108 protein-coding genes (2 of these 108 only partly in view) are annotated in these 115,343 nt (G+C 63.7%); 52 read left to right on the top strand and 56 right to left on the bottom strand.

Annotated elements, in window-relative coordinates; genetic code table 11:
• The 3 genes from kdpA to JST30_07015 form a co-directional block, all read right to left on the bottom strand.
• Nucleotides 1-769, bottom strand: partial view of a potassium-transporting ATPase subunit KdpA gene (gene kdpA / locus JST30_07025; protein ID MBS1714075.1) — the beginning only. The gene continues 1,019 nt to the left of window position 1, outside the view; only the first 769 of its 1,788 coding nucleotides appear in the window; the start codon lies at nt 767-769; its stop codon lies beyond the left edge, outside the window.
• Nucleotide 770: 1 nt separating this feature from the next.
• Nucleotides 771-857, bottom strand: a complete 87-nt coding sequence (kdpF, locus tag JST30_07020; protein ID MBS1714074.1) for a K(+)-transporting ATPase subunit F — start codon at nt 855-857, stop codon at nt 771-773.
• Between the two features lie 109 nt (nt 858-966).
• Complete coding sequence (locus JST30_07015; GenBank protein MBS1714073.1) at nt 967-1,728, bottom strand: transporter; 762 nt, start codon at nt 1,726-1,728, stop codon at nt 967-969.
• Nucleotides 1,729-1,888: 160 nt separating this feature from the next.
• On the opposite strand from JST30_07015, the gene JST30_07010 reads away from it, so the two are divergent.
• Entirely contained in the window at nt 1,889-2,218 is a 330-nt protein-coding gene (locus JST30_07010) for a cyclic-di-AMP receptor (protein MBS1714072.1), read from the top strand.
• The gene (locus tag JST30_07005; GenBank protein MBS1714071.1) at nt 2,205-3,074 is read left to right on the top strand and encodes a hypothetical protein; all 870 of its coding nucleotides are present in this window, start codon (nt 2,205-2,207) and stop codon (nt 3,072-3,074) included. Before JST30_07010 ends, JST30_07005 begins: the two co-directional genes overlap by 14 nt.
• Before the next feature lie 12 nt (nt 3,075-3,086).
• Here the strand turns inward: JST30_07005 and JST30_07000 are convergent, their stop codons facing one another.
• Both JST30_07000 and JST30_06995 read right to left on the bottom strand, forming a co-directional pair.
• Nucleotides 3,087-5,009 (bottom strand): hypothetical protein, encoded by a 1,923-nt coding sequence (locus JST30_07000; GenBank protein MBS1714070.1) that lies wholly within the window; start codon nt 5,007-5,009, stop codon nt 3,087-3,089.
• A gap of 87 nt (nt 5,010-5,096) precedes the next feature.
• On the bottom strand, nt 5,097-5,744 hold the full coding sequence (locus tag JST30_06995; GenBank protein MBS1714069.1) for a redoxin domain-containing protein: 648 nt from the start codon (nt 5,742-5,744) through the stop codon (nt 5,097-5,099).
• A gap of 79 nt (nt 5,745-5,823) precedes the next feature.
• On the opposite strand from JST30_06995, the gene uvrC reads away from it, so the two are divergent.
• Both uvrC and JST30_06985 read left to right on the top strand, forming a co-directional pair.
• On the top strand, nt 5,824-7,815 hold the full coding sequence (uvrC, locus tag JST30_06990) for an excinuclease ABC subunit UvrC (protein MBS1714068.1): 1,992 nt from the start codon (nt 5,824-5,826) through the stop codon (nt 7,813-7,815).
• A gap of 64 nt (nt 7,816-7,879) precedes the next feature.
• Nucleotides 7,880-9,124 (top strand): hypothetical protein, encoded by a 1,245-nt coding sequence (locus JST30_06985; GenBank protein ID MBS1714067.1) that lies wholly within the window; start codon nt 7,880-7,882, stop codon nt 9,122-9,124.
• Between the two features lie 33 nt (nt 9,125-9,157).
• Here the strand turns inward: JST30_06985 and JST30_06980 are convergent, their stop codons facing one another.
• A complete protein-coding gene (locus tag JST30_06980; GenBank protein MBS1714066.1) occupies nt 9,158-9,883 on the bottom strand; it encodes a HAMP domain-containing histidine kinase in 726 nt (241 codons plus the stop codon).
• A gap of 149 nt (nt 9,884-10,032) precedes the next feature.
• On the opposite strand from JST30_06980, the gene JST30_06975 reads away from it, so the two are divergent.
• Nucleotides 10,033-10,449, top strand: coding sequence for a helix-turn-helix transcriptional regulator (locus JST30_06975; protein ID MBS1714065.1), 417 nt, complete (start codon nt 10,033-10,035; stop codon nt 10,447-10,449).
• Nucleotides 10,450-10,499: 50 nt separating this feature from the next.
• Here JST30_06975 and JST30_06970 read toward each other — a convergent pair whose 3' ends face one another.
• Nucleotides 10,500-11,057, bottom strand: coding sequence for a redoxin domain-containing protein (locus JST30_06970; protein ID MBS1714064.1), 558 nt, complete (start codon nt 11,055-11,057; stop codon nt 10,500-10,502).
• Nucleotides 11,058-11,115: 58 nt separating this feature from the next.
• Here JST30_06970 and JST30_06965 point away from each other — a divergent pair, with 58 nt between their 5' ends.
• On the top strand, nt 11,116-12,429 hold the full coding sequence (locus tag JST30_06965; protein ID MBS1714063.1) for a hypothetical protein: 1,314 nt from the start codon (nt 11,116-11,118) through the stop codon (nt 12,427-12,429).
• Here JST30_06965 and JST30_06960 read toward each other — a convergent pair.
• From JST30_06960 to JST30_06925, 8 genes are all read right to left on the bottom strand, one after another.
• A complete protein-coding gene (locus tag JST30_06960; protein MBS1714062.1) occupies nt 12,314-13,564 on the bottom strand; it encodes an imidazolonepropionase in 1,251 nt (416 codons plus the stop codon). The genes JST30_06965 and JST30_06960 overlap by 116 nt on opposite strands.
• Before the next feature lie 263 nt (nt 13,565-13,827).
• Nucleotides 13,828-14,193, bottom strand: a complete 366-nt coding sequence (acpS, locus tag JST30_06955; protein MBS1714061.1) for a holo-ACP synthase — start codon at nt 14,191-14,193, stop codon at nt 13,828-13,830.
• Entirely contained in the window at nt 14,190-16,223 is a 2,034-nt protein-coding gene (locus JST30_06950; protein MBS1714060.1) for a 4Fe-4S dicluster domain-containing protein, read from the bottom strand. The genes acpS and JST30_06950 overlap by 4 nt, the downstream gene beginning before the upstream one ends.
• 55 nt (nt 16,224-16,278) lie before the next feature.
• Complete coding sequence (locus JST30_06945; protein MBS1714059.1) at nt 16,279-16,989, bottom strand: hypothetical protein; 711 nt, start codon at nt 16,987-16,989, stop codon at nt 16,279-16,281.
• A gap of 61 nt (nt 16,990-17,050) precedes the next feature.
• Entirely contained in the window at nt 17,051-17,521 is a 471-nt protein-coding gene (locus tag JST30_06940; protein ID MBS1714058.1) for a hypothetical protein, read from the bottom strand.
• A 23-nt stretch (nt 17,522-17,544) separates the two neighbouring features.
• A complete protein-coding gene (locus JST30_06935; GenBank protein MBS1714057.1) occupies nt 17,545-18,246 on the bottom strand; it encodes a 7-carboxy-7-deazaguanine synthase QueE in 702 nt (233 codons plus the stop codon).
• Between the two features lie 2 nt (nt 18,247-18,248).
• Complete coding sequence (queC, locus tag JST30_06930; protein ID MBS1714056.1) at nt 18,249-18,938, bottom strand: 7-cyano-7-deazaguanine synthase QueC; 690 nt, start codon at nt 18,936-18,938, stop codon at nt 18,249-18,251.
• A 64-nt stretch (nt 18,939-19,002) separates the two neighbouring features.
• A complete protein-coding gene (locus JST30_06925; protein MBS1714055.1) occupies nt 19,003-20,652 on the bottom strand; it encodes a ribonuclease J in 1,650 nt (549 codons plus the stop codon).
• Between JST30_06925 and JST30_06920 the strand changes: the two genes are divergently transcribed.
• Both JST30_06920 and ychF read left to right on the top strand, forming a co-directional pair.
• Nucleotides 20,639-20,869 (top strand): hypothetical protein, encoded by a 231-nt coding sequence (locus JST30_06920; protein ID MBS1714054.1) that lies wholly within the window; start codon nt 20,639-20,641, stop codon nt 20,867-20,869. The genes JST30_06925 and JST30_06920 overlap by 14 nt on opposite strands.
• Nucleotides 20,866-21,915 carry a redox-regulated ATPase YchF gene (ychF, locus tag JST30_06915; GenBank protein MBS1714053.1) on the top strand — a complete coding sequence of 350 codons (1,050 nt, stop codon included), beginning with the start codon at nt 20,866-20,868 and terminating at the stop codon, nt 21,913-21,915. The genes JST30_06920 and ychF overlap by 4 nt, the downstream gene beginning before the upstream one ends.
• A gap of 3 nt (nt 21,916-21,918) precedes the next feature.
• Here ychF and JST30_06910 read toward each other — a convergent pair whose 3' ends face one another.
• A complete protein-coding gene (locus JST30_06910; GenBank protein MBS1714052.1) occupies nt 21,919-22,476 on the bottom strand; it encodes a GNAT family N-acetyltransferase in 558 nt (185 codons plus the stop codon).
• A gap of 175 nt (nt 22,477-22,651) precedes the next feature.
• On the opposite strand from JST30_06910, the gene JST30_06905 reads away from it, so the two are divergent.
• The gene (locus tag JST30_06905) at nt 22,652-23,188 is read left to right on the top strand and encodes a transposase (GenBank protein MBS1714051.1); all 537 of its coding nucleotides are present in this window, start codon (nt 22,652-22,654) and stop codon (nt 23,186-23,188) included.
• Between the two features lies 1 nt (nt 23,189).
• Here JST30_06905 and JST30_06900 read toward each other — a convergent pair whose 3' ends face one another.
• From JST30_06900 to JST30_06860, 9 genes are all read right to left on the bottom strand, one after another.
• Nucleotides 23,190-24,332 carry a heavy metal-binding domain-containing protein gene (locus JST30_06900; protein MBS1714050.1) on the bottom strand — a complete coding sequence of 381 codons (1,143 nt, stop codon included), beginning with the start codon at nt 24,330-24,332 and terminating at the stop codon, nt 23,190-23,192.
• 427 nt (nt 24,333-24,759) lie between these two features.
• A complete protein-coding gene (locus tag JST30_06895) occupies nt 24,760-26,079 on the bottom strand; it encodes a hypothetical protein (GenBank protein MBS1714049.1) in 1,320 nt (439 codons plus the stop codon).
• A complete protein-coding gene (locus JST30_06890; GenBank protein MBS1714048.1) occupies nt 26,079-27,317 on the bottom strand; it encodes a hypothetical protein in 1,239 nt (412 codons plus the stop codon). Before JST30_06890 ends, JST30_06895 begins: the two co-directional genes overlap by 1 nt.
• Before the next feature lie 213 nt (nt 27,318-27,530).
• Nucleotides 27,531-27,989: a GAF domain-containing protein gene (locus JST30_06885; GenBank protein MBS1714047.1), complete on the bottom strand. Its 459-nt coding sequence runs from the start codon at nt 27,987-27,989 to the stop codon at nt 27,531-27,533.
• Nucleotides 27,976-28,887, bottom strand: a complete 912-nt coding sequence (locus JST30_06880; protein MBS1714046.1) for a hypothetical protein — start codon at nt 28,885-28,887, stop codon at nt 27,976-27,978. The genes JST30_06885 and JST30_06880 overlap by 14 nt, the downstream gene beginning before the upstream one ends.
• 3 nt (nt 28,888-28,890) lie before the next feature.
• Complete coding sequence (locus tag JST30_06875) at nt 28,891-30,075, bottom strand: HTTM domain-containing protein (GenBank protein ID MBS1714045.1); 1,185 nt, start codon at nt 30,073-30,075, stop codon at nt 28,891-28,893.
• The gene (locus JST30_06870; GenBank protein MBS1714044.1) at nt 30,072-30,722 is read right to left on the bottom strand and encodes a hypothetical protein; all 651 of its coding nucleotides are present in this window, start codon (nt 30,720-30,722) and stop codon (nt 30,072-30,074) included. Before JST30_06870 ends, JST30_06875 begins: the two co-directional genes overlap by 4 nt.
• Nucleotides 30,723-30,781: 59 nt before the next feature.
• Nucleotides 30,782-32,203 (bottom strand): ATP-dependent protease ATPase subunit HslU, encoded by a 1,422-nt coding sequence (hslU, locus tag JST30_06865; protein ID MBS1714043.1) that lies wholly within the window; start codon nt 32,201-32,203, stop codon nt 30,782-30,784.
• 8 nt (nt 32,204-32,211) lie between these two features.
• Nucleotides 32,212-33,222 (bottom strand): iron ABC transporter permease, encoded by a 1,011-nt coding sequence (locus JST30_06860; protein MBS1714042.1) that lies wholly within the window; start codon nt 33,220-33,222, stop codon nt 32,212-32,214.
• A 65-nt stretch (nt 33,223-33,287) separates the two neighbouring features.
• On the opposite strand from JST30_06860, the gene JST30_06855 reads away from it, so the two are divergent.
• The 3 genes from JST30_06855 to JST30_06845 all read left to right on the top strand — a co-directional run bounded on the left by JST30_06855 (nt 33,288) and on the right by JST30_06845 (nt 36,046).
• Nucleotides 33,288-34,472: a pyridoxal phosphate-dependent aminotransferase gene (locus JST30_06855; GenBank protein ID MBS1714041.1), complete on the top strand. Its 1,185-nt coding sequence runs from the start codon at nt 33,288-33,290 to the stop codon at nt 34,470-34,472.
• Nucleotides 34,469-35,179, top strand: a complete 711-nt coding sequence (gene rnc / locus JST30_06850) for a ribonuclease III (GenBank protein ID MBS1714040.1) — start codon at nt 34,469-34,471, stop codon at nt 35,177-35,179. The genes JST30_06855 and rnc overlap by 4 nt, the downstream gene beginning before the upstream one ends.
• Before the next feature lie 144 nt (nt 35,180-35,323).
• Complete coding sequence (locus tag JST30_06845; GenBank protein MBS1714039.1) at nt 35,324-36,046, top strand: PEP-CTERM sorting domain-containing protein; 723 nt, start codon at nt 35,324-35,326, stop codon at nt 36,044-36,046.
• Nucleotides 36,047-36,104: 58 nt separating this feature from the next.
• On the opposite strand, the gene JST30_06840 is transcribed toward JST30_06845, so the two are convergent.
• Nucleotides 36,105-37,217 carry an aminopeptidase P family protein gene (locus tag JST30_06840; GenBank protein ID MBS1714038.1) on the bottom strand — a complete coding sequence of 371 codons (1,113 nt, stop codon included), beginning with the start codon at nt 37,215-37,217 and terminating at the stop codon, nt 36,105-36,107.
• Between the two features lie 57 nt (nt 37,218-37,274).
• Here JST30_06840 and JST30_06835 point away from each other — a divergent pair, with 57 nt between their 5' ends.
• Nucleotides 37,275-40,592, top strand: a complete 3,318-nt coding sequence (locus JST30_06835) for a zinc-dependent metalloprotease (GenBank protein MBS1714037.1) — start codon at nt 37,275-37,277, stop codon at nt 40,590-40,592.
• Here the strand turns inward: JST30_06835 and JST30_06830 are convergent.
• Entirely contained in the window at nt 40,501-41,265 is a 765-nt protein-coding gene (locus JST30_06830; GenBank protein ID MBS1714036.1) for a prepilin-type N-terminal cleavage/methylation domain-containing protein, read from the bottom strand. The genes JST30_06835 and JST30_06830 overlap by 92 nt on opposite strands.
• Nucleotides 41,266-41,420: 155 nt before the next feature.
• Between JST30_06830 and JST30_06825 the strand changes: the two genes are divergently transcribed.
• On the top strand, nt 41,421-43,352 hold the full coding sequence (locus JST30_06825; GenBank protein MBS1714035.1) for a methyl-accepting chemotaxis protein: 1,932 nt from the start codon (nt 41,421-41,423) through the stop codon (nt 43,350-43,352).
• An 18-nt stretch (nt 43,353-43,370) separates the two neighbouring features.
• On the opposite strand, the gene ftsZ is transcribed toward JST30_06825, so the two are convergent.
• Together ftsZ and purE are read right to left on the bottom strand one after the other, a co-directional pair.
• Nucleotides 43,371-44,498: a cell division protein FtsZ gene (gene ftsZ, locus JST30_06820; GenBank protein MBS1714034.1), complete on the bottom strand. Its 1,128-nt coding sequence runs from the start codon at nt 44,496-44,498 to the stop codon at nt 43,371-43,373.
• Between the two features lie 96 nt (nt 44,499-44,594).
• The gene (purE, locus tag JST30_06815; protein ID MBS1714033.1) at nt 44,595-45,089 is read right to left on the bottom strand and encodes a 5-(carboxyamino)imidazole ribonucleotide mutase; all 495 of its coding nucleotides are present in this window, start codon (nt 45,087-45,089) and stop codon (nt 44,595-44,597) included.
• Nucleotides 45,090-45,151: 62 nt separating this feature from the next.
• Here purE and JST30_06810 point away from each other — a divergent pair, with 62 nt between their 5' ends.
• The 4 genes from JST30_06810 (at nt 45,152) to JST30_06795 (ending at nt 49,479) form a co-directional block, all read left to right on the top strand.
• Nucleotides 45,152-46,015 carry a bifunctional 5,10-methylenetetrahydrofolate dehydrogenase/5,10-methenyltetrahydrofolate cyclohydrolase gene (locus JST30_06810; GenBank protein MBS1714032.1) on the top strand — a complete coding sequence of 288 codons (864 nt, stop codon included), beginning with the start codon at nt 45,152-45,154 and terminating at the stop codon, nt 46,013-46,015.
• Nucleotides 46,016-46,068: 53 nt separating this feature from the next.
• The gene (locus JST30_06805; protein MBS1714031.1) at nt 46,069-47,634 is read left to right on the top strand and encodes a menaquinone biosynthesis decarboxylase; all 1,566 of its coding nucleotides are present in this window, start codon (nt 46,069-46,071) and stop codon (nt 47,632-47,634) included.
• 47 nt (nt 47,635-47,681) lie between these two features.
• Nucleotides 47,682-48,770, top strand: a complete 1,089-nt coding sequence (locus tag JST30_06800) for a glycosyltransferase family 2 protein (GenBank protein MBS1714030.1) — start codon at nt 47,682-47,684, stop codon at nt 48,768-48,770.
• A gap of 76 nt (nt 48,771-48,846) precedes the next feature.
• Nucleotides 48,847-49,479, top strand: a complete 633-nt coding sequence (locus JST30_06795) for a hypothetical protein (GenBank protein ID MBS1714029.1) — start codon at nt 48,847-48,849, stop codon at nt 49,477-49,479.
• Here JST30_06795 and JST30_06790 read toward each other — a convergent pair.
• Both JST30_06790 and JST30_06785 read right to left on the bottom strand, forming a co-directional pair.
• Nucleotides 49,476-50,375, bottom strand: a complete 900-nt coding sequence (locus JST30_06790) for a DUF2330 domain-containing protein (GenBank protein ID MBS1714028.1) — start codon at nt 50,373-50,375, stop codon at nt 49,476-49,478. The genes JST30_06795 and JST30_06790 overlap by 4 nt on opposite strands.
• A gap of 52 nt (nt 50,376-50,427) precedes the next feature.
• A complete protein-coding gene (locus tag JST30_06785) occupies nt 50,428-51,600 on the bottom strand; it encodes an RtcB family protein (GenBank protein MBS1714027.1) in 1,173 nt (390 codons plus the stop codon).
• Between the two features lie 146 nt (nt 51,601-51,746).
• On the opposite strand from JST30_06785, the gene JST30_06780 reads away from it, so the two are divergent.
• On the top strand, nt 51,747-54,950 hold the full coding sequence (locus JST30_06780) for a family 78 glycoside hydrolase catalytic domain (GenBank protein MBS1714026.1): 3,204 nt from the start codon (nt 51,747-51,749) through the stop codon (nt 54,948-54,950).
• Between the two features lie 59 nt (nt 54,951-55,009).
• Nucleotides 55,010-57,886, top strand: coding sequence for a DUF2339 domain-containing protein (locus JST30_06775; GenBank protein ID MBS1714025.1), 2,877 nt, complete (start codon nt 55,010-55,012; stop codon nt 57,884-57,886).
• Between the two features lie 286 nt (nt 57,887-58,172).
• Here JST30_06775 and JST30_06770 read toward each other — a convergent pair whose 3' ends face one another.
• Entirely contained in the window at nt 58,173-58,739 is a 567-nt protein-coding gene (locus JST30_06770) for an RNA polymerase sigma factor (GenBank protein MBS1714024.1), read from the bottom strand.
• A 263-nt stretch (nt 58,740-59,002) separates the two neighbouring features.
• Between JST30_06770 and JST30_06765 the strand changes: the two genes are divergently transcribed.
• Nucleotides 59,003-59,239 carry a zf-HC2 domain-containing protein gene (locus JST30_06765; GenBank protein ID MBS1714023.1) on the top strand — a complete coding sequence of 79 codons (237 nt, stop codon included), beginning with the start codon at nt 59,003-59,005 and terminating at the stop codon, nt 59,237-59,239.
• 3 nt (nt 59,240-59,242) lie between these two features.
• On the opposite strand, the gene JST30_06760 is transcribed toward JST30_06765, so the two are convergent.
• Entirely contained in the window at nt 59,243-61,597 is a 2,355-nt protein-coding gene (locus JST30_06760; GenBank protein MBS1714022.1) for a prolyl oligopeptidase family serine peptidase, read from the bottom strand.
• Between the two features lie 47 nt (nt 61,598-61,644).
• On the opposite strand from JST30_06760, the gene JST30_06755 reads away from it, so the two are divergent.
• A complete protein-coding gene (locus tag JST30_06755; protein MBS1714021.1) occupies nt 61,645-62,748 on the top strand; it encodes a hypothetical protein in 1,104 nt (367 codons plus the stop codon).
• On the opposite strand, the gene JST30_06750 is transcribed toward JST30_06755, so the two are convergent.
• The 7 genes from JST30_06750 to JST30_06720 form a co-directional block, all read right to left on the bottom strand.
• Nucleotides 62,749-63,120: a hypothetical protein gene (locus JST30_06750; GenBank protein ID MBS1714020.1), complete on the bottom strand. Its 372-nt coding sequence runs from the start codon at nt 63,118-63,120 to the stop codon at nt 62,749-62,751.
• Between the two features lie 118 nt (nt 63,121-63,238).
• Nucleotides 63,239-63,658, bottom strand: a complete 420-nt coding sequence (locus JST30_06745) for a winged helix-turn-helix transcriptional regulator (GenBank protein ID MBS1714019.1) — start codon at nt 63,656-63,658, stop codon at nt 63,239-63,241.
• 28 nt (nt 63,659-63,686) lie between these two features.
• Nucleotides 63,687-63,911 (bottom strand): hypothetical protein, encoded by a 225-nt coding sequence (locus tag JST30_06740; GenBank protein ID MBS1714018.1) that lies wholly within the window; start codon nt 63,909-63,911, stop codon nt 63,687-63,689.
• A gap of 2 nt (nt 63,912-63,913) precedes the next feature.
• Nucleotides 63,914-64,099, bottom strand: a complete 186-nt coding sequence (locus JST30_06735; protein MBS1714017.1) for a hypothetical protein — start codon at nt 64,097-64,099, stop codon at nt 63,914-63,916.
• 103 nt (nt 64,100-64,202) lie between these two features.
• Complete coding sequence (locus JST30_06730) at nt 64,203-64,676, bottom strand: cyclic nucleotide-binding domain-containing protein (protein ID MBS1714016.1); 474 nt, start codon at nt 64,674-64,676, stop codon at nt 64,203-64,205.
• Nucleotides 64,677-64,714: 38 nt separating this feature from the next.
• Nucleotides 64,715-67,051, bottom strand: coding sequence for a S9 family peptidase (locus JST30_06725; protein MBS1714015.1), 2,337 nt, complete (start codon nt 67,049-67,051; stop codon nt 64,715-64,717).
• 20 nt (nt 67,052-67,071) lie between these two features.
• Nucleotides 67,072-67,635, bottom strand: a complete 564-nt coding sequence (locus JST30_06720) for a hypothetical protein (protein ID MBS1714014.1) — start codon at nt 67,633-67,635, stop codon at nt 67,072-67,074.
• Between the two features lie 144 nt (nt 67,636-67,779).
• Here JST30_06720 and add point away from each other — a divergent pair, with 144 nt between their 5' ends.
• The 11 genes from add (at nt 67,780) to JST30_06665 (ending at nt 80,915) form a co-directional block, all read left to right on the top strand.
• Nucleotides 67,780-68,805: an adenosine deaminase gene (add, locus tag JST30_06715; protein ID MBS1714013.1), complete on the top strand. Its 1,026-nt coding sequence runs from the start codon at nt 67,780-67,782 to the stop codon at nt 68,803-68,805.
• Nucleotides 68,806-68,847: 42 nt separating this feature from the next.
• Nucleotides 68,848-69,468 (top strand): histidine phosphatase family protein, encoded by a 621-nt coding sequence (locus tag JST30_06710; protein ID MBS1714012.1) that lies wholly within the window; start codon nt 68,848-68,850, stop codon nt 69,466-69,468.
• Entirely contained in the window at nt 69,455-70,975 is a 1,521-nt protein-coding gene (gene lnt, locus JST30_06705; protein ID MBS1714011.1) for an apolipoprotein N-acyltransferase, read from the top strand. The genes JST30_06710 and lnt overlap by 14 nt, the downstream gene beginning before the upstream one ends.
• Before the next feature lie 49 nt (nt 70,976-71,024).
• A complete protein-coding gene (locus JST30_06700; protein MBS1714010.1) occupies nt 71,025-72,146 on the top strand; it encodes a DegT/DnrJ/EryC1/StrS family aminotransferase in 1,122 nt (373 codons plus the stop codon).
• Nucleotides 72,147-72,182: 36 nt separating this feature from the next.
• A complete protein-coding gene (locus JST30_06695; protein ID MBS1714009.1) occupies nt 72,183-74,447 on the top strand; it encodes a hypothetical protein in 2,265 nt (754 codons plus the stop codon).
• A 24-nt stretch (nt 74,448-74,471) separates the two neighbouring features.
• Nucleotides 74,472-74,768: an ATP-dependent Clp protease adaptor ClpS gene (locus JST30_06690; GenBank protein ID MBS1714008.1), complete on the top strand. Its 297-nt coding sequence runs from the start codon at nt 74,472-74,474 to the stop codon at nt 74,766-74,768.
• Nucleotides 74,761-75,081: an ATP-dependent Clp protease adaptor ClpS gene (locus tag JST30_06685; GenBank protein ID MBS1714007.1), complete on the top strand. Its 321-nt coding sequence runs from the start codon at nt 74,761-74,763 to the stop codon at nt 75,079-75,081. Before JST30_06690 ends, JST30_06685 begins: the two co-directional genes overlap by 8 nt.
• 51 nt (nt 75,082-75,132) lie before the next feature.
• A complete protein-coding gene (gene nhaA / locus JST30_06680) occupies nt 75,133-76,464 on the top strand; it encodes a Na+/H+ antiporter NhaA (GenBank protein ID MBS1714006.1) in 1,332 nt (443 codons plus the stop codon).
• Between the two features lie 7 nt (nt 76,465-76,471).
• On the top strand, nt 76,472-78,136 hold the full coding sequence (gene murJ, locus JST30_06675) for a murein biosynthesis integral membrane protein MurJ (GenBank protein ID MBS1714005.1): 1,665 nt from the start codon (nt 76,472-76,474) through the stop codon (nt 78,134-78,136).
• 33 nt (nt 78,137-78,169) lie between these two features.
• Nucleotides 78,170-79,348 carry an acetyl-CoA C-acetyltransferase gene (locus tag JST30_06670; GenBank protein MBS1714004.1) on the top strand — a complete coding sequence of 393 codons (1,179 nt, stop codon included), beginning with the start codon at nt 78,170-78,172 and terminating at the stop codon, nt 79,346-79,348.
• Nucleotides 79,349-79,463: 115 nt separating this feature from the next.
• Nucleotides 79,464-80,915, top strand: a complete 1,452-nt coding sequence (locus tag JST30_06665) for a glycogen synthase (protein ID MBS1714003.1) — start codon at nt 79,464-79,466, stop codon at nt 80,913-80,915.
• Here the strand turns inward: JST30_06665 and JST30_06660 are convergent.
• Nucleotides 80,905-81,276, bottom strand: coding sequence for a DUF393 domain-containing protein (locus JST30_06660; protein MBS1714002.1), 372 nt, complete (start codon nt 81,274-81,276; stop codon nt 80,905-80,907). The genes JST30_06665 and JST30_06660 overlap by 11 nt on opposite strands.
• Before the next feature lie 95 nt (nt 81,277-81,371).
• Between JST30_06660 and JST30_06655 the strand changes: the two genes are divergently transcribed.
• The 4 genes from JST30_06655 to JST30_06640 are packed head-to-tail and all read left to right on the top strand — an operon-like array spanning nt 81,372 to nt 84,890.
• The gene (locus tag JST30_06655) at nt 81,372-81,830 is read left to right on the top strand and encodes an OsmC family protein (protein MBS1714001.1); all 459 of its coding nucleotides are present in this window, start codon (nt 81,372-81,374) and stop codon (nt 81,828-81,830) included.
• Between the two features lie 2 nt (nt 81,831-81,832).
• Nucleotides 81,833-82,627: a triose-phosphate isomerase gene (locus tag JST30_06650; GenBank protein MBS1714000.1), complete on the top strand. Its 795-nt coding sequence runs from the start codon at nt 81,833-81,835 to the stop codon at nt 82,625-82,627.
• A complete protein-coding gene (locus JST30_06645; protein MBS1713999.1) occupies nt 82,624-83,172 on the top strand; it encodes an acyl-CoA thioesterase in 549 nt (182 codons plus the stop codon). Before JST30_06650 ends, JST30_06645 begins: the two co-directional genes overlap by 4 nt.
• A 35-nt stretch (nt 83,173-83,207) precedes the next feature.
• Nucleotides 83,208-84,890, top strand: coding sequence for a diguanylate cyclase (locus JST30_06640; protein ID MBS1713998.1), 1,683 nt, complete (start codon nt 83,208-83,210; stop codon nt 84,888-84,890).
• Nucleotides 84,891-84,896: 6 nt separating this feature from the next.
• Here JST30_06640 and JST30_06635 read toward each other — a convergent pair whose 3' ends face one another.
• The 9 genes from JST30_06635 to JST30_06595 form a co-directional block, all read right to left on the bottom strand.
• Entirely contained in the window at nt 84,897-85,808 is a 912-nt protein-coding gene (locus JST30_06635) for a hypothetical protein (GenBank protein ID MBS1713997.1), read from the bottom strand.
• Between the two features lie 51 nt (nt 85,809-85,859).
• On the bottom strand, nt 85,860-86,732 hold the full coding sequence (gene atpG, locus JST30_06630) for an ATP synthase F1 subunit gamma (GenBank protein ID MBS1713996.1): 873 nt from the start codon (nt 86,730-86,732) through the stop codon (nt 85,860-85,862).
• A gap of 44 nt (nt 86,733-86,776) precedes the next feature.
• Nucleotides 86,777-88,306, bottom strand: coding sequence for a F0F1 ATP synthase subunit alpha (locus tag JST30_06625; GenBank protein MBS1713995.1), 1,530 nt, complete (start codon nt 88,304-88,306; stop codon nt 86,777-86,779).
• A 16-nt stretch (nt 88,307-88,322) separates the two neighbouring features.
• Complete coding sequence (gene atpH, locus JST30_06620) at nt 88,323-88,877, bottom strand: ATP synthase F1 subunit delta (GenBank protein MBS1713994.1); 555 nt, start codon at nt 88,875-88,877, stop codon at nt 88,323-88,325.
• Nucleotides 88,878-88,880: 3 nt separating this feature from the next.
• Nucleotides 88,881-89,504: a F0F1 ATP synthase subunit B gene (atpF, locus tag JST30_06615; protein ID MBS1713993.1), complete on the bottom strand. Its 624-nt coding sequence runs from the start codon at nt 89,502-89,504 to the stop codon at nt 88,881-88,883.
• 78 nt (nt 89,505-89,582) lie between these two features.
• Nucleotides 89,583-89,801, bottom strand: a complete 219-nt coding sequence (gene atpE / locus JST30_06610; GenBank protein MBS1713992.1) for an ATP synthase F0 subunit C — start codon at nt 89,799-89,801, stop codon at nt 89,583-89,585.
• 42 nt (nt 89,802-89,843) lie between these two features.
• Nucleotides 89,844-90,623 (bottom strand): F0F1 ATP synthase subunit A, encoded by a 780-nt coding sequence (gene atpB / locus JST30_06605; GenBank protein ID MBS1713991.1) that lies wholly within the window; start codon nt 90,621-90,623, stop codon nt 89,844-89,846.
• A gap of 18 nt (nt 90,624-90,641) precedes the next feature.
• Nucleotides 90,642-91,007, bottom strand: a complete 366-nt coding sequence (locus JST30_06600; GenBank protein ID MBS1713990.1) for a hypothetical protein — start codon at nt 91,005-91,007, stop codon at nt 90,642-90,644.
• On the bottom strand, nt 91,004-91,423 hold the full coding sequence (locus tag JST30_06595) for an AtpZ/AtpI family protein (GenBank protein MBS1713989.1): 420 nt from the start codon (nt 91,421-91,423) through the stop codon (nt 91,004-91,006). Before JST30_06595 ends, JST30_06600 begins: the two co-directional genes overlap by 4 nt.
• A 70-nt stretch (nt 91,424-91,493) precedes the next feature.
• On the opposite strand from JST30_06595, the gene recG reads away from it, so the two are divergent.
• Entirely contained in the window at nt 91,494-93,632 is a 2,139-nt protein-coding gene (recG, locus tag JST30_06590) for an ATP-dependent DNA helicase RecG (GenBank protein MBS1713988.1), read from the top strand.
• 4 nt (nt 93,633-93,636) lie between these two features.
• On the top strand, nt 93,637-94,062 hold the full coding sequence (locus tag JST30_06585; protein ID MBS1713987.1) for a hypothetical protein: 426 nt from the start codon (nt 93,637-93,639) through the stop codon (nt 94,060-94,062).
• Between the two features lies 1 nt (nt 94,063).
• On the opposite strand, the gene topA is transcribed toward JST30_06585, so the two are convergent.
• Nucleotides 94,064-96,673, bottom strand: a complete 2,610-nt coding sequence (gene topA / locus JST30_06580) for a type I DNA topoisomerase (GenBank protein ID MBS1713986.1) — start codon at nt 96,671-96,673, stop codon at nt 94,064-94,066.
• Nucleotides 96,674-96,840: 167 nt separating this feature from the next.
• Between topA and JST30_06575 the strand changes: the two genes are divergently transcribed.
• From JST30_06575 to raiA, 4 genes are read left to right on the top strand one after another with little or no spacing between them, the layout of a single operon-like run.
• Nucleotides 96,841-98,190 carry a transglutaminase domain-containing protein gene (locus tag JST30_06575; GenBank protein ID MBS1713985.1) on the top strand — a complete coding sequence of 450 codons (1,350 nt, stop codon included), beginning with the start codon at nt 96,841-96,843 and terminating at the stop codon, nt 98,188-98,190.
• 29 nt (nt 98,191-98,219) lie between these two features.
• The gene (locus tag JST30_06570) at nt 98,220-99,668 is read left to right on the top strand and encodes a TRAM domain-containing protein (protein ID MBS1713984.1); all 1,449 of its coding nucleotides are present in this window, start codon (nt 98,220-98,222) and stop codon (nt 99,666-99,668) included.
• A complete protein-coding gene (gene ispD, locus JST30_06565) occupies nt 99,665-100,792 on the top strand; it encodes a 2-C-methyl-D-erythritol 4-phosphate cytidylyltransferase (GenBank protein ID MBS1713983.1) in 1,128 nt (375 codons plus the stop codon). The genes JST30_06570 and ispD overlap by 4 nt, the downstream gene beginning before the upstream one ends.
• An 8-nt stretch (nt 100,793-100,800) precedes the next feature.
• Nucleotides 100,801-101,340 (top strand): ribosome-associated translation inhibitor RaiA, encoded by a 540-nt coding sequence (gene raiA / locus JST30_06560; GenBank protein ID MBS1713982.1) that lies wholly within the window; start codon nt 100,801-100,803, stop codon nt 101,338-101,340.
• Nucleotides 101,341-101,622: 282 nt separating this feature from the next.
• On the opposite strand, the gene JST30_06555 is transcribed toward raiA, so the two are convergent.
• Nucleotides 101,623-102,318: a ComF family protein gene (locus JST30_06555; protein MBS1713981.1), complete on the bottom strand. Its 696-nt coding sequence runs from the start codon at nt 102,316-102,318 to the stop codon at nt 101,623-101,625.
• Nucleotides 102,319-102,366: 48 nt separating this feature from the next.
• On the opposite strand from JST30_06555, the gene JST30_06550 reads away from it, so the two are divergent.
• From JST30_06550 to queG, 4 genes are all read left to right on the top strand, one after another.
• On the top strand, nt 102,367-103,200 hold the full coding sequence (locus tag JST30_06550; protein ID MBS1713980.1) for a hypothetical protein: 834 nt from the start codon (nt 102,367-102,369) through the stop codon (nt 103,198-103,200).
• Nucleotides 103,201-103,399: 199 nt separating this feature from the next.
• On the top strand, nt 103,400-104,053 hold the full coding sequence (locus JST30_06545; protein MBS1713979.1) for a G5 domain-containing protein: 654 nt from the start codon (nt 103,400-103,402) through the stop codon (nt 104,051-104,053).
• The gene (gene rsmA / locus JST30_06540) at nt 103,960-104,829 is read left to right on the top strand and encodes a ribosomal RNA small subunit methyltransferase A (protein ID MBS1713978.1); all 870 of its coding nucleotides are present in this window, start codon (nt 103,960-103,962) and stop codon (nt 104,827-104,829) included. Before JST30_06545 ends, rsmA begins: the two co-directional genes overlap by 94 nt.
• On the top strand, nt 104,808-105,827 hold the full coding sequence (gene queG / locus JST30_06535) for a tRNA epoxyqueuosine(34) reductase QueG (protein MBS1713977.1): 1,020 nt from the start codon (nt 104,808-104,810) through the stop codon (nt 105,825-105,827). Before rsmA ends, queG begins: the two co-directional genes overlap by 22 nt.
• Here the strand turns inward: queG and JST30_06530 are convergent.
• Nucleotides 105,717-106,724, bottom strand: a complete 1,008-nt coding sequence (locus JST30_06530) for a hypothetical protein (GenBank protein ID MBS1713976.1) — start codon at nt 106,722-106,724, stop codon at nt 105,717-105,719. The two genes, queG and JST30_06530, sit on opposite strands and share 111 nt — an antisense overlap.
• 99 nt (nt 106,725-106,823) lie before the next feature.
• On the opposite strand from JST30_06530, the gene JST30_06525 reads away from it, so the two are divergent.
• From JST30_06525 to JST30_06510, 4 genes are read left to right on the top strand one after another with little or no spacing between them, the layout of a single operon-like run.
• Nucleotides 106,824-107,111 carry a DUF1844 domain-containing protein gene (locus JST30_06525; GenBank protein ID MBS1713975.1) on the top strand — a complete coding sequence of 96 codons (288 nt, stop codon included), beginning with the start codon at nt 106,824-106,826 and terminating at the stop codon, nt 107,109-107,111.
• Nucleotides 107,108-107,452 (top strand): hypothetical protein, encoded by a 345-nt coding sequence (locus JST30_06520; protein MBS1713974.1) that lies wholly within the window; start codon nt 107,108-107,110, stop codon nt 107,450-107,452. Before JST30_06525 ends, JST30_06520 begins: the two co-directional genes overlap by 4 nt.
• The gene (locus JST30_06515) at nt 107,449-108,399 is read left to right on the top strand and encodes a hypothetical protein (protein MBS1713973.1); all 951 of its coding nucleotides are present in this window, start codon (nt 107,449-107,451) and stop codon (nt 108,397-108,399) included. The genes JST30_06520 and JST30_06515 overlap by 4 nt, the downstream gene beginning before the upstream one ends.
• A gap of 16 nt (nt 108,400-108,415) precedes the next feature.
• Entirely contained in the window at nt 108,416-110,257 is a 1,842-nt protein-coding gene (locus tag JST30_06510; GenBank protein MBS1713972.1) for a glycoside hydrolase family 127 protein, read from the top strand.
• 51 nt (nt 110,258-110,308) lie between these two features.
• Here the strand turns inward: JST30_06510 and JST30_06505 are convergent, their stop codons facing one another.
• From JST30_06505 to JST30_06495, 3 genes are all read right to left on the bottom strand, one after another.
• Nucleotides 110,309-112,045 (bottom strand): S8 family serine peptidase, encoded by a 1,737-nt coding sequence (locus JST30_06505; protein MBS1713971.1) that lies wholly within the window; start codon nt 112,043-112,045, stop codon nt 110,309-110,311.
• A 174-nt stretch (nt 112,046-112,219) separates the two neighbouring features.
• The gene (locus JST30_06500) at nt 112,220-113,953 is read right to left on the bottom strand and encodes a S8 family serine peptidase (GenBank protein ID MBS1713970.1); all 1,734 of its coding nucleotides are present in this window, start codon (nt 113,951-113,953) and stop codon (nt 112,220-112,222) included.
• Between the two features lie 186 nt (nt 113,954-114,139).
• A complete protein-coding gene (locus tag JST30_06495) occupies nt 114,140-115,003 on the bottom strand; it encodes a sugar phosphate isomerase/epimerase (protein MBS1713969.1) in 864 nt (287 codons plus the stop codon).
• 63 nt (nt 115,004-115,066) lie between these two features.
• On the opposite strand from JST30_06495, the gene JST30_06490 reads away from it, so the two are divergent.
• Nucleotides 115,067-115,343, top strand: partial view of an ATP-dependent zinc protease gene (locus JST30_06490; GenBank protein ID MBS1713968.1) — the 5' portion only. 146 nt of this gene lie beyond the right edge of the window; only the first 277 of its 423 coding nucleotides appear in the window; the start codon lies at nt 115,067-115,069; its stop codon lies beyond the right edge, outside the window.

Genomic DNA, 115,343 nt, shown 5'->3' with positions numbered 1-115,343 from the left:
TGAACGCGGTCGGGTTTTCGAACGGGTGCGAAGAGTTCGCGTTAAAGAACCCGCCCCCGTTCGTCCCGAGCTGCTTGATGACCTCTTGCGAGGCCACCGGCCCCATAGCGATCGTCTGCTTCGCGCCCTCTAAGGTCGTCACTTCGGTGTACGGCAGGAAGTTCTGCGGAACGCCCTGCGAGACGAAGACGAGAGCACCGATCAGCGAGATCGGCAGGAGCACGTAGACCGTGCACCTTACGCAGTCCACCCAAAAATTGCCGATACCCGACGCGCTCTTACGCGCGAAGCCGCGCACCAAGGCGACCGCGATCGCGATCCCGACCGCCGCCGACGCCCAGTTGTGCATCGCGAGCGCCACCATGTTCGACAGGTAGCTCAGCGTCACTTCCGGCGAATACGCCTGCCAGTTCGTGTTCGAGGTGAACGAGACCGCCGTGTTGAACGCGAGGTGCTCCGGCATCTGCTTCGCACCGAAGTGCTGCGGGTTCAACGGCAGAACGCCCTGAAGGCGCAAGAGAGCATAGGTCGCCACGAGCGAAACGAGGCTGAAGGCCAGCATCGACAAGGCGTACTTCCACCAGGGCTGGTCGTCGTCCTCTCGGACCCCGAGTAGCTTCAGGACCCCGCGCTCGAACCAACCGAGGACGGGTGATAGGAACGTCCGTTCACCGTTGAAGACTTTGGTCAAGAACAAGCCCATCGGCTTGGCCACCGCCAAGATCAGCAGGAAGTACAGCGCGATCTGGAGGAACCCGTTCATCGTCATCTCAGAACTTCTCCGGTTTGATCAGGGCGTAGAACAAGTAGGCCAAGAGCCCGAGCGAAACGAGAGAGATCCAAACGTATTCACTCATCGCCGTTCTCCGGCTGCAGTTTTCTAAGCCAAAGCGTGGCGCCGGCGGCCAAGGCGAAGAAGCCCACCGCGACCATGAGATAGAAGAGGTCTTGCATTGTCAAGCTCCGTTAGAATCGGAAACCGATCCCCGCACCGACGAACCAACCGTCGCGCTTCTGGTCGAAACCCGATCCGACCCGAAAGTCGACCTGGGTCGCCTTGTCGAGCAGGTAGACGACGCCGAAATCGGCATACGTCGCGTCGGCCCCCCCGTTCGAGACAGGCGTCAGGTGATAGATCTCGGCGAACGCGCCCGTCTTGGCGTTGACCGTCCTGGACCAATAGCCGCCGAACGCCCACTGGTCGAAGTCGCTCGGGTCGGAACCCAGCCTCGACCAGACCACGTTCCAGCCGAACCCGTCGTCCGCATCGGCTTGGTAGTAGCCGGCGAACTTTAAGGTGGGCTGGTGGGCGTCGGTCCGGAAGTCGCGGTCACCCATGGGGAGCGACGTCTGGGCGATGACGGCCAAATCCGGCGTCTTGCCCGTGACTCCTGTCTGGAAGCGGTACTTCACGCCGACCACGGGATCGAGCCATCCCGAGCCGCCGCCTCCGGCGACGTTCGCGCGTCCATAGCTCAAGTTGCTCAGTCGCAGTTCGACCCTTTCGTGCAACGGATAGCGAAGAAGGAACTCGCCGAAGGTCTTGAACTCGGACTTGTCCACCTTGGTGAAGGTGAATCCGGACTCGATCTGCCACCGACCCATCGGAACGATCCCGGTGCCGTCGGAAAAGCTCGGCCGGTCCGTACTGATCGGATAGCCGTCTTGAGCATGGGCGCCCGCGACCGCGAGCCCTGCCGCGATAACGAACGATAGGCGTTCTTTCACGCCTCAAGTTTTGCGGTACGGGAATGTCAAGCCCGCATCAGCATTTCGTCGTACGCCTCAGGATTTGCTCAAGATTCCTCACTCTGGAGCCCGCGCCGGCGACGCCCCGCCGACGCCCGCTCGTTCGACGCAAAGGGTGTCGGACCATAATAGAAGGAACATGAAGCTCGTGGTGTGCGTCGTCCACAACCGGGATCGCAACCGCCTCGGCGATGCGCTCGTCAAGGAGGGCTTCAAGTTCACGGTCATCGGTTCGACGGGCGGCTTCCTGCGCGAAGGCAACTCGACCCTTCTCATCGGTGTCGAGGACGACCTTGTCGATCCCCTCATGGTCCTCGTCCAAGCCAACTGTTGCGCCAGGGAACAGGTCGTGAACGTCGCTCCGCTCGAAGCCGCTCCAGGCGGACCGTTCCTCGGCAGTCCCGTGAAGGTTCCGGTTGGCGGGGCGGTCGCGTTCGTCTTGGAGGTCGACCGCTTTGTCCGGTATTGACCTGGACCGCTACTCTGGATCCCACGCCGTCCTCTTCTACGGCTCCGAAGGGTCCGGACCGGAGGACGCCGCCGTAGGCCTCGCCCAGAAATGGCTTTGTCCCCAAGGCGGGTGCGGCGAGTGCGCCGTTTGCAGGGCGTTCGAGACCCGACGGTGCGTCGACTTCATGCACGTGGCCCCTTGGGGCCCGTCGTCGTTGATCAAGGTCGGTGCCGTCCACCCTCCCGCCCGTAACAAGCGTGATGAGGACGCACCGGATCCGACGATCTTGGAATTCCTACGCATGCGCCCGTTGATGGCCCGCAGCAAAGTGGTCTGGATCGAGAGGGCCGACCGCATGAACGCCGATGCTGCGAACGCCCTTCTCAAGACCCTCGAAGAGCCTCCGGACTACGCCAGGCTCGTCTTGACGACCGCCGAGTTCGGCAGGTTGCTCCCGACGATCCGGTCGAGGTGCCTGAACGTGGCGATGACGAGCCAGCCGCCTTCTGACGACCCGATGCTCCGCGCCTTCGGCCCGACTCCGGGGCTGCTCGCCAGGGTCGAATCGCATCGTGAGCTCTATGAGAAGCTATGGTCGCTCCTCGAGTCGTCCCTCGACGCACCGTTCGGGGCTGCGATCGCCCTCTCCGAAAGGTGTCGAGGCATCGGAGAGTCCCTTGCCTCGGCGCAAAAGTCGAACGCGCGCGTTGCGAACACCGAAGTGACGCGTTGCGTCGCCGCATGGCTCCTTCACCGACGACCGGACGATCCAGAGCGGGCCCAAGCCGCGGTCGAAGCCCATCGGTTGATCGTCGGCAACGCCAACCCGGGACTCGTTTTCGACCGACTGTGGACGGCTGTCCTTCGGCCCTAAGACGCCTTCTTGTCACTTCTTAAGCCGGTCGATGTGACTCTGGATTTCGGCGACGACCGTGGCCGGCAACTTCTTCCAGAGTACGGGACGGGCTCCCGCGTCCGCCTTGCGGATTCGAACGGCGACAAAGGGGTATTCCCGCCCTTGAGCCTTTAAGACGATCGAAACCGTCTCCGTCTTCGCCGTCGAATATCGGTTCGAGATCGGCTTTGACCCCGGTTGGGAGGTCCTACCGGACTGCTCCAGCGCGATCTCTACCGTCCGCGTTTCACGGACGCACATCCACTCTCCCGCGATCTTAGACCACGTGAGAAGCGTCGGACGGTCGTCTCTCGTAAGGTAGAGGGCCGCGTCCCCGAACCCGTCCGAAAAGGCGTCCGTCGGCTCGAAGGCTCCGCCGTTCCTCGTGGGCACGCGCAATTCGGACGTGAAGCTACCGAAGACCCGCCACGCCTGTTCCGACGTCCTCGGGTCGGTCAACCGCCCTTCATGACCGCGGTCTGCCGACAGCATCCCGATCAACGACATCTCTTGCCAATCGGAGTACAGATGGAGCGCGTTGGAGTACGGGTCGACGGCCTTCATCAACCCATCGATGTACAGCGCACGGCCGAACGGCCCCACATCGGGGTGCTTCGCTGCAAAGTCATAAATGGGCGCGACGTCGAGGGATCCCCCGGCGAAAACCTTACGTGACAGGCTGTAAGCGTCGTGTCGAGGTACGCGTGCCTTCCGCTCCGAAGTCGGGTCGCTGGGCCGGAAAGTCGTCCACGTCCCGTCCGACGACACGACGAAGACGAAGGAGTCGGCGCTCCGAGTGAAGTCGAAGGAGAGGGGAAACCCCTGTCGGGCCGTTTCGAGAGTGGACGTCCGCATCGAATCCGGAACGACGGCGACCAGGTTCAGCTTCTGCCTCTCGGCGACCGAAATCATGGCCCTGGACACGATGCGGTCGAAGAGGTCGGTGCCGTCGGGCAACTTGAGGACGCCCTCGACACCCACAGCGTCGACGCCTTTGGACTGCACCGCCCGTAACTCAGAGATCTTGGCTTTGTCGTCGCCCGAAAGCCCAATCCTGAGTGCCGTCGCACCGTTTCGAACCGCGGCGATGGAGCCGAACGCTTGTGTGACGACGCTGCGCGAAGTCGGTTGGTAAAGACCAGAGGGCATCTTCCACCGCACGGAAACAAGGCTGGATCCGATCGGCCCCTGCCGCAGGAACTCCAAGACGGGCACGGATCCGGACAGGGCCGTCTTCAAGACGTCCGCTTGGAGTTCGGGGCGGCATCCGGCTTGTTCCCAGACAGTCACTTCCTCTCGAAACGCGGTCAGCGCGGGCTCGACGTCCCTTTCAAAACCGTGCTGCCGTGCCGTTGGGCTCGCAGCAAAGACCGAGCGGCCTTCGTCGGTCGAGGCGGCCAATTCTGCCGGAGCGACCGAGAGGATGAGCCGCATGGCCAACCGCTGCCTCGGCGAATTGTCCATGAGCGAACCGGTCGGACTGACCGATTCGGCAATCCCCTTGCCCGGTCTCCATGCGGCGGCGGCCCGGTCCCGTTCTTCAAGGAGTTTCATGACCGACTCCTTCGTGTAGGGCATCGCTAGTGCCGCACGGACTTTGTCTTGATAATCCTGTGCTTCGGCGGTCCGACGGGCCAAGCACACTGCCTCGGAAGGTCGAAGGACTTCTCCGTCCCCGCCCACCGTCCACTCGGCGTCGAGCGCCGTCGCCAGTCGGCTCTTGACCTGCACCACGGACGCGCCCTTCAACCGCAGCACGAGGGGCTCCCAGGCGAGTTCCGGACTCACGGTCAGGTTCTGTCCGGAGGCCGTCGCCAACCGCCGGACGACGTCCCTAGCAGGCCCCCATGTCTTGACGTCGACGAGCGGCCCGGACGTCCGGAACAGCAACAAAGCGGTACACGCGGCGACCATGGTCACTGTCTACGACGAACCGCGCCTCAGGAAGAGTTCGGATCCGCCAACTTCGTGTGCGCCGACCGGCGCACGGCGTCAGAAACTTCAACCAAAGCGTTCGCGCTCGGGGGCGCGCGAAAAGTCGAGGTCTTTACCCTTGCCACCTGTCGAAACGGAGGCCAACGTCTTCCCGATTTCCGTAAAACTCTTCTTCGAGAATCCTTTGTAGTGTTTGGTCAATTTTCCGCCGACGACGATCTTGACTTCGTTCGACGCTTCGACGCCGTAGGCACCGATGATCTTCTTGTCAGGATCGAGCAGGAACGTGAACCTGGGTTTGTGCTCGCTGCTCCATTTTGCGAACGCTTCTGCGTCGTCATCGATGACCCCCACGTATTGTACGGCCTTATCGCCTTGGAACGCTTCCGCGATCGCGTTGAAGAACGGGAAGGACGTCGGTACGGCTCCGCACCCGTCTTTGATGAAGACAAGGACGAGCGGCTTCGTCGCGTCGAAAGAGGCCAGGGTATAGGTCTTGCCGTCGCTTCCACCGGCAGAGAAATCGGCGGCGGCCTTGTCCGAGGGTTTCCCGGCCGAGTCCTGCCAACCCGATGCGGTTTTCAGGCCGTTCAGGCCTTGGTCACCGGCTGAGACCGTCGCCTCAGGCACATCCCGGCACGCGGTCACCGCGACCGAGACCGCCAGAAGAAGGCCGCTCCGCGCGGCCGGTCCGAAACGCCATTGTCGGTTCATGTCCATAAGGATACATGACGATCGTGCGGACAGTTCCGCCCACCGCCCGACAGGCGTCTAGGTATCTTCTGGAGACCGCATGCGCAGGCGCGCCTTTCCGGACCACGTCGTCGAAAAGCTCAAGACCCTCCCAAAGAGGCCCGGGTGCTACATTTATCGCGACAAAGACGCGGACGTGCTTTACGTCGGCAAAGCGATCGACCTGCGGAACCGGGTGCGGTCGTACTTCCAACCCAGCACCAAACACAGCGGAAAGAACGAACGGCTGGTCTCCAAGATCTGCGACCTCGAGTGGATCGTCGTCGACAGCGAACTCGAAGCGCTCGTCCTCGAGTGCAACCTGATCAAGGAACACCGCCCGCCGTACAACGTCGTGATGCGGGACGACAAGAGCTACCCGTACATCGTCGTCACGAAGGAACCGTTCCCGAGGGTGCTCTTCACCCGCAACCCCCGCCGGGGACAAGGCAAAACCTACGGGCCTTACACTTCGGCGTACGCCGTCCGCGACACGCTCGCCCTGCTCCACAAGGTCTTCCCCTTGATCCCTTGCGGCAAGAGCTGGAGCGGCCAACCGGAACAGAAGCCGTGCCTCTACCACCATATCGGACAGTGCATGGCCCCGTGTGCGGGGCTGTCCGTCCCGGCCGAGTATGCGAAAGTCGTCGACCAGGTCAGGCGGTTCCTCGAAGGTAAGGAGACGAAACTCCTGGACGACCTCCGCAAGCAAATGCAGCAGGCGGCCGAGGAGACGGAGTTCGAACGGGCGGCATCGTTGCGCGACCGGATCCATGCGATCGAAGGCGTGCTCGAAAAGCAGAAGGTCTTGAGCGAGGAGGTGACGGACAAGGACGTCATCGCGGTCGTCAAGGACGAGCGCGGAGCGGCGATCCAGATGATGTACATCCGTGGCGGGCGCCTGATCGGCCAACGCCACTTCGTCCTCGACGGTTCGAAAGAAGCGTCGCCCAGCGAAGCCGTACAAGAGTTCGTCAAGCAGTACTACACGGACGTCCCCGAGGTGCCCCGGGAGGTGCTGCTTCCTGTCGAGATCTTAGAGCGGCAGATCGTGGAACGGTGGTTGCGGCAACGACGCGGCTCGGCGGTCTCGGTCGACGTGCCTCAAGGCGGCGAGGGCCTGCGGCTCGTCGACCTCGCCGCCCAGAACGCCGAGATGGCCCTCAAAACGATGTCGTTGGAGCTCGAACAAAAGGAAGCCTACGCGCAGAACGCTATGGAAGAGCTCGCCGAAGCGCTCCAACTGCCGACACCGCCCGCAAGGATCGAGTGCTACGACATCTCGAACGTCCAAGGGACGGCGCCGGTCGGATCGATGGTCGTCTGCGAGAACGCGGAGCCGTCCAAAGGCGAGTACAGACGCTTTAAGGTCAAGTGGCACCCGGAATCGCCGGACGACTTCGCCATGATGAACGAAGTGCTGACACGGCGCCTTCGCGCCTACCTGGACGGCGATCCGAAGTTCGCCAAACTGCCGGACCTCATCGTCATCGACGGCGGAAAAGGTCAACTCGGGGCAGCCCTGAAGGCGCGCGACACGCTCGGCATGACCGTTCCGATGGTCGGACTCGCCAAAAAGCACGAAGTGATCTACGTCCAGAACGGACATGCCGGAGGGATCGGCTCCATTCCCTCCCTGCCCTCAGAGGCGACGGCGGCCGACGCGAGACCGGACACGCTGGACGAGACGCCGCAGCATGAAGACCCGCCAGGGCTCCTTCCGCCGGAGGTCGCCCTCAGAGGTCAAAAATCCGACCGCTTCCGCGAAGTCGTCCTTCCCCTGAACTCGCCCGGACTGACCATGCTCCGCCGCTTACGGGACGAAGCCCACCGCTTCGCCGTCACCTACCATCGCAAGGTCCGGGACAAACGCACACACGGGAGCGTCCTCGACGAAGTCCCCGGTATCGGGCCGAAACGGCGACGGTTGCTCCTCCGCACGTTCGGATCGATCGAAGCCATCCGCCGGGCCACGCTCGAGGAGATCGCGGCCGTCCCGACCTTGACGCTCCGTCAAGCGGAGACCGTGAAAGAGTTCCTTCGGCGCGACTGAAGCCTTCGAAACGCCCTGTCGAACGTTAGGCGCCCGTCCCGAAATCCAACGATAGAATGGGGACATGAGAAAACGCTCATGGCTCTTCTTGTCCCTGACGGTGCTCTTGTCGGCAGGCGCCGCCCTCGCCCAGGACGGGGGCGTCCGGTCGGTCGTGGGCAACGTCTTCCTCCAAGACGCCACGCCCGGCGACGCCCAGATCGGCCATGCGAACATCAAAGGCACGTTCCGGGCCGGACAAGTGTTCGTCCAACAAGCGTCGAACGCCACGATCCCCGTCGTCGGGAACAACACCTCCGTCGGCGCGGGCGGAGCCATCGGAGGCTCGTTCAGCGCCGGCCAACAGTCCAGCATCGCCCTACGGGGCACCGCCACGGCGACCACCGGGTTCACATACGGAGTCATCGGTGATTCTCGTTCTGCGACTGGGATCGGCGTCCTCGGTTCGTGCGCGAGCGGGATCGGTGTCGAAGGCACGAGTTCGAGCGGTATCGGCGTCTATGGCGAAGTCAATACAGGAGGCGGCGCCGGGGTCCATGCCCGTCGGCTCGGTTCTGGCGGCCCGGCCCTGATCGCCGAGAACACGACCGGCGGAGAGGCCGCATGGATGTTCGGCAACCTCGTGATGAAGAACGGGAAGAACCTCGTCGGGACGACGTCCCAGGGTTTCACCGTGTGGAAGACGTCGAGCGACGCGACGTCCGGCGACATCCGGGTCCAAGGTGCGGGCGCTCCGGGCAACTTCGCCTCGATCGCGGCCGGCGTCAACAACATCTTCATGACCCTGGAACGCAACAGCTTTATCCGCGTCCAGGGACGGATCGGAACCGACAATGTCGGGCGGTTCCAAGCCGACGTCAAAAACTTCGTCCAAGCCGATCCCGACGATCCCGAGCGCGACATCGTCTACGCCTGCGTCGAAGGGCCAGAGGCCGCTGCCTACGTCCGTGGCACCGGGCGGCTCGTCGACGGTGCCGCCGTCGTGGCGCTTCCGCGCCACTTCCAGAACGTCACCGTGGCAGAGGGCCTCACCGTCCAAGTGACGCCCCTCAGTCCCGACTCGGAGGGACTGGCCGTGACCGCGAAGTCGAACACCGGTTTCTCGGTACGAGAACTCCGTCGCGGGCGCGGTTCGTACGCTTTCGACTGGGAAGTCAAGGCCGTCCGGCGAGGGTTCACCGACTACAAGGTCTACCGGGCGTGGGACGACAACCTCCTGCCGAACTCGGACCGGAGCGCGGCCATGGCGGGCAGGTTGAAACAGGCCCGACAGGTCTACGACATCAAGTATCCGGAACCAAGGCCCTGAACGGACGTCGACGGGCCGTTCCCGTTCGGCCCCTTACACGTCGCGATACGGCGTCGCGAGCCTGATCCGGACGACGAATTCGGTCCCCGATCCTGGCCCGTCGCTGTCCGCCTGAACCGTTCCTCCGTCGACTTCGATGAATTTTTTCGTCACCGCCAATCCGAGCCCGAAACCGTCCGGAGTCGCTTCCCTGGCTTCGTCCGAACGGTAGAACAGCTCGAAGACGTGCGGCAGGGCTTCGCGCCGGATCCCGGCACCGTCGTCGCAGACGCGGACCGTCAGCCACGGCGGCTCGACGCTCGCCGTCATTCGGATCTGCGTGCCTTCGTCGCTGTATTTCGACGCGTTCGCCAAAATGTTCGTCAGCGCTTGGACCAAGCGGTCCTCCAACGCTGAGAGCCGGATCCGCTCGGTCGGCAACTCCCAGACCAGGTCCTGGCGTTTCGCGTCCACGATGGGCCGTACCCGGGACAATACTGACAACCAGACGTCGGACAAGACCGTTTCGTGCGGGTCGATCGTGCCTCGCAGACCGATAAAGTCGCCCAGTCCGGCGACAAGTCGGTCGATCTGGGTCACCTGTCCCTGAACCGCCGACAGTGCCGCCTGTTGCGTTTCCGACAGGTTGGCCCCGCCGATCAACGGAGCCGCCTGGGACATCACGTGCAGCGGTGACCTGATTTCGTGGACGATGTAGGCGGCGACGGCAAGAAAGTCCTCTTCGCGAGCGGCGCCTGAACGCGGAACCTCGGTCTTCATACCGTTAGGAAACACCATAACGGCCCTCCGGACAAGCCGCCATTGCTGTGAGCCTGGACCTGACGACGCCGAACGACCGCCACGGTTCGTCGCACTCCTATGTTTGGCCTTATCCTAATGGCCACAAAAATGTGGTCATAATGTCGATCGTGCCAGGGTTGTCCTCTAGAGAACGCGAACTGCTCGGACACGCTTCGGAAGGGCTCACCGACGAAGCGATCGCCGCGAAACTCGAGATCTCGGTCGCGACCGTACGGGGCTATTGGCTACGGATCAAGGCGAAACTCGGCGGAAACGGCCGTGCGCAGCTGGTCGGCCAATGGGTCCAGCTCAATTCCGACGCAACTGACGTCCAAACTGCGCTCGATAACGAACAAGCGAAGGCCTTGCGGCAGACCGATTTCGAAGAAGCGCTCGCCCAAGAGCGGAAAGAGACCGACGAGGTCTACGGGCACCTCGACGTCGGGCAGAAGGCGGAAATCGCAAAGATCCGTGAGCGGACGGACGCCGCCATCGTTTTCGACCGGGAAGAGTCGAAGTCCGACGGTCCAGAAGAAGTCGTCTGACTTTTCGGCCCTCGTTGCGGCCGTTCGACTGACCCGGCCCGACCGCTCCTTCAGTCGCCGTCTGGAATGCCGCAGCCGATCGCGTTCGTGAACGGTTTGCTGACGGTCTTACCCGCGAGGACTTCTTCGATCGCGACCCGCAGGTCTTGCCTCACGTCGCCTTCGCGCAGGCGGCCGTGTTCGATGTACAGGTCGTTGATACGGCCCCGGTACTGGAGCTTGCCGTCCGGAGTGACCACCGCGACCTCGGGCGTGACGGTCATCCCCAACTGCTTGACGAGCGCGTGTTTTCCGTCCAAGACGGCGGCGCTCGGCATCTTGAACTCCACCCCGTGCTTCCGGATGTCGTCCGTGCTCACCGAGTCGTCGACATAGACCCGGACGAACGTGACGCTTTTCTCGTGGAAGTCTTTGTAAAGGCGCTGCATCTCCGGCGCGTACCTGTTGCTGATCGGACAATCGACGGCCACGAACAGGAGGACGGTCGCTTTCGCGTCCTTGGCAGGCAAGGACACGGACTTGCCTTCGATGTCGGCCAGATCCTGCTTGGCAAGACGGGGAGGGGCGTCCTGTCCCAAAATGGCGGCAAGGGCGATCAGCGCGGTCATGGGTCTTGATTCTGACGCCTCGCGGCGGTCAGGAGTTGCGGTACCTTAGGACGAGCCCTTGAAACCTGTCCTCTTTGCCGTAGCCGCCACGGCCATGACCCTAGGGTCGTTCCAGTCCGCTCCGACCGGGTCGAACGCCGTCACGTTCACAAGCACGATCAAGCCCATGATCGACGAAAAGTGCCTGTCGTGCCATGTCAAGGGAGGATCGGCGCCGTTCCCCCTCCAAACGTACGCCCAGGTCAAAAAGCGCGCCGACCTCTGCAACAGGATGATGCTCACGCGTTCGATGCCGCCCTGTGGGGCCTTCTCGGACGCGGGCGAGTTCTGCCTCGGGGGCGGCCCCCTGACCGACGACGAGGCCGTCCTGCTCCAAAAATGGATCCAAGCGGGCGCGCCAGAGGGCGAGGCGTCTCAGCCCAAAGCGGCTCCGGAACCTGGTTCCTGGGCGCTCGGTAAGCCCGACGCGGTGGTGAAGCCGGTCTCGCCGGGCGAACTTCCCGAAGAGGGCCGGCCGTATTGGAAGGCCTTCGTCGTGCCCCTCGGGCCGCACGCGGGCAAACGGCTGCGGGCCTTCGACGTCAAAGTCGCCCAACCGGAAGCCGTCCGTGGCGTGACCATCGCCGTCGCCCGCGACTGGCTCCTCAAAGCTCCGAAAGGAGCGGCGGGCTATACGACCGGCGGCAGCCTTGACGTCGACGCGAAGAAATATGTCGGGACTTGGGCTTCCGGATACCCGGGCTGGGTGCTCCCCAAGGGCGTGTCGATGACCTTGGACGGCACCGCGTTGGTCGTCCAATGCATGACGATCCCGCGCGGCCGCATCGAAAGCGCCGACTTCGAGATCGCCCTGTACTTTTCCCGCTCCACTGACGACAAAGAGCCCGAGTGGTTCACGATCTCCGACGAGGATTTCGAGATCCCCGCGCCCGGGAACCTCGTCCTGAACCCGATCGGAAAGTTGCCGCGGGACACGCGCCTGCTCGCGGTCATCCCGGAAGCCCGGTTCTACTGCACCTCGATCCGCCTATGGTCGAAGGAAAGGCTCCTGTTCGCGACCCGACGGTGGGAGCCGTATTGGCCCGGCGTCTACCGCTACAACGACCCCGTCGCCTTTCCCGAAGGTGCAGAACTGAAAGCAGAGTTCAACTACGACAACGACATCCACATGGGTCGCAACGAAGGCCGCAGGCCTCAGACCATCGGCCCCGGGTATCGCGAGCGCGACGAACTTTGCCGTTTACACCTGCTCTATGTCAGGGACAAGCCAGGTCAGGGGACCGCCGCTGCCCCGAAGTCCAAAGGGCACAGGGGCGGGGGCCGTCCATCCAGTAAGCCACCTCCCGCCAGTCCCTCAAACGCCAAAGGCTGAGATCGGCGCGCTGACCTGGGACGAGCCGTCCCCTGTCGGTCAAGCCCAGACTGGCGGCCGCGTTGACCGTCACGGCCGTCAACGCTTCGGCAGGCGTCATTTTCATGAGGCGGCACGCCAGAGACATAACGAGCGGGATGCTGAGCGTAGGCGAGGAACCCGGGTTGAAGTCGGTCGCGAGCACGACGGGAAGTCCCGCCCCGATCATCCCACGGGCGTCCGGATAACGGACCAATCCCAGACCGAGGACGCTCGCCGGCAAGAGGACCGGAAACGTCCCCGACCCGGCCAGGGCCTTGAATCCCTCGGGGCCCGTCTGCTCCAAGTGGTCGGCTGTGACCGCACCTGACTCGGCCGCAAGCCGGGCGCCCCCTCCGTCGGTCAACTGGTCCACGTGCAACCGGACGCCGAGACCGAGTTCACGGCATTTCGCCGCAAGCAGCCGCGCGTCGTCGTGGGTGAAGTAACCGTCCTCGATGAACGCGTCCGCATAACGTGCGAGGCCCTCGGTCGCCACCGAGGGGAGGACGTCCTCGATCATGTGCCGGACGTAGGCGTCATGGTCGGCTTCCGCGTTCGGAGGCGTCGCGTGCAAGCCCAAAAAGGTCGGGACGAGCGTCATCCCTTTATGGCCGTCGGCGTCGCGGACGACGCGCAGGATCTTCCTTTCCGCCTCGTCCGTTAAGCCGTAGCCCGACTTGGCCTCGAGCGTCGTCGTCCCGAGCGAAAGCGCCTCGTCGAGCCGTCTGGCCGTGAGTTTGGCGAGGTCGCTTTCCGTCGCGGCCCAGGTGGCGCGGACCGTGTTGCGGATGCCTCCGCCGCCGGCTGCGATCTCTTGGTAGCTCTTGCCCTGCGTCCGCATCTCGAACTCGGGCGCGCGCTGTCCGGCAAAGACGATGTGCGTGTGGGCGTCGACGAAGCCGGGCAAGACCACGCCGCGCTCGGCGTCGACCGTCTCGTCGGCCATATGTCCCTCGACTTCCGACGTTGGACCGACATGGGCGACCGTCCCGCCGTCGATCACGATCCCAGCCCCTTCGACGACTTCGATCCTGCCCATTTCTGAGCCACGTCTCGGCCCTTCCGGACCTGCCATCGTCACGAGTTGGCCGATGTTCAGGATCTTCGTCCGCACGGACGACTTTTACCCCTCCCGACGACGGTGGCATCGCCGCGTACGACGGAGAGGGCGGAGTCACCAAGACGCTGTGGACGGAACGGCACGGCGACCTGACAGCACGCATCTCCCCTCACCTCACCGTCACCTCGCCGACACCTCCCCGTCACCCCGGGGTGAGGGTGGCGTGGGGGCGGACCCAGTCTGGTGCGGGGTTGCGGGCTTGGTAGGGCGGCGTTCGAACGCGGTCGGGCCCGGGGGCCCTGGACCCGTGGCCGGGGTCAAAGTCCGATGGGACCGGAAACGTCGGTGCCTTCGATCACTGCGACCGCGACCGCATGGCCCTTTTCGTGCGAGATGCTGACGGTCAACTTGACGGGGCGTCCGCTTTTGTGCGTCCCGGTCAACACGCGCGCTTCCGGTGAGCCGTCCGGAGACGTCAAGACCTCCACGTCGTGCCAGGTCAAAGGACGGCCCCACGCCTTCGCGACGGCTTCCTTGGCCGCCCATCGTCCGGCCACGTATGCGACCGTGAGGGGCCGCAGCCGTTCGCCCTCGGTCAGCACGCGGGAGACGAACGAACGCCGTTGCATGGCCTTTGCGATGCGAGAGGTCTCGACGATGTCCACGCCGAGCCCGACGATCAACGGTTCGCCTCGTGGAGCTTTTCCGCCAAGTCGACAAGGCGGATGTTCTCGTCGATGCCCTTCAAACCGGCGTCGAGCATGATCCTGCAGAACGGACAGGCCACCGCGATCTCCTCCGCTCCCGTGTCCAAGAGCTGCCGGATCCTACGGTCGCTAGGGCGGCGGCCCGGCTCTTCGTCGAACCACATGCGCCCTCCGCCTGCGCCACAGCACAGGGTCTTGCGGCCGTGTTGCACGGGTTCGGCCAAGACGCTCGACGCCTGCACCTCTTCCGTTGCCGCCCGCATCAGTTCGGACTGGGCCGAATCGAGGGACGTGTCCTCTCCGACGAGCGACCGTGGGGCGTCACTGACGTTGTTGACCCGGGCGAGATAGCACGGATCGTGGTACGCGAGCTTTCCGGGTTCGGGCGAGGCCGGCCGGAGCACCCCGCGCTGGACCTGCTCCTGCAGGAATTCGGTGTGGTGTTGGACCTCAAGCTCGGCGCCGAACTGACGGTACTCGTTCTTAAGGGTGTTGAAGCAGTGAGGGCACGGAGTGACGACCTTCTTGACGCCGTACTTGCGGAACGTCGCGATGTTCCCTTCGGCGAGGGCTTGGAACGTGAACTCGTCTCCGACCCGACGGGCCGCGTCTCCCGTGCAGGTCTCCTCTGAGCCAAGACAGGCGAAACGGACGCCGGCCTTCTTCATAAGATCGGCGACGGCCTTCGTGGTCTTGACCGCGCCAGGGTCGGTCGCACCGGCACAGCCCACCCAGAACAGAACGTCGAAACCGTCACCGTCGCGGGCGAGCGGGACGTCGAGCCCCTTCATCCAGTCTTCACGGACGTCCGGCGCCGCGCCCCAAGCGTGGCCCGTCGACCCGACTTGGCGCAACATCGTCGCACCTGTACCGGAGAGCTTGCCTTCGGCGACCAGATACCGGCGGGCGTCGACGATCAGGTCGACGTGACGGATGGCGACAGGGCAGGCCTCGACGCACGCGTTGCAGGTCGTGCAGTCCCAAAGGGCCTCTTCGGTCGCCGCGTCGGAGACGACCGCACCTGTCCGAAGGGCCCCTGCGATGTCGGCGACGACCTTCTTGGGATTGAGCGGCTTGCCGACGTTGTGGGCCGGACAGACTTCAGTACACCGCCCGCACGACATACAGGCGTCGAGCGACAGCAAGTGCCATCGGCTGTACTCCGTCGCATGGGAGACACCGATCTTGCCGGTCTCTTCGACCTCTTTCATCGAGACCGGAACGAGCTCGCCCATGGGTCGGTCCGGCGCCCCCGAGAGACTGAGCGTCGCCGTCACGATGTGTTTGATCCGCATCTGTGGGAGGAAGGCGAAGAACGCCCACACCCACGCGAAATGGAACCACCACACCCCGACGTACGCCGCGTCAGGCAGCGACGGTGCGAGCTTGGAGAGGGCGAACCCGACGGGAGAGCACCAGTCCCAGTCCTGCGGATGGTTGGAGATACGGGCCGCTTCGAGCAGATATCCCGTCACGCCCAACATCAGGAGGACCGTCAGGGCCCAATAGTCTTTGGCTTCGGTCGTCAGCGGGACGGCGCCCTCAGGATCGGCCGACTTCTGTTTCCGGTCTTCGCGGACCCGTCGGACGAGGGCCCACACGAGCCCCGCCACGAAGAACAGGCCAAGGACGTCGAACACGGTCTCGTAGACCATGTAATAGCCGCCTTTGTGAAAGTTCGGGATCCCGATCAATGGGCCGTACGTCGCGACCGCGAGCAGGGTCGTCGCGAGGAACAGGGCGACGAACCCGTAGAAGATCATGAGGTGCATCGGGGCGCCTGTCCGAGGGCGCGATCCTTTGACCCGGTGCTGGCCGAGCACGTTGTCGAAGAACTGTCTGAAAACGTCCGGCTGCCAGGTCAGGGGTTTGCCCTTCATCCAAAGCCTGGCGGGCCCAAGGAACTGCCAGAACATGACGGCCAGGCTCGCGGCGGTCAGAAGGTAGAAGGCGGTCCGGAATCCCGGCGCCTCCATGTGCAGGAACTCGGTGCGGGTCGGCTCCACGTCGAAACCCGATTCTTACTGAAAGGGCCGACGAATTGCCAGGGCAGGTCCGGGCTCAAGCCAGCCGCAGGCCGCGGGGCGAGTCGACGAACGACCGGGCGGCGTCCCGGACGGTGGCGACCTTGGCCAGATCGGCGTTGTCGGACAACCACGTGCACAACTCGCGGTGGGCTTTGCCGTCTACGCTACGGTCGCCCGATCCGACGCCGTCAAAAGCCAGGATCGTCCAACACCGCGAACGGACTCCGGCGCGGACGATCTCCACGATGTCGCGCCCCTGTAGGTCTTGCATGTGCACGCATTTGAGATACGCGAGTTCGGGGTCGTCCATGGCGTTCAAGCCTGGAACGCCCGAGCGGCACACCACGTGATGGCCCGCGACGGCCGAGCGGACGTCGCCGATCGCGTCGGAGTGGCCCGTCGCCCATGGGAACGCGATCGAGAACGATTGCTGAAGGGGCAAGACTTCGCGGATGAGCGCGTCCGTTTCCGTGATGTCGTCGGTCAACATGTCGACCGTCCAAGCACCGAGCAACCCGGCCTCGGACACCGACGCCGAGAGGCACCCGTTACCGACTTCGTGCCCTGACCTGCAGGCGTCCCGCCATGTCGGCAGACCGTCCAACAAGGGGACAGGGTCGGCATAGAACGTCGCCTTGATCCCGTACCGTTCCAAGTCGGCCAAGGCCGTTTCGGAATGGCAAAGTTGGGTGCCGTCGTAAGTCAGGCTGACGATCGGCATCGTGGACTTGTCGGCCACCGTCATTCTTGAGTATTGATACGACACAAACGGCCGAACAGCGTCAAAAACGGTCAGGACGTCCCGCTCAATCCCTCTTGAACTGCAACGGAAGGCTGTTCCCGTCCTTCTGGGAAAGCTTCAGCGTCTGGTCGCCGTCGGTGATCTCGAGCCGGGTGTCCTGGTCGAACAACGGGGAATCGGCGGCCTTGGTCTCGCCCCGGGTCTTTCCCAGCACCTTCTCGATCTTCAAGACCAACGTGTCCCCATCGATCGCCCAAGTACCGTCCTTCGTCAGGCCCCTCCAGCTCGAGGAGAAGGACCCGTCCGCCTGCAGTTCGATCCTATAGCCGCCCAATTGTTCGGCGAGGAAGTTGCTCTCGGTACCGGTCCGCGCCTTGTCCTCGGACTCCGGGGCTTTGCCCGACCAAGAGCCCGCCAACTTCTCGGCCCGGCTCGCCGGTTTCGACGGGACGGCGGCGCCGCCCTTCGACGACGGGGGAGTGCAGGCTGCGGCCCCGAACAGAGCGACGACGGCGAGGAGGGAAGTCCGGGACATCGGTCTGCCTGTATACACCATCCTCACGTCCCCCGCCGGTTCCCGAACATTCCGATGTGGAGCCGCGGCGACAGTCGCCAGCCCCGCTCGACCAGCACAGGAGCCAAGAGCGCTTCCCTCCGGCTCAGGGTCGTAGGGTCCGTGCCTTCGGCCATGAGGAGCGTCCGATCGGCCGGGACGGGAGGGAGGCGGTCGAGGATCGCGTCGATCTCGTCGAGGTCGCCCCACCCGCTGTCCGGGTCGACGACGAATTTGAGTTGGACGTCGTAACGGCGGATCAGATCGGCCAACGGATCCAGATCGGCCCGCACCGTCTCGTGGCGTCCGCGTTCCGGCCCGTCCGGCGCAGAGTTCGACAGCTTCGGACTGATCGACATCAGGTCACAGGCGACCTCACGGAACACGGTCCCGGCGGTCTCGACCGTAACGGTGCGGCCCTCGGCCTTAAGAGCGGCGGCCAGCGGTACGATGGCGTCGAACAGCATCGGCTCGCCCCCTGTCAAGACGATGTGACGGACACCCGAGGACAGCGCCTCCCGTGCGACGTCGTCGACGTCGCGGACGTCGCCCTCTGGGCGCCAACTCGCATAGGGCGTGTCGCACCAGGAACAGCGAAGGTTGCAGCCGCTGACCCTCACGAACGTGCTCGGCACACCGGACCAGATCCCCTCTCCTTGGATGCTCGTGAACGTTTCCGCGATCCTGAGCCGTTGACCTGCCTTTATGCTCACGGCGCGCCCGCTCCGAGATGGACGAGCGCGGGATCCTGCAGACCCAGCGCTCCGAAGGCCCGGCCCCTGATGAGACACGAGTCGCAGTGCCCGCAAGCACGCCCAAGGGCGTCGGGGTCGTAGCACGAGTGGGTCAGCGCATAGTCCACTCCGAGCCGCAACCCTACCTGGACGATTTCTGGCTTCTTGAGGTCGACAAGGGGCGCATGGACTTGAAGGCGGCGGCCTTCGACACCCGCTTTCGTCGCGACCTGGGCCAAGGACTGGAACGCTTCGATGAACTCGGGACGGCAGTCGGGATATCCGCTGTAATCGACGGCGTTGACGCCGATGAAGACGTCGCAAGAGCCCGTGACCTCGGCATAGGCTAGGGCTAACGACAACATCACCGTGTTCCTGGCGGGAACGTACGTCACCGGTACGGAACTCGAATCCTCTTGGTCTTTCGGGACCTCGATGTCATCGGTCAACGCCGAGCCGCCGAATTCGCGGAGATCGACCTTGACGAATTTGTGAGCGGCCGCACCGAGCGCGCTCGCGACCCGTTTCGCGGCTTCGACCTCGACTTCGTGCCGTTGGCCGTAGAGGACGGTCAGGCAGTGGCACGTGAACCCCTGGTCCATGGCGATGGCCAGGGTCGTGGCGGAATCCAGGCCTCCGCTCAGGAGGACGACGGCATCGGGCATCCGCGGAACATGGTAGCCCCGGTCCAAGCGACGCGTCGGCAAGGCCGGGACCAACCGGCCCCGGTCAATCCAGTTCCACGACCGCCGCGACGACGACCGGTCGCTGTTGGCACCTTCGGTTGATCGTCCGTCGGACGGTCTCCAAGATCGTAGCCCGGACTTTGTCGACGTCCCGAATCTCGTTCGGGACGAGCTTGGCCATCGCCGTGCAGACTTCGTCCAAGGCGTCTTCGACCACGTCGACCGGGCCGGAGAAGCCTCGGATCTGTGCTTCAGGACGTCCGACGAGACCACCCTCTTCCGTATCGAGCCCGACGCTGACCACGACGACGCCGTCATGGCCGAGCGACGCCCGTTGGCCCAGGACTTCGTCGGTGACGGGGACGTTGCCGTGTTGGTCGATGAGGACTTCGCCGTGGGCCACGGTGCCGTCGAACCCGGCCTTGTCGTCATCGATCACGAGTACGTCCCCGTTGGACATTTCGAAGATCCGGTGCGACGGCCAACCCATCGCTTCGGCAAGGTTCTTGAAAATGTGCTGGTGGCGCGGCTCGCCGTGGACAGGAGCGATGTAGAACGGGCGGACGAGGTTGACCATCATCTTGATCTCCTCCTGGTACGCGTGGCCGCTCACGTGGATCGGGCTGTCGCTGTCCGTGACGACGTTCGCCCCCATCTTGAAGAGGCGGTTCACCGTCCGCCAGATCGCGCCTTCGTTTCCAGGGATCGGTCGAGCGGAGTACACGATCGTGTCGCCCTCCACGACCCTCGCCCGCGAATACTCGTTCCGGGACATTTGGGAGAGTGCGGCCATGGGCTCGCCCTGGCTTCCCGTCGTCAGGACGAGCAACTCGTGCGACGCGTGCTTCCCGATCTCGTCGAGCTTGACGTAGACGCCCTCCGGCATCCGCAAGTACTGGAGGCGCCGGGCGATGTCGATGGTCTGTTCCATGCGCCGCCCCGTGACGGCGACTTTCCGACCGGTCTCCACGGCGACGTCGATGGCTTGTTGCATCCGGTGGATGTTGCTCGCGAACATCGTGACGAAGACACGGCCGGGGGCGTTCTGGACGACCTTGCGCAGGCCCTCGGTGACCCTGGACTCGCTCGGGCCCCAACCCGGACGGTCGATGTTGGTCGAATCGCTCAACAGGAGCACGACGCCCTCTTGACCGAGTTCTGTCAGTCGGGAGATGTTCGAGAGCTTGCCGTCGACTGGAGTGAAATCGAACTTGAAGTCGGCCGTGAAGAGCACGATGCCGTGGACGGTGTGGACGGCGAGGGCGCACGTTTCCGGGATCGAGTGCGTGACGCGGACGAACTCGACGCTCAGGTCTCCGACCGTCACCGTGTCGCCCGGCTGGACGGTCTCGATGCCGACGTCCTTCAAGTGCGTCCGTTCTTCGAGCTTGCTCCTGACGAGGGCGGAGGTAAAGGGCGTCGCGTACACGGGGCACGAAACCTGGGGCAAGAGGAACGAGAGGGCTCCGACGTGGTCTTCGTGGGCGTGGGTCAGGAAGATGCCACGGAGCCTGTCCTTGTTCTCGATCAGGTACGTGAAATCGGGGACGACGATGTCGACCCCGTAGTGCTCCTCGTGAGGAAAGGCGAGTCCGACGTCGATGACGATCAGGTCGTCGCCTTGTTCGACGACGGTGCAGTTCTTTCCGATCTCACCGCACCCGCCGAGGGGGACGATCTTGACGCAAGGCATTGCGGGCGAGAGTACCGCCCCGAAAGAGGCGGGGGACCAAATGCGGCCCGAAGTCCGCTCGGTCGGGCCCGACGGTATCCTCTTCGGCGTGAAGCCCCGTCCGTTCCCGTGGCTGCCCCTGGCCTTGCTGGTCGCGAGCCTGCTCGCGTTCTGGGTGCTGCCGAACGCCTGGAAAGACAAGCCCGTCCAGGTCGAATTCGAGAGGGCCTCGAAGTGAAGGCGGGCATCATCGGCTTCCCGCAGTCCGGCAAGTCCACGCTCTACCGGGCCGCCGCCCAGGGGCACGCCAAGGGCACGGTGACGGCAGTCCCTGTGCCGGACGTCCGGTTCGACGCCATCGTCGCCCAGGTCAAGCCGAAAAAGGTCACGCCGGCGACGGTCGTGTTCGACGACGACCTCGAGTCCATCCAGCCGAGCGGCAAAATGTTCGGCCAACGGTTCCTGGACCAAGCCCGCCAATGCGACCTTCTCCTCCATGTCGTCCGGGCGTTCGATTCCCCTGTCTCCCCCTATCACGACACCGTGAACCCCGTCCGTGACTTCGAAGCCGTCGAAGTCGAAATGGTCTTGACCGATCTGGGGATCGTCGAAAACCGCCTGGAGCGGCTCCAGAAATCGATGACCGTCAAGAACCCGGGCTCCCCGGACTATCTCGAGAAGGCCCTGTTCACCAAGATTCACGGGCCCCTGCAGGACGGCACGCCGATCCGCGCCATGGAACTCGACGACGAGGAGCAGAAGATCGTCCGGAACTATCAGTTCCTCAGCGGCAAGCAGTGCGTGGTCGCTTTCAACGTCGGGGAGGATGCTTCGGGTGTGGACGCTTTGGCTTCCAAGATCGCCGAACTGGCCAAAGGCGGGACACAGGCGTTCACGGTCTGCGCGACGGTCGAAGAAGAGATCGCCCAGCTCGAGCCCGCCGACCAGCCGGAGTTCCTTGCGTCTATGGGGTTGACCGAACCCGCCGCGAACCGGATGATCCGGGCGATCTACGACGCGTTGGGTCTCGTCACGTTCTTTACAGCGGGCGAAAACGAGACTCGCGCTTGGCCGCTACGCCGGGGTTCGAGTGCGCTGAAGGCCGCTGCCACGATCCACAACGACATCGCCAAGGGCTTCATCCGCGCGGAAGTCGTCTCCTATGCGGACTATGCCGACTGCGGGTCGCTCGACGCGGCGTACAAGGCCAATAAGATGAAGCTGGAGGGTAAAGACCACGTCATCGAGGACGGCGACCTCTTGCACATCCGCAACAAGAGCTGAACGTCAGCCTTGGCCGGACGTCGCGGCTTCCCAAGTCGGACGGTCGAGGCAGACGACGATCTCGTCGCGATAGGCTCCGCGCTTCCAGTACTTCTGGGGCATCCGGCCGCACTCCCGGTATCCGTTCTTCTCGCTCATTCGTCGGGAGGCGTCGTTGCCGTCGAGGTAGCCGCTGAAGAGTGTCCGGAGCCCGAGGACGTCGAAGCAGTACCGGGCGCGTACGGCGGCGGCGTCCGTGCCGTAACCTTTTCCCCATTCCCCGACCTCGCCGATCAGGCTGCCCGTCGTGCAGGTACCGTGACGGAAGGAGATCTGGTGGACGCCCGAAGTCCCGATGTGCCTGCCGTCCGACGTTTCGATCGCGAAGACGACGTCCGTCTCCGAGGGCCGGCTCCGCGCTTCGAACCAGTCCTTTTCGGCGAGTCTCGTCAGGGGAAAGTCGCCGACCAGGAGCCACTCCGTCACGCGCGGGTCGTTGATCCAACGCACGACGTTCTCGAAGTGCCTCTCGATGTCGAGGGGGACGAGCCGGACGAGACGGCCTTGCCAGCCAATGGCCATAGAGGATTATGGCCGAGCCGGCGTGGGACGACGGTCCGGCCTTAACCTGAGCCCAACGGGAGGGTGCGACACTGGGCCAGACCGACTGGCCCTTTGAACGATTTCATGCGAATTCACGACACAGACTTCCCGATCATGAGAACTTTTTGCGTGTAAGGTGCCTCACAACCCGCACATGAACGTCTTCTTGAAGCACGAGCCCGTGAAGCGTTTGCCCCAAGAAGGTGCTTGTCTTGTCACGGTCGCCGTACGGGACAAGCAGCCTCTGTTCCAGGGCCCAGAGCGGCTCGCGATCCTCCAAGACAGCCTGGCCGCAGCCTCCGACGAGACGGGTTGGAACCTGCAGGCATGGGCTCTTTTCGCGAACCACGTTCACTTCATCGTTACGGCGCGAGAGCATGTCGGCCGAGAACCAGACGACGTCGAATCGGCCTTTCAGGCGACGTCGACAGAGGTTTTGAACCGGCACGACGGTGCCAGGGGGCGTTCCGTCTGGTTCCGGTGCTGGCGGACACGACTGACGTTCGAGTCTTCGTACCTCGCCCGCGTGTCTTACGTGCACAACAATCCCGTGCGCCACGGGCTCGTCGAACGAGCCCGTGACTATCCGTGGTGTTCGGCCGCTTGGTTCGAAGACAACGCCCCCGCCCTGTTCGTCCGGAAAGTCATGAACCTCCGGACCGACCGCGTCCATGTCGTCGACGACTTCTGACCTATCGTGCCCCGGACGGTTCGTTGAGGTTCCGTCCGATCGACTTTTCGGCGAGGTTGTAGAAGGTGTCTTTGTCGCGCATGACGGCTTGCGGCGGCAGGTGCTCGCTCAGCGTCTTGGCGGCGGGCATCCTCTTGACGGCCGTGCCGATGGCCATGAACTCGATCATCCCGCCGCCCAGTTCGTACACGTACGTCTTGATGCCCACGACGTCGTCGGCTCCGCACGCGGTCGCGTCCCGCATGATGTGTTGAAGCGCGTTTTCACGAGCGTCGTAGATGAGCTTCGTGAGCTCTTCGATTTCGCCCCGGCCGAGACTCTTGAACGCAGCCGTGATACCGCCGACGAGGCCGAGTGAGTACACCGAAACCCCGAGGACGAGCTGCATCGGCATCCAGCCGATGTGCATCATGTTCCACATCTCCTCGTTCGTAAGGTCGCTCGTGATCGGGTTCTGGTCGTATTCCGGCGGAAGGCCGTCGTGACGGCTCGCGGTGCCGATCATGATCATCTCCTGCATTCCGCCGAAAGGAAAGATGGACGTATTGATCCCGACGACGGCGTTGGCACCGACCTGCTTCGCTTCGTCCATGATCCGCGTCAGGGCCAAGTGACGAGTGACGTTGAAGATCTCCGAGTACTCCTTCACTTCGCCGCGGCCAAGGCTCCGCAAGGCTCCGCCGATCCCGCCGCCGACTCCGATCGAGTAAGCGACGTTGCCGAACACGAAATGAACGGGCTTAAAACCGCAGTCGAGTTGACAGTACAGCTCTTGGCCGTCGGCGCACGACGTGAACTCGAGGTGCGTCGCCTCGAAGCCGTCCCGATGGACGGCCGAGCCGATCGAAAGGAACTCGATGTTCCCGCTGTGCATGACGAGTTCGCTCGACACGCCTGTGATCCCGACCGCGCCGCGTAGGTCGCTCCATGCCGTCATCCGGTCTAAGGCGGCCTTGCGACCGTCATGGATCAAATGGGTGATCTGTTCGACCTCTCCCCCCGCCAAGGTCTTGAGTCCAGCTCCGATTCCGCCGATCACACCCAGGCTGTAAACGCTGTTCCCGATGACGAGCTCTCCCGGGGACATCCCCTTCTTGTGGAGGCAGTACATTTCGTTTCCGGAGAGTCCCGTCATGACAGGCATGGCCGGATTCTACACGGGGCTCCGACGGCCTGGGCCGTCGCAATGTGGGGGCTGACACATAAAAAGCGCCGCGTCAGACGGAGAGGACAGATCCGACGCAGCGACTGTTATTCGTTGCAGCTTCCTTCGAGCTTTGGGTCGCCGGTCGCGACTTGCTTCCGAAGGTTCGCCTGTCCCTATCATTGGTTCCCTTTCAGGAATCTAGAGGTCTGGCGGGCCGCTCGTCCCATCGGGCCGTACCTTGGAGAAAAAAAGAGGCCGAATCGTCCTTTCGTCTGATCCGGCGCGTCTCGCTTTAACTCTTTCGTTCTTCGCCTGGTCCGTCGAGATCGCTGCGGCCTTTCATTGGCCGGTCGTCTCGCTGATGAGGATCTGTTTATTCGAACACGCTGATCCGCCCGACCGTTCCCTGGGCTGGGACCACGCCCTAAGGCAGGCCGCCTGAGAGTTCGATGGCGAGCCGGGCCGTCTGCTCGAAGCAGTCCGTCGGGCCGCATGCGGCGTCGATTTCCTCGAAGGCTTCGAGTTGAAGACTTCGAGCCGTCCCGTCGACGGACAAGGCCGACACGTGCGAAAGGACGGCACCGACCGTGGCGTCGTGCTGGATCAGTTCGGGGACCACGGCGCGGTCCAAAACGATGTTGGGGAGGCCGATGAAGCCGAATTTCGGTTTCCGGATCCTGGCCTCGATCTCGATCAACTTCGAGACCCGGTAGACGATGACCATCGGGCATCGGCACAGCGCCGCTTCAAGAGTGGCCGTACCGCTACAGACGACCGCCGCCCGGCTCGCCTTCAATGCGGCCCTCCCGTCCTTCACGAATTCTGCAGGAGGGCCTTCCAAGCCCTTCCAGCGCCGCTCGACGTCTTCTGTCCTCAGATTCGGCGCGACGCCGATACGGAGAGGCCCCTCGACCTGTTTCGCGACGGCCGCCATCAAGGGAAGGTTGTGCTTGATCTCATGGTTCCGGCTGCCAGGTAACAGCGTCAGTCCCGACCGCTCCTCGACGTCCGGAACGCTGGCGACCATCGCCTTGAGCGGGTGGCCGTAGAACCGCGCGTCTGCGCCCATGCCTCTCAAGATGTCCGCGCTCCAGGGGAAGGGCGTCACGATCGCGTCGGTCACGGAAGGTAAGTCTGCACCCTGCTTGTCCCGACGCCAACTGCCCGGTGGAACGAAGTACAGCACTTTCCAACCGGCGGCTTTCGCCCGACGGGCGAGCTTGATGTTGACGTAACCGAAATCGATCGGCACGAACAGCCCTGGATCGTGCCGTGTCAACCTCCTCTTGGCCTCGTCATACCCCCAAAGCACCTTGGGCACGACCTTGAGAGATTCGGTGATGCCGACCGCGCCCCACTGCGAACTGTCTTCGACGATCGCCGCTCCCGCTTCCCGAAGCCGGCGTCCACCGATCGCGAACACGGTTTCGGAAAGGAGCCGATGACGGTCGATGAGTCCCGATCCGATGTCGGCTGTGACCTCGGCCTCGAGGTCTGCAAGGCTAAGGCTTCCGGAACCGACCCGAGAGAGGAACCCAACGGCAGGGTCGTTCGAATAAAGGCCGGAAATCCATTCGGCGGCCGACTTGACGTCACCGTCCTTCTCGGACAGACCCGTCGCATACCCGACCAGCCCGTGCGCAAGGGCCCTGTCGCTGAAGGCCCCGAGCTCCGTCATGGCCAGGACGATCGCCGCCCCGTAGGCGTCGCCGCTCGCCTCCCCGGCCGAGAAGAAAACGCGCATCAGCCCCGGCCGCTAGGGTGGGAACGGACCTCGATCTTCGGTCTCGTCTTCACCTTTCCTGGCTTCTTCACGGCAGGCTTCGCCGACGGCTGTTTCGTCGGCGGTTTCTTCGTTGAGCTTTTGGCAGCCGGCTTCGTGACGCCGGCCTTGGGGGTCGGAGGTTTCGGTGCGCCCGCCCGGACGGTAGCCGACGCCGGCCCTGACTTGGAAGGCGCTCCGGCGTTCGGAGCGACCGCCGGCTCGGTCGTGCCGTTCCATTCGGTCAGTTTCCGGAAGCTGCCGTCGAGCAGTTCGGCATGGGTCGGCTTGGACGCTGGCGACCAGACCAAGAGCCCGTTCGCGGTCTGCTGTTGGTCGCTGTCTTTCGGCATGCTCCGCACGGCGCCAGAAACCATGTTCACCATCGACAGGCCCGTTCCCGACTCGAACACGGCGTAAGCCGGTTCGAGGATGTTCTTCATCTTTCCCCGGAACTCGGACACCGTGTGCAAGACCGGATTGTCCGTGTCGAAGAAGCTGACGACGTTGGTGCCGTAGGGCGTCGAGGTCAACGCCCAGGCCGTTCGGACGTCCGGCAAGAACCGGGCTTTCGAAACCGCGCCTCCCAGCTTGTCGTCGTGAAGGGCGCCGTCCTTGGACAAGCGGCTCAGGACGAGTCCGTCGCTACCGTTACCGACGATCAGGAAGTGTCCTTCCTTCGAGACCAGGACGTCGTCGACCGGACCCTGTCCGAACGAAAGGCACGAGAACTTGCCGACCAATCGCGCCTCCGGGGCGGGCTTCGACAAGTCCATGACCATCAGGGCCTCGAACCAAGGCTTCTTCTGGACGTCGTCCCATCGGAGCAACAGGTACAGGTCGGTCCCCACCAACTCCCATCCGGAAAGGGCGCTCACTTCGAGTCGACGTTTGCCTTCCGCGACCAGCCGCATCAGTTCGGCGTTGGACTCCTTCGTCGCGACTTTTCCGCTCGTAGGGACGGCCTTGAGACGGGACGTCACCGCCTTCTTCTGCGTCACCGTCAATCCCTTGGAATCGAACGTCACGGTCTTGCCCGAGACCGTCGTCCGGAACCGGCCTAACTTCCGGTCCACGGGACCGGACCCTTCCGCTGGCCTTTGGATCGCGACGATTTCGCTTCCCAGCGCTCCCGATACGAGAAAAGCGCCGTCTTGAAACGTGACCTTGGCCGGGGACGACTGTACGGAGACGGTAGCGGCAAGGAATACTGGGATCATCTGTCTACAAGGACGAGTATGGACTGCCAAGATTGTCCGCGATACGACCACGGGTCGGAGTCCTGCCGGGACCGCAAGCTGAACCCTCGACGGTGGGACCAGGCCGTCGACGTCGCGAACGTGTACGGCCTCAGAGCGATCTGCACCTTCAACGACCACCGGGAAAAACTCCTTGCCTCCCGTGCGACCGATTTGCGTCAGGACCCGACTCCGTCACCAGCGGTCGGCGAGCAGCGCGGCCAGGTCCCGTAAGAACGCTTCGTCCTGGGGCCCGAAGCGGGCCTTCTGATGACTGTCGACGTCGATCTGGCCGAGGACTTCGGGGCCTTTGCGGATCAGGACGACGATCTCCGAACGGGTGGAGACCGAACAGGACAAATAGTTGTCCAAGGCGGAGACATCGTCGACGACCTGGTCTTTCCCCGTCGCCACGGCCGTCCCGCACACCCCTCGGCCGACAGGGATACGGACGTGGTCGGTCGGCGCGCCCACATAGGCGTCGAGCACGAGCTCGCCGGGTCCATGGTCCGAAGGTTCTAACAAGTAGATCCCGGACCAGTCGTAGCCGTCGAGCCGGTCCAGTTCCCGCATCGCCCTTTCGCGCAACGCGAAACCGGCGTCGGAAGTGCTCGCGAGTCGCTCTAAGATGTCTGTGAATTCAGTCCGTGACATGGTCCGATCTCCACTTGTCCAGGGCCGCACCCAGCCCGCCTGTCCGCACCGGGATCAGTTCGAGGCAAGGGACTCCGTCCCATTGTCCCCGGTCGAGCCCGCCTACCGCGACCTGAAGTCCTTCTTCCGAATCGATCAACCGGTCGCCCGGATCCAAGGACTTCCCTTCCATGACCGTCGAAGCGAGCGACGTCAAGAACAACGCCGCCGTCCCGACGCTCGCATCGGACAATCCGGTGATTTCGATCTCGGGCCTCGAGAATTTTAGAAGGCCTTGAGTGTAGACGGAGGTGCCCGCGTCCTTTCGGCGGGAGCCGATGGACACATGGTCCGTGACGTGGAACGGTCGGTCCGGTCCGGTCGCGGTCGGAAACGTCGCAGGATCGAGGTACCGGTGGGCGAGCGGATCGGCGACGACGCCCTGCGTCAACAGTGCGGCACGCGCCGCGACCTGAAGGAAAAAGTCGAGGGCCGGATAGGTGCGCGGGTCATAGGATTCGACCGTCACTTGGAGCAGGGACCAAGTGGCGCGGATCTTTGCGGCGGTCTCCTCCGCGATTCCCAGCCGAGAGGCGTTTTCGGCGACAGCTTCCGGATCGAAGCCGGCTTCCTCTTTCGACACGACGCGCAGTTTCAAGACCGTCTTCTGGTCGATCGTCGACAAGGCATAGACGCCGCGCTCCAAAGGAGACGACAAATCGTCTTTTGTCGCCCCCTCGCGAAGGGGCACCCCCAGGCCGCGGACCGCTCCGTCTTGCCCGTCTTTGTGGACGATGCGGTCGAGCGGTGGAAGGACGGCAGTGGCCGCCAGGACCGAAAGATAGGTGTCCCGGCTGATCTCAAGGACGGGCGCTTGAGGCCGGCGTCCGGGAAAAATGTCCTTCAGGCGGTACCGCACGCCCTAGGATTGTACGTGAGGCGCTTCTGTTTTCGCGGCCTTCGTCAGGCTTCCGTCCATCAGCCGCTTCCAGGCTTGGGGCACAAGGGCGAGCGGCCAGGCTGCTGGAGCGGTCTTGAGGACCGAGGAATAAGGGTCGCGTTCGTGTCCGCCCGGGCCGACCGCCTTCCACCCGGTCGAGTCGCCGGGCTCGAAGTCGACGAGACCGAACGCGTCCATGGACACAAGGGCCTGACCCTTTGCGGGGTCGAGAGACGTGCCTTGGGGCGTCAGGACTTTCACCCGCAAGCGCCGCAGGTTTTGGCCCAGCCGCTTGGCCCAAACCGTGACTTCGTCTCCGTAGTAGAACGAGAGGTACGTGCTGGTCATGACGAACGCGAACAGGGGGATGTTGAAGCGGTATTCGATTCCGGCGTGGAGGATCAGGCCCCCGATCAGAACGTACTTCCTCAACGGCTTGCTGTAAGCGAGGAACGCGATGCCGAGCTCGATGACGAGCGTGACGTAGGTCGTGACCGCGACCATCGGCTGATGGTCGAAGAAGGCAGGGACCGGAAAGCGCTCGAACTCGCGCAATTGAGGCACGAACCACGTCGCCGTCCCGTCGCGCCAGTGCGATCCTGTCCACTTGTGCCAGACGGTCGTGAAGTACACGATGGTCACTTGGTACTGCCACAACCTCTGCGGCCAGATCGAGACGAGGGGAGGCACGAGCGGGGCTTTGCCCTTCCAAAGGGCGGTCAGGCGGTCGAGCGAGCACGCCGCTCCGCTCGGCGCGATCATGACGAAGAAGCACATTTGGCGAAGGAGGGTGTCCCCGCTGTTCAGGATGTCCGGGCAGCGGTGGTGGAACGTCACCGTGAGGACGAACAAGAGGATGCTTGACACTCGCGTCCACAGACCGAGCATCGTCGTGAAGGCCGAAACGCAAAGCACGACGTACAGGGCGAGGGTGACCCGGGCGTCGGTCACGTTCCACAGGAGGTTCAGATTGACGTCGCCGCCCGCCCACTTTTGCGCCTGCCAGACCGGATAGTAACCCTTCTCGGTGTACCAGTCCGTGAACTGCCCGGCTTGGAACAGGAAGTTCAACAAGGCTAGGAACCCGGTGATCATCCGAAGGACGCCCATCGTCACGGGCGACGTTTGACCGAACAGCGAGTTATCGAACGACTTCAGCCACTTCATCTCCCGGCGTCCTTCCTGAGCTTGTCCTGGTCGACCAGGTATCGGAACAGGACGAACTCGCTCTCCTTCTCCGGCACGCCTTTCTCCATGGACTCCAAGGTCCGCCAGTGACGTCTCAACTGGACTTCGACGGGCGGGTCGTTCGGGTCGTCGTAACTGAGCAACGCGACGCGCTGGGCGAACGCAGGTCGCTTCCACGAATCTTTCGCATCGGTATTGACCCTCTCCAGATACTTTCTATACCGCTCCTTGAAATACTTCTCGTAGATCGGCATCGTGTAGATGCGCGGATACTTGAAGACCTCGACCCTGCCGCTCTCGTAGGTGACGATCGCGTCCCACCAGAGGTCGGTGTCGCTCGGGTTCGGTGCGAACATGTCCCAGTACTGCCAAAGACCGCTGACGAACATGTAACCGTACATGGGGGCGTGGCGGGCGTGCAACTGGGCGTTCGCCAGGAGCGCGTAGTCGACCGGGTACTTCCAGACGTTTTCGGTCGTCGCCGGCAGGATCCCGTTCGCGACCGCGTTCGGCGGGTTCGGCAACGACCAACTCAACATCGCGAACATGTGCCAGAACACGAACAGCTTGATCAGGACGTTGACGCCCTTCTTGGGCTTGGGGCTGACAGCCGCGCCGTCATCCATATGTCCGTAGTATGCCTAGTCGAAAGGGCTGGAAAAACCCTGGCCGGGCCATTGAAAGATCAAAGAATCCTGCGGTTTCGGTCCGGGTCGTCGACAAGGCCGGACAGCCGGATCTGGACCATCATACGGTCGACGACGACCTTCCGCGGCGAACCGTCCGGAGCTGCGAACATCTCGTCCTCGAGAAGTTTCTCCAACATGGTGTGCAACCGTCTGGCCCCGATGTTCTCGGTCTTCTCGTTGACGGCTGCGGCCATAAGCGCCAACTCGTCCAAGGCGTCGTCCGTGAACTCGAGTTCGACGCCTTCGGTCTGAAGCAACAGCCGGTATTGCTTCGTCAAGGCGTTCTTCGGCTCCTTGAGGATGCGGCGGAAGTCGTCCTGGGTCAACGCTTCCAGTTCGACCCGGATCGGAAGGCGGCCCTGGAGTTCTGGGATCAGGTCGCTCGGTTTGCTGACATGGAACGCGCCTGCACAGATGAAGAGGACGTGGTCCGTCCGGACGGGCCCGAACTTGGACTGAACGGTGCATCCTTCGATCACGGGCAACAGGTCGCGCTGGACGCCTTCCCGGCTCACTTCCGGACCAGATCCGCCCCCTTTCATCGCGACCTTGTCGATCTCGTCGACGAACACGATCCCGGTCTGTTCGGTGCGGTAGACCGCCTCTCGGTTGACCGCGACCGTGTCCGTCTGCCGTTTGGCTTCGACCTCGACCAGGATCTCTTTGGCCTCCGCGACGGTGACCTTGCGCGTGAACCTTCGCGTGCCCCCTCCCATCGGTAGGCCCTCGAGCCCCATTTCTTCCATGCCTTGCGGCGTGAAGACCTGCAGGAAGTTGTTCTGCGGCTCCTCGACTTCGACCTCGACGGTCCTTCGGTCGTAGACCCCCTGCCGGACTTCGTCCGCGAGCTTGGCCCGGCGTTCGTCCCGCTCGGCTTCCCGCTGTTCGGCCCGGGCCCGCAACTCTTCAGAGTCGTGTTCTCCGTCGTCCTCGACCGCATGGCCGAAGAACGGGAGCGGCGACCAAGAGAGGTTCGCATCGTCCGGATGGTCCTGTTCGTCGAGCAAACGGACGATTTCGTCTACGGCAGCCTCTTGCGCCGCGGGTCGGATCGCGGCAAGGTGCTCGGCTTCGACGAGGCGGACCGCGTTCCCGACCAGTTCGCGGATCATGCTGTCGACGTCACGTCCGACATAGCCGACCTCAGTGAACTTCGTCGCTTCGACCTTGACGAACGGAGCCCTCGCCAGTTGGGCAAGGCGTCGGGCGATCTCGGTCTTCCCCACGCCCGTCGGCCCGATCATGAGGATGTTCTTAGGGACGATGTCGTCCCGTTCTTCGGGCGAGACCCGTTGGCGCCGCTGACGGTTCCGGAGTGCGACCGCGACGGCCCGTTTGGCGGCGTCCTGCCCCACGATGTACCTGTCCAGTTCGGCGACGATCTGTCGCGGCGTCAGGTCTTCGATGGGCAAGGACATGGACGGGATTATGATGGGAGCGCTGTCCGACCCTTAGACCGCAACAGCCAGAGAAGGACGGGAGCGCCCAGGACGGCCGTAACGGCGCCGAGCGGCAGTTCGTAACCCGGCTTGAGCCGTTGGGCCAAGAGATCGGCGCACAACAACAGGGAACAACCGATGGCCGCTGAGACGGGCATGACGACCCTGACGTCGTTGCCGACCATCCTTCGGGCGATATGGGGCGCGACGAGGCCCACGAACCCCACCATCCCGACCGTCCCGACCACGACCCCCGTCGCGACGGCACCGACGACGAGAGCCGTGAGCTTCAAGCGCTGGGTCTGCACCCCTTGAGTCCCGGCGACGAACTCGTCGACCGCCATCGCGTTCAAGGCCCTTGACGTCCGGTACAAAAGAAGGAACCCGACGACCGCCACGGCCGCAAGCACCAGAGCCCGGTCCCAGAACATCGGAGTCGTGCTCCCGAGGAGCCACCACAAGACCTTGCCAGAGTCTTGTCCGGCCAACACGAGGTTCAGGGTCGTCCAACCGGACAGCAGTGAACCCGCCACGACCCCGCCGATCAGCAGGGTCTGGACGTCGAGCGAGCGCCGGCCCTTCGAGATCGCCAGGACGAACCCCAGGCTGAGGACGGCACCGAGGGCCGAGAACCCGACCCGGCCCAGCCCCGAGTCAAGGGCGACGAGGACGGCGGTCGTCCCACCGACGGCGGCGCCGCTCGCCACCCCGATGACGTACGGCTCGGAGAGGGGGTTGCGGAACAGCGCTTGGAACACTGTCCCGACGTAAGCGAGCAGGGTTCCCGCACCGACACAATAGAGGGCGCGCGGCATCCGGATCTGCCACACGATCGTCTCGAGCCCGGCGTCGCGGCCCGAGCCGGCATGGAACAACGTGCGGAGGAGGTCGCCGAAGGGGACCGGGACCGATCCCACGGCCAGATAGAGGCACCACGCGGCGAGAGCGACGGCGCACCATCCCGCCAGGGCCCTCCAGGGAAAGCGAGCCTCCGCCACAGGACCATTATGGCCGGCGGCTTTCGGGAACGGCCGTACCGGACAGGTATCCTAGCGGGCCTGTGATGAGCCTTCCGTTCGCGGCCCGAGCATCGGTCCTCAGGCCGTCGCCGACCTTGGCGATCGCCTCGAAGGCCAGGCAACTCCAGGCCGAAGGGAAGGACGTGGTCTCGTTCGGCGCAGGTGAGCCTGACGTCGACAGTCCCTCGGCTGTCGTCGAGGCGGCCGTTCAGGCCCTCCGAGGAGGCAAGACCCGGTACACGGCGACCTCAGGCGTCCCCGAACTTAAGGATGCGATCGTCGCCAAACTCTCCCGGGACAACGGGATTTCGGCGGCTGCAGCCCAGATCGTCGTGTCCTGCGGCGCTAAGCAGAGCCTGTTCAACGCGTTCCAGGTCTTGGTCGACCCGGGCGACGAGGTCGTCGTCTTCGCTCCGTACTGGATGACGTACTTGGACCAGATCGCTCTGGCCGGTGGCAGGGCCGTCATCGTCGAGACGTCACAGGAGGCGGGCTTCGTCCCGACCGAGGACGCGGTGGCAGCGGCCCTTACTCCGAAGACGAAGGCGATCGTCGTCAACTCGCCCTGCAATCCGAGCGGAGCCGTCTTCCCCCCTGCCATCATCGAGTTCCTGGCCAGGACGGCCGTCGACAGAGGTCTCTGGCTGATCAGTGACGAGATCTATGAGCGGCTCGTCTATGGGGCCAGGCCCCTCAGCCCGGCCTCTCTCGGCCCCGACGTCTTCGACCGGACGGTGACCGTGAACGGTTGCAGCAAGACCTACGCGATGACCGGTTGGCGGATCGGCTATGCGTGCGCGCCGGCCCCGGTCGCCGCCGTCATGACGTGTCTTCAGGACCAGACGACCAGCAATCCCACGAGCTTCGCACAGTACGGCGCCGTCGCCGCCTTGAACCTTCCGCCCGACGAGATCGAAGCCATGCGGCGAGAGTTCGAATCCCGAAGGGACCTGATCGTACGGTCGTTGCGCGACATCCCCGGTGTGAGGATCGATCCTCCCGAGGGGGCATTTTATGTCTTGCCCGACTTTTCTGTCTTTCTGGGCGGCGAAGTCCGCGACGATACGGAACTGGCCTCGCTCTTGCTGGACAGGGCGTCGGTGGCCACGGTTCCGGGTTCGGTCTTCGGTCGGCCCGGCTGTCTGCGCCTGTCTTACGCGTGCTCCGAGCGGGAGATCGTCGAGGGGACGCGCCGGATCAAGGACGCCTTATCGAGAGTTTCGACATGATCCCGCCTGCCATTCCGCTGAAGAGCGAAGCCCTTTTCCGGCTCGCCATGCGGCACCGGAGCGCCGCGGCCGACTCGGTCCGGGACAGTTACGAGAGGATCGAGTTCTTCGGCGACGCCGTGCTCGGCCTGATCGTCGCCCAGTACCTGTACGAGCACCATCCCGACTGGGATCAGGGGATGATGAGTAAGGCGCGGTCGAGCGTCGTCCAGGAAGGCCCCTTGGCCGAGACCGCGCTCCGGCTCGGTCTGGACCGGACGCTCGAGCTCAGCCCCGGCGAAGAGTCGACCGGCGGACGCTCCCGCCCCTCGGTCTTGTGCGACATCTTCGAAGGGGTCGTCGGAGCGGTGTTCATCGAATCGGGACTCGAGAAAGCGAGGTGGTTCGTCCTCGAGCAGCTCCACCCCTACCTCATGCAGGTCAGCGCCGGCGACGTCAGTCCGAACGACCATAAGTCGAGGCTTCAAGAGGTGGCACAGTCGCTATGGCGGAAAACTCCGCTGTACAAGGTCGCCCGGGAGTCGGGCCTCTCCCACGATCGGAGGTTCACGGTCCAGGTGCTCTTCGACAACGAGGTCATGGGCGAAGGATCGGGCCGCTCCAAGAAAGAGGCCGAACAATCGGCAGCGCGCGACGCCCTCGAGGTCATCGACAGGGCCCAGCGTGCCAGGTTGACGGCGCACGCCCAGTCCCGGGAAGAGTCCTGAATTCAACCCGTATTGTCCGGGGTTTTTGAACCAGAGGCAACATTGGCACGGGGTTGGCTGTCATAAGATAGAGAGGTTTTTGCTCCTCGGGTGCGGCCTTCGGACGCTCCAAGGGAGATTAAGAGAGGTAAGATGATGTCGGTTTTGAGACGATTCGCGTCAGTTCTCGCGTTCGTGGCGGTGGCCAGCTTGGCCCTTGCTCGGACCGATCAGAACAGCTTCCTCAATCGGCCTGCCAATACGTTGCCTGAACTGCTGTCGCAGGTCAAGAACGATCCGCAGGTCTCTTCACGCTTTATGCGGCACTTCGGAATGTCGAAGGACGAGATCCTTCAGATGTTCTCGAAGCTGAAGCTCGGCCGAATCCCGGCCGACGGCGTCTATCTCGTCTACAACGTCCCGAACTGGGAAGAAGTCCGGGCGCGAGCCCTCATGTTCCGGAAGGGCACGCTGGTCTGGCAGGACGAGCAGGGCAACCCTGTCCTCAAGACCAAGTGCGCCAACCCGATGGTCCGGGGCACGGACATCGGCGTCGCTTCGGCCGTCGTGGGCGTCGATGCCGACCCCCGATTGGAGGTCCGCGACCTCGTCGCTGTCAAGCAGCCCGAAACGGCGTTCATCGAAACGCCTCCGGGGATGCTCGAACCGATGCCGACGGAAGTCAACGCCCTTGAGGTCATGCCCGTCCCGCCGACGGTGCCGACCGTGGGCCGCGTCCCGGCCCCTCCGCTCATCCTTCCCGTCATGGCCGGTTTGCTCTTGGGCCTGAACAAGGGAGACTCTCCGCCTGTCCCGGAACCGAGTTCGATGATCGTCCTCGGAGGCGCCGCGGCCGCGTTCATCGCCAAGAAGCGCAAAAAGAAGTAATCCGGATTCGACCTCTCGCGGTTCTCGGCGCGGCTCAAAGAGCCGCGCCGGACCTTTTTCAGGAGACCGGGACGACGGTGATGTCGGCGGTCGGCTCAGCGTTCATGCTCTCATGCCCGTCGTCTGTTACGGCCACGATGTTCTCGATCCGCACTCCGAAGCGTCCCGGTAGATAGATCCCCGGTTCGATACTGAAAACGTTACCGACTTCGAGCGCGTGGCTGTTCCCTTTGCAGATGTAAGGCTCTTCGTGGACCCGCATCCCAAGGCCGTGGCCCGTCCTGTGGACGAAGAACTCGCCGTACCCTGCATCGTCGATGACACGTCGCGCGGCCCGGTCCACGTCTTCGGCCGCGACGCCTGGCCGGATAGCCTCCCTGGCCGCCATATGGGCGTCGTACACGATGCGGTAGACCTGGCTTTGCTCCGCGGTCGGCCGCCCGACCACGACGGTCCGCGTGATGTCGCTCAGGTAGCCCTCGTACTGGCACCCGTAGTCGAGGACGACGACATCGCCTTCGGCGACCGCCGTCTGGCCCGTGTGGTGGTGCGGCTCCGCGCCATGGGCTCCCGTGGCGACGATCGCGAAGACAGGGACGCCTCCCCGTCGCGACATCTCCGCACCTAGCAATTCGTTGACGGCCCATTCCGTCGTTCCTGGCTTGACCTTGGACAGAACGTCGGCAAGCGAAGAATCGGCGATGTCGCCTGCCTTCTTCAGCTTGGCGATCTCACCCGGGTCCTTGATCCTTGTCAGCTCTCCAAGGAGCCCGTGTCCGGCCGTGAACGTCGCTTGGGGCAACGCGGATTGGAGGGCGAGGAGCAGGGACGACCGCATTTCGTCGTCGACCGAGAACGCGCCGTCGGCGCATCCCCACTCGTCGAGCAGTCCTTTAACGAGTCCGATAGGGTCCTCGCCGTCGGACCAGACTCGGACGTCCTGCAACCCGCTCCGTTCGGCTTGGTTCCGGGTCAAGGCGGGCGCGATCAGACAGTTCTTCCCGTCCGCACCGACGACCAGGGTCAAGAGACGCTCCCCTCCCTCTTCTTGAAAGCCGGCGAGGTAGTTCATGGTCACTCCGCTCGTGCAGAAGTAGGCGGAGCGGCCGTGGCGGGTCAACGCCGATGCCAAGGCACCCATTCTCGTGTCTCGGGCCGCACTGGTGGACATTCCTTGAGTATAGGCACGACGGAGCGCCGTGACGCGCCTCATAATGGGTCACTCGCCATGTCCCGATCTGCGATCACCCTGTTGTTCCTGGTTGCAAGCCTCCCTGCCGTCGCCCAGGCTCAAGACAAGACCCTGCTCACGGTCAAGGGAAAGGAGGGCTCCTTCGGCCGCTACAAGTCCGAAACGACCGTCACTTTCGACGCCGGTGGCAAGAAGTTGACGATCGTCGCCAAAGACGTGACGAAAGTGACGGTCACGAAGGTCGAGAGCAACGGCAACGTCACCTTCGAACACAAGGAAGAGTCCAGCGAAACGACGATCGACGGGGAGAAACTGCCTTCGGACGGGAAGTCCTCCACGACCGTCACCGTGCTGAGGCCGGACGGGACGCTCGTTTCGATGAAGACGGACGGAGACGAACCGGACGATGACCATCTGGACGTCAGGCTCGGCGTCGCCCACAACCCCGTCTTTTCGCCGAAGCCCGTCGGGGTCGGGGAAAAGTGGAAGACGTCGTACAAGGCGGACGGAACACTGGGGACCAAAGCGGCCGAGGCCGAGTTCGAGTATCTGGCCAACGAAGACGCGGGGGGCGTCAAGTGCGCCAAGATCCGCATGGCCTACAAAGAAACGGGTTCGGGCACGTTGATCTCGAACAAGGCGACGCTCTGGGTCGAGCTCGCCAGCGGCGACGTCGTCAAAGAGGAGAGCGACTACGACGGCATCCCGCTGCCGGGTCCGACGGGGCCGACCAACGCCCATGCCGTTTCGACGTCCCAGCGGACCGCCGGCGGCCCCCTCCCGGGAACCGGGCCGGCCGCTTCGGCCGCGCCGGAGCCGAAGGACATCGACGAGGTCACGAAGGGCTGTGAAAAGCTACCCGGCGCCTTCACCCTTTATCGGAAAAGGGAAAGCGGGCGGCAAACGATCTATCTAGAGATCCGTCAAGACCAGATCGGCAAGTTGACGATGCTACAGGCCACCGCGTCTTCGGGCAACGGCCGCCAATTGGTCACGGGTTCGCCCATCGGCGACCTGGTCTTCCAGTTCGAAGAACTCCAGCCGGACAAACTCACGATGGTCGTGCCGAACTTGGCTTACCGGGCCGACGCCGGAACGCCGGAGGCTCGGGCCGTCGAAAGGAGCTTTGCCCGCTCGTTCTTAGAGCAGTACACCGTCGAAGCCCGGTCCAAGTCCCGCGCCAGCCTCTTGATCGACGTCAGCGACCTCTTCCGTGGGGACATCGCCCGTTTGTCGGCGGTCTTCCAAGGCGGGGGCAACCCGATGTTCGGAGGGACTCCCGGCTACAGCATGGACCGCGAAAAGACGTACGTGGCCTCGCTGAAGGCGTTCCCGAAAAACGTCGTGGCCGAAACGGTCTACAACTTCGTCGGTGGCGGGCCGCCGTCGATCGAGCAGATGCTCGGCGGCGGGGGCGGTGACCCGAGAAGCCAGGTCGTCCGCGTCGTATACAACGTCTTCCCGCTCGAAACGACGCCGGGGTACGTGCCTCGGCTCTACGATTCGAGGATCGGCTTCTTCACGGTCTGGTACCAAGATTTCAGCCGGATGACGCAACTCGACCAGCAAGTCCAGTACATCAACCGCTGGCGCGTCCGTAAGTCCGATCCTCAGGCGGCGTCCAGTCCCGCCGCCGACCCGATCGTTTTCTGGATGGACAACGCCGTTCCAGACGAGTACAGGGAGAGCCTGACGAACGGCATCCTCGTGTGGAACAAAGCGTTCGAAAAGCTCGGGATCACAGGCGCGGTTCAGGTCAAGCAGATGCCGGCCGACGTCGATTGGGACCCCTCCGACATGCGCTACAACACGATCCGATGGGTGGCGTCGGAATCGGACGCGTACGCCGTCTCCCAGTTCCGGGTCGACCCGGTCACGGGCGAAATCATCAACGGCAACATCCTGGTCGACGCGAACCTTGTCCGGGCATTGACCGGTGAGCGCAACGCGGTCGTGGCGCCGGCGGGCACGATGCGACCGACGGACTGCCGTTACGTCCAAGACGGGATGAAGCAAGCCCGACTGGGTTTGATCGCTGCGAGCGCGCTCTCCAGCTTGGACCACCGCATCGACGCGCCGACCTACGTGAAGCAGTTCCTGCACAACGTCATCACGCACGAGTTCGGTCATATGCTGGGACTCCGGCACAACTTTGCGGCCAGTTGCGAACTTTCGGCCGTCCAACTCGGGGACGCCGCGATCGTCCAGGACGCCCAACCCGCGGCGTCCGTCATGGACTACGTCCCCTTCAACATCGAGGCGATCGGCAAGGACGGTATCGACTACTACGGCCAAGGCATCGGTAAGTACGACGTGTGGGCGGTCGAATACGGCTACCGCGACTTCGGGGCCACTTCGCCGACCGGTGAGAAGACCAAACTCCAGGAGATCGCGGCCCGGTGCAACGAACCTGGTCTGGCCTTTCAGACCGACGAAGCCGCAGACGGGTTCGACCCGTACGTGACCCGGTTCGACATGAGCTCCGAGCCGCAGAAGTACTGGACGCGGGTCTGGGACGTCTCGAAGACCCTTATGGGCACCCTGGGCGACCGTAGGCCTTCCAGAGGCGAAAGCTACTACGGTTTCACTCGCGAGTTCTCGCTTTTGATGAGCCTTCAAGGTTCCGCCGCCCTGCAACTGACGCGCTTTGTCGGAGGCCTGCGAAGGAACGCCAACCTCAAGGGAGACACGGGTGAAAGACCTCCGCTCGAACCCCTGTCGAAGGCCGTTCAAGAGTCGGCCTTGAACAAAGTCTGCGAGCTTGCCCTCTCCCCGTCCGCGTTCCAGGTCCCGAAGTCGTACTTGCTGCGACTGACGGACGACCCCAACGCGAACCTGGCGGAGACTTACCTAGGCGGCGTGAGCTCGTTCCCTGCGTTCGACATGATCAGTGGCCTTCAAGCTGCGGTCCTCGACCAGCTGATGGATCCGGACAGGATGGCGCGCGTCGTGAACAACGAGTTCAAGGCTGAGCGCCGCTCGGCCGCCTTGTCGCTCGCGTCCGTGTTCGACAAAGTCCAGTCGGTCGTCTGGACGGAACTCGGCACCGGGGCCGAGGTCACTCCACTGCGCCGTCAATTGCAGCGGAGGCACGTCGAGAACCTCGCCCGCCTTGCGGTCCGTTCCGGATCGGGCGTTCCCGCCGACGCCAAAATGTGGGCCTGGGATGGTCTCCGCGACCTTGCGGCCCGACTCGAGAAAGCACTTGCGACAGAGACCGACCGTACAGAACGCGTCCACTACGCGGACTGCTTGGCGAGGGTCAAGAGAGCGATGCAGGCTCAAGAGACGGTCGGTGGCGCCTCGGCCCGTCCGAGCCTGTCCGATCTGCTCGGCGGAGGCGACGGCTCTTAGGGATCGAGTCGCGCATCCCGTTGGAACCGGGCGTGAAGGTCGAGGAACAGCCTGTTCCTGCCGCCGAAGTGGGGACTTTTCCCCTTGAGGGCTTCAGGGACCGACCCGATGGTCTTTGGAAAGTAGACGTCGACCGCGAGTTCGACGTCGGCCACGCCCTGCGGATCACCCGCTTGCGGGTTCCCTGACGCTTCAGGTCGTTGACCGCCTGATCTTCAGACTTGCCCCAGAAATTGTCGAGGGGTACAGGGTCGTCTGTCCGGTCGAACCGCCAGAGCCATAGGTTCGCCCCGTCCTGTTCGACTTGGACCACGTTCCGGAACGTCTGGGCCGATGCGGGGCACGACCAGACTTGACCGCTCTTGACGTAAGGTTCCAGCACGACTTTGGCCCATCCTGCCCGAGGGTCGCTCGGGGGCCAACTCGTCCATGGTCGGTATCCCCCGGGAAGCGAGGACTTGAGATCCCTCCTGTCCGGCAGAACGCCGTCCGAGTCCCCGAGATAGAGCGCGAAAGCCGATCCGACTTGCTTCGTCTGCTGAAGGCACGTCGAGGAGAGGGCCGCCGACTTCGCACGGGCAAAGACGGGGAAAAGGATTGCCGCCAACACCGCGACGACCGCCATGACGACGAGCACCTCGATCAAGGTGAAGCCATGGCCGCGACGTTCCATTCTTCGCTATCGTACGCCAATTTGGAACCTATGCTTCGGGGCAGAAAGCAAGAATGCCCCGATCGGATCCGAAAGGATCGGCAAGGAATCATGAAGGACAAGTCGTGGTGAGCCGACAATGAAGGGAGGGCCTTTGGGGAAGGGCCGGGTCCGATATGGGGAAACTATCGATCGTCCAACGCCTGTGGGCGACGACCGCGCTGGTCGCCGCGTCTTTGATGGCCGTGTTCTTCGTGGGCTATTCGGGCTCGCTTCAAGTCGAGGCCGCCGACGCCAAAGCGCTAGAGATCGCCAAAGCCCGTAACAGTCAAATGCGGGCGGATATGATGCACGACGGACTTCGGGCCGTCGTCCTGAGATCGTTTTTCGACTCGAACCACGGCGGACGCCAAAAGGACGAAGTCAAAGCCGAAGTCAAGGAATTCAGCGACACGTTCATGTCGAGCCTGGACGAAATCGACACGTCCCATGTCCCGCAGAACGTCAAAAAGCTCGTCGCCGACGTCCGGCCAGACCTCGAATCCTACAGCCGGGCGGCGGTCGATACCGTGGCGATGTCGTACCGTGACTTGAGGACGGCGGAAGCCTCCTATCCCGAGTTTCAAGCCGCCTTCGAAAAGCTCGAAAGCAGCATGGGATCGTTGAACGACGAGATCGAAGTCCAGGTTCAAGCCACGGCCAAGCAAGCCGAACACCTCCAGAAGTCGGTCCATACCGTCCAAATCTGGACCGGGATCGTCGCGATCGCGGTCTGTGCTTTCATCCTCTTCCGGATCAGCCGTTCGGTCAAGTCGGGACTGGCCCTGTTGACCGAACGGCTGGAGACGATCGCCGACCGATGTCTCGCAAGCCTGTCCGGCACGATCTTGGCGATGCAGCAGGGCGATATGACGCGCCGTTGTTCGTCCGATACGCAGCCGATCTCCTATCGGTCAGAAGACGAGATCGGTCGGGCGATCCGCACCTTCAACAAGATGCTCGACTCGACCCACGGGACGATGGACGCCTTGAACAGGTCTCTCGACGGTCTCGAACAGACCATCACCGAGGTCCGGCGGAGCGCGACCGGCGTCGCCGGATCCGCTGACAGCGTCAATCGGTCGTCCACCGGTGCCGTCGAGTCGGCACGATCGATCGCCGAAGCCACGTCCCAGGTCGACGACGCAGGCCATCAGTCCTCTCAGACCGCCCAGATGATGGCGACGAACAGCGAGCGGCTCGCCGTCTCGGCGAACCAAGCGTCCCACGCCATGGAAGAGCTTCAATCCGCACTCGACGGTTTGATCGAAGGTGGACACGCCCAGAACGACGCCAACGTCCGGGCGAGGTCCGTGGTCGCGGTCGGGAGCGAGGCGATCGGGACGACGATCGCAAGCATGGTGAAGATCGAGTCGCAAGTCCAATCGTCGTCTCTGGCCGTCCACGACCTAGGGGCTAAACAGGCGAGGATCGGCGCGATCGTTCAGACGATCGACGGGATCGCCGAGCAGACCAACCTCCTCGCCTTGAACGCCGCGATCGAAGCCGCCCGGGCCGGAGAACACGGTCGAGGGTTCGCCGTCGTCGCAGACGAGGTGCGTAAGTTGGCCGAGCAGAGCAGTTCTGCGACGAAGGAGATCACCGAGCTGATCGACGAGATCCGCGCCGGCGTCCAGCGCGCCGTCGCCGCCATGGACGAGAGCGCCCGAGAAGTCAAGGCCGGAACCGAGTCGAGCGGCGCCGCCCGGTCGTCGTTAGACGACATCCTGCAGTCCATCGGCGAAGTCGAGACCATCGCGCTCGACAACCGGAGCCGCATCGATCAAATGTCGTCGAGCGTGAAGACGGTCGTCGACACGGTCAAGTCCGTTGCCGGGTTCACCCAAGACTCCGCGGCCGCAGCCCAGGAACTCAGCGCGATCAGCGAAGAAGTGTCGGCCTCGGCGTCGACCGTCAGCCAGATGATCCGCGAGCAGACGAACGAACTCGGCGGACTGGACGAACTCGCCAAATCGCTCTCGCGGGAAGCCGAACGGCTCGAGGAGATGTTCGAAAAGTTCAGGACGACGGACAAGGGCGAGGACGGACCACTCCGCCTCGCCGCTTGATCCCGTTCCGGACTTGCGTCAGATGCGCTGCTGGCGTTTGCGCAAGAACGCAGGGATGTCGAGGTCGATTTCGTCGATCTCGATCTCCTTCGGCGCACCACGGGTCCCGGCCGGTGGCTGGGCAGGTTGGACTTCCCGCGCGGGACGTACGACCGGCTCAGCGAACACCTCGGCATCGAGCCGGACGGGGGCTGTGGACTCCATTCCAGCGGCCAGTACGGTCACCAAGACGTCGTCCCCGAGCGCCTCGTCGATCACTTGACCCATGAAGACCGAAGCGTCTTCCGCGTCAGTCATTTGGAGCAGGTACTCCATCGCGTCGTAGGCTTCGCCGATCGAAAAGTCAGGGCCGCTCGTGATGTTGACGAGCAACCTCGTCGCACCGTGGATCCGGGTCTCGAGGAGGGGAGACGACGCTGCGGCCTCGGCCGCGACCCGGGCCCGTTGCTCGCCGACCCCACGGCCCATACCCATCAGCGCGATGCCCGCGTCCTTCAGCACGGACTTGACGTCGGCAAAGTCGAGGTTGACCAGTCCCGGCCGGGTCACGATGTCCGAAACGCCTTGGACGCCCATCCGAAGGACGTCGTCGGCGATGACGAACGCGTCCCCAAGGGAGGTCTTGCGCTCGACGACCTGGATCAGGTTGTCGTTCGGGATGACGATGACCGTGTCGGTCCGTGCGGCCAGGCTGTCGAGCCCGGACTGCGCGTTCTTCTTTCTGCGGGGCCCTTCGAATCCGAACGGTCTCGTGACGACGCCCACCGTCACTGCGTCCATCCGCTTGGCCAGTTCTGCGACGAACGGCGCAGCTCCCGTGCCGGTACCGCCACCCATTCCGGCCGTGACGAAGACCATGTCGGCGCCCTCGAGCAGTTCGCAGATGATCTTTTCCGACTCCTTCGCCGCTTGATAGCCCTTTTCTGGGTCACCACCCGTGCCGAGCCCCCGAGTGGCCGACTCGCCGATCATCACGCGGGTCGGAGCCAGGCACTCTTCGAGGGCCTGACTGTCCGTGTTCAAGGCGATGAACTCGACGCCCTGGACGCCGGAACTGACCATTCGGTTGACGGCGTTACAACCGCCGCCGCCGACACCGACGACTTTGAGGACTGCTTGGAATTCGAAAAGGTTTTTGGGGCTCATGGCGTTGTCGACACCCCCGACACGGGATGGATCGTGTGTCAGGACGCCACGTCCGGAGGGAAAGGCGCGGAAAGTTTTCCACAAGGTCGGAGGGCCTTAGCCCTCGCGGGACGACCTGTCCGACGATTCCAGGACCTGCCGCGTCTGCTCGGTGCGGAACCGCTCGAGCCTGTCGGAGAGGACCGGGTCCGACACCGCCAGGATCTGGACGGCGAGCAACCCTGCGTTACGGGCGTTGCCGATCGCGACCGTCGCGACGGGGATTCCCGCGGGCATCTGGACGATCGAATAGAGGGAATCGAGTCCCGACAGCGCCTTGGATGAGACCGGGACGCCGACGACGGGCAGGGTCGTCATGGAGGCGACCATCCCGGGCAGGTGCGCCGCACCGCCCGCCCCGGCTATGATGACCTTGAGCCCCCTGGACTTGGCCGTTTTGGCGTAGTCCACCATCCGGTCAGGCGTCCGGTGCGCACTGACGACGGTGAGTTCGTAAGGTACGCCGAACTCCTTTAAGGCGTCTTCGGCCGCGGTCATCGTGTCCAGGTCGGAGACCGATCCCATGATGATCCCGACCAAAGGCTCTGCCATGGACTTAGAGTACCGCCACGGCCGTCCCCAGGCCCTTTCCGGCGTCCCGGTACGCTCCGGGCATGCCTGCAAAACTCCTTGACGGTAAGTCGCTCTCGGGCCAGGTCCGGTGCGACCTCGCGGACCGGGTCGCCGCCCTTCGGGAGCGCGGGATCACGCCTCGGATCGAAGCGGTCGTGGCCGCACAAGACCCTGCGAGTCTGGCCTATGTCCGCATGAAACGTGCCTGGGCCGAAAAGGCCGGAATGGTCAGTGGAAGCTTCGAAGTCGGCCCGGACACGCCCGAGGACGCCGTCCTCGAGCAGATCTGGAAGCTGAACCAAGAGGACGACGTGCACGGCGTCCTCGTCCAGCACCCGCTGCCGGGCCACATCGACGAAGACCGTTGCCTCAACGCCCTCGATCCGGACAAGGACGTCGACGGGATCACCGCCGCTTCGCTCGGGCGTCTGACGGCAGGACTTCCCGGCTTCCGGTGCGCCACCCCCATGGGGATCATGACGCTACTGGACCACTACGAGATCGACTGCACGGGCCGGCATGCCGTCGTCATCGGACGCTCCGTGATCTTGGGCAAGCCCGCCGCGCTGATGCTCCTGGAAAAGAACGCGACCGTCACGATCGCCCACTCTCGGACCCGTGACCTGCCGTCGCTGGTCAGACTCGCAGACATCGTCGTGGCGGCCGTCGGCAAGCCGGAGTTCGTCCAAGGATCGTGGTTGAAACCAGGTGCGGTCGTCGTCGACGCAGGATACAACAAGGTCGAAGGACGCGCGACCGACGTCGGGGACTGCGACTACGAGGCGTGCGCCGCTGTCGCATCGTGGATCACTCCCGTGCCAGGCGGTGTCGGGCCGATGACGGTCGCGAGCCTTTTGGAGAACACGGTCAGGGCGGCTGAAGCACGCTTGAGCCGAAGCGGATAGGCGGCCCGTCGGGACCAAACCTCCCGGCGCGCCTCACGTAAACTCGGCGACTGATGGCGTACCGCGACTTCCAGCACTTCCTCGACGAGCTTCAAGCCAAAGGAGAGCTCCGGAGGATCGGACAGGCGGTCAGCCCGTATCTTGAGATCACCGAGATAGCGGACCGCGTCATGAAGTCCGGCGGCCCCGCGCTCTTGTTCGAGAACGTTCGAGGGCGTCCGATGCGCCTCGGCTCTCCCGACCCCACGAGCGCCGTCATGGGCAGGCCGTCGATCCACCTCCCGGCCTTCGGCGGAGCCTCTCCGGGCGAAACCGTCTACGACGTGCCCGTCGCGATCAATACGATGGGATCCCGACGAAGGATGTCGCTGGCCCTCGGTTGCGCCGACTTCGAAGAGCACGCCGAGAGGCTCCGGAGTCTCGTCAAACTGCCTTCCGACCCGCCCAAGTCCCTCCAAGACGCCCTTAAAGCGGCACCGATGCTGCTGCAGACCCTTCAGTCGACCAAGCCGAAAACCGTGTCTTCGGCCCTTTGCCAAGAACATGTCGTGACGGGGGCCGACATCGACCTGACGTCGCTACCCGTCCTCACGTGCTGGCCCGAAGACGCCGGCCCGTACGTGACCCTCCCGATGGTCTTCACCCACGACCCTCGGACGGGGAAGCGGAACGTCGGGATGTACCGTGTCCAGGTCCAAGGCAAGGACGAGTGCGGCATGCACTGGCAGATGCACAAGACAGGCATGAGGCACATGGAGGACGCCGGCGCAGAAGGACGGCGCATCCAGGTGGCGGTCTGCCTCGGCGGCGACCCGGCGTACATGTTCAGCGCCATTTCGCCGCTGCCGCCCGGGATCGACGAGATGGTGTGGGCCGGTTTCCTGCGCCGAGAACCCGTGAAGCTCGTCCGGTGCAAGACGATCGACGTGCACGTCCCCGCCGACTGCGAGATGGTCCTCGAAGGCTTCGTCGACCCCTCCGAAAGGCGGCTCGAAGGACCGTTCGGTGACCATACGGGTTACTATTCCCTGGCCGAGGACTTTCCCGTGTTCCATGTCACGTGCATGACGTCGAGGGAGCGGCCGGTGTGGCCGGCTACGATCGTCGGACGGCCTCCCATGGAGGACGGTTGGATGGGTAAAGCCGTCGAGCGGATCTTCTTACCGCTCATCCAGATGACCGTGCCGGAGATCGTCGACATGAACCTTCCGGTCGAGGCGTGTTTCCACAACGTCGCCTTTGTCTCCATCCGTAAGAAGTATCCCGGCCATGCGTACAAGGTCATGAACGCCCTGTGGGGCCTGGGCGGCCTCGCGTTTACAAAGTTCGTTTACGTCTTTGACGAAGATTGCGACGTGCAAGACCGGGACGAGGTGCTCTTCCGTCTTGGCGCCAATTGCGATCCAGGCCGCGACGTCCTTCATTCGAAAGGCCCCGTCGACCAACTCGACCATGCTTCGCAACAAGAAGGCTTCGGAGGAAAGCTCGGTTTCGACTGCACGCACAAGTGGCCGGGTGAGAACGGGTTCTCACGGCCGTACCCGAAACTGATCGCCATGTCCGACGACGTGAAGAGAAAGGTCGACGCGATGTGGCCCGGACTCGGACTCGACCGATGACGGACATCGAGTCCTGATCAGACCCGACTCGGTGCACAATGAAGGCTGTGCCCAAGGTCAGCGTGCTGACGCCGACGTTCGATCACGCCCGCTACGTGGGCGAATGCGTCGAAAGCGTGCTCGGACAAACGTTCGAGGACTGGGAAATGATCGTGGTCGACGACGGATCGACGGACGGTACACCGGACATCGTCGAAGGCTATCGCGACTCCCGTATCCGGATCCTTCGAAGGCCGCACTCCGGGATCGGTGCTCTCTGCGACACCTACAATGCGGCACTGCGCGAAGCCTCGGGAGCGTACGTCGCCATCCTCGAAGGCGACGATACTTGGCCGCCGGGCAAACTCAAGAACCAAGTGCCCGAATTGGAGGGTTCCGACGCCGTTTTGGTCAGTGGACCGACCCTCATGGTCGACGATGAAGGTCGGACGGTGACCCGGATCCCCGAAGTCCGGCCATCGACCGAAGGTCTGACGAACAGCCCGCTCGGCTCGGGGCCGCTCGCCCTGCTTCACCCGAGCCACCTCACGTTCACGTTCCCGGTCTCGACCGTCTTAAGGCGTGCGGCGCTGGAATCCACCGGAGGGTTCCGGTCGCGCCCGTACCTGCCCGTCGTCGACCTGCCCACGTTCGTCGCGGTCGGGGAGTACGGCCCGTTCCGCTGGGTCGACGACGTGAGCGGACATTGGCGGAGGCACAAAGGTTCGACAACCTCGGGGAACCTGCCGGCGATCTTGGACGGCGCCTACCGACTGGCCCGTGAGTGGTGCGAAGACCGGGCACCGATGTTCGACCTTCCCAGCGGGTCGGTCGATAAGCTCTTAGACGCTTGGTCGGCGTTCATGGCCCACCGCTTCGTCTTGCTCTCGCTCGAGCTCCTGGGACAAGGCGACCACACCGGAGCTGAGAAAGCGGTCCGGCTTGCCTCGACGTTCAGGGGCCCGCTCAAAAGGAGGCTGAAGACGACGGCCGCACAAGCTTGCGTCCGACTGCGGCTTCCGGAGAGGGTCGCGCAAAGAGTCACGAGGACGGACGCCGGAGCCCGGCTGAACCGGTATGAATCCCTCGTCGATCGGGGCATGCTCGACAGGGCCCCGTGGCTGACGACCTCCCGGAAGCCTTCCCCGCAGGAATGAGGGAATCCGACCGTCGGCCGTAAGAAAAGTAGAAAATTCCGTCAAGTCAACGGCGAAAACGTCCAACAAGAAGACTGTGTCCGACTCTCTCTACGGTTGGAGGGGCTATCTGCAAGTGCCGACGCGACCGTGCCTTTGGCACGGCTGGATCGTCGCGACCGAAGGCAGGATCTCGATCTTCGAGACGTCGGAAACGGGACTGGACACCGGGACGGTGTGCCGACTGATCGTCACGAAGAGGGGCTTCATCGAGGACTACGAGACGACCGTTCTTGGCGTCTCCGGCAAGCACGTCGTCCTTCAGACCGACGTGTGCAAGGTCTTGCCCGGAGGACCTCAGGACGGAAGACGGATCGACGACCAACTGGCAGCGAGGGCCCTGCTCGAGTCGGGCGCCCTTCCCCTTGAAGTCGTCGACATGAGCTCGAGAGGTTTCGGCTACCTGAGCGCTGTCGCGCTGCCCGACGGGCAGGATTTGGAATTCGAGTTCTTCTTGCCGGACCGATTGGTCGTAGCGAAGGGCCACGTCGCCCACCAACGTCCTGCCGAGGGATCGGGTTGGCGAGGCGGTTGCCGCTTGCAGTTCGCCTCGCGGCTCGACCACCTCGCCTGGAACAGGCACCTTGAATCGCCGTTGCCGAAGCGGCCCGTCAAAACAGACCGCCTTCTGCCGCGTCACCCGTTCCCACAATCGGGTGACGCCGCCTAGAGGGCGGACACGTCGTCGAACGGGCCCGACCGGAACCCAAGGTCTTCCGCATAGTCCGATGTCCCGCCCTCGATACGGTAGTGGCTCAAGACTCCTGATTCCGGCAATCCGTCCGGGCGGACGTGCAACCGTTTCGCGAGCGAGTCGACGGCGAGACCGCTGAACTCCGTTTCGCACAGAGGGTCGGACCACGACTTCTGTGTGGCCAGGAACCGGGCGTCAGGCCGGTACTCCGAGAGGACGAACAAGGACAAAGGCCGTCGGGTCGCACCGCCCCACTGTGACCGAGGCGTCCGGTACGGGTAGATCGGAACCTTGGTCGAGAACGAAATCCTCAAGGTCACCGTTTGGACGCGGGTTTCGGGCGATGTCACCTTCAGGGCGACGAAGTACCAATGCCGGGACGTGTACGCGCTGAGATAGCGATCGACGTCTTCCGGGGTCACATACCCGTTCGCCCGTAGCCATTTCGCAAGTCCCGAAGAGTCCGTCGAGCGGACGACCGTCGCTGTCAGGGGGCCGATCGTTGCCGTCTCGACGACCTCGACAGGACGACCGGCTCCACCGGCTCCACCCCGGGACCGAGAGGCCGGCCCCGACGCGGTCGGGTTCGGCAGGAACGGGCGGATGAAGTCCGCCAAGTCCGGCAACGTCTCGTCGTCGACTTCGGCGATGGTCGGCCGTGACGGTACGGGAACCAGAAACCCGAAGTCCTTGGCTTGCGAGTCGAACACCGCCCTTCGGACGAAATGCTCGACCGACGTCCGAGCGTCGAACGCGATCAGGGCCGACTCCCCCGTCAACCTCACTAGGGGCCCCGAAGAGACCGACGCGCACGGACACGCGTTGACGGCGGCATGAAGGCTGAACGCGACGGCGACCTGGCGGAAGACCATGCCTCCTCAGACACACTTGACGTCCGGGGGGTTACACGACCCTCTGCGAAGGTCAGTCGCGGTACGGATCGACCACGTCGTCGCCCGCCATCGCCACCCCGATCGGCTTCAGCGTGTGCAGGACGCGGACGGTCGAAGCGTGGTGGCCGAGCACGTCCGGCAACCGCTTGTAACAGTGGGGGGACTCGTCCGTGCCCGCACCTCGAAGTTCGACCCCCGCCTGCTTCACCCACTTGTGCATCATGTCATGAGTGACCTTTCCGCCCTCGCGCTTTCCCTTTCGGAGGCGTCCGGCGGCCTGCGTCCTCGACATGACCCGACCGGCACCGTGAACGGTCGACCGGAACGCCGCGACCGCGTCGTGACCGTCGACGCCCTCCAGGATTACGGACATGTCGCCCATGGAACCGCCCACGAAACCTTTTTGGCCCGGGAACGCCGGGGTCGCCCCCTTGCGGACGACCCACAGGTCTTCGCCGAGGTGACGCTCTTTCCACGCGAAATTGTGATGGTTATGGACGTCCTCGAGGATCTTCGCACCGAGGATCTTCGCCACGCGTGCGCAGACCCAATCACGGCCGGCGTACGCGTATCGCCCTGCCAAAGCCATCCCGGTCAGATAGTCGGTTCCGAGCGACGAGCGGTCGTGGAACGTGACCGGATCGACGAACATGCCGCCCGAGCCTCCGCCTGCCTCGATAAAGTGGCTGGCGACACGGTGCCCGAAGCCCCGCGACCCAAAGTGGACACCGATCCAAACGCGCTCGCCGTCGTCCAAGAAGACGTCGACATAGTGGTTGCCGCTTCCGACCGTCCCGAGTTGTTCCCGGGCTTTGTCCTTCCATGCCTTGAAGGGCAGGTCGTTCCAAGCGGGATCGTCGAACAGTTCATGGTCGACCCGTTCCTGGTTTTTCATCCCGACTCCGAAGCTGACCTTCGCAAAGACGTCGTCCATGATCCGGGCGATCTTTCTCCGGGCTTCCTTAGCCGGCATGTCCGTGAGAACGGCCTTGTTGCCGCACGCGATGTCGAACCCGACCCCGCTCGGGCTCACCTTGTCCCGATAGGCGACGACGCCTCCGATGGGCATGCTGTACCCGACGTGATGGTCGGCCATCAAAGCCGCCCCCACGACGGACGGATCGGCCGCACAGTTCTGGATCTGCAGGACGGCGTCGGTATCGACGGGGTCTCCCCAAACGTTTACGGATTCGAAGGTCTTCATCGGGCTGTCACCTTGCTCTTGACGTGTCGACGCATCGACGGAGGTTCGGGCAGGAAGGGCTTTGACGGCCCGCCGTCGTCGAAGGTTTCTCCGGTCCCATATCGGGCCGTAGGCCAACGCTGGGCCCGCCGTGCAAAACTCGCGACATGACGTTGGCGTCCGTCGCTCTGCTAACCTTGCTGCCGTCCATGCAAGCCCGGTACCTTCGCACCGAGTACCTTATCGACCCGCTCGCCCTTCAGACGCGGACGCCGCGCTTTTCGTGGGAGATCGATGACGACCGCTATGGTTCGGTCCAGAGCGCGTACCAGATCGTCGTGGAGTCGGGCGGAAAGGTCGTCTGGGACTCCCGCAGGACGACGTCGAGGGAGCAGTCCCAAATCACGTACCAGGGCGCGCGCCTGACGAGCGGACAGGACTGCGTCTGGAAAGTCCGGTTGTGGGACGGTCATGGCAAAGAGGGGACATGGAGCCGCCCGGCAAAGTTCCGGACCGGTCTGGATCCGGCCGACTGGAAAGGGCGCTGGATCACGGCCGACGTGACGGTCCCCGAAGTCCGACCGGCTTCGAACGGCTACCACTCGGAGATGTCCAAGGATCCGAAACATTCCCGTTGGATCGTCGTCGACCTCGGAAGCGCCCAGGATTTCGACGAAGTCCTCCTACATCCAGCCCGACCGTTCGACTATCGGGACACGCCCGGGTTCCTGTTCCCGGTCGCATACTCGATCGAGACGGCTGCGACTCCGGAATTCACGGGCGTAACGCCCCTCGCGACCGCTCGGCAGGGCGATAAGCCGGGGGCGGAGCCGGTCAGGGTCGCGGTCGGTCCGGCCAACGGGCGTTATGTCCGATTGACCGTGTCCGAGACCCGTGAGCGCGACGGCGGAGTCTTTGGGGTCGCCCTGGCCGAGATCCAGGTCCTGTCGAAAGGAAAGGTCGTCTCTCAGGGGGCTACGGTCTCGGCCGACTCGTCCATTGAGAACGGCGTCTGGGGCGTGAAGAGGTTGACGGACGGGGACACCGTTTCGCACAACGTGACCGGGCTCGACTCTTTGCCCGTCCAATACCTACGTAAGGACTTCGACCTTGACCGAAAGGTGAGGAAGGCCGTGCTGTACGCGACGGCCTTGGGGCTCTATGAAGCCCGACTGAACGGCCGGAAGGTCGGCGACCGTCTCCTCTCCCCCGAGTGGACGGACTACCGGACCAGGGTCCAATACCAGGCGTACGACGTGACCGGCCTGTTGAAACAGGGCGGAAACCGCTGGGACGTCGCTCTGGGAGACGGCTGGTATGCGGGACGGATCGGAATGAGCCAATCCCTCGATCCAAGGCGCTATCCCCGGGCCGTCTATGGGCGGCGCACGCACTTCCTGGGTCAGATCGAACTCGAATACACTGACGGGACGAAGGCCTTCGTCCCGACCGATTCCACCTGGATCGCGGACACCGATGGCCCGATCCGGTCCGCCGACCTTTACGACGGAGAACGGACGGTCTTGGGTCAGGAGGCCTTTGAAAAGGGGAGCGTCCCTGTCCGGACGGCGGACGGGCCCGAAGAGGGCTTCCGCCCCGAACTCGTTGCCCAGACGAACGAAGCCATCCGCCTCGTCGAAAGGATCCGACCGCTCAGCGTGACGGAGCCGAAACCAGGCGTGTACGTCCTCGACATGGGGCAGAACATGGTCGGGTGGATCCGAGCGAGGATGACGGCAAAGCAAGGGGCTAAGGTCGTCGTCCAGTACGCCGAAATGCTGAACGAGGACGGGACGGTCTACACCGAGAACCTGCGTGGCGCGCCGCAACGCGACACCGTCGAGTTCTCGCAGTCCACGACGGCCGAGTGGCACCCGCGCTTCACCTATCATGGGTTCCGGTACGTTTCGATCGAAGGACTGTCCGAGAAGCCGGACGTGACCGACGTCACGGGCGAAGTGTTCTGCAGCTCCTCCAAGGAGACCGCCCGGTTCGACACCTCGAATCCGATGGTCGACCGTCTCTGGCAGAACATCTTCTGGACGCAACGGGCCAACCTCATGAGTTCGCCGACCGACTGCCCGCAACGCGACGAACGGCTCGGCTGGATGGGAGACATCCTCGCGTTCGCCCAGACGGCCTACTTTAACATGGACATGTCGGGATTCTTCACCAAGTGGTTGCAAGACGTCCGCGACGCCCAAGCCGACAACGGCATGTATCCCGACTTCGCACCGCACCCTTACGGCAAGAACGACCGATTCACGGGAGTGCCCGGATGGGGAGACGCGGGCGTCGTCTGCGCATGGGTGCACTATCGGAACACGGGGGACACGGCTTTGCTCGCGGCCCACTATCCGTCCATGAAGCGCTGGGTCGACTGGATCTCTTCGAAAAACCCGGACGGCGTCTGGACGAACGAGCGGCACAACGATTACGGAGACTGGCTCAACGGGAACACCCTCGTCCGCGACGGGTGGGACGCCACAGGCAGTGAAATGCCCAAAGACGCCTTCGCGACCACGATGTGGTACCAGTCGGCCGACATGGTCTCCAAGACCGCGGCGGTCCTCGGCCACAAGACCGAGTCGCGAGAGTACCGGGCCATGGCCGACAAGGTCAAAACCGCGTTCCAAAAGGCGTACGTCGGCGCGGACGGGCGCATCAAGGGCGACACTCAAGCCGGATACGCCATGGCCCTTTACCTTGGCCTCGTCCCGGCCGGTCTTGAAAAGTCAGCGTTCGACCATATGGTGCACGGCATCGAAGCGAGGGGCGGCCACATGACGACGGGCTTCCACAGCACGCTGCCGATGATGGACGTCCTCAGTCGGAACGGTCGCACCGATATTGCTTACACCCTCCTCTTGAACACGACGTTCCCAAGTTGGGGTTATACGATCCAAAACGGGGCGACGACGATCTGGGAGCGTTGGGACGGCTATGTCAAGGGACGCGGCTTCCAGGATCCCGGAATGAACAGCTTCAACCACTGGGCGCTGGGCTCGGTCGGCGAGTGGATGATGAAGAAGGTAGGAGGCATCGCGCCCGGCGACCCGGGTTGGGCGACGTCCATCGTCGCACCGACGCCAGGACCCGGCATCGAATGGTCCAAGGCGTCGTACCTGTCTCCTCGAGGGCAGATCGACGTCTCGTGGAAAGTCGAAGCGGGGCGACTACGCCTTGAGGTCTCTGTTCCGGCGAACACCACGTGCCGCGTCCTCGTGCCTGGACCGGAAGGCGCCAAAATCGAAGTCGGACCCGATGATTCGGCCCGGGCCCATGCCAAGGTCTCGGGGCGGGACGGCTGGGCGACGGCGTTCGAGGTCGGATCGGGGCGCTTTACCTTCACGACCCCCTATGGTCCCTGACGCGGGAACGGTGACGGGCCCCTCCCTCGTTGACCGGAGTGGGAAGGGGTTCCGTCCATATGGTCGACGATGACCTGAGACCGAGGATCGAGAGGCTCGAAGCCGAGCTCGCTGAAATCAAATCGCTGCTCGAGGGAAGAGCGAGGGCAAGCCTTGAACCGGCGCCCGGTCCGGAGACCGCCGCGCCGCCATCGATGCGGGCAGAGCCCCCGATCGCCGTGGAGCCGCCGATCCGATGGCCCCCCGCCGCAGCCGCGCCGCCCGAACCGCCGCGTAACGAACCTGTAGGGGCCTCGTTTTTGACATCGCCACCGGGAACGACCTTCGTCCCCAAGAAGGTCAAGACCGAGCCGACCGTCCCCGCCGAAGACGGCGACGTCGAGTTCCGGATCGGTGGCAGGTATATGACGATCGCCGGAGCGGTCGTGGTCGTCCTTGGGCTGCTGTTCCTCGTCGTCCTCGCCGTCTCCAACGGTTGGATCACTCCGCCCCTGCAGTTCGCCGGAGAACTGGCGCTGTGCGCCGCGTTCGTCGGCATCGGACTGTGGAAGATCGACGAACGGGAGAATTTCGGACAGACGCTCGTGGGGGTCGGAGCCTGTGGCACCTATCTGAGCTTTGCCGGCGCATACGCCGCGAAACACGTGATCTCGTCACAGGCGATGATCGTCGCGTTCATCGCCGTCAGCCTGGCATGCTTGGCCCTTAGCTTCTGGAGGTCCAGTCAGGCCTTCTTCAGTCTGGGGCTGTTAGGCGGGTTCTTGGCCGTTGTCTTGCCCTTGCGTGAAGCGGACTTCGTGGCCGCGAGGTCGCTGCATCCGATCCTTCTCGTCCCTAGCGCGATCGTCGTCTGGCGCAAGCGATGGACGTACTTGGCGTATGCCCTTTTCTTCGTCTCTTGGACGGCGTCGCTCGCACCACTGGTCGTAGCCGCCGAGCGGGGCGCTCCGATGTGGCCGGCCCTGATCCCGTACTATCTGTTCGGGCTTGGTGCGACGGCCGCCTATGCCTTCGCGCGGCAGGACGCTCAAGAAGGCAAAGTTCCCGCGCTGGCCTATGGAGCTTCGACGGCCGTAGCCCTCATGCCGTTCTCCGTTTTTCCCTCCTTGGCTTCGCCCGTCGGAGCGTTGACGACGGGTCTTGTCGCGGTAGCGTTCGGTTTGCTGGCCCGCCTTCACCCTGACGTCAAAGTCCGGCAGGCGTTGACGGTCGGAGCGATGGTGACGGGTGCCCTGGTCGCCCCGTTCGCATTGACCAAGGCGCAAGCCGCAGGGGTCTACGCGGTCGAAGCGGCGGTCGCGGCTGTCCTCCTCTGGAAAAACGGATCGCTCGCCGCCTATCGATGGGCGGTCGCCCTGTGCTTGGCCGGAGGATCGGCGTCCTTTTTCGCTTTGGCGGTCGCGGTTTGGCCGCTCGCAAGGGCCGACCGCGTGGCCGGCGGCGTCGCCCCTTGGGTCGACGCCTTGACGGCCGTCGTACTGGCGCTCGTCGCGACCGCCGCCTCGAGCAAAGTGCCGGACGGGTCGATGGCTTCGGAGTCGAAAGCAGGCCTCGCGCTTCTGGCCGGAACCATGGTCGCCCGAGCTCCGTTCTTCGTCGGCATCCACGCCGGCTGGAGCGACGTCGTCGCTACCGTGACAGGTGCCCTCATGGCTCTGGTCTGCGCCTCGCTCTCGATCGTGCTCGCCAGGACGCTCGTCCCGACCCTAGTCGTCGGCGTCTTCCATGTCGTGTTCTTGACGGTCTCGCCGGCACTGACCTTTGCGCCGGCGACGCCAAAGCCGGTCCAAGCCCTGCTCATGTCGGTCTCACTCGCTGCGTTGGTGGCCGCATCGGTCGGTCGCGCCAAAATCCGCGCGGAAGGGACATCGGCCTTCGTCGTTTTGGCCGGTCTTGGCGGGATCGTGCCGTTTTGTTGGGCCGCCCAGGTCGGCTTGACGGCCCTTGGCTCCGAACCCATGCCGGCCCTTGTCTGTTCGATGGCCGTCTACTCGGCCCTTGTCGCCGTCATCGCCGTCAAGACCGGCTGGAACGATTTGGCTTGGACGTCGGCAGCCTACGCGGGTATCGCCGTCGCACCTTACGTCGTTCTCTTAGATTCCTCGGTTTCCGGTGCGGCTGCCTGGAGCCGGACAGGAGACCTTGTAGCGGCGTGCGCCCTCATGTTCGCGACCGTTTGTACCGCTTCCGCCATCGCCCGGGCTCTCGCAGACCGGGCAGGGACTGTCGCCGCTCTCGCCGCTGTCCCGTTCGGCCTGCTGGCCTGTCGCGCGGGCTACCTTCTCATGACCGCGCCGGGCGTCGGAGTGCAGAACGTGCTAGCCGTGCTGCTCAGCGCGTCCGTGTTCGCCTGTGCCCTCAGCGTCTGGTCTATCGTCAAGCGGTACGCAGAAGTGGCGTGGACGGCAGCGGCGTTCTTGGGGTTCGGGCTCGCGCTGTACCCGCCGATGAAGATCCCAGAGATCGGCCTCATCGTTCCGGCGACCCATTCCGTCGGCAGGACGGCCGACATGGCGTCCCTCGCCGCATTGTTCGCGACCGCCCTTTTGGTCGGCAGAGCCTTGTGGTCGGCCAAAGTCGAGCCTAAGACCGTCTTCAACCTCCTCGTCCCGGTGGAATGGGCGTTATGGGCGGGCCTTTTGATGCTGGCCTTGACGGCGCCCCCCTTCGCCGTAAAGTTCGACGCGTCCTTGTCGCTCGCTTGGATCGCCTATGGAGCCGCTCTGATCGCGTTCGGCTTCTGGAGAGGGGAACGGCTTCTGCGGTACTGGGGCTTGACCGTCTTCGGTTCGACGTTGGTCAAGGTCTTTTTCTACGACTTGGCCTTCCTCGAGGTCAACGTTAAAGTCGTCGTCTTCATCGGGTTCGGGATCGTCATGCTGACGGCGAGCCACGCCTACATCCGCTCCAAACGGTTCCAAAAACCTGGCTCCTAAAAAGAAAACGGCCGACAGGTGGAGAGGTACAAAACCCTGTCGGCCAAGTGTCTGTCGCGCATCCGGCTTTTGGTCGTCCTCACCGGTTCGCGCAATCCGCTGACTCCGTCTGGAGCGCTTCTGTACCTTCTAATTGGCAGCTCGGAAGGGAAACGTGACGCCGTGCAGGAAAAAGTCTGAAAATCGTCTGTTCCAGGTCGGATGACACGGCCGGCATGGGCCGGAACGACAAAACGGGCGCCGACCATGAAGGTCGACGCCCGCGCGTCGGACGGTGCGAAGGACGTTATGCGACGAATCCCAGTTCTTCCCGCAGGCCAGGGTTCCGACGAAGCGTTTCCACTGCGCGGGACACCCTTTTTCGCGCGTTGATCGGCGTCAGGTCCGACATTCGGGCGATCTCGTCAAAGGAGTAGCCGAACGCAAAACGCATGTGAAGCAGTTCCTGGTCGATGAGACTCAGGTCCGACAGTGCGGTCTCTAGAGCCGGCGATCCCGCCAAGATCGGCTCTGAAGAGTCCGGGGTTTCGATACCGTCGCAAAGCACGGTCTCGCGGCGCTTCCGGGAGTACGACCCGCGCCACCACGACCTGACGACGTTCTTCGCATAACCGCTGAGCCACGCGTCGAGGTTGCCGCGGTGGACGTCGAACTCGTCGATCGTATCGAACACGAGCGCGACACAATCCTGAAGAAGGTCCTCGGCGTCTTGGGCGGCCAAGCCCAGTGACAGGAATCGTCGCCGAAGGAATTCGCGGACATGGACGGCCAGCCGCTCCTCTTCCCTCCTGTCCCCGTTGGCGAACTGGACCGCCCAAAGGGACGGCCCTGAAAGCTCCTCTAATCGCGTCATTCGGTTGCCCCACAACCACCGGCCAAAGTACTTGCCCCCTGGCCCGTGCACAGGAGTATTGCCAACGCACTTTAAGTTTGTGACCGGCCCAACGACACTTCCCCAAAGTCAGGCAAATTTGACGGGGCGGCGGATTAGCGGACGGGACGGTCGTCCTGACTTTTGCCAGGAATCGGCGTCGAGTGTCACACGTGGCACCGGAATCGCGAACGAACCCTGTGCCGGTCGGCCGTCTCACAAGGACGGACACGGCGACGAAGAGAATGAGCGAGCCCACCGGATCTCAACAGCGACCTTCGATGGACTGCGAAGAGGTCAAAGACCTCCTCTACTTGTACGTCTCGGGCGAACTCGACGACGAAGAGGCTGCCGCCGTCGAGGACCACCTCGCATCGTGTCCCGACTGTCAGCTCGCCCGCGACGAGCACGCCGTCCTTCTCAAGACCCTGCCCGCAGGCTTCAGCAACCGCCGACTGTTCTACTACGCGAAGAACGTGTGACGGTCAGCGGGACGCCCAATCGTCGCCCAAGCTCCAGTCAGGACCGAACCAGCCCGTCGCCAGGACGCCCTTGCTACCCTTCGTCAACATTTCGGGCGAAGCCAAGAAGAAGTCGGCGTAATGGACGCCGGCCAGGAACGTGCTCAGGCGTTCCATCGTCCTGAACCCGCGAAGACTGGAGCCGCCGACCAGGGCCACGGACCCTCCAGCAGGGTTCGGCCGGACGAGCAGTAGGCCCAAATCGCCTTTGAACTCCTTGCCGCCGATCCGCACCGAGTCCGGACGGACCTCGAATCCCTTGGTCTCGAAGAGCGCCCGTCGCGTGCCGAGCGCGTTGAAGCCTCCATAAAAGACATAGTTGCCCGCTGGCAGCGTGGCCGGCAGCCCGTCGTCGCCGAACACGGGCGTCGAACCGTTCCCGCGGTACCACCACGTCTCCGCATCGAACCTCGCTTTGTCCCGCGCCGCGGCTGTTTCGACGGGTTTGCCGCCTGTCAGGTAGACGAGCCGGAACCCGTGATCGTAGGCGCTCTTGAACCCACCAGGACGCGACACGTCTTTACACGGCCCGTCCTGGACGCCTTCGGCCCACTGACCGGACTTCTTGACGAAGCGGCGGCCGCTCAGTTTCTGTCCGTCCAACTCCACTTCGGGTGCGTCCGCCATCCCTTTGGCCTCAAAAGCGATCGCGTGCACGTTGTCGGTCTTCGCGCTGATGCGCGATCCGTCCGGCCAGACCTGGGCTTCGACCCGGCTTGGCGCCAGGCTCTTTTCTTGGGACAGAACGCGGACGAACCCCTTCCTTGCTCCGACCTCGGGCCCCATGGCGACGAACTTGACCGTCCTTCTCTCGAGTGCTTGCGGCACGCGGAACCGGGAAAAGAAGTCGAACAGCGGCCGGTAGTCCTCGCAATTGGCGCCTGGCTCCGGATCGGTGTCGTACCAGTGTCCTTGGCCCGGCTCTTCGTGCCAATCGACCGCGCACTTCACGGGTTCCAGGGCCTTACGCATCGACCGCGCTTCCTCGACGGAGACGGTGTCGTCGGCCGCACCGTGGAGGACGTAGACGCCCAAACCTTCGGCGTTGTCGATGAATTTCAAAGTATCGCTCGCGTTCGCCGCACGGCGCAGCAACGTCTCGACCGGATCCGGCTCCTTCCAGTCCGCCGCGCCGGCGTACGACCAGAACGAGCACCAACCGGCGCAGGGAGCGATGGCGGCAAAGCGGTCAGATTCGAGAAGACCGATCGACCACGTACCGTGTCCCCCCATCGAGTGGCCGGTCAGGTAGACCCTGTCCGCATCGGGGTTCAAGTGGGCACGGGCGTCCTCGAGCGTTTCGAGGGCGTTCGTGCGGCCCCAGTCCTCCCAGTCGAACCCGAACGGACGACCGTTGGTCGGGCAGACGATGTCGCACCACGTCTTCGGGCCGTAGGCCCCGGCCTGTCCGCTCGCTTCGACTCCGGCACCGTGAAGACTGAGAACCAGACCTTTGGCATCGTCCGTCGATGCCGGCTGCACCGCGTAGTACTGGACCGACCCGTCGATGCGGCTGACGAACGTCCGCTTATACAGCGTGTGGGCGGGTTTGACCTCCACCTTGAACGCCGGGCCCTGAACGTCCTTGCCCTCCGATCGGAACACGACGCGCAGGTCATGGGTTCCGGGCTCTTCGAAGGATTTCTCCGGAAGGTAGACCACGGCCTTACGGACGGTCATCGGCCCGATTTCGAAGACCGACTGACGACCCTCCGATCCGTCGACCACGGCCCAAACGAGGCCTTTCACCTTTTGGTCCGTCGGGTTCGAGACGACGAACGAAGCGGGCAGCGAATCGTCGTTGCCGACCAAAAGGTCAGGGATCGTCGGATCGAGGTCCGTGACGGCGACCTCCGAGGAGACCTCACGCAACGCCGCTCGGACCCGTCCCCTTCCGACCGAGAACAGAAACGTGTTCTCCCCCTTGCTGACTTTGATCGGAAGCTGGACGAACCCGAAGCCATAGACGTCCCCTCCCCGGGGCACTCCGTTCACGTAGACCATCGAGTGACCGGCTGCGTCCAAGACCATCGTTTTGGACGCGTCGGACCGATAGGTAGCGAAGGCATAGCCGCCCTGCAAAGCCCGCCCCTCTAGCCAACCGTCCTCCTTCGCCTTTGCGGTCTGCCACGGCCGACCTGCGGTCTCGGTTCCGGCCTCCGGACGTTTCCATTTGCCGTCGACGATCGTTTGCGCGACGGGGTCGGTCGGGCACGGCGTCCGGCCCCCACTGGAGAACGGGCCGTAGACGAGGTAGTCGGTCAGCACCGCTGGCCCGGCCTGGAAGGTCGTCAAGGCAAGGGCGAAGGTTGCGAGCATGATGGTTTGATACCCGGTCGCGGACCTGCGATACACTGGCCGTCCGGATGCAGACCCAGACCGTCTTTGGACAGCCGTCGTGGACGGTGAAATCCGACAACGTCACAGCCCACGTCACGAAACTGGGCGGGATGATGGGGCCCGTCGCGTTCGACCTCGAAGACCGCACGGTCCAGCCGTTCTCGGTCGCGCCCTGGTGCGACGAAGGCCCTTCCGACAGGCCCGGGATCCTCAGAGCGCTCCGCGGCGACTTCTTCTGCATGCCTTTCGGAGGATCGGCCGAACCGTACCTCGGAGAGGACCATCCCCTCCACGGCGAGACGGCGAACGAAGAGTGGGCGTTCGATTCGACCGGGCGACATCGGCTCGACCTCGTCCTGGAGACCCGTGTCCGTCCGTCCAAAGTCTATAAGACCGTCCGGTGCGGGGACCTGGCCGTCATGCAGAAGCACACCGTCCTCGGCCTGTCCGGACCGATGTGTTTCGGCATGCACGCGATGGTCGCTTTCCGTTCTCCCGGCATCCTGTCTTTCGGCGGGACGCACGGGGGCCACGTGTTCCCGGCACCCTTTGAAGACCCGGCGCTAGGCGGGTATTCGTCGCTCAAAGCGGGCGCAAAGGTCACCGACCTTTCGCACGTCCCGATGTCGGACGGTTCGCTCACCGATCTGACTCGGTTTCCCGCCAGGGAAGGGTTCGACGACCTCGTCCAGCTCGCCTCCGACCGAAAGCAAAGGCTCGGCTGGTCGGCCGTCACCTTCCCAGACGAAGGCTATGCGTACTATCAGTTGAAGGACACGTCTGTCCTTCCCACGACCGTCCTATGGTTCTCCAACGGCGGCCGGCACTACGCACCGTGGTCGGGCAGGCACAGGAACGTCGTCGGGATCGAGGAGACCTGTTCGTACTTCCACCTCGGACTGCGCGGTAGCGTCGCGCCGAACCCGTTCCAGGCCGAAGGCATCGAAACGTACCGCGACTGCCGACCGAGCGAGCCCTTGGAAGTCACCACCGTTTGCGGCGTGGTCCCGATCGGACCGGGGTTCGGAAGCGTCGCCGCGATCGTCGCCACGACGTCCGGTATCACCCTCGTCGGGGAGAGCGGCGCCCGTATCGAGCGCACCTGTGAACCAGGGTTCCTTCCGGTCTGATCAGACGAGGAGCGCTTCCGACGCCCGCTCGCAGAACGAGTGTTGCGGGGCCAGGACGTGGACCGGGCCGTCGTGACGGCACCACACCGGCCCGAGACGGGCCATGTGCGTGTAGTAGACCCTTTGACCTTCATTGGTCGTCGACCAGTGGGAGCTGCCCGGACATGTCCTCAAAAGGACGAACTGGCCCGGCATGATCGAAACGTCGTCGGAAAAAAGATGGACGGCAGGCGATTGGTTGCCGTCCACCAGAGCCGCCTCGGCGACGATGGCGTGGCCCTTCAGGTTCACGCGCATCGACCCGTGATTCTGCAGGAGCACGAACTCCCGCCCGATGTTGTCGTCCTTTTGTATTCCGACGATCCTGATCATAGAAGACCCCGAAGGACTTGGCTAGTAATACTGACGGGATATTGACCGAAGTCGGTGCGAAATTGCCTCTTTTTCACACAGCCTTGTCCCCAAAGTGTGGAATCTAGCGATCGAGGACCTAGGGAACATTGTCCAAAACTTTGTCAAGAAGGGCGACCAACTGGGTCGTTTCTTTCTCGGTCAAGCCATGGGACAGGACCGTTTCGGACTCGTTGACGTACTTACGGATCTGGCGCATCAGGGTCTTCGCCGAATCCGTGAGCCGCAACACCTTCACCCTCCGGTCCTTTCTCGAAGCGGCCTGCTCGAGCAAGCCTCTCTGGACATGGCTGTACACCGATTCGCTCAAGGTCGCCGCCGTCACGCCGAGCCGTTTCGCGACTTCGATCTGACTCGCGTTCTGCCCCGAGCCGGAAACGGCCGAAAGCAACTGGAAGGTGCCCCAACTGACCCCGATCTTCCGGAGCCTCGGTTCGAGCCAGGCGGACTGGACTTCATAGACCGCGGCCACGCGCGGCCCGATCATTTCCGGGGGCATGAACGTTAGGGTACCTAACCGGATCGGGCTATGCCAAGACGTCGAGCGTCGTCCGGTCGAGGTCTTGGACCATCCGAAGGACGTGGGCGTTCACCGCGTGGACCGTCTGTGCCACCGAAAGTTCGACCATGTCGGCGGCGAGGTCGCCGTCCCCGGAACTGACCCTCCGTATGACGTCGGACATCGAACGCTCGGCCCGCTCCATGCCTGCTAAGGCGACCGACGACAGATCGAACGGACCGACGCCGGACACCGCTAGACCTCCTCGTCGAACGTGTGTTCGACCACGGCTTCGCCCACTTCGACAAGGGCTTGGCACGTTTCCAAGATCACGCCGCCGTTGTCGTGCCCGGCCAAAGCCAGGCTCGAGGCGACTTGCCTCTGGATCCGGTCAAGGGCCGCCATGGATGCAAGGAGTCGGACAGTAGTGCTATCGATCATCGTTCGGGCCGATACTGAGGACGTACCGCCCTGACGGTGTCCCCCACCAGGTTCCGGTGCCGGACTTTGCGATTCCCCGTAGACCTGCCGGCCCCAGGCGGACTCAGGTCGCGAAGTCCCAGGGATCCCGGTTCTTGCCCGCCAGGTCGTCGATCACCGCGTCGGTCGTCCGGAGCCTCGTGCTCAAAACCCTTGCCAGGTTCGCGAGCATCGTGAACCCTACGTCCTTGTTCTGGACCATGTACGCCCGGAGTTCGCGGGCGGGAAGACGGGCGAAATGGACGGCGTTGATGCAGACCGCGTTCGCGCTGCGAGGTTGGTCGTCGACCAAGGCGACTTCACCGATGACCGCCCCAGGCCCGATCTCGGCCAGTTTTTCACCGTTCTCGCTGGTGATGTTGACCCGGCCGTCAAGGACGACGAACAGGTCGCCGCACTTTTCGCCCTTCCTGCAGACGGAGTCCTGAGGCAGCCGTGTCTCGAACGTCGCGAGAGACGCGATTTCATCGATCCGGTCGGCCGGGAGTCCGGACACCAGGTAGTTCTGCCGAAAGACGTCGAGTCGCTGGCTCTCCATACCGCGCCGATTCTACTCGTACGGGCGTCGACAGGTCGTCAGTTCTTCGGCTTCGGATTGCCCCAGTGTTTGATCAGGAACTCGACGTAGACCGCCAGCGTGTCGCGCCGGTTCAGGTCGCCACCGAGTCCGTGGCTCCCCGTCGGGTCGACGACGAGTTCGACCAGCGGCGCGAGTCCGTATTGGCACAGGACCCGATAGACGTTGATCGTATGGACGAACAGGACGTTGTCGTCGTCCATGCCGTGAAGCAGCAAAAGCGGGTGCTTCAAGTTCATCGCCACTTTCGTCAGTGAAAACTTGTCGAGCTCGTCGACCTTTCCTTCCGGCTGGACGGCGATCGTCTCTTGCGAGTACCACTGGTTATAGTTCTGCCATTCGGTCGGTCCGGCGCCGGCGATCCCGAGCGTAAAGACGTCCGGGTCGTGGTACATCGTGTACTGGGTCTGCCAACCGCCGAACGACCACCCGTTCAACGCCATCTTCTTCGGGTCGACGCCCCATTCGCTCTGGCAGAACTTGGCGCAATCCACGAGGTCTTGCGACTGGACTTCGCCGACGTGGCCGAACGACGCCCGCACGAAGGCCGCGCCGTAACCGCTGGAGCCTCTGGGGTCGATCGCGACCGCGACATAGCCCATCGCGTAGGCCAGATACATGTTCAAGAGGTACTCGGTCGAAGCGAACGTACCGTCAGAAACCGTGTTACCGTTGCCCAGCGGCCCACCGTACGTGTAGACCATGCAAGGCCGCTTGTCGTCCTTTTTGAAGCCCGGAGGGAGGAACGCAAAGCCGTGGATCGTCTGGCCGTTCCGGTTCTTGAACGTGAACAGCTCTGGCCGAAGCTTATTGACCTTTTCGAAAGCGCCCTCGCGGTGCGACTTCGTCAACTGCACCTGGCGACTGTCGGAGACCACGTACGTCTCGACCGGACGCGACCAGTTCTTGAAGGTCGCGACCATCGCGTTCCCTTGGTGCGAGACACGCGGCGTGCCATAGTCGCCGGTCTCCTGGGAAACCCTCTTCATGTCGCCCGACGCGATGTCGACGCGATAGATCTGGCTCCGCGCCGGATCCAAAGCGGTCGAGACAACGATCAGCGACTTTCCGTCGGGAGACACCTTAACCGGATACGCTTCGAACTCGCCTTGGCAAAGCGCTTTGGCCGTTTTCGTCAGCGGATCGACCAACCACGGGAGCCGCCATCCGGTCGTCTCGAACAGTGCGACCACGCCCTTTCCGTCGGGGGTCCAGACCGGGCTGCACTGGACGGCGCTGCTGCTTTCGCCAGGGAACGTCGTCTTGTGGACCGCTTCCAACTTCTGCGTGGAAAGGTCCGCCACCTGCAGCTCGATCTCGCGGCTGGCCGTATCGTAGGTCGCGAAGGCGAATCGTTTCGAATCGGGCGACCACGGGTCTTCACCAAAGCTGGCGTCCTTCAGTTCGTCGCCCTCGCTCTTCCAGCTCCAGACCTTCCAGGGCTTTTCGTCCTGACCCTTGGTCAAGTCGAAGAGGAAGAGGTGACGCTCTTCCTGCAGCTTTTCGTCGGACGTCCCAAGGGCCTGGTTCTGTCGCCGGACTTGGCCGAACCGGTTCTTGTAAGTCATCCACTCGATCGGTTTGTACGTCCCCGATTTTTCGACGTACAGCATCATCTTCGTCCCGTCCGGGCTCAAAGAGTAGCTTTGGAACGGGAGGTTGTCCGGAAGCTTCGGGTTCAACTGCTCGATGTAGGCTTGGTCGAACCTCATCATGTAAAGCCCTTCGCCTCGACGGAAGTAGAAGCCGCTGTCGTCCGCCATCCATTTGACGTCGCCCTCCGAGTCCCGCGTTTTCGTCAACCGGGTCGGCTTCTTGTCATCGGCCTTCCAGCGGAAGAGGTCTCCCTTGTACACGAAGAGCACTTCGTGCCCCTTGTGCGACCACGCGTATTCCGAAACGCCGTTGTACGAGGGCAGCGGTTCTTTCCTTTGCTCGTCCTCTTTGCGCAACTTGATCATCGTTTCCCGGTACGACTTCTCGTCGAGCTTCAAGCGCTCGTCCCGCTCCCTGTCCTCCTTTCGGAAGCGCTCTGCCGCCTTCTTCGCGTCCGTATCGAACTCGGACATCACTTCGATCGACGTCACCGCCAGCGACTTGCCGCTCTTTGCGTCGTACACCCAGAGGTCGTTGCCTCGGACCTCGTACGGGTTCCACAGGTAGCCGAAGTACCGGTCGTCACCGGACCACTCGATCGACCGCGCCGTCTTCCCGAAAAACGGCTGGCGGGGGAACAGGTCGTCGAACTTGAGGTCCGAATCGACGGGCGGCGACCACGGTTGGGCGGGTGCGAGCACGGGCAGGAGGATGAAGGCCCACGCAAGGCGTCGAAGCATGCCCCTTTTTACCTGAGCGTTCAGGCGCCGATCTTACGCAAAAGGGCGAGGCCGAGAAACGCCATGAACGCCCGGATCAAAAGGTGGGCGACGACCACGGACACGAACACGGTGCCAGCGACCGGAAGCTCCAGAACGTGGGAAAGCCCCTCGACCATCATCACCGTGACCTTGTCGCCAGGCAACGGTCGGAAGAAGTACAGGCCTGCAAGGACCGGAACGGCGGCAAGATGGTAGACCTGCTTGACCCGCCAATAAGGCCAAGCTTCGCCGTCTTCTTCGCCCCACTGTTCCCTTCTGGCTTGAAAGAGGCTGATCGCCGTCAGGCAGATGAAAATCGCCGCTCCGAAGACCCTTCGCTCGATGAACAGGCCGGGCGCTTCGAGCCGGGCCCAGTTGATGGCCCCTGCCGTCAGGGCGAGCGTCACGCATGCTCCGACGATCGCGATCCAGGGCAACCAAGGTCTCGACCGGGGCCAGACCTTCCGCGCTTGCTTGATCAGTGCGCCTTCGAGCCAAAACCAAGCCTGGAGCCCGAGCCCGGCCGCCGTCGCCATGATGAGGAGGATTTGGAAAGTGTGCAAGTCGGTCCCTAGTCCCTGGGTCAATCCGGACCGCCACAATTGGCGGCCACTGTTGAAGATGGTACCAGACCGACGGAAAGTTCGGCCCCGATCGAGACGGGCGGAACGCGCGGCCCGACGCCTCTAGGTATGCCAGAATCATTCATGGATCAGGCCCAGACGCTTCAGTTCGTCCGCGACATGCCCAAAGTGGAACTCCACGTCCACGTCGAAGGGTCGATCCGCCCGGAAACCGTCCTCGACCTGGCCCGTCGAAACGCGGTCGACCTCCCGGCCGACACGGTCGAAGGACTCCGGGACTGGTACAGCTTCCGTGATTTCAAGCACTTCGTCGAGGTGTACGTCGCCGTTAGCCGGTGCGTCCAAACCCCGGAAGACATCGAGACGGTGTTCCGGGAGTTCCTCGCCGGTCAAGCCCGTCAGAACGTGCGCCACACGGAGGCGACGTACACCGCTTGCACGATCGAGAAGTACGCGGGCATCCCGTGGGACGAGCAACGGGACGCGATCGCCAACGCCGTCGCTTGGGGGCGAAGGGAACTCGGGACCTCACTGGGCGTGATCCTGGACATCGTTCGGGGAGACCCGCCCGAACGTGCCGCCCAAGTCCTTGAATGGGTCGAAGACGGCAAATCGTCCGGCGTCGTCGCTCTCGGCCTGGCCGGCATGGAGTGGCTCGGGACGAAGCAGTACGCAGAGGTGTTCCAGGAAGCCCGGCGCAAAGGGGTCCCCCTCATCGCCCACGCCGGCGAGACGACAGGGCCTGAAGCCGTCTGGGACGTGCTCGAAGCAGGAGCCTTGAGGGTCGGTCACGGCGTCCGGTGCTATGAAGACCCGCGCCTTGTCGAACACCTGCGCGAAAGGGCCGTCCATCTCGAAGTCAGTCCGACGAGCAACGTCTGCCTCGGCGTGTTCCCTGACTACGCCTCACACCCGCTCAGAAGGATGGTGGACGACGGGCTCAACGTCAGTGTCAACTCCGACGATCCGCCCATGTTCTCGACTTCGGTCACAAGCGAGTGGGAGACCGCCGTCCGGGAATTCGGGTTCGACGCCGCGATGGCCGCGTCCGTCACGATGAACGCGGTGGAAGCGGCCCTTCTGACCGAACCTGAAAAGGCCGCCTTGCGCAGCACAGTGGACCAAGCGGCCGGCCTCTGCCAGGTGTGACGGCACGGACCGAACAGGTCTCCGACGGTATAACCGACGGACATGCGCGTCCTCCTTGTCCGTCACGGCCAGACGGTCTGGAACGCATCGAACCGGGCTCAGGGGCACACGGACATCGAACTGAACGAGACCGGTAGGGTCCAGGCGGCACGCTTGGCCCGCAGGCTCACGGACATGAAGGTCGACGTCGTCCTGTCCAGCGACCTCGTGCGTTGCCGACAGACCTTGGCACCGTTCCGGGCCCTCCGACCTGGTTTGACCGTCGAAGAGCGTTCCGACCTACGAGAGCGGACGTTCGGACGCATGGAAGGCGAGGACTACAGCGTCCTTCACGAGTGGATGCGTGAGGAGGGGCTCCGGACAGGGAAACCGGAGCGCGAAGTCCGTCCTCCCGGCGGAGAGTCGATGGACGACGTCTGGATCCGGCTGAACGCCGTCGAGGACCGGATCCGGAGCGAGGACCGGTGCGTCCTGGTCGTGTCGCACGGCGGTGCCTTGGCCCAACTCATCGCAAAGCTCATCCGCGGCGGTCACGATGCCCCACGGGCCTTCCGGTTCGAGAACTGCGGGCTCACGGAACTGACGCGAAGGCCGGACGGTTTCTACGTCATCTCCCGGTTAAACGACTGCAAACACCTCGAGGCGCCTGTTGAAGTGGCGTGAGCGTCTGCTCAAGCCGTGGCCGGTCGTCGCGTCGGCCGCCCTCCTGTTGCTCGCTTTCCCGCCGTTCAACCTCTCCTTGCTCGTCTTCGTCGCGGCGGCTCCGTGGATCGCGTCGCTAAGGAAGACCGACCCCAAGGGCGCCCTTCGGTCGTCGGCGCTGTTCGGAGCCCTTTACATCGCGGGACAGATGTACTGGGTCGTCCCGTTCATAGCAGACTGGACGAAGAAACCGGCTTTAGCCCTCGTGCCCTGGGCCGTGTGCGCCGTCCTCGGCGCCTTGATCTATCTGCCGCTCGGGTGGCTCGTCCAAAAGTGTTGGGCCTACCGATGGGCTTGGCTGATCCCCTTCGTTTGGGCCGGGCACGAGGCCTTCAGGGCCTACCTCGTCGTCCTCGCCTTTCCTTGGGGCATCTTGGCGAACCCGCTCTGGTCGTTCCCGCAGTTCGTCCAACTCGCGTCCTTCGGAACGGTGTTCGCCGTTTCGGCCTGGTCGATGGTCCCGAACATCGTGCTCGCGATGTTCGTCTGGCCACCGGAGAGAGACGGCAGGAAACTGGCTCCGGATACCCGCTCGACCTTCCGCGCCGCTTTGGTCTTCGGATCTCTCATGATGGTCTCGGCTTACAGGTACGCGAACCCGCCGAGCGTCCAGAAGAAGGTCGTTACACTGGGGCAACCGGGGATCGACATGGCCTTCACCCCGCGGGACGTCCGTAAACTCGACCTGGCCGCCGCCGGGACACTGATCCAGTCGCGGGCCCTCAGCCAAGGCAGCGAGATACTGTTCCTGCCCGAAGGCTTCAGCGACGACGATCCCAGGATCCCCCCCTTTTCGCCGTTGGGCGAGCGGCCCGGGCTCAGCGTGGTCCTCGGAGGCAAACGGCCTGCGGACGGTTCGTTCTATCAGACCGCGTTCTCCTATGACGATGGAGCGTGGGACTACGCGGACAAGACGCGCCTTGTCGTGTTCGGAGAGTACGTCCCCTTCCGGGGATCGCCGCTCCTCGCGAACTTCAACCTGCCAGGCGGCGACTTGACCCCCGCAAAGGAACTGAAGACTTTGAAGGTGTCCGGCGTCACGATCGGACCCTTGCTTTGCTTCGAAGGCGTCTTCCCCGACCTTGCCGACCGTCACGGACGGCTCGGCGCCCAAGTCCTGGCCCAACTCAGCATCGACGACTGGTACGAGAAGACTCCCGCCTGGGAGCAGTTGTGGCAGTCTTCGGTCTGGCGGAGCATCGAGTCCGGACTACCGCTGGTCCGGGTCGGGGGTCGCGGCCAGACCTTGGCCACGGACGTGCGAGGCAACGTGACGACGGTCGTACCGCAAGGCAAGATGGCCGCAGCCCGGGTCGAACTGGGCGTGCCCTCAGGGTCCGACGCCTTCGCCTACCGGATGGCCTTTCCCTATTTCTGTTGGGCGCTCTGCGGGTCTGTCGCTATCTATTCCATCGTCGACAGACTGGCCGCGAAGCGCGCCGCAGGCAAGCCTGCTCCGACCGGGTAAGGCTTCTGTCCGTCCCTCGGGCGCACGTTCGAAACCGCTAAAATGAGCCGTGCGCGTCCCCTTCCTCGACCTGACCGCCCAGTACAACGAAGTCAAGACCGAAATCGACGCGGCCGTCGCGGAGATCTTTGCGACGAGCGCTTACGTGCTCGGGAAGTGGAACCGCCGGCTCGAAGAGCAGGTCGCGTCCGCGCACGGAGTCAAGCACGGCATCGCACTCAACAGCGGCACCGACGCTCTCCGCATCGCGATGCAAGCGTGCGGCATCGGGCCTGGAGACGAAGTCGTCACGACCGCTTTCACCTTCGTCGCCAGCGTCGAGACGATCGTCCAACTCGGAGCGACGCCCGTGATGGTCGATATTCTGGAAGACACCTTCGACATCGACCCGTCGAAGATCGAGGCGGCGGTCACCCCGCGGACCAAGGCCGTCTTGCCGATCCACCTGTTCGGACAGCTCGTGGACGTCAAGGAAGTCCAACGAATAGCCGACGCGCACGGCCTGACCGTCATCGAAGACGCAGCCCAAGCCGTCGGCGACCACCATGAGGGTCGATTCGCCGGGAAGTGGGGCAAGGCGGCGGGTCTCAGTTTCTACGTGACCAAAAACCTCGGCGCAGCCGGCGACGGCGGCATGGTCCTCACCGACGACGACGAGGTCTGCGAACGGTCTAAGAGCTTGAGGGTCCACGGGATGGGCCGCGAACGGTACTACTACGACGAGGTCGGGTACACGAGCCGCATGGCCGAGATCCAAGCGGCCGTCCTTTCCTGCAAGTTCGAACGCCTCGCCGATTGGAACGCACGACGGGCCGAGGTCGCTCGGATCTATCTGGACCGACTGCAAGGCGAGGACATCGGCCTTCCTGTGACGCGGCCTGGCAACAACCACACTTGGCACCAGTTCACGGTCCGACATCCACGGCGCGACGACCTGATGGCCTTCTTGAAATCTCGAGACGTCGACTCCGGCATCTACTATCCGGTGCCGCTCCATCTCCATAAGCCGTACGAGCGGTTCGGCCACGGACCCGGAAGTCTTCCCGTCACGGAAAGGGTCAGCCGCGAATGCCTGAGTCTCCCAGTACACCAACACCTCTCGGACGATCAGGCGGCCTTCGCCGCAGAAACGATCGCCGAGTTCTGCAAGTCTCCCGTCGCCGTTTCCTGACGGCCGCAGGGCGAGGGCAAGGGCTAAACTCGCGCGATGGCGTTCGTCCGCCGCCACGGGGCCGTTTTGGCGCTCGCGCTTCTTCCGTTGTGCGTCCTATGGCGCGCGGTGTTCTTCGGCGAAGCCGTCGGCCCATGGGGCCAGATCCTTCAGATGGCGCCATGGAACGGCCCCGTACCGGATTCGGCTTGGGACGTCCTCCAAGCCGACGGAGTCCTCCAGTTCCATCCGTGGCGCGACCTCGTTTTCGAGTCGTGGCGCACGGGCCACTTGCCGCTCTGGAACCCCTACCAGTTGTGCGGCACACCGTTGTTGGCCAATTCTCAGAGCGCGGGGTTCTATCCGCTCCACGTCCTCGTCGGTGTCTTGCACGTGCCGACCGTTCTCGGTATCGCGCTCCTCGCCTGGTTCCACTTGGCCTGGGCCGGTCTCGGCGCGAGGGCCCTTGCGAAGGTGTGCGGCGCGAACGAAGAGGGCGCACTTATCGCCGGCGTCGTGTTCGGCCTCTCGGCCTTCTTGGTCGCCTGGTCGCCCCTCGCCAGCGTCGTGACGACGTGTTCGTGGATCCCCTGGTGCCTCTTCTGTGCGAAACGGCTCGCCGGTTCGGACCGGAAGGCTGCTTGGACGGCGTGTCTGGCCCTGAGCACGGCCATGATGCTCTTGGGCGGACATCTTCAGTTCGCCGCCTACGGTCTGATCGGTCTCGTCGTTTTCAGTGGCGTGATCCTCGTCCAACACCGGTCGCGAGCGACCGTTTGGGGCGCGGCCGTCGGTGCGGCCTTTCTCGGGGCGATGATGGCCATGCCCCAGGTCTTGCCCGCGCTCGAATTCTCCAAACAGAGCCACCGTCAGGTCGGCCCCAGCCCAGAAGGGGCAGCGGCCTATGCTTCGGCCGCATTGCGGCCCCCTGAGCTGCTTGGCTTCGTGGTCGCGTCCGTGACCGGACTTCCAGGCAACGGATGGCGGCCCGAACCGGGTGGCACGGTGTTCCCGAGCTACTGGCCCGCGTATGTCAAACGCGGTGCCGCCATGGCGGAATCGGCCCTCTCGCTCGGGCCCGTCGCTTTCGCCTTGTTGTTCCTCCAGAGAAAGGGTAAGGCCCGCAGACAGGCGGGCCCCCTCGCGGTCGCCCTCGTCGGCCTCCTTCTAGCCCTTGGGCCGCTCTCGGTCCTGCTGTACTGGGTCTTGCCAGGCTGGTCGGCGACAGGTAGCCCAGGAAGGGCCGCCGTCCTCGCCGTACTCGGGCTGGCCGTCTGGGCCGGGACGCTTTGGCCCGTAAAGGACGACCGTTCCCTCCCCGCACGGGCGTTGGTCGGCCTGGGAATCGGTTTCGTCGCCTCGGTCGCGGGCGCGTTTCTGGCCGCCGGGACCCTTGGCTCGTACCTCGTCGGCTTCGACGGGCTGGGTGCCATCGTCAACTTCGACCTGGTCTCTCCCGTCCCTGCCGGGCTATCGGTCCTTCTCGCAGGTGCCGGCCTGGCCCTGATCAAGTTCCGGCCGCAATGGGCTGCTCCCGTTTGCGTCTTGTCCTGCCTGTGCGCAGGTCCGTTGTTCTGCCTCCCGACGGGCAAGCCCCCACCCCCGCCCAAGACTCCAGAACCCATGGTGCGGCGGGCTTTCGTGAACGCGGACTGGGAGCTGCTACTGGCCGCCAGGGCCGTGATGCCAGGGAACACCGCGACGACGTCCCGCCTCTACGACGTCGGCGGCTACGATTCACTGCTCGATAAGACGACCCTCGAGACCTTGCGCGCGATCGATGCCGGCAAAGATCCGGCCCCGCCCGCGAACGGCAACATGATGTTCGTCAAGCCGGATTTCGACCCCGTCCGACTTGCCGAAGCCGGCGTGACCGAAGTCTGGTCCCTCCGCCCGTTGCCCCAAATGTCGGCGGTTCCCCGCCAAGACGGTCGTCACTTCGTCTACGGGCTTCCTGGCCCGGGGCGTGTCACCGTCTCGGACGGCCAAGCCCGGATCGTGCGCGATACGACCGAAGGACAGACGGTCGAAGTCCTTGGGCCGACGGAGTTGACCGTCAGGGACCGCTCGATGCCGGGCTGGTCGGCTACCGTCGACGGGCGCCCCGTCCCGATCACGGCCGAGGGTCCATGGCGCCACGTCTCGGTTCCCGAAGGAGCGACGTCCGTGGAGTTCCGATATGCGCCTCCCGGCTTACGGACAGGGGCGACGGTCGGCGGGTTCGGGCTGCTCGTGACGGCCGTACTCCTTGCCGCCGGCTTACGGAAGCGTCCGAGCGAGCCGGCAGGCGTCGGCCAAGAGGCCCACGGGAGTATCGTATAATAGGAAGTTCCAGGTGAACGTGACGTGAGGAACTCGTCGACACCCGTTTTGTCCCCGTTGGGACAAGAAGCTCCGACCGCGTTCGGGCGTTACATGGTCGTCATCTACAACAACGACCACACCGCGTTCGAGGACGTCGTCCGCGTCTTGATGGAGGCCACCGGATGTGTCCCAGAGGAAGCCTATACAGAGGCGTGGGAAGCCCACCATTTCGGTCAGGCTCCCGTCCACTTCGCAGGAGAAGCCGCGTGTCAAGCCGTCGCCGCCATCATCGGTCGGATCGGCGTCAAGACCGATGTCAAGAAAGAGTGGGATGACTGACCTTCCCACCCTGCCGGCCCGTGCCGTTTCAAGCCCCGCGTCGCTCCCAGACCTGGACCGAGAGCTCGATCCGGCAAAGGACGAAGGTTGGATGGTGACCGTCTTCAACAACGATGTCAACACGTACGACGAAGTCATCACGGTCTTGATGTTCGCGACCGCCTGCGACGCGGAAGAGGCTTATATCGAAGCGTGGGAGATCGACCATTTCGGTTCGTGCATCGTGCACCGTGCCGATGAGAACGAATGCCGGGGCGCAGCCGACGTGATCACCACTATCGGGATCGCGGTCGAAGTCAGTCCCCAAGCCTAAGCGTCCTCTCCACGAGGCCAGGATGAACCCCGCAACCGGGCCGTACCGGACATGAAGACCCGACGCACGCCGATCGAACTCGTGATGAGGCCGTTCCAGGAGTTCGCCTCCCGGGAGGCCAGCGGCGGCATCGTCCTCTTCGCCGCAACCGTGGCCGCCCTGATCGTCGCGAACACCGAACTCCGCTCTACCGTCGAATCCTGGCTCGCCCAAGACGTCTCGGTGGTCTTCGGCCGTTTCCGGGACGCGCTCGACGTCCACGGCCTTGTCAACGACGGTCTGATGGCCGTCTTTTTCCTGGTCGTCGGTCTCGAGATCAAACGCGAATTGGTCAGCGGCGAACTCTCGAGTCCGAAACAGGCCGTCCTTCCGTTCGTGGCCGCCCTGGGAGGAATGGTCGTTCCGGCCCTGTTGTACAGGATTTTGAACCCGGCAGGCCCGGCAGCGGCCGGGTGGGGCGTTCCCATGGCGACCGATATCGCGTTCGCCCTTGGGGTCCTTGCACTGTTGGGAAGGCGTGCGCCGTACGGGCTGAAAGTCTTTTTGGCCGCCCTGGCCATCGTCGACGACATCGGCGCCGTGGGCGTCATCGCGTTCACGTATTCGCACGGCCTTGATGTCCAAATGTTGACGGGAAGCCTGCTGGTCTTCGGCGGGTTGATCGTTGCGAACGTGCTCGGTGTGAGGAACCTGCTCGTTTATCTGGCTGGCGGAGCCGTGATGTGGTGGTTCATGCACCACAGCGGCGTCCATTCTACGGTCGCGGGGATCCTGACCGCCTTTACCGTCCCCGCAGCCTCACGCATCGATGCACGGGCGTTCCGTGAACGGGCCCTGACCAACCTCGACGGTTTTGAGGAGGCTCCGGAAGGCTCGCGAAGCTTGAGCGAAGACCAACAAGCCAGGCTCCACTCCCTCGAGCGGTCCATCGAACGTGTCACGTCGCCTCTCCAACGCCTCATCCACGGCGCCCATCCTTGGGTGGCGTTCCTGATCGTCCCTGTCTTCGCCTTCGCCAATAGCGGAATTCCCGTCGACGGTGCCTCTCTGTCCAAACTACCGACGGACCCGATGGCTGTCGGGATCGCGCTCGGCCTCATCGTCGGCAAACCGCTCGGCATCGTCGGTTTTTCGTTCGTCGTCCTGAAGGCGGGACTCGCCTCATGGCCCGATGGCGTCTTGCCCCGACACCTCATCGGTGCGGGGTTTCTCGGCGGCATCGGCTTCACGATGGCGGTCTTCATCAGCGGGCTCGCCTTCCCGGACCCCGCAAGGCTCGAGACAGCCAAAGCCGCCGTCCTGGCAGCGTCGATGGTCTCGGGCGTCTTGGGTTACGCCTTGATCCGGGCCAGGCTCGGTCGACCGAGGACGCAAAAGTCATAATGGACCGTTGCCGGTCGTCACCGGCACCGAGAACCCGACTGTGAGCGCGCCGACTCCTCCCAAGCCCGACTTCGGAAAGGCGAGCGGCATCATGGTGCTCAGCCTCTTTCTGAGCCGCGTCCTCGGGTTGCTCCGAAACACGATCGTCGCCGCCATGTTCGGTCAGACGGTCCTGACCGACGCGTACCGACAGTCCTTCGCAGTCCCAGACGTCCTGTTCTTTTTGATCGCCGGAGGCGCTCTGAGTTCCGCGTTCATCCCGGTGTTCAGCGAGTACCTCCACACGGGTCGGGAATCGGAAGCCTGGCACGTCTTCAGCTCGGTCACGAGCTGGATGTCGGTGATCATCACCGTCTTTATCGTGCTGGCCTGGGTGTTCGCCTATCCGCTCCTTCAACTTCTCGTACCCGGAAGTCCTGCGACGTGGCAGACGGCCTCCGACCTCAGCCGGATCGTTCTTCCCGCCCAACTGGCGTTCTTCGTCGGGGGACTGATGTTCGGGACGCTCTACGCCCGTCAGGTTTTCACCGTTCCGGGGCTCGGCCCCAACCTCTACAACCTCGGCATCATCTTTGGCGCGGTCGTGCTGTCCCACTTCGTGTCCCCCAAGGTGGCAGGGATGTCTTGGGGGGCCTTGGCGGGAGCGTTCCTCGGCAACGTCGTCCTTCCGCTGTTCGCGATCCGAAAGCTCGGGGGCATGTTCAAGGTCACGTTCGATACCAAGCACCCCGGGGTCCGAAAGGTGTTCCGGCTCATGTTGCCCGTGGTGTTCGGACTGTCGCTTCCCGCCGTCTTCGGGCTGGTGATGCAGTACTTCGGTTCGTTCTATGGCGCGGGCATGCCGACCGCGCTCGACAACGCGGACCGCATCATGCAAGCCCCTTTGGCCGTCTTCGGCCAGTCCTTCGCGATCGCAGCGTTCCCCGCCCTTTCGCAGTTCTATGCGACCGGGCGGATGGACGCCTATCGCGACCAACTCTCACGATCGCTACGGACCGTCCTCTACATCACGGTCCCCGTCTCGGCGCTTTTGATCGCCATGCCTGAAGGTGTGATCAAGATCCTGCTGGAACACGGTCGGTTCACTGAGGTCGAGACCGCGAGGACGGCACCGATCCTGCAACTCCTCTCGTTCGGCGTCGCGGCCTGGTGCGTGCAGCCGATCCTGATGCGGGCCTTCTTCGCGGTCCAGCAGACGCTTTGGCCGATCGTCGTCAGCACGGTCACGACGGCCGTGTTCCTCGTTCTTTGCACATTGCTGACCAAAACGCCCCTGGCCCATCTCGGACTCCCGCTGGCAGGGTCGGTCGCGGCCGTCGTCCTCGCGACCGTGCTCCTTACGACCATTTCACGCCACACCGGTGACTTGGACATGTCCGGCATCCTGACGACCCTCGGTAAATGCTTCATCGCCGCGGCCGTCATGGCGGTCCCTTGCTGGTCCGTGATGCGCTGGATGCTTGGGGCGAACCTGTCCAAGCCCGTCTTCGGCGCCGGATTCGTCGTCCTGGGGCTGGCTGGATGCTGGGTCTATATCGCGGTCACGCGCAGGATGCAGATGCCCGAGACGGCGTACGTCGACCGGGCCATGGCCAAGCTCGACAAAAAGCGCAAGAGTCCAGGTTCCGACGAGCCGGATGCACCGTCCGATCCGCAAGGCCCGGTCGCCTGAGGAAGGGCCGATCCGACCCGGTACCCTAGCGCCATGAGCGACGTCGTCGTCTTGTCCGGAGTCCGTACTCCGATCGGCGCCTTTCAAGGTGCGTTTTCCAGTCTCACCGCCCCCCAACTCGGATCGGTCGCGATCAAGGCCGCACTGGAACGAGCCGGAGTCCAACCGGGAGACGTCGACGAAGTCCTGATGGGCAACGTCTTGAGCGCGGCCATCGGTCAGGCGCCGGCACGCCAAGCCAGCCGTGGAGCCGGCATCCCCGACTCGGTGCCCTGCACGACCGTCAACAAGGTCTGCGGAAGCGGGATGAAGACGGTCATGATGGCCGCCCAAGCGGTCCGGTGCGGCGACGCTGACGTCGTCGTGGCGGGCGGGATGGAGTCGATGACGAACGCGCCCTATGCCATGCCGACGGCCCGGGCAGGCTTCCGAATGGGACACGCACAAGCCCTGGACCTCATGATCCATGACGGACTTTGGGATCCGTACAGCAACGTCCATATGGGCAACTGCGGCGACCTCTGCGCCCGCGACAACGCCTTTTCCCGAGAAGAGGTCGACGCTTACGCCGCCGAATCGTACCGGCGGGCTCTGGCCGCGCAAGACGAGGGCCGGTTGGCCGAAGAGATCGTCCCAGTGTCCATTCCGCAACGTAAGGGCGACCCTGTGGTCGTCCGTGAAGACGAAGAGCCGAAACGCGGCAATATCGCAAAACTTCCCGAGCTCAGGCCGGCGTTCGACAAGGAGGGCGTGACCACGGCGGGAAACGCCAGCTCCATCGACGACGGGGCGGCGGCCATGGTCCTTTGCTCGTCCGACAAGGCCTCGGCCAAGGGCTGGAGGCCTATCGGAAAAATCGTCGCCTACACTCAGTTCGCCCAAGACCCGCAATGGTTCACGACCGCGCCCGCGTCCGCGATCAAAAAGCTCCTTGACAAGGCGGGTCTGAGCGTCTCCGACATCGACCTGTTCGAGGTCAACGAGGCCTTTTCCGTTGTCGCCATGCATTCCGCGAAAGAGGTCGGCATCGGATCGGACAAACTGAACGTCAACGGCGGCGCCGTTTCTCTCGGGCATCCGATCGGCATGACCGGCACGCGGCTGGTCTTGACCGCCCTCCACGAACTCCGGCGCAGGGGCGGACAGTACGCGGTCGCGACGCCCTGCATCGGCGGCGGCGAGGCCACCGCAGTCCTGGTGCAAGCCCTCTGACGATCGTTCCGCTCCCAGCGAACGACCCGACGCCCGGCCCGAAGCGGACGGGCGTCGGGACAAGGCCTGTCTGACCCCGACCTCACTTGCGTCCGATAATCCTCTTACCCCCATCGTGAAGATCCTCCTTGCCTCTGTCGAAGTCGAGCCGTTCGCAAAAGTCGGCGGACTTGCCGATGTCGCCGGTTCGCTTCCTAAGGCCCTCGGTCAGCTCGGACACGACGTCCGTGTCGTCATGCCGGCCTACGGGATGGTCGTGAACGACCCTCGGTGGAGAGCCGTCAAGATCGCCACCCAGATCCCGGTGGGACTGAACCCCAGACAGGCCGTGCTCGCCGACGTCTACGAGGTCGTCCATGACGGCTTGACCGTTTGGCTGATCGAAGGGGACCACTTCTTCGGTTCCGTCTCGAAGAGCGAAGAGGTCTACTCACCGGGAAGGGACGCCTACCTGTTCTACGCTCAAGCGGCCCTCGAAGCTTGCAGAAGGTTGAACTGGCGCCCGGACGTCGTCCATGCGAACGACTGGCACACCGGGTTCTTGCCCGTGTTCCTGAGGGAAAAGACCGGCTGGGAGTCGACGGCGAGCGTGTTCACACTGCACAACCTGGCCTACCAGGGCCAGTTCGGGCCGGATACGGTCGAAGCGGCAGGACTTCCTTGGAGCAGTTTCGACATGGACCGTCTCGAGTGTTGGGGAGGCGTGAATTTCTTGAAGGCAGGGTGCGTCTATGCCGACCAGGTCAACACCGTCAGTCCGACGTACGGCCATGAGATCCAAACGGAGGAGTACGGCTGTGGGCTTTGGGGGGTCATGAGGCACTTGGCGTCCCATGCCCGGCTGTCCGGAATCCTGAACGGGATCGACGTCGAGCGGCACGATCCCTCGACCGATCCTCGAATCGACCATCACTTTTCCTCACACGACCTGACCGGTAAGGGCTTGTGCCGGGAATCTCTCTGCCGTGAACTCGGGATCGACGCGCCTTCGGACGCCCCTGTCCTGGGAGTCGTCTCGCGATTGAGCAGTCAAAAGGGCTTCGACCTCATCTTGGCCTCACTCCCGGCCATCCTGGAGACAGGGGCGAGCCTTGTCATGCTCGCTATCGGCGACCGGCAAATGGCGGCCGAATTCCGGGCGTTCCAGGCGGCCCACCCGGGCAGGTTCAAGCTCGTCGAAGCCTATGACGCGGACTTGGCCCAGCGGGTCTACGCCGGGATCGACGTTTTCCTTATGCCCAGTTCGTTCGAACCGTGCGGCCTCGGCCAAATGTTCGCCATGCGGTACGGATCGGTCCCCGTCGTCCGGCGCACGGGCGGACTGGCCGACACCGTTTTCGAAGGCGAGAACGGGTTCGTGTTCACCGACCGGGACTCCGGCCCCTTCTTGGACGCGGTCCACAGAGCCGTCCGCGCCTATCGGAGCCCGGACTGGGACCGGTTCGTCCTCCGGTGCATGGAAGGCGACTACGGTTGGGGCAAAAGTGCGGTCGAATACGTCGGTTTGTACGAGAACGCCGTCCGTTCGCGGGCGACGCAGTATCCGGTCCAAGCGGCTACTTTTTGACCGTCGGACGCGGCGGAAGGGGGCACGCGCGGACTCCGAACCACTTCTTTCTGTACCGGGCCACGATGCGATAGCCGAGGGCCAAGAGTTGTCGGACGCCAGGGACCGTTCCGACGATGCCGATCCAACGCAGGTACCAAGGTGCGACCCTCATCAGCCGGATCCAAGCGTCGGCCGCTCTGTAAACGCCGTCCGCCTCGAGGACCATCTCGTCGCCCGAGTAACCCTTTTCGGCCGCTTCCGGCGACTGAAGGACTTCGGTTTCGACCTGCTGGCCTGCTTTCGCAGCCCATTTGACGACCTGGAGCTGCGACCCGTGGCAAAGGTTGCACTCGCCGTCGTAGTAGAGCTTCCAGGTCATTCCCGTTCCTTATGACGCATTGTAAGCACGGACGCGCGGCACGATAGGGCCGAGGGCGCGGCCCACGTTCAGTCTGGCCCGAGTAGAATGCCGGCATGTCCAAGGTCCACGAATATCCCGTGACCCTAAGTTGGAGCGGAGGTCGCGACGGTTCCGGAAAAGTCACGGCAGACAGGTCGGCAGTCGGCGTCCCGTTGTCCGTTCCGCCCGAGTTCGGGGGCTCCGAAGGAACGGGGACGAACCCCGAAGAGCTGCTGACAGCGAGCCTGGCCGCATGCTATTCGATCACGTTCGGGATCATCGCCGTGAACCGAAAACTTCCCTACTCTGGCATGGAGGTCTCGGCCATCGGGGAAGTCGAGGAGAACGGCCCCCAGTTCACGTACAAGAAGATCACCGTAAGGCCGACGATCCGGCTCGGTGCCGATGCGACGGACGACCAGGTCAAGATGGCCGAAGACATGGCCCATAAGGCCGACGCCTACTGCATCGTCACGAACGCCGTTCGCGACAAGGTCCAGATCGTCGTCGAACCGACCGTCACGCGGGTCTGAACATGAGGACCAGGCTGGTCGCAGGCAACTGGAAAATGAACATGACCGTCCCTCAGGCGACGGCCATGATCGAGTCCCTGATCCCGGCCATACCTGCCAGGGCGAACGTCGACGTCGTCGTCTGTCCTCCGTACCTGTCCATTCCCAAGGTCAAGGAGCTCACGAAGAACTCCGTGGTCAAGGTCGGAGCTCAAGACGTCTTCTGGAAGGAAGAGGGGGCGTTCACGGGCCGCATCAGCCCGAAAATGCTGTCCGATCTCTGCGTGGACTATTGCCTCGTCGGCCATTCCGAAACACGCGGCCGGTTCGGAAAGACGGAAGTGCCGGAATCGACGGTCCCGTTCTTCGCCGAGACCGATGAGACCGTCAACCTGAAGATCAAGGCGTTGCTCTACCACGCCGTCACTCCGGTCCTCTGCGTCGGCGAAACGCTCGCCGAACGGGAAGCGGGTCGCACCGAAGCCGTCATCGAAGGCCAGCTCAGGGGTGCCCTCGAAGGCATCGAAGCGGCCGAACTGTACGGGCTGGTCGTCGCTTATGAGCCCGTCTGGGCCATCGGCACGGGCCAAACGTGTGCGGCCGACGAGGCTGACCGCGTCTGCGGGTTTGTCCGGTCGGTCCTCGGCAACCTGTCAGAAGCCGAAGTCGCAGATTCCGTACGGGTCCTCTACGGCGGCAGCGTCAAACCTGACAACTCTGACGAGCTTTTCTCCAAACCGGACATCGACGGCGGGCTTGTCGGCGGTGCGTCGCTGGATCCTGACGGCTTCGCCCGGATCGTCATCAGCGCGAAATGAACGCCTCTCCCGGAACGACGGTCAGAAGGGTCAGCGAAACGACGACCCAGCTTGCGCAGATCATGACCCCGAACGACGCCAACTTCCTTGGGAAGGTCTTCGGCGGTTCCCTCTTGGCCCTGATCGACCTATGCGCGAGCGCGACCGCACAAAAGTTTTGCGGGCTCGTCAGCGTCACGGCCTCCTTCGACCGGGTCGACTTCCACGATCCGATCGAAATCGGTGAGCTTGTCACCCTCACAGGCCGCATCAGCTACGTCGGGCGCACTTCGATGGAAGTCACGATCGACGTCGAGTCCACAAACCTTCGGACCGGCACGTCGCGCCACACGAACACGGCCAGGGTCACGATGGTCGCACTGAAGGACGGCAAACCCAGCCCCGTCCCCCGGTTGGTCTGCGAGACCCGAGAGGAAAAGGTGCGGTTCTTAGAAGGCCGCTTCCGCCGTGAGGTCCGGCAAAAACGTCAGATCGAGCTTCTTGAAACCCGCGAATACCTGGAAAAAGCACCGGACAGCGAACTCGACAGACTCCTCGCTGAATAAAGACGGGCTCCAAGCAGACCGAAAATTCAAGTCAGGTGGGTCTGGTTCCTAGGAACGGGCAGAGGGAGGGGACCGCGGCCCCGTGGGCCGTCGTCGTGTGGGCGGTCGTGGCCGGTGTCGGCCTCGTCTGGATCCCGCTCGCCTTTGCCGACTCGTCTCAGAGGCCGTCGGACGCGCTGAAGGTTTTGGTCGGCGTCGAGCGACACCACGACCTCCTGCGCTCCTTGGCTCTGGGCCGGCCGGGACAGGCCGACCTTTACCGGGAACAGCTCGAAGACCTGGCTGCCGTCCAAGGGGCGTCCGGTGGTGACGTCAAAAGCCCGGAGACGGCCCGGCTTTGGACGTTTCTCAAGGCGAAGACGGCCGACGTTCGGCTCGGCGTCCCCGAAACGGTCGTCAGGGAGCGGGCGGCCGAAGCGTTCTCCTTGTCTTCGCAACTTGTGTCCGAGGCGACGCACGACGTGTCGGAAGCACAGACCCAAGCCCTGCAGACGCAAGGGCTCCTGTGCGCGGCCGTCGTGGCTTTCGTCTGCTTCATCGGTTTCGAAGCCGGGAGGCGGGCTGTCCGGTCGTTGCAGGGGTCGTTGACAGAGGCGGAAGACGCGAAGCGAAGGCTTCTGGACCGCGTCGAGTCGCTCCGCCACGTACGGGACGAACTGCAAGAGCTGGCCCGCCAGAACGCGGAGTACGAAGACCAACTGTCCCGGGCCATCTCGGAAGCCGAAGGCGCCAACGACCTTCTCCGCCATGCCTCGTTCCGATTCGAGGAACTCTTCCAGGGCCTGCCGGTCGCATGTGTCTCCGTCGGTGCGGACGGCACGATCTTCGACTGGAACCGAGCCGCGACGACCCTCTTCGGACACCCGTCGTCCAGCGTCTACCTTCAGAACGTTCTGACCGTCCTCCCGGTCAGCGAGGACGCTTCCCTCATGTTGCAGGGGATCGAGGCTGCGCTTCAGGACGATTCTCAGAACGAGATCGAATGGACGGCCAAGACGCTCCACGGAAAGACCATCGACGTGTTGACCCGTGCCTTTCCGATCAAAGCCTTGAACGGATCGATCACCGGCGTCCTGATCTCTTGCGTGGACCAGACCGAACGGAAGCAGGCGACACGGATCCTCGAAGAGCAGCTCCGAATCATCCAGGACATGAACGTCCGCCTCGAAGAGCAACGGTTCGAACTGGAGATCGCGAACGAGAGGTTAGAAGCCCTGGCTACGACCGACGGCTTGACCGGTCTCCGGAACCATCGGACGTTCCAAAGTTTCCTTAACGACCATTTCGACCGGTCTCAGCGCCGTTTCCAGCCGCTTTCCATCCTCCTGATCGACGTCGACCGCTTCAAAATGTTCAACGACGACTTTGGGCACCAGGCCGGCGACGAGATTCTGACCAGGGTCGCCAAAGTCCTCGAATCGAATTCGCGCCCAGGGGACGTCGTCGCGCGGTATGGCGGCGAAGAGTTCGTCGTCATTCTTCCGGAAACGACCGAAGCCGAGGCATTGGTCGCCGCTGAACGGCTGCGCTCGGCCTTGGAGCGACACGAATGGCCGTACCGTCCCGTCACCGCAAGCTTCGGTGTCAGCGAGCTGCTCCGAACGACGGCCAGCCCGGCCGAACTCGTGTCCGAAGCGGACCGGGCCCTTTACAGGAGCAAGGAGAAGGGCCGGAACCGTGTGACGGCGCATTCGGAGCTCGAGCCTCGTGCGGCGTGACGCCCTTCAGCGCAGGACCCTCTTCTTCGCCTGGGCCAGGGTGGGACACTTCATCGCTTGCCGCATGCGGTCGTTGATCCCGTCCGTGTCCACCCGCTGGAGGCCCTCCATGTCGTACTGGGTGGCGAACCGTTGGCGGTGACCGCCGTACCGGAGCATACGGTCGTAGCTGGCGGCGGCCAACCACCGCGCCGACTTCGTATCCCCCCTGAGGACCGACGAAACCGCCAGTTCATGGGCCATGACGATGTCCAGGACCGTGGATCCGTGCTGCATCGTCAGGGCCGCGTTGAAGAAGTCGTTCGCGGTCTGGAGGGTCGGCCCGGTGACGATCTCCTTGATCCGTGCGAGCCGTTTGCGGTCGCCCTCCACCATCTCCTCGATCTGCTTGACCGTCATCTTCGTGAAGTCGCCTTGGCGGGCGGCCTGATCGGCGTCGACGATGGCTTGGACTTCCTTGTCGTCGGCCGTAGACGTCGAAGGTACGCCTCGATAGGCCGCCTCGACCCCTTTCGGTACGGGATCGAAGGGCTGGCGCGGCAAGTCAGGGGCTTCGAGTACGGTCCCGAACCGTTGGGGACGACCCTGTGCCGCCATCAGTGAGTCCCAGTTCGGTCGGATCAAGTCCCGCGCCGGGCGATCGTCCAACGCGACGGCGACCAAGACCAGTTCATACCGGATCCGGGCGTCTTCGAACTCGTTATCCAAGGCGGGCCAGACCTTGGCCGCACGGCGGAAGTCCTCCCCAGACTTCAGCTTGTCCTGTGAGACCAGCTTACGGACGCCTTCGCCGATCTCCCGACGGATCGCGTACGTCTTCTCCCTGCCGGCGCTCTTGAGGCCGTCAGCTTTGGCCTCTAGCGCTGAAAGGGGGTCCGAAGCGAGGGTCAGGGCCAAGACGATCGGCACGGCCAACATCGCTCCACGATACTTGAACGTGGCCGATGATCGGCGTTTGGGAGCCCGCCTTTAAGCCTTGAGCGCTTCCGCGCCACCGACGATCTCGAGGATTTCTTTCGTGATGCCGGCTTGGCGGGACCGGTTGGCGGCTAGAGTCAGACCTGCGATCATCTTGCCCGCGTTGTCGGTCGCCGACGTCATCGCCGTCATGCGAGCACCGTGTTCGGACGCGGACGATTCCAGCATCGCTTGGTAAATGACCGTCAGCAGGTACTTGGGCAAAAGGTATCCGAGCAGTTCGTCCGCTGCAGGCTCGAACTTGAATTCGCCCGTTCCGTGGGAGGTTTCGGCGTCCGCGTCGTCGCTCTGGGGCGGCTCGATCGGAAGCAACTGGACGACCTGCGGCACTTGCCGGATCGGCGAGTAGAACTTGGAGTAACAGACGAACACGGCGTCGTACTCGCCGGACTCGTAGAGGGCCCGGATCCGTTCAGTGACGGCCTGGGCGTCGTTCAGTCCGGCGCCGGCGGTCGGAACGGTGATCGTGTCGACGACATCGTAGCCCCTCTTTCCGAAGAAGGTCGTGCCCTTCTTGCCCACGCCAAGAATGCTGACGTCTCCTTCGACGCCTCTGAGGAAGTCGCCCGCCCGACGGATCAAGAGCGTGTTATAGGATCCTGCCAAGCCTCTTTCCGCCGTGATCAAGAGCAGTAAGGTCCGCTTGACCGGGCGCTTCTCGAGCAGGGGGTGGTTGGGCAGTTCGCCGGCCCCTCCGACCGACTGCATGAACTCGCGCATCTTCTCGCTGTACGGCCTCGCTTCCTCGACGCGCATCTTCGCGCGGTTCAACCGCGCGGCGGCGACCAGCTTCATCGCACGCGTGATCTGCTGGATGTTCTTGCTGGTCCGGATGCGTTGACGGATCTGCTTGAGGGTGGCCATGAGCGGTGGTGTGTCCTAGGGGTTCGCCAAATGCGGCCCTCGGTCTAGGCCTTCTGGAACGAGGCCAGCGCCTCCTTGAACGCGCTGTCGAGCTTGGCCATCGCTCCTTCCGAGATCGCCTTTGTCGCGGAAATCTCCTCGACCACGTCCGGATACTTCTCCTTGACGTAGGCCAAGATCACCTTTTCAAAGGCACCGACCTGATCGTTCGGGACCTCGTCCATGATGCCGGACGTACCGGAATAGACGGCGATGATCTGGTCGGTGACGCTGTACGGCGAAGCCAGGCCCTGTTTGAGCAGTTCGGTCAAGCGCTGGCCGCGCATCAACTGGAGCTGTGTCGCACGGTCCAGGTCGCTTGCGAACTGGGCGAACGCCTGCACTTCGCGGAACTGCGCCATTTCGAGCTTCAACTTGCCCGCGACCTGCTTCATCGCCTTGATCTGGGCGTTGCCCCCGACGCGGCTGACCGAGATACCGACGTTGATCGCCGGTCGGACGCCCGCAAAGAAGAGGTCGGGTTCCAGATAGATCTGACCGTCCGTGATCGAGATGACGTTGGTCGGGATGTACGCCGAAACGTCGCCCGACTGCGTTTCGATGACGGGGAGCGCGGTCAACGATCCGGCACCGTTCTCGTCGCTCAGCTTGGCCGCGCGCTCGAGGAGGCGCGAGTGAAGGTAGAAGACGTCGCCGGGATAAGCTTCGCGTCCCGGGGGCCGCCGAAGGAGCAGCGACATCGCACGGTAGGCGACGGCGTGCTTGGACAGGTCGTCGTAGACCACCAAAGCGTGCATCCCGTTGTCGCGGAACCACTCGCCGATCGAGGCGCCCGCGAACGGGGCCAGGTACTGCATCGCGTTCGAGTCGGCGGCCGACGCGACGACCACGCAGGTGTACTCGAGGGCGCCGTTCTCTCGGAGCGTCTCGACGACGCGGGCGACGTTCGCCATCTTTTGGCCGATCGCGACGTAGATGCAGTAGACCGGGGACTCGCCCGGCTCGTGGGTGTACTTCTGGTTCAGGATCGCGTCGACGGCGATGGCGGTCTTGCCCGTTTGGCGGTCACCGATAATGAGCTCGCGCTGTCCTCGGCCGATCGGGATCATGGCGTCGATGGCCTTGATGCCGGTTTGAAGCGGCTCGCTGACCGGTTGGCGGTCGACGACGCCCGGAGCGTTCGTTTCGATCAGCTTCTTCTCGGTCGCAGCGATCACGCCTTGCTCGTCGACGGGTTGGCCGAGAGCGTTGACGACCCGGCCCAACAGGGCCTTGCCGACCGGGATCTCGATGATGCGGCCCGTTTCTTTGACCGGGTCGCCTTCCTTGATCTCCGTGTCATCGCCGATCAAGACCGCGCCGATCGAATCCTCTTCGAGGTTCAAGGCAAGGCCGATGACGCCGCCCGGGAACTCGAGCATTTCGCCGACCTTGCAGTCGGGCAGCCCGTAGACGCGCGCGACGCCGTCTGCGACTTGCAGGACGGTGCCGACGTGCTCGACGTCGACCTTCTTCTCGAAGGCCTTCAGTTCCTGCTCGAGGATCGACGTGATTTCTTCTGGTTTGATCGCCATGGTCGTGTCGTAAAGGTCAGTTTTGTTTGAGGACGTCGTAGATCAGCCGGTCCTTCAGTCGGTCGATCGCGCCCCGGACGCTTCCGTCCAAGACATAGTTGTTGTAAGCCACCCGGATGCCTCCCACGAGGGTCGGATCGATCTCGAATTTCGCCTCGATCGTCTTTCCGCTTGCTCGGGTGAGCTTATCGACGAGCTTCCGCCTTTCCGCTTCGGAGAGCTCGATCGTCGTCGAGAATACGGCCTGGAGCACGCCCTCGTCGTCCCGCCTCAGGTCGGCGTAGGCGAAGCGGACGAATTCAAGGCAGTCCTCGCGCCCCTTTTCGAGCAGGAGGCGCAGGAACGACATCGTCGTCGCCGTCACTCGGTCGGCGAATGCTTTGGTGAACACCTCGCCCTTCGTGTCCTTGCTCGCGGACGGGTTGTTCAGGAACGCACGGAACGCCGGACTCGTCGCACTGACGTGCCCGATCAGGTTCAGGTCGTCCTCGATGCTCTGGACGATCCCCAACTTCTTCGCCGCGGAGAACAAGGCCCGGGCGTACCGCTTGGCGACGCGTGCGTCCGTCATGGTTTAGCCTGCCGGCACCTCGGCCTTGTCCAAGAACTCGTCGATGAGCTTTCGGTTACGGTCGTTGTCCATGTTCTCGCCGAGGACCTTTTCGGTCGCCTGGATCGTCAGGTTGGCGACGTGCAACCGGATACCTGTGAGCGCGCGCTCGCGTTCCTGGGCGATCTCTTCCTGAGCCCGTTTGACCATTTCGTCGGCCTTCGCGCTGGACTCGGCCATGAGGGTCTTACGGAGCTCCTGGGCTTCCCGGATCTGGGCCTGGATCTTCTCACGGGCGTCGGCTTCCGTTTGAGCCAGCCTCCGCTCGTAGTCGGCCTTGAGTTGCGTCATCTCGTTCCGAAGGTTCTCGGCTTCGCTGAACGTGTTCTCTAGGTTGCTGTTCCGCGAATCGATGGCGTCGCGCAACGGCGTGAGATAGAAAATGTCGATGACCTTGAAGAGGATGAGGAAGACACCGATTGCGGCCAAGGTCTTGCCCGGATCGAACGGGATACCCATCTCCTCCAAGGCCTTGATGTTGCCGTGGGTGACGTTCACGGAGACGTAATAGCCCCCGAACATGAACACGGCCCCGATCACGGCCATCGCGACCAGCGCGGCGCCGGACGTCTTCTTCGTTTCGCTCATCAGTTCAAATCGTGCGGGATAAGGTCGTGGCCCCGGCCGTGCGACGCCCGGCCGGGGCAATCCGTACGCGGACTCCGCTTACTTGAACGTGCCCATCGAACCGGGCACGATGAAGACCGTAAGCAGGAAGACGAGCTCGACGAACGCGAGGGCGATGAGCATCGCCGTCTGCAGTTTGCCGATGGCTTCGGGCTGGCGGGCCATGCCCTGAAGCGCCGAGTAGCCGATGAGCCCGAGGCCCAGGCCGACGCCAAGCGCCGCGAGGCCGATTCCGATTCCAAGTCCTTGACCAGTCATTGTCCTAGTGTTTCCTCCAGTGATTGTCCTTGCGAAAGTGTCCTATGCGGTGACGGGCCCGTGGCCGTGGTCACCGTGTCCCCCATGGTCGTCCTCGTGGTGCGTCACCAACGAGATGTACACGCACGTCAGCAGCGTGAAGATCAGCGCCTGAACGACCACGGTCAGCACCTTAATCGGCATCAAGAAGAAGCCGACCGGAAGGTAGATGCCTTGACCGAGAAGGTTCATCGCCTCGACGGCGCGGTGCCCGCCTTCGATGTTGCCGAACAGCCGAAGGCTGAGCGACATGTTCTTGATCGCCTCAGAGATGATCTCGATCACGAAGATCATCAGCGTGATCGGGATCATGGCGATGCCGAGCTTCGGGCCGGCGAAGTGCCGAAAGTGCCCGACGACACCGTTGGCCTTCATCCCTTCCCACTGCACGTAACCGATGCTGATCAGCGCCATCCCAAGGTTGAACCCGAGGTCCGCCGTCGGCGTGCTCGCGAAGAACAGGCCGATGGCGTTGGCGACGAAGATCACCAGCCAGAACGTGATGATGAAGGGCGTGTACTTACGACCGTGCGGGCCGATGATGTTCACGCACATGCCCTCGACGAACAAGTACACCTGCTCGAACCACGAGGTCGGCTTCTTTCGGAATACCTTATCCTTGAAACCACTCTTGGCGATCTGGAGTATTGCTAGGAGGACGATGACCGTGAACGCGAGATAGACCATCAAGCCGACGAAGCTGGCACCGTGGTGCGCGGCGTGCTCGCCCCCCTCTTCGGCAGAGGCGAACATCGTCAGACCTGTATTGATCAGCCCACTCATGGAATTCCGCGACGTGGGCTAGTGCCGTGACACGGCCCACCAGACGAGAGCGGAGTATACCAACGCGAGTCCGGCCAAGAACCAAGCGGGGGCAGGCGGACCTATCCGGTTCGCCGTCCACATCGCCGCGAGGATCACAGGCAGCTTGATCACGAGCGCAGCGACCGGTGCGGCCGCCCCGTGCCAACCGGGCGAGCCGTCCGCCATGATGCGGCCGACCCACCGGATCCCCGTCCACGTCCCCCATACGCTGACCGCCGTCCCCGCTACGCCTAGGAGCGCGCCGGTGCCTCCTTTCGGCCCTCCGATCGCGAACGCTCCCACGATCAGGGCTGTGCAGAGGGCCGTCGCGACGGGGACTACCCGACCAGAGGGCTCTTTCACGACGGGCCCGAGGACGTTTTGATCACGTACAGCACGGCCAAGGCCGCGCCGCACATCGTCAGGACGCCCTGCCACGTGACGCCCGTCCCCGCCGCGCGGTCGATCAGCCAACCGACGACCCAACCCGCGATCGGGACGCCGATGATCGCGTACGCTGCCTGGAGGCCCCGCGCCAAGCCCCGTCCCGACTCGGGCGTGAACATCCCCTGGGTCGACCCCTCGGGGGTCCCTTTATGGTGCTGGGTCTTCGCCGAACGCGCTTGGCTTTCGATCTGCTTCAGCCGCTCGCCGAAGGCGTCGTGGTCGGGTTCCGCCAAGCGCGTCTCTGCGGCGACCTTGGCGAGCTCGTCTTCGATCCGGCGCAGTTTCGCTTCCTCGTCGGAAGGAGTGGGCCCGGGAGCGTCATGACCCTCCATGATCGTCCATTATGAGAGGTCGGGCCGACGACACGGTCTTGACCGTCTTGAGAGAGAGACGACGCGCCCCATGCCCGGCCTCGATACCGAAGTCCAATATCTGAAAGGAGTCGGCCCTAAGAACGCCATGCTCCTGCAAAAGTTGGGGCTCCTCACCGTGCGCGACGTGCTTTGGCACTTGCCCCGTCGCTACGAAGACCGCAGGGAGATTCCGCCGATCATGTACCTCAAGCCGGGGAAGCACTGTACGGCCCGCGGCAAGCTCATCGACGTCCGTACGCGCTCCATCGGTCGCGGCCGCGTGATGATCCAAGGCATCGTCGCCGACAAAACGGGCGAGGTCGCGCTCACGTTCTTCAACCAGCCTTGGGTCAGTAAGAACCTTCAATCTTCGGTCGGACGACAGGTCGTCGCCTACGGCATGGTCCGCGAGGGTTACCGGAACGCCCTCGAAATGCACAACGGAGAGTGGGAGGCGGTCGAAGACGAGGACATCGAGGACTTTGCCCGGATCGTGCCCGTGTACCCGTTGACCGAAGGCGTGCCCCAGCGGGCCGTCCGCCGTGCGGCGAAGTCGGCCGCCGAGTTTTTCGCCGACCAGGTCGAAGACCCCCTTCCCGCCTCCGTCCGCAAAGCCGAAGGCTGGAAGCCGCTCCCTTGGTGCCTGCGCCAGATGCACCTCCCGGAGTCCGAGGCCTCGCAGACGGCGGCACGGCAAAGGCTGGCCTTTGAAGAGTTCTACTACCTTCAGCTCGCCCTCCAGATGCGGCGCCTTGAAGTCCAGCAAGAGCTCGGGATCAGTTTTCCTGTCTCCGAGATCGGTCGGCGCCACGTCGAAGCCCACGGGACCACGCTGTTCGCGGAGTCGGGCCGACCGGGGGAGACCCTGGCCGACGAAGTGTCCCGGATGCTGCCGTTCGAACTCACCGGCGCCCAAAAACGCGTCGTCCAGGAAGTCTGGGACGACATGGAGCGGCCCGTTCCGATGAACAGGCTCGTTCAAGGCGACGTCGGGAGCGGAAAGACCGCCGTCGCCGCCGCGGCGATGCTCGCGGCCGTCCGGTGCGGTTACCAGACCGCCCTCATGGCCCCGACCGAGATCCTGGCCGAGCAGCACTACATCAACCTCCACCGCCTCTTCGACGCCATCGGCGTCAAAACCGTGCTCCTTGCAGGCAAGTTGACCGCACCGCAGAAGCGCAAAGCCTTGCAACAGGCCGAGAACGGAGAAGCCCAAGTGTGCGTCGGCACACACGCCCTCATCCAAGAAGGCGTCAAGTTCGCAAAGCTCGGACTCGCCGTCATCGATGAACAGCACCGTTTCGGGGTCCTCCAGAGGCTGGCCCTGAGGACGAAAGGCTACGGCACGCCCGACGTCCTCGTCATGACCGCGACGCCGATCCCAAGGACCATGACGATGACCGTCTACGGTGACCTTGACCTGAGCGTCATCGATGAACTACCTCCAGGCAGAAAGCCGGTGAAGACCCACTGGAAGAAGACCTCGGAACGGCCCCAGGTTTACCAAGCGGTGCGCAAACTGCTCGAAGAGGGCCGCCAGGCCTATTTCGTCTGTCCCGTCATCTTCGACAACGAGAAGATGGAGGCACAAGCCGCCGAGGACCTGTACTACAGGCTTTCACAGACCGAGTTCCCGGACAAGAAGGTCGGCCTGCTCCATGGCCAGATGAGGGCGGCCGAAAAGGAGCAGACGATGGACGCCTTTCGCAAAAGGGAACTCGACATTCTCGTGGCCACGGTCGTGATCGAGGTCGGGGTCGATGTCCCCAACGCTTCGGTCATGGTCATCGAGGACGCCAACCGCTTCGGCCTTGCCCAACTCCATCAGTTGCGGGGGCGGGTGGGCCGAGGTTCGGAGCAAGCCTTCTGCGTCCTGATCGCCGACGGTAAGAACGAGGAAGCCGTCCAACGCCTCGAAGTCTTGCGCGAGACGACCGACGGCTTTCGGATCGCAGAGGAAGATCTCCGGATCCGGGGCCCGGGAGACCTGATGGGCACCCGTCAGCACGGCGACCTCGACCTCCACATCGCAGACCTCGTTCAAGACGCCGCGCTTTTGGAGCGCGCCCGTCGCGCCGCCGTCAGGACTTTGGAGACCGACCCCCGGTTGGAGACGCCCGAGTTCCGCTCCGTCGTCGAAAGAGTCCGAGCCAGGAGACGGGACGAAGCTCTCGTCACCGTGTCGTAGTAACATGACCGGCATCGGCGAAGAACCCCAGAGCGAAGCCATCCCCCTTCGGAGCAGGGCCGACACCAGGAACATGGCCGTCCTCACGGCCGTGCTGACCCTCGTGGCGGTAGCGATCGGGGTCGCGACGTTGCCGTACGACCTCCGGCGACCGAGCCCCGTGCTCGAAAAGGCCGAGATCCGGGAGAGCATCCGATCGTTCCGGTCGGCCCACGGCACTTGGCCCAAGACACAACAGGACGCGGGCTTCGCTTTCGGCACGAGGGCCCTTGCCGATCCGGACTCGCCGACGTTCGAGTTGCAGCGCACGGCGATGGAGCGGCCGACCAAGAACGAGCCGCCGGTCGAGGCCGCGTATTACTCCCTCCGCGTCCGGGGAGACGGGCACATGCACCGCATCGGCCTCGAAAAGCCCAAGAAACGTCGTTAAGTCAGCGAGAACGCTTCCGGAAGGGCTTGCGCTTCGACGGCCCGGCCGCCGCTTTAGCCTTGAGCAGTTCCGCCGCTACTTCGGCCGTCACCGTTTTCGGGTCCATCCCCTTGGGTAACGTCGCATTGACCTTGCCGTCGGTGACGTACGGCCCGAACCTGCCGCTCAAGACCCTGACCGGGCCTGCCGCACCGTCGATCGGCCCGAACTCCTGAATGGCTTCGGCCGGAGCCCTTGCTGCGCCCCACTTCGGCTTGCCCTCGGCCAACTTTTGGACGGCCTCTTCCAGAGTCAGGTCGAGCGCCGGACGCCACTCGCCCACGTTCGCTTTCTTCTCTCCTGCGCTCAGATAAGCGCCATAGCGTCCCACCGCAAGGACGACGTCTTCGCCTTCTGAGTTTTGACCCAGGTTCTTCGGGAACTGCAAAAGCAATCCGACCAGTTCGTCGTCGAGCGCTGAAGCGTCGACGCCTGGTGGGACCGTGACACGCTTGGGGGCTGTATCGCCTTCTTTCGGCAAGACCTCGATGTAGGCCCCGAACCGGCCCTTTTTGAAAACGACTTCGCGACCCGTCGTCGGATCCGTTCCGATGACGTCGGGCTGACCGCTCTTGTTCTCAAAGAGGGCCTTCGCCGCTTCGAGCGTCAAATCGGCAGGGGGCATGTCTTCAGGCACCGAGACCGTGTTGCCAGGCCCGCCTCCGGCCCGTTGAAGGAACGGGCCGTTCCGTCCGATACGGACGACGATGTCCTCCCCGACCGGCATGGCCGGGAACGGGATGTCCGGGCCCTTCGTGCGCACTTCGGTCTCGAGTCCGGGACGGCCCTCGACCCCGTTGAAAAACTCGCGCAAGTGCCCGACCCAGTCGCGCGCCCCGTCGGCGATCTCGTCGAGTTCCGACTCCATTTCGGCCGTGAATCCGAGGTCGACGAGTTGGTCGAAATGGCCCTCGAGGATCTCGGTCACCGAGAACGCCGTCCACGTCGGGACCAGTTCGTTCTTGCGCTTGAAGACGTAACCCCGGTCTTGGACCGTGCCGATGATGGAGGCGTACGTGCTCGGCCGTCCGACGCCTTCGGATTCGAGCTTCTGGACGAGAGACGCTTCCGTGTAGCGGGCGGGAGGCTTCGTCGCGTGGGCCGTGGCTTTGACGCCGTTCAGGTCGAGCTTGTCACCGACCGACGTCTTCGGCAGCACGGTCTCCTTATCGCCCAGTTCGGCATCTGGGTCGTCCGCACCTTCCACATAGACCTTAAGGAACCCGGCGAAGGCGATCCTCTTTCCCGATGCCGCGAACACCAGGTCCGCACCTTCGTCTTTCACTGTGATTTCGACCCGGGTCCGTTCGACTTCCGCAGGCTTCATCTGGCACGCCAAGGTCCGCTTCCAGACGAGGTCGTAGAGCCTGGCTTGGTCGCGGTCGAGATACCGCTCCACGTCCTGCGGACGCCGGGAGAGGTCGGTCGGACGGATCGCTTCGTGCGCTTCCTGCGCGTTTTTCGCCTTGCTCTTATAGACCTTGGGCTTGGCCGGGAGGTATTCGGGCCCGTAGAGGTCGCGGATCACGTCGCGCGCCTGGCTCAAGGCCCGGTCGGCGAGCGTCAGACTGTCGGTCCTCATGTACGTGATCAGGCCGACGGGCTCACCGCCGATCTCGATGCCTTCGTACAACTGCTGGGCGACCTGCATGGTCTTCCTGGCCGTGAAACCCAGCTTCCGGTTCGCCTCTTGCTGAAGGGTCGACGTCATGAACGGGACGGGGGGAGATTCGGTGCCCGGCTTCGTGTCGACCGACGTCACCGTCCAGGGCTCGGCCGATTCGAGTCGCGCAGCCATGTCTTGGGCCCGGTCGGCCTTGAGCCACTCGACACCGGACGCCGTCAGCCGGCCCGATGCGTCGAACGCTTGACCGTCGGCGATCCGAGACGTCCCGATCCGGCCGAGCTTGGCGACGAACGATCCCTCTTTGGCCTTTAAGGTCGCCTCGATCCCGGAGTATTCCGCGACGACGAAGCCGCGCCGCTCCCGCTCCCTCATGACGATCAAGCGGACGGCGACGCTTTGAACGCGGCCTGCGCTCAGTCCTGGTGCGACCTTGCGCCACAGGAGTGGGGACAGGGTGTATCCGTAGAGCCGGTCCAGGATCCGCCGCGTTTCTTGGGCCCGGACGAGCCCTTCGTCGATCGAGCGGGGATGGGCGAGCGCCTGCTCGATGGCTTCCGGAGTGATCTCATGGAACACGATCCTCTGGACTTCGACGCTCTTCTTCGGCTTGAGCAGTTGCAGGACGTGCCAACTGATGCTTTCGCCCTCTCGGTCTTCGTCCGTCGCGAGCAAGAGACGTCCGGCGTCCTTGGCCGCGCGCTTGAGGTCTTCGACCCGACGCTTCTTCTCGGCCGGGACGACATAGAAGGGCTCGAAGTCTTGCTCGACGTTCACCCCGAAATCGGCCCACTTCTTCTTCCGGTGCTCCTCCGGCATCTCCTTCCTGTTTTCAGGGAGGTCGCGGACGTGACCGTAGCTGGCGAGGACCTCGTATCCCTTGCCCAAGAAGCTCGAGATGGTCTTGGCTTTAGCGGGCGATTCGACGATGACAAGTGCCTTGGACATGGAAAGCTCAGGAAGCGGCCCGTTTTACCGATGACCGTCCCGATGAGTCAACCGGCCCGAACGGAATTAGGCCCGGCACCAATCGTTACATGGAAGGAGTTGTATCAAGCGAAGGCCGGGCCGACGCCTCCGCGAGCGTCGACCTGGTCCGACTACACTGGAACCTCATGAGAAGAGCCCTCTTCCTTTTCGCCGCCTGTCTGGCGGCGTGGGCCCGGGCGGACGAATCCTGGTATTCGGTCTTGCTCAAACAACAGCGGGCGGGATACGTCATGTACGCGTCCGCGCCCGAAGGCGAGGGGACCCTCTCGACGTCGCTCTCCGTGATCGGAGGGAAAATGCTCGGGTCAGGGATCGAGATCCGCGTCGCGACGAAGACGTGGTCCGACAAGGCCGGCCGGATCACACGGATGGAGTTCGACCTGTCCAGCGGCGGGAAGTCCCACGCCGTCACCGCTCAGGTCGAGGGCCAAACGATCAAGGCCAAGTCGACAATGGACGGCCGCTCGACGGAGCGGACGTTAGTCCTTCCGAAGGACGGCCGCCTCGCCGACGACACGTTGACGTCGTACCTGGACGGCGGCGCGCCTACGGTCGTCTACGTGTTCGACCCGAACTCCCTGGCGCTGGTCAAATGCGAGCCCAAAGTCAAGGGCAAAGAGAAGGTGGAGACGCCGCTCGGAACCGTCGAGGCGACCGTGATCGATGCCGGCGACCCGCGCGCGCCGACGCTGTTGTACTTGTCGTCTAAAGGCGACCTGATCAAGTCCGTCGGCCCGTTCGGGCTCGAGATCGTTCCCTCGACCAAGGAGGAGGCGCTATCCGAGCGAGGCACCGTCGACATCGCCGATGCCAGCTCGATCCGCCCCGACCGGGAGATCGAGGATTTCCTCAACGTCCACGAACTCGAGCTCGAAATCACGGGCACAGACCTGTCCCGGATCCCATCGGACGCGCACCAGACGGTCACGCGGAAGGGCGACGGCTGGTCGGTGATGGTCCATCCGGTCGAGGCCACAAGCGGCGGGACCGCCGCCGCTGACGCGGCTTGGCTCGCGCCCGACCTGAGAATCCCGAGCGACAAGGAAAAGTTCATACGTCTGGCCAAGGAGAAAGCGGCCGACGCGAAGGGAGCCGTCGCAAGGGCGGAGCGGATCCGACGGTTCGTCCAGGAGACGGTCAAAGCGAACCCCGGCATCGGTGTCTGGCGCGACGCCGACGACGTCCTCGCGTCCGGCGACGGGGTCTGTCGCGACCACGCGGTCTTGCTCGGGACGCTCCTTCGGGCCGACGGGATCCCGACGCGGTTCTGCGGGGGGCTTGTCTACGCGATGGGCGCCTTCTACTATCACGCTTGGGTGGAGTTCTGGGACGGAACCGGTTGGGTCGGAGCCGACTCGACGCGACCGACCCAGACCATCGACGCGACCCATATCAAGCTCTCGTGCGGCAACGTCAGCGACGCATTCACGTCCTTTCTCATTGACGGGGCCAAGATCACCGTCAAGAAGGGCTGAAGGATGGGCAAGTGTTGAGTCTAAGGACGATGATCATCGGAGCGTTCGCCCTTGCCGGGGCGACCGTGTCCGTCACGGCCCTGCCGAACCTGCTCGACTTCATCTTCGATTCGGTCACGGCCGTCAACTACCCGAGCAAGCCACCGGACGCATCGACCCCGACTTCGACTCAGATCTTCACCTACCAGAAGATCACGTTCACGGACGAATCCAGGGAGACGTCTGAAAAGCGGGCCCAGAGAGCGGTCAAAGACGCGGAGACCGGCAAGAAGTCTTTCGACCAGCTCTGTTCGTCGGACGCGCCGGGCGTCCACTGCGAAGACGTCCAGATCAGTTCGGTCCAAGTCCGAAGGGTCAGTGAAGACCTCGTCAAGCTGACGAAGCCGGGCGAAGCCCAGATCGTCCCCGATCCGGGCGATCCGGACAAGTCGCAGCTCTACGTCCTCAAAAACATCGGGAGCAAGCCGGACCCGGTCACGACCGTCGAGACCCCCCGCGGATATCCGGGTTCGAAACAGCCGCTCGTCCTCTTGGCCTTGGCGATCCTCGGAGCGATGCTCGGGGGCGGCGCAGGAAACCTCGCGGTGAACACCGCCGAGGGTCTGGGCGTGCGTTGGCGGAAGATGGAGACCGGCGACAGGGTCAACCTCTTTCTCGGCATCGTCGTCGGCATCATCGGATCGCTGCCGTTCCTGATCGCGCTCGTCAACCTCGGCCCTCTGGTGGCGTCGCTCCTGACCCTGGCCCTCACCATCGGCTTCAGCCTTCTCTCGATCTTCGCCCTCAATTCGATGGAGGAAGTGCTCCCCTGGAAGCGCGGCGAAATCCGGGGCAAGAGATCCGGCATCAAGGTCTTGGACACCAACGTCCTCATCGACGGTCGAATCTACGACCTCGTACGGACCGGCTTTCTTGAGGGCGAGATCCACGTTCCGAAGTTCGTCCTCAAGGAGCTTCAACACATTGCCGACTCCGCCGATCCGCTCCGGCGTCAACGGGGCCGTCGGGGCCTCGACGTCTTACGACACCTTCAGACCGACCACACGCTTCTGATCGGTGAACACGACCGGCTCGCGCCCGACGACGGCGAAGACGTCGATAGCCGGTTGGTCCGGTTGGCGAAGGCCCTTGGGGCGGACCTGGTCAGCAACGATTACAACCTCAACCGTGTCGCCAGCATCCAAGACGTGCGCGTCTTGAACATCAACGACCTGGCCCTTTCCCTGAGGCCCCACGTCCTGCCAGGGGAAGACCTGGAACTGACGATCGTGCGCGAAGGCAGCCAGCCCGGACAAGGTGTGGGCTACTTGGACGACGGGACGATGGTCGTCGTCGAGAACGCCCGCCAGATGATCGGCGAACACGTCGAAGTGGCCGTCACGCAAGTCATCCAAACCGAACGGGGCAAGATGATCTTCGGCACCGTCGTCGAGGACGTCGACGTCCGCCCAAGCACCGGTCCACGTCCGACGAAATGAAGACGTTCGCCGTTCTATTGGCCGCCGGCTCCTCGACGAGGTTCGGTCAGGACAAGCTGTGGATGCCGTTCCGGGGCCGCCCGTTGTGGACGCGGTCGTACGACGTCTTGGCCGCCTGTCCCGTCGTCGACGCCGTCGGGATCGTCTGCCCTGTCGGACGTGAAAGAGATTTTAGAGCCTACGCTCCTGACGCGGCGTTCGTCTTGGCGGGGGGCAGTTCGAGGCAGGACAGTTCGCGGATAGGCACAGAGGCCGTCCCGATCGAAGTCCAGAACGTCCTCGTCCACGATGCCGCTCGCCCGCTTGTCACGGACGCATTGATCCGTCGGATCGTGGACGCGGTCGAAAGGACCGGAGCGGCGTTTCCGGCCGTCCCCGTCGTCGACACGGTCAAGCAACGGTCTGGCGGTGGCTGGACGACGCCGGACCGGTCGACGCTCGTCGCCGTCCAGACCCCACAAGGAGCCCGCAGGGACCTCCTCGTTCGCGCCCACCAAGAGGCGTCCGGCGAGACGACCGACGAAGCCTCGCTGCTCGAATCGATCGGCGTCACCGTCGAATCGGTCGAAGGCGAAGTCCGAAACATCAAGGTCACGAACCCGGAAGACGCCTCGCGTATGATGTCTGCGATGGAGACAAGGACGGGGCTCGGATACGACGTCCACGCCTTTTCGACCGACCCTGAACGTCCGATGTGGCTCGGTGGCGTCGAATTCGACTCCAAGCCTGGATTGGACGGGCATTCCGACGCCGACGCGCTCCTTCATGCCGTGACCGACGCCCTTCTCGGCGCCGTCGGGCTCGGCGACATCGGACACCTGTTCCCGAACACGGACCCTCGTTGGAAAGACGTCCGCTCGTCGCATTTCCTGGCGGAGGCGGCCGCCGCCGTACGGGCTCAGGGCTGGGACATCGTCCACGTCGATGCGACGGTGTTGGCCGAACGGCCGAAGGTCGCGCCGAGGCATGCCGAGGTCGTCGCAGCGATCGCCGAGGCGGCCGGTGTCCCCATCGGACGTGTCAGCGTGAAAGCCACGACGAACGAAGGCCTTGGGGCGATCGGACGGGGGGAGGGCGTCGCAGCCTTCGCTGTCGCAACTGTCCGAAAGTTTGACGTATATTAGAACTGACAATGGACGTGCTCGTACGAAACGCTGAGGGCAACCTGTCGCAGAAAGACCGCGAATACGCGGCGAAGAAACTAGGGAAACTCGACCGATACTTCCACAACGCGCAGAAGGTCGAGATCGTCCACCGGGAGGAGAGGCAGTCTCACCGTCCCGCACACCGGATCGAAGTCACCGTGTACGCCGACGGGCTCTTCCTGCGCGGCGAAGAGCACGATGAAAGCTTGAACGCCGCGATCGACAAAGTAGCCGACCGGTTGGAGAACCGGCTTCGCCGGCTGAAATCGAAGATCGTCCGTGCCCATCGCCATCGAGGGCGTCCCGTCCCGAACGGCTTCTCGGAGATCGAAGAACCAGAGGAAGAGACGGACGGGATCGTCGAGCGAAAGCGGTTCGTCATGAAACCGATGTCGGTCGACGAAGCCCTGCTTCAACTCGAACTGTCCGGCCACCCGTTCTTCCTCTTCCGGGACGAACGCGGCAAGACAGAACTGCTCTACAAACGGGACGGCGGCGGTTACGGACTTCTGAGCCCCGAGATGTGAGCGAGCGGAAGGGCACGGGCCAAGGAAAACGGATTCGGGCCCAATGACCGGGACTTGGCGACGGCTTCGATCGACGACCTCCCGTCGATCGGGGGACTCGTGCGCAAGGCGGCCTCTGACGCCGAACGGAAGGCTTCGACCGCGCGAGGGCTTGGAGGAAACCATGCGTCTATGACGTCGCAAACGATGGCGTCCCCAGACCTCTCCCCTTGGCCCTCGCCCCATCCGTGTACGGCGAACGGTTTGGAATCTGACATGGCGTCCCGGCCTTGAACCGACCTTTCACTCCTCGGCGTCTTGGGACATGCTTCGCATGACCGTCGGCCCGTCGTCCGCAGGTCCCGACTGTTTCGAGGGACCGCAAAACGCCAGCAATCCGACCTCCGTGGCACCGGACGTCTTCAAGGCTTCGGCACACGCTACCCCCGTCCCGCCCGTTGTGACCACATCGTCCACCAACAACACTCTCATTCCCGCCACCTCGGGTGACGCCTTGAACGCCCCCCGCAGGTTCACCAGTCTCTCCTTGGCGTTCAACTCGACCTGCGGCCTCGTCCGACGCGAACGAAGGACGAGCGCCTTCGAGACGAAGCCAGGCGGCATCGCTTCGGTCAAAAGGTCGGACTGGTTGAAGCCCCTCGTCCACAGCCTCGTCCGGTGGATGGGGACGGGCACGACGACGTCCACGTCAGGAACGCGTTCGAGCGCGCCGGCAAGGAGCACGGACATCGGCCGGCCCAAAGAAGTGGAGCGGCCGTACTTGAGCTTCTTGACGGCTTGAGCCGCCCGCCCTTCGAACTCGTAGAGTGCGGCCACCCAGTCCAGCGCACCTCGGCCCGGACTCCAGACCCGGTCGGCAAGCGGCATCTCGGCCGCACAGTCGTCGCACAGCGCCGGACGCTCGATGAGGCCGCAGAGCGCACACTTCTTCGGGTACACCCAGTCGAGGATCCGGTCGCTTGCCGAACGAAACGTCATGCTCTGGCCTATCTTACCGAACGATGTTCAGGGCGGTACCATGGAGGGATGCACACGGGCGTCCTACTGGCACTCGCCGTCCGGATCTGGTCGTCCGCGACCCTGTTCACGACGATCTCCGACCGAGTCGTCGACGAAAGCTCCGGAGTCGGCGTGAGCACGCGGCACCAAGGCGTGTACTACACCCACAACGATAGCGGCGACACCGCCCGGTTCTTCCGGTTCAAGGAAGACGGTTCGTCTTCCGCGGTCGACGTGCTCGGGGCAGGTGCGACGGACTGGGAGGACATGGCTTGCCTGAAGGTAGGAGGCAAGAGCATGCTCTACTTCGGCGATATCGGCGACAACGCCGTTTCCCGGGCGAACGTCACCGTGTACCGGTTTCAGGAGCCGGACCTGGTCGCCACATCGGTGCTGAACTACGACAAGCTCACGATCAAGTATCCGGACGGGGCCCACAATTGCGAGGCCCTGTTCGTCGACCCTGGCACCGGCGACATCTACCTCGTGACGAAGGCGTCTTCGGAAGCCGTCGTCTATCGTCTCCCTGCGCCGCCCTCTACGGGGACCTATACGATGACGAAGCTCGGGACGGTCCACCCGGACACCGGTCTCGGAAGCGCGGGCCGGCTGGTCACGGCGGGGGACGCGTCGCCTGACGGCCGCTTCGTGATCCTCCGGACCTATACGGGAGCCTTGGAATACCCGGTCAAAGGAGCGTTCCAGGACTGGTGGAAGCAGTCGCCGGAAAACGTGAAAATGCCTCTACACGCCCAAGGCGAGAGCATCGCCTACGGCCAGAGCGGCCGCTTCCTCTTTACGACGAGCGAAGGGAGCCCCTGCCCGGTCCATAGGCAAAAACTCATCGAATCCGTACCATAAAAGGGTGGATCCACGGCCATTGAACCTGAAACCCAAGTTTGGGCCCGTATTTCTGCTGGCGATAACAGGTGGAAAAACGGGTCCTTGTCCCTGGGCCTTCACGCCTTTTTTGCGCCTTGTTGCAAAGGCGTTTCAGTAAGGCGCTCGGTATAACCCTGGTCGCGACGAGTGTCGCCACAGCCACGCAAGGGTCAACCTTATGCGAAAACTGTCGACGACGGTGACGTCCCTGTTCCTGATGCTCCTTGTCCAATCAGCGACGGCAGGACCTGTGACGAGCCTAGGCAATCTCCGCTTTTCGGAGCGGACCATAAAGAAAACGATTCCGAAAGACGTCAAGTACGTTTTCAACCGCAGCCTGGGAGCAGGCCGGATCAAGAAAACGGCTGAGGGCCAAGACGGGGAATCGCGGGAGACGGTGACGAGCGTCCTGTTCAAGGACAAGGTGTTGGCGACCAAGAAGTCGACGACCGTCGTCAAACCGGCACAACCCGCCGTGATCGAAATGGGGGCCTCCGGGTTCCAGACCAGCCGCGGTTCGTTCAACCGGGCGAAGGTCATGACGATGGAATCGACCGCTTATCTTCCGACGGACGGAAGTACGACGGGTACGACGGCGACCGGGCGCAAAGCCCAGTTCGGGGTCGTCGCCGTTGATCCGAGGGTCATTCCGCTCAACTCCTTGGTCTACGTCGAAGGCTATGGGTTCGCCATCGCCGCCGATACGGGAGGAGCGATCAAAGGCAACATAATCGACGTGTGCTTCACAGACGCGAGGACGGTGAGGGCATGGGGTCGCCGGAAAGTCGTCGTCCACGTGTTCAAGGAGAAAGTGCCTCGCAAGGGCCGCTGAAGCTCAAAGACCTTCTCGACAAACATGCTGCCCGGCCCAAAAAGGGGCTCGGGCAGCATTTTTTGGTCTCGTCCTCGGCGATACGGGACATCGTCGCCGCGGCGTCCGAAGCCGCCGCCGTGCTGGAGATCGGTCCAGGACCAGGGGTCTTGACCGCGCCCCTGACCGAGGGACGCCCCGTTTTGGCGCTGGAACTGGACACTGCGATCCTGTCCGTCCTCGCCGAAGTGGCCCCTAACGCCGAAGTCGTGGTCGGCGACGCCCTTGAAACGGATCTCGGTGCCCTGCTCGACCGCCTTCCGACGCCACGGGCCGTTGTCTCGAACATGCCGTACAACATCACGGGGCCGCTCCTGGCCAGGATAGCGGCCGTGAGGGACAAGTTCTCGATGGCCGTCCTCATGATGCAGCGAGAAGTCGCCGAGAAGATCCTCGCCAAGCCCGGCGATTCGGGACGCGGCGCGTTGTCCGTTGCGATACAAGCCCAGTTCGCCGTTCAAAAGGTCTGCCACGTGCCGCCTGGCGCGTTCCTTCCGCCGCCCAAGGTCGCCAGTACCGTCCTTAAGCTGGTGCCCAAGCCTTTTTCGCCCGACATCGGTCAGACCCTGTCCATCGTCTCTGCCGGGTTCCGACAACCTCGCAAAACACTGGTCAACAACCTGTCCGCCCTGTTCGGTCGCGAGGCCGCGCTCGCACGTCTCCAGGGTGCCGGCCTTCGGCCGGACGTCAGGCCGCACCAGCTCACGTGGGAGCAATGGACGAACGTATCGAGCTGACGTCCTTGGTCAAGCAAGCAGCAAGAGACCAGGGATTCGAACTGGTCGGAGTCTGCGACGCCGGCCCGCCTCGGTCGTTCGAGGTCTTCGAAGACTGGCTCGACTCCGGACACCAGGCCGAAATGGCGTACCTTCCAAAGTCCCGCGAGCTCCGGTCGGATCCGTCGACCCTCCTTCCAGGCGTCCGCTCGGTCTTAGCGGTCGGGCTGTTCTACGGACGCCCCGGACCTGTCGAGGACGAAAAGCCGCTCATCGCGGCCTACGCGAGGGGCCGTGACTACCACAAGGTCCTCCGTTCCAAACTTCGCAAGGTCGCAGAGTCCTTACAGTCGGCCGAACCCACCGCCGGAGTCCGGATCACCGTCGACTCGGCTCCCGTGCTCGAACGGGAGTACGCCAACCGGGCAGGTTTGGGTTGGTTCGGTAAGAACACGTGTCTCATCGACTCGACACGAGGAAGCCTTTTCGTCATCGGACTCCTCTTGACCACGGCCAAGCTAAAGCCCGACGCTCCGGCGCAAGGAGGGTGCGGAACGTGCCGCGCCTGCATCGACGCTTGCCCGACCGGGGCGATCGTGCCTCGGGGCGATGGGTGGCAGGTCGATGCCCGACGGTGCATCAGCTACTTGACGATCGAACACCGAGGACCGGTCAAGGAGCGTCTTCGGGCTCAGATCGGCGATTGGACGTTCGGCTGCGACGTCTGCCAGGCGGTCTGCCCGTTCAACATGCCGCGTCCGAGCCAGCCGATGCGCGCACCGGACACGGCCTGTCCAGACTTCACCCCTCGCCTTTGGCCCGATCTGGAGCGGCTGGCGGTCGTCTCAAAGGAGGAATGGGACGACCTGACGCGCGGCTCGCCTGTCCGGCGGGCCGGGTGGGAAGGACTACGGCGCAACGTCCGGACGAACTTGGACAACCGTGCCTCCCGTAACGGGGAACCACCGGCCGAGAGCTTGCCGGAAGGGCCCGATCAAGGCCTCGACGTTCTTCGGTAGCGACTGAAGGCCGAAGTACGATGCCGTCTTTAGCCAGGCTAAAGCGTTCTTCCCGGTTTCCACGGCGTTCCGCCACCATTCGGCCGAATTGGGCGAGACGGACTTCCGGACGACGCCTGCGCCTTCACGGAGCTTGATGACGTACTTCGTGACCAACTTGCGTTCGGACGTCTTCCCCGTTTTCAGATTCTTGGCCTGACCGATCGCCGTGTTCTTGATCTCGAACTGAGAGACGGCGCCCCGGACAGTGTCGAAATCGACCCATCCTTCGCCGTTCATCGTCGTCGTCACGTCCCATTCGGCGTCGGATTCCTCCTTTACCGTCTCTAAGGCCTTGCTTTCGAAATCCCGGTAGGACTGCTTGAGCTTCACCTTGACCCGTTGAAGGTCGCCGGTCTTTTCGCCGAGTTCGCATTCGTAGTCGATCGGGGCTGAACCGAACTCGCGTGCGAAGGTCCATTTGACGCCGGCTTCTGGGTGGGACGGCAGTTCGATCGGAACGTACGTGACGTCCGGGAAGTGCTTGACGTCCAAGCCCGGAAGTCGGACCGGGAGTTTCTTGTCGGGAGCGTCGGTCGTGGCGATCCGACCGGTCGGGGCGAGCGTGATCGTCGTCTTCGGGAACAGTTCGGTGACGTTACTGAGGTCGAGCGGGAGCTTGGCATCGTTGAACGAAACGTCGAACTCCTTGATCTCGCTCGTCGACTTGAGATATCCCTCGACGGGCTCGGCACCGGCGACGGCGACCGCCATCTTGACGTCGACCTTGCCCTCGTTCCCTCCCATCAACGGAAGGAACCCCTCGAACGTGACGTTGGCGTCGTACGTGAGCTTGGTCCCGGGCCCGAACCCGTAGGCCAACGCAAACAGAGGGATAGCGACGACGACTCCGAACATGGTGACGATTGTGCTCTTTCCGGCCCAACCCCGAAGGGTCTGGATATTAAGACGCCTTCATGCACTCTTCGGGTCGTCGTCGTCGTCTGAAGGATGGGAATGAGTGAGACAGGGCCCGGTCCGGCGTCGGAACAGCCGGTCGACGTACACGAACTTTTGGCCGTCATGCTCGAACAACTGTCGGCCGTCGCCTGGCAGAAGATGGGCCTTCAACCTGACTTCATGACAGGGAAGATCGAGAAGGACGTCGCTCAAGCGAAGTCCGCGATCGATGCCGTCACAGGCTTGGCGCAAGTCCTCGAAAGGCAACTCGACGGCGAAGACAAACGACGGATCCAGAACCTCGTCCGCGACCTCCAGATCAACTTTGTGGAGCACAGTCGTTGAACCTTCACGACTTCCGTGAGGCCCACCTTGACCTGAGGCGGATCGTCAACGACGCTATCGCTTACGGGCCAGACCCCTCGCTGTGCGCCCGGTTCCGCACGTGCCGGGCCGTGATGCAGGCCAATTACGGGCTCGTCCGGAGCGCCTTCGGCATGTACTGGACGACTTCGGACGATCCCCGGCGGTTCCCGACCCAACACAGCGATCCCTTTGAGCGGATCTTGTCGGCACCCGACCTTCCCAGGCTCTTGTCCCGCGACGCCAACTCGATCCGCCGCGACCTCGACGACATGACGACCGCGTTCGAGTGGGCCGAAGAAGCCAGGGTCCCCATCGCTTGAGCTTCGGCCTTTCGACGGCTTCGCCAGAGGCCCTGGCCGATCTCTGGAAAACGACCTACGGGGCGGCGCTGACCGTCGAACCCGAGGACATCGTCTCCAAGCAGACGGGACACCCTCTCCTCGTCGCAAGCGCCGTCCTCCTTGACGGGCAAGGCGAAGTCCGTTCGTTCGCCGTTCTCAAGGGCCCGGCGACCCCCCGCGTCTTCCCCGGCCAAGACCCGGACCGCTTCCACCTCTCGGCGCTGGCGTTCCGGACCGTCGAGGACGGCCGCGAGGCCTTGACGGCGGTCTTGGCCGATCCGGTGCTCGCCACGGCACGCTCCGTGGTCTTCGGAATGGACGCCGACCACCTGTTACCAGGTGCACCGGTCACGGCGGCGTACGTCCAGGACCTCCTTGAGGAATTCGGCTTCGTCGCAGGCGGAGAAGCCTTCGATCTGGAACGAGACCTTGGCGGATACCTTTCGCCTTCGAGGTGTCACGAGGCCGTCATCAAGTCGGACGCCCGGATCTTCCGGTGCGCGGACGCCGATGTCCCTTCCCTCGACGGATTCTTGGAGCGCACGTTCCCGGGCAGATGGCGATACGATACGCTTCGAAAGGCGGTCGACGACGGAGAGCCCGAGGACATCGTGCTCTTGACCGTCGGCGGCGAAGTCGAGGGGTTCGCGTTCACCCAGACCCCCGCCTCGAAGCGTCCCGTCGGTGGAGCCGTATGGCGGCGGTCCTTGGGGCCGTGTTGGGCCGCCTTGGGCCCGATCGGCATCGCCCGATCTGCAAGAGGACGAGGGCTCGGTGACGCGCTACTCGGCGGCGCACTGGAACTCCTGGCCCGCTCAGGGGCGCGCCGCACGGTCATCGATTGGACGACCTTGGACGCGTTCTACGGGAGCCACGGGTTCCAGATCACGCGTCGGTACCGGTCGATGGCCAAGCCGCTCGGTTGAACAGTAGACTCCGGGCATGCCGGGCAAGCGCGTCGACCTCCGCCGGTCCAAAGTGACCGATCCGTTTTGGCGGGAGTGGCAACGACAGTTTCTGGAGACAGGGCTGCCCCATCAACTGCGTCAGTGCGAAGAGACGGGCAGGATCGAAAACTTCCGGAGGGCGGCCCGTGGTGACAGTTCCGGTCACGAAGGCCTCTACTTCAACGACAGCGACGTGTACAAGTGGCTTGAAGCGGCTTCGTACGGCCTGAACGTCGATCCCGACTGGAGCGGCAAGGCCCAAGTCGATGCGACGATCGCCACCGTGGCCGAGGCCCAAAATGCGGACGGTTACATCGGCACGCCGTTCCAGATCGGAGCGCTGGAACAACGGTGGAAGGCCCTGACGGCCAAGCACGAGCTCTACTGTATCGGTCACCTGATCGAAGCCGCCGTCGCTCACAAAGAAGCGACCGGCCTCTCGAGCCTCTTCGATATCGGACGCCGGGCCGCCGACCATGTCCGCGAGACCTTTGACGACCAGGTTCCGCCGCGGGCGTGCGGGCACCAAGAGATCGAACTCGCGTTCGCCCGATTGACCGAGGCTACAGGCGACGAGGCATACCGGAGCCTTGGCGCTAAGATGATCCAGGCCAGGGGTGCGCGCCCCAGTTCCTTCGAACACGAGTTTTCAGACCCGATCGCCGCGGAATTGAACAAGGGATACCTGCCGCTGGTGTTTCCGGAGGGCGCCTACGACGGCACGTACTTCCAAGACCATGTACCGTTCCTCGATCAGGACCGGCCCGTCGGACACGCCGTCCGAGCCATGTACTACTATTGCGGAGCGCTCGACTGCTGGGACGATCCGGGCGTCGTGCCCGCCTTGCGAAAGGTCTGGACGAACCTGGTCAAGAGCCGCATCTATGTGACGGGCGGGATCGGCAGCGCCGGCCGCAACGAGGGCTTTACTGACGATTACGACCTCCCAAACCTTGACGCGTACGCCGAGACGTGCGCCGCCATCGGGCTCGTCTTCTGGGCAGCCCGCATGAGCCGGGCGACAGGCGACGCCGGCTACGCGGACACTCTGGAGCGCGCCCTCTACAATGCCGCGCTCAGCGGAGTCAGTCTGACGACCGACAGGTACTTTTACGTCAACCCGCTCGAAAGCCGAGGTCACCACCTTCGACGTCCCTGGTTCTCCTGCGCGTGTTGTCCGCCGAACATCGCGCGGACCGTCCTCTCCGTCCAAGCTTACGCCGCGTATTTCGCCGGCGACGGCGCCCTTGTCATCGACCTCCCCTTTGGGGCCGAGTACCAGGTTCAGGGAGGAACGGTCACGGTCGAATCGGGCTACCCGTGGAACGGCGAGGTCCACGTCCGGGCCGACGCCGCCTGCCGGATCCGGATCCGTGTCCCAGAGTGGGCCACGTCCGTATCGACCGCCGGAGGCGCCGCGAGCCGGAAAGGGCGGTACCTGGAATTCGCTTTGGAGGCCGGATCGCACGTCCGCATCGACTACGGCATGGGCGTCACTTGGCTTCAAGCTCACGGTGCGGTCGCGGACGACGCGGGCAAAGCCGCATTGCTCCGGGGCCCCCTCGTCTATTGCCTCGAACGACACGACCTGGGGGAGGACGTCCATCGGTTCCGGCCCGACGTATCGGCCCTGCCTCAAGCGGTGGCCCGTAGCGACGACCGTTGGGCGGTGGACCTTATGGTGCCGGGTTCACTCGAACGGATCGGCGAGGAAGAAACCCTGTACTCGCCGTGGAGCGACCGATCGTCAGACCCCGTTGATGCACGGTTCGTCCCGTACTTCACGTGGGCGAACCGCTCTCCGGGGTCCATGGCAGTCTGGCACCGCCCGGAATAAATAGCGGCCCGAAGACGGTGTCTTCGGGCCGCGGTCGGGTCGATCTCCGTACTACTCGGTCAAGCGGAGCGTGCGGACCGTGATCTGGTCGACGCTGACGCTGAGCGGAGCCGCGACGGGACCGGTCTGGCCGGCGCCCCACTTGGCGCGGCACTTACCGGCCTGGATGTAGTCGGCGAAGTTTCCGGCGTTCAGGGTCTTGACGCCCTCAAAGTAGCCCTTGGTCGTGCCAAGGCTGCCCGTTCCGAGCGACTCCCACGTGCTGGTCGTGAAGTTCCAGATCCAAATGCGCTGGCCGACGAGGCCGGCGACATTGGACTTGGCCGTCACTTCGATCGAGATCTCGCCGTAGTTGTTGCCGGCATAGGCGAACACGTCGTGCTCGGTCGCGACCTGCATCGGCGGGTTGCCGATCGACGCAGCGCTCGGCTTCAACGTGATCATGCCGCCTTCGACGCGGTTCAAGTCAGCCAACGCACCGCTCGTCAAGGTGCCCACCGGGACGCTCATGCTGTTCGGCTTGCGGCCCATGGCGTTCCAGAGGTTGACGCGGCCCCATCCGTAGGTGGAAGCGGCGCCCATGTTGATGCTCGAGCGGTTCAGGACGTCGCGGACGCGGTCCGTGTTGTACGTCGGGTTCTGAGCCAGGATCATGGTCGCGACACCCGCGGCGTACGGGCAGGCCATGCTGGTGCCGTCCCACGTCGCATAGGACGTGGTGTTGCCATCGTTGAGCCACACCGTGGAAAGGATGCTCGCGCCCGGGGCGACGACGTCAAGGAAGACGCCGCGTGCCGAGAAGCCGGCGAGCGTGTTGTTGGACTGACCCGCTCCGACGATCGTCACGTCCGGCCAGTCGTACTGGGCTCCATAGGTGCCGCCGTCGTTGCCGGCAGCCCAGCAGGAGAGCGAATTGTAGTCGTTCTTGATCTGCGTACCCGTCGTGCCGACCGAAGAGCTCTGAACGCCGGAATAGCTCGTGCTCACGACGCGGGCCCCGTTTTGGGCCGCCCAGATCATCGCGAGGGTCAACGCCGCGATGCTGGATCCGCCGCCAGAGTTGTCGCTGACGCGGACCATCATGTGCTTGGTGCCTTCGATGTTGACGCCGGCGATGCCTTTACCGTTGTTGGTGTTCCCGTCGGCGATGCCCGTGCAGTGCGTGCCGTGACCGTGGAGGTCCTTCACGATGGAGAGGCCGAAAGAGGCTTCCGTGCGGACCGAACCGTTGGCCGTGTTCGCACCGGAGACGCGGTTCAAAAGAAGGTCTTCGTGGTTGTACCAAATGCCGGTGTCGGTGACGCCGACGATCAGGTTCGAAGAGCCGCGCTGGATGTCCCAGGCGCTCGTCGAGTTGTTGTTGGAATGGCTCCACTGGGAACCGAGCTGCGGGTCGTTCGGGGTGAACGCCGGATAGACGCGCCAATCCGGTTCGACGTACTCGAACAGGCCCGTCTTCATGAGCTTCGCGGCCAACGTGTTCTCGGTTTCACCGGAGGGAACGTTGATCAAGTACATGTCGGTCTCCTTGATCCGGCCCCAGACCATCGAACCGAGCTGGATCTCGGCGGCGACGTGCTGCGTCTCGGCGCCGAACTCGGAATAGCCGAGCCGTTTCCAAGCGGCGGGCTGAAGCGGGCGGGCGATCATCTTGCCCGTGAACTCCATCTGACCCGGCTTCTCGACGAACCCGAGCTGGACTTTAGGGACGAACTCCATTCCGCCGTTGCCTGCGCAAGCGAAGACTCCGGCCGAAAGCAAGGCGGTCACTGATAGTGATTTGAGCATGTTCATTGCTGACGTCTCTCTCTCGGGGCAGGCCACTGCCAACCCCGTGCCAGTTTATCATACTCATAGGAGCGGAGCGAATTACCCCGCATAAATGTCAGTGAAGGCCCGCACTTTCTTGAGGGGCCTTCACTGATGAACGTTTGGGCGGAAATTCGCCCGCCAACTTATCGATTATTCGCTAGCACGTAACGTTCGGACCGTGACTTGCTCGACCGAGGCCGAAAGCGGTGCCCCGACCGGGCCGGTCGGAGTGAAACCCCACTTGGCCCGGCACTTTCCGGCCTGGATGTAATCGGCGAAGTTGCCGGCCGTCAACGGCTTGACGCCTTCGAAGTAACCGAACGAAGTCCCCATTCCGCCGGTCGCCAGTTGCTCCCATTTGCCGGTCGTGAAGTTCCAGATCCAGACGGCTTGACCGAACGGCCCGGCCACGTCCGCCTTGGCCGTGACTTCGACGGAAATCTCGCCGTAATTGTTGCCCGCATAGGCGAACACGTCGTGCTCCGTGACGATCTGAACGGGCGGGTTTCCGACCGAGACCGCGCTCGGCTTGAGTTGAAGCACGTTGCCGTCGACCCGGTCAAGGTCGCTGGCGCCTCCGCTCACGGTGGTCCCTACGGTCACGTTCAAGCTATTGGCTTTACGGCCCATGGCGTTCCATAGGTTGACCCGGCCCCATCCATAGGTCGAGGCTACACCCATATTGATGCTCGACCGGTTGAGGACGTCGCGGATACGGTCCGTCTTGTACGTCGGGTTTTGGGCGAGGATCATCGTAGCGATACCTGCGGCGTACGGGCAGGCCATGCTGGTGCCGTCCCAAGACGTGTAATGGTTCGTGAAAGCGTCACCGTCCCAGATCGTGGAAAGGATGTTGGCTCCAGGGGCGACGACGTCGAGGAACACCCCACGAGCGGAGAAGGGGGCCAAAGTGTTGTTGGACTGCCCCGCACCGACGATCGTCACGTCCGGCCAGTCGAACTGCGCCCCATATGTCCCGCCGTCGTTGCCCGCGGCCCAGCAAGACAGCGAGTCATAGTCGTTCTTCATCTGGGTACCGGTCGTCCCGACGGCAGCGGACTGGACGCCCGAGTAGCTCGTGCTGACGACGCGCGCACCGTTCTGGGCGCACCAGAGCATGCCGAGCGTCAAGGCCGCGATGCTCGATCCTCCGCCGGAGGTGTCGCTGACACGGCACATCACGTGCCGCGTGCCCTCGATGTTGACGCCGGCGATGCCCTTGCCGTTGTTCGAATTACCGTCGGCGATCCCCGTGCAGTGCGTGCCGTGGCCATGGAGGTCCTTGACCACCGACAGGCCGAAGGACGCTTCTGTCCGGATCGTCGTACCGTTGGCCGAGTTGGCACCGGAAACGCGGTTCAGGAGGAGGTCTTCGTGGTTGTACCAAATCCCGGTATCGGTGACGCCGACGATCAGGCTGGCCGAACCGCGCTGGATGTCCCAGGCGCTTGTCGCACCGTTGTTCGCGTGGCTCCACTGGCTGCCCAACTGGGTGTCGTTCGGCGTGTAGGCCGGATAGACGCGCCAGTCCGGTTCGACGTACTCGAACAGGCCCGTTTTCATCAGCTTAGAGGACAGCGTGTTCTCCGTCTCGCCGTTCGGAACGGTGATCAGATACATGTCGGTCTCGGGAATCCGGCCCCAGACCATCGATCCCAGTTGGATCTCGGCGGCGACGTGTTGCGTCTCTGCGCCGAACGCGGAATAACCGAGCCTCTTCCAAGCGGCCGGCTGGAGCGGGCGGGCGATCATCTTGCCCGAGAACTCCATTTGACCGGGCTTCTCGACGAAACCGAGCTGGACTTTGGGAACGAACTCCATCCCGCCTGCAAAGGCGATGACTCCAGTTGAAAGCAAAGCGGACACCGAAAGTGTCTTAAGCATGTTCATGTTGACTCTCACAAGGCGACGTGCGTCACCCGAGAGCCAGTGTATCACACAGGATCCTGAATCCCGAACGACACGCCACTGGGCGAGGGCTTTTCCAGCGGTTCCTTCCACTCCGTCCGACGAAACTCTGCTTTCGTTCGTCTACAAAGGCCTCGAGGGCGGACGGACACCTTCTGGGGTTCAGACGGTCCGGCCCAAGATCGCGTCCATGGCCGTGGACGCGTTCTGTGCCCTGACCGACGGAAAGTGACGGTAACCCGGAATCAGCTCGGCGACGACCGGGCCCTCGTATCCGATGTCCCTCAGGGCCGCCGTCACTTCGGGCCAATCGACGTCGCCTTCGAGCAGGTCGACGAACCCTTCGACCGTACCCACAGCGCGGCGGAAATCCTTGAAATGGACGCCGACGACACGGTGGCCAAGGTGCCGGAGCCAGTCGTGCGCCTCCCCGAACGGGAGAAGGTTCCCCACGTCCACGTAGGCACCGACCCAAGGCGACCCGAACTGGTCGATGAACGACGCCGTCTCCTGTGGAGACATCAGGAACTTGTTCCAGACGTTTTCGATCCCCATCCGGACCTGGCAGCGTTCCGCGACCGGTAACAAGGAGCGAAGACCCGACGTCGCGTGCTCCCACACATGGGCGTAGGGCAACTTGGGCCGGTCCGGCAAGAAGAAAACGTCGACGGCACCGGGGATCGTCAGCAAGGTCTTCGCACCGAGCCAAGATGAGACCTGAAGCACCTTTTCAAGGTCATCACGCGCTGCCTCACGCGCCGCAGGGGTCGCGTCCGCCAGGTTGCGCCCCCAGTAGAGCCCGCTCGCGACGGACGGCAAAGACAGTCCGAGCCGCGCCGCTTCTTCGGCGACCGCTCGGCATTGCGCCTCGGTGGCGTCCGTCCCGAGCGCTGAGCCTGGCTCTCCGACCGCAAGCTCGACGGCCTCGTAACCGTGCTCTTTCGCCGTCCGAAGAAAGGCGACGACGTCCAGCGTTCCTTCGAGCCCGCCGGGATAAGACCAGTAGTTGATCGACTTCAGAAGCATGTCCCGGCCGAGAACTTACCCGCTTGTGTTTTCGCGGGGGGCCACGGTCCACAATGAAGCGTCATGAAGGCGACCGTCGGTTGGAGGGAATACGTCTCTTTGCCCGATTGGGGCATCACGGACTTACGGGCCAAGATCGACACCGGAGCCCGCACGAGCGCGATCCATGTCGAAGACCTCGACGACCTCGGGAACGACCGGATCCGGTTCGATGTCGTCCTGAGTCGCCTGTCCCGGCACAAGCGCGTCACCGTCGAAGCGACGGCCGTCCGACGAAGCCACGTCCGGAGCAGCAACGGAGACATCCGCGAGCGCTATTTCGTCCGGACGGTGCTCCGGA

The organism is Armatimonadota bacterium, assembly GCA_018268395.1.
GTDB lineage: Bacteria > Armatimonadota > Fimbriimonadia > Fimbriimonadales > Fimbriimonadaceae > JAEURO01.
The sequence above is the reverse complement of the archived record's forward strand: the minus strand, read 5'-3'. Positions and strand labels throughout refer to the sequence as shown.

Excerpts from the sequence above, each read along its gene's own strand:
- JST30_06995 (MBS1714069.1), bottom strand. The coding sequence starts at position 5,744 with ATGAACCGACAATGGCGTTTCGGACCGGCCGCGCGGAGCGGCCTTCTT.
- atpE (MBS1713992.1), bottom strand. The coding sequence starts at position 89,801 with ATGACTGGTCAAGGACTTGGAATCGGAATCGGCCTCGCGGCGCTTGGC.
- topA (MBS1713986.1), bottom strand. The coding sequence starts at position 96,673 with ATGTCCAAGGCACTTGTCATCGTCGAATCGCCCGCTAAAGCCAAGACC.
- JST30_06925 (MBS1714055.1), bottom strand. The coding sequence starts at position 20,652 with ATGCCTTGCGTCAAGATCGTCCCCCTCGGCGGGTGCGGTGAGATCGGA.
- JST30_06550 (MBS1713980.1), top strand. The coding sequence starts at position 102,367 with ATGCACACGGGCGTCCTACTGGCACTCGCCGTCCGGATCTGGTCGTCC.
- queC (MBS1714056.1), bottom strand. The coding sequence starts at position 18,938 with ATGCCCGATGCCGTCGTCCTCCTGAGCGGAGGCCTGGATTCCGCCACG.
- JST30_06625 (MBS1713995.1), bottom strand. The coding sequence starts at position 88,306 with ATGGCGATCAAACCAGAAGAAATCACGTCGATCCTCGAGCAGGAACTG.
- JST30_06695 (MBS1714009.1), top strand. The coding sequence starts at position 72,183 with ATGGCGTTCGTCCGCCGCCACGGGGCCGTTTTGGCGCTCGCGCTTCTT.
- JST30_06870 (MBS1714044.1), bottom strand. The coding sequence starts at position 30,722 with ATGGATGACGGCGCGGCTGTCAGCCCCAAGCCCAAGAAGGGCGTCAAC.
- JST30_06710 (MBS1714012.1), top strand. The coding sequence starts at position 68,848 with ATGCGCGTCCTCCTTGTCCGTCACGGCCAGACGGTCTGGAACGCATCG.
- JST30_06910 (MBS1714052.1), bottom strand. The coding sequence starts at position 22,476 with ATGGCCATTGGCTGGCAAGGCCGTCTCGTCCGGCTCGTCCCCCTCGAC.
- JST30_06735 (MBS1714017.1), bottom strand. The coding sequence starts at position 64,099 with ATGATCGATAGCACTACTGTCCGACTCCTTGCATCCATGGCGGCCCTT.
- JST30_06670 (MBS1714004.1), top strand. The coding sequence starts at position 78,170 with ATGAGCGACGTCGTCGTCTTGTCCGGAGTCCGTACTCCGATCGGCGCC.
- ispD (MBS1713983.1), top strand. The coding sequence starts at position 99,665 with ATGAAGACGTTCGCCGTTCTATTGGCCGCCGGCTCCTCGACGAGGTTC.
- JST30_06575 (MBS1713985.1), top strand. The coding sequence starts at position 96,841 with ATGAGAAGAGCCCTCTTCCTTTTCGCCGCCTGTCTGGCGGCGTGGGCC.
- JST30_06905 (MBS1714051.1), top strand. The coding sequence starts at position 22,652 with ATGAACGTCTTCTTGAAGCACGAGCCCGTGAAGCGTTTGCCCCAAGAA.
- JST30_06585 (MBS1713987.1), top strand. The coding sequence starts at position 93,637 with ATGACCGGCATCGGCGAAGAACCCCAGAGCGAAGCCATCCCCCTTCGG.
- JST30_06895 (MBS1714049.1), bottom strand. The coding sequence starts at position 26,079 with ATGCGCGTTTTCTTCTCGGCCGGGGAGGCGAGCGGCGACGCCTACGGG.
- JST30_06775 (MBS1714025.1), top strand. The coding sequence starts at position 55,010 with ATGGTCGACGATGACCTGAGACCGAGGATCGAGAGGCTCGAAGCCGAG.
- JST30_06645 (MBS1713999.1), top strand. The coding sequence starts at position 82,624 with ATGAACGCCTCTCCCGGAACGACGGTCAGAAGGGTCAGCGAAACGACG.
- JST30_06635 (MBS1713997.1), bottom strand. The coding sequence starts at position 85,808 with ATGTTGGCCGTGCCGATCGTCTTGGCCCTGACCCTCGCTTCGGACCCC.
- uvrC (MBS1714068.1), top strand. The coding sequence starts at position 5,824 with ATGCGCAGGCGCGCCTTTCCGGACCACGTCGTCGAAAAGCTCAAGACC.
- JST30_06505 (MBS1713971.1), bottom strand. The coding sequence starts at position 112,045 with ATGCTCAAATCACTATCAGTGACCGCCTTGCTTTCGGCCGGAGTCTTC.
- JST30_06945 (MBS1714059.1), bottom strand. The coding sequence starts at position 16,989 with ATGACGGTGGCCGACAAGTCCACGATGCCGATCGTCAGCCTGACTTAC.
- JST30_06770 (MBS1714024.1), bottom strand. The coding sequence starts at position 58,739 with ATGACGCGATTAGAGGAGCTTTCAGGGCCGTCCCTTTGGGCGGTCCAG.
- queG (MBS1713977.1), top strand. The coding sequence starts at position 104,808 with ATGGACGAACGTATCGAGCTGACGTCCTTGGTCAAGCAAGCAGCAAGA.
- recG (MBS1713988.1), top strand. The coding sequence starts at position 91,494 with ATGCCCGGCCTCGATACCGAAGTCCAATATCTGAAAGGAGTCGGCCCT.
- JST30_06985 (MBS1714067.1), top strand. The coding sequence starts at position 7,880 with ATGAGAAAACGCTCATGGCTCTTCTTGTCCCTGACGGTGCTCTTGTCG.
- JST30_06510 (MBS1713972.1), top strand. The coding sequence starts at position 108,416 with ATGCCGGGCAAGCGCGTCGACCTCCGCCGGTCCAAAGTGACCGATCCG.
- JST30_06685 (MBS1714007.1), top strand. The coding sequence starts at position 74,761 with ATGACTGACCTTCCCACCCTGCCGGCCCGTGCCGTTTCAAGCCCCGCG.
- ftsZ (MBS1714034.1), bottom strand. The coding sequence starts at position 44,498 with ATGAGCCCCAAAAACCTTTTCGAATTCCAAGCAGTCCTCAAAGTCGTC.
- JST30_06855 (MBS1714041.1), top strand. The coding sequence starts at position 33,288 with ATGAGCCTTCCGTTCGCGGCCCGAGCATCGGTCCTCAGGCCGTCGCCG.
- kdpF (MBS1714074.1), bottom strand. The coding sequence starts at position 857 with ATGAGTGAATACGTTTGGATCTCTCTCGTTTCGCTCGGGCTCTTGGCC.
- JST30_06545 (MBS1713979.1), top strand. The coding sequence starts at position 103,400 with ATGCGAAAACTGTCGACGACGGTGACGTCCCTGTTCCTGATGCTCCTT.
- JST30_06655 (MBS1714001.1), top strand. The coding sequence starts at position 81,372 with ATGTCCAAGGTCCACGAATATCCCGTGACCCTAAGTTGGAGCGGAGGT.
- JST30_06885 (MBS1714047.1), bottom strand. The coding sequence starts at position 27,989 with ATGTCACGGACTGAATTCACAGACATCTTAGAGCGACTCGCGAGCACT.
- JST30_06825 (MBS1714035.1), top strand. The coding sequence starts at position 41,421 with ATGGGGAAACTATCGATCGTCCAACGCCTGTGGGCGACGACCGCGCTG.
- atpH (MBS1713994.1), bottom strand. The coding sequence starts at position 88,877 with ATGACGGACGCACGCGTCGCCAAGCGGTACGCCCGGGCCTTGTTCTCC.
- JST30_06980 (MBS1714066.1), bottom strand. The coding sequence starts at position 9,883 with ATGAAGACCGAGGTTCCGCGTTCAGGCGCCGCTCGCGAAGAGGACTTT.
- JST30_06530 (MBS1713976.1), bottom strand. The coding sequence starts at position 106,724 with ATGTTCGGAGTCGTCGTCGCTATCCCTCTGTTTGCGTTGGCCTACGGG.
- JST30_06725 (MBS1714015.1), bottom strand. The coding sequence starts at position 67,051 with ATGCTTCGACGCCTTGCGTGGGCCTTCATCCTCCTGCCCGTGCTCGCA.
- JST30_06790 (MBS1714028.1), bottom strand. The coding sequence starts at position 50,375 with ATGGTCTTCCGCCAGGTCGCCGTCGCGTTCAGCCTTCATGCCGCCGTC.
- JST30_06570 (MBS1713984.1), top strand. The coding sequence starts at position 98,220 with ATGATCATCGGAGCGTTCGCCCTTGCCGGGGCGACCGTGTCCGTCACG.
- JST30_06495 (MBS1713969.1), bottom strand. The coding sequence starts at position 115,003 with ATGCTTCTGAAGTCGATCAACTACTGGTCTTATCCCGGCGGGCTCGAA.
- nhaA (MBS1714006.1), top strand. The coding sequence starts at position 75,133 with ATGAAGACCCGACGCACGCCGATCGAACTCGTGATGAGGCCGTTCCAG.
- JST30_06750 (MBS1714020.1), bottom strand. The coding sequence starts at position 63,120 with ATGATCAGGATCGTCGGAATACAAAAGGACGACAACATCGGGCGGGAG.
- JST30_06760 (MBS1714022.1), bottom strand. The coding sequence starts at position 61,597 with ATGCTCGCAACCTTCGCCCTTGCCTTGACGACCTTCCAGGCCGGGCCA.
- JST30_06900 (MBS1714050.1), bottom strand. The coding sequence starts at position 24,332 with ATGCCTGTCATGACGGGACTCTCCGGAAACGAAATGTACTGCCTCCAC.
- JST30_06755 (MBS1714021.1), top strand. The coding sequence starts at position 61,645 with ATGCAGACCCAGACCGTCTTTGGACAGCCGTCGTGGACGGTGAAATCC.
- JST30_06650 (MBS1714000.1), top strand. The coding sequence starts at position 81,833 with ATGAGGACCAGGCTGGTCGCAGGCAACTGGAAAATGAACATGACCGTC.
- atpG (MBS1713996.1), bottom strand. The coding sequence starts at position 86,732 with ATGGCCACCCTCAAGCAGATCCGTCAACGCATCCGGACCAGCAAGAAC.
- JST30_06875 (MBS1714045.1), bottom strand. The coding sequence starts at position 30,075 with ATGAAGTGGCTGAAGTCGTTCGATAACTCGCTGTTCGGTCAAACGTCG.
- JST30_06745 (MBS1714019.1), bottom strand. The coding sequence starts at position 63,658 with ATGCCCCCGGAAATGATCGGGCCGCGCGTGGCCGCGGTCTATGAAGTC.
- JST30_06785 (MBS1714027.1), bottom strand. The coding sequence starts at position 51,600 with ATGAAGACCTTCGAATCCGTAAACGTTTGGGGAGACCCCGTCGATACC.
- add (MBS1714013.1), top strand. The coding sequence starts at position 67,780 with ATGGATCAGGCCCAGACGCTTCAGTTCGTCCGCGACATGCCCAAAGTG.
- rnc (MBS1714040.1), top strand. The coding sequence starts at position 34,469 with ATGATCCCGCCTGCCATTCCGCTGAAGAGCGAAGCCCTTTTCCGGCTC.
- JST30_06940 (MBS1714058.1), bottom strand. The coding sequence starts at position 17,521 with ATGTCCCGGACTTCCCTCCTCGCCGTCGTCGCTCTGTTCGGGGCCGCA.
- JST30_06555 (MBS1713981.1), bottom strand. The coding sequence starts at position 102,318 with ATGACGTTTCGTTCGGCAAGCGACCGGATCCTCGACTGGGTGTACCCG.
- JST30_06765 (MBS1714023.1), top strand. The coding sequence starts at position 59,003 with ATGAGCGAGCCCACCGGATCTCAACAGCGACCTTCGATGGACTGCGAA.
- JST30_06805 (MBS1714031.1), top strand. The coding sequence starts at position 46,069 with ATGGCGTACCGCGACTTCCAGCACTTCCTCGACGAGCTTCAAGCCAAA.
- JST30_06810 (MBS1714032.1), top strand. The coding sequence starts at position 45,152 with ATGCCTGCAAAACTCCTTGACGGTAAGTCGCTCTCGGGCCAGGTCCGG.
- JST30_06660 (MBS1714002.1), bottom strand. The coding sequence starts at position 81,276 with ATGACCTGGAAGCTCTACTACGACGGCGAGTGCAACCTTTGCCACGGG.
- raiA (MBS1713982.1), top strand. The coding sequence starts at position 100,801 with ATGGACGTGCTCGTACGAAACGCTGAGGGCAACCTGTCGCAGAAAGAC.
- atpF (MBS1713993.1), bottom strand. The coding sequence starts at position 89,504 with ATGAGCGAAACGAAGAAGACGTCCGGCGCCGCGCTGGTCGCGATGGCC.
- JST30_06830 (MBS1714036.1), bottom strand. The coding sequence starts at position 41,265 with ATGGAACGTCGCGGCCATGGCTTCACCTTGATCGAGGTGCTCGTCGTC.
- JST30_07010 (MBS1714072.1), top strand. The coding sequence starts at position 1,889 with ATGAAGCTCGTGGTGTGCGTCGTCCACAACCGGGATCGCAACCGCCTC.
- JST30_06840 (MBS1714038.1), bottom strand. The coding sequence starts at position 37,217 with ATGTCCACCAGTGCGGCCCGAGACACGAGAATGGGTGCCTTGGCATCG.
- JST30_06595 (MBS1713989.1), bottom strand. The coding sequence starts at position 91,423 with ATGGAGGGTCATGACGCTCCCGGGCCCACTCCTTCCGACGAGGAAGCG.
- hslU (MBS1714043.1), bottom strand. The coding sequence starts at position 32,203 with ATGTCCTTGCCCATCGAAGACCTGACGCCGCGACAGATCGTCGCCGAA.
- JST30_06500 (MBS1713970.1), bottom strand. The coding sequence starts at position 113,953 with ATGCTTAAGACACTTTCGGTGTCCGCTTTGCTTTCAACTGGAGTCATC.
- JST30_06890 (MBS1714048.1), bottom strand. The coding sequence starts at position 27,317 with ATGATCCCAGTATTCCTTGCCGCTACCGTCTCCGTACAGTCGTCCCCG.
- atpB (MBS1713991.1), bottom strand. The coding sequence starts at position 90,623 with ATGAGTGGGCTGATCAATACAGGTCTGACGATGTTCGCCTCTGCCGAA.
- JST30_06780 (MBS1714026.1), top strand. The coding sequence starts at position 51,747 with ATGACGTTGGCGTCCGTCGCTCTGCTAACCTTGCTGCCGTCCATGCAA.
- JST30_07000 (MBS1714070.1), bottom strand. The coding sequence starts at position 5,009 with ATGGTCGCCGCGTGTACCGCTTTGTTGCTGTTCCGGACGTCCGGGCCG.
- JST30_06730 (MBS1714016.1), bottom strand. The coding sequence starts at position 64,676 with ATGGAGAGCCAGCGACTCGACGTCTTTCGGCAGAACTACCTGGTGTCC.
- JST30_06525 (MBS1713975.1), top strand. The coding sequence starts at position 106,824 with ATGAGTGAGACAGGGCCCGGTCCGGCGTCGGAACAGCCGGTCGACGTA.
- JST30_06970 (MBS1714064.1), bottom strand. The coding sequence starts at position 11,057 with ATGACCGCGCTGATCGCCCTTGCCGCCATTTTGGGACAGGACGCCCCT.
- JST30_06835 (MBS1714037.1), top strand. The coding sequence starts at position 37,275 with ATGTCCCGATCTGCGATCACCCTGTTGTTCCTGGTTGCAAGCCTCCCT.
- purE (MBS1714033.1), bottom strand. The coding sequence starts at position 45,089 with ATGGCAGAGCCTTTGGTCGGGATCATCATGGGATCGGTCTCCGACCTG.